The organism is Rickettsiales bacterium, from assembly GCA_029252805.1.
Lineage (GTDB): Bacteria > Pseudomonadota > Alphaproteobacteria > Rickettsiales > JALZUV01 > JALZUV01.
Genome location: JAQXAR010000015.1, coordinates 1 through 113,493 on the forward strand (window position 1 = coordinate 1; position 113,493 = coordinate 113,493).

The window sequence follows — 113,493 nt, forward strand, 5'->3', positions numbered from 1 at the left end:
AAATTCTGGCGCAGGAGGTGCTTCGTGGAAGCTTGTGACCTCAACCACGGTATTAGGTTGGTTCATGCTGGTTGTGCCTTGATCGGTAATGACATCAAACCAACCGACGGTACCATCCGCATTCGGTTCTAGGAAGAACTCGTTCTCCAGGCCTTCGCCTTGGACTGAGCCACCGCCTGTGGTGCCACGAATACCGATTGTTGCGACTGGAGTTTCAACTTGCATTTCGCCTGGGTTATTCGCGGCGATTTCACCACTCACGAATTTGAACATACCTTTGAGTACATTGATAGATGAAGAGCCGTCACCGGTTTCAGCATCATAAACGAAGCTATCGAGCGTCATACGGGCGTCAGAACCTAAGGTGAAAACCGAGCCATCTTCAAAGGTAATGCCGATTTTACTGTTATTAGCGGTTTGGATGACGTCATTTTGGAACACGGCATCACCTTGTTTCAATTCAACATCAACGCCGCCACGTTTGACGGTTACAACACCAGCGAGTTTTTCAACGACACCGATCGAAGGTTCGGAGCTAACAGGGCCGGCATATTCTTTAGGTGCTTCGGCAGAGCTGAGTGCGGTGACTGAAGTTCCTTCAATTTTCTTACCTGTGTCTGAAATCAGGGTGGGAGCCGTCTCATGGGTGAAATAATTTTCTGCGATAACTAATTTGCTGGGCGCCGTTACGAGCAGGTCTTGCCCCTCGCGAGTGAATTTTGCATCAAGCAGTTCATTGCCAAGCGGAAGCTCACACGGGCCTTGTAAGGCGGTGCAATCTAGGGCAATTTGTTCGGAAGGAGTTGAGTGAGTAAGAGGCGTGTTAAAAATAGTGTTATCAGACATGTTTTTTCACCGTTAAAGTTATTTACTTTCATTAACGAATATACAGCGAAATGGTTAACATACGTTTAAGTATAGCATAGGTTGTATCTAATATAATCATTTAATAACAGTAGGATATTAAATTAATGCCAGAAATTATCTTCAAAACTATCCCAATTTTGCACGATAACTATATTCCCCTTCTGTACGTACCGAAAACGGACGAAATGGCCGTCATTGACCCTGGCACAAGTGATGAAGTTTTGACCGAAATAGCCGCCGTTAGCGGGCGTTTAACGCATATTTTGCTAACCCACCATCACCCTGATCATATTGGTGGGGTGGAGGCACTGGTAGCAGCTACAGGTGCCAAGGTGGTTGGGCATCGGCTGGATGCGCATCGTTTGCCTGCATTGGATGTGCAGGTGGAGGGGGGGGATGTGTTCGAATGGGCTGGAGTCGAGCTAAAAGTAATGTTTCTGCCGGGCCATACATTGGGGCATATCGCTTACTCTATGCCGCAGCATCAGCGGCTCTTTTGTGGAGACGTATTGTTTCTAATGGGATGCGGTCGGGTATTTGAAGGCACGCATGAGCAAATGTTTGAGAGTTTAGCGCGTATTAAAATGCTTCCACCCGAAACGCTTATCCATTGCGCGCATGAATATACGCAAAAGAATGGTGAGTTCGCACTGGCGATGGATCTTGAGAATAAGGCTTTGAAGCAACGTATGGAAAAGGTGATAAAGTTCAGGGAGAATGGCGAACCTACGGTGCCTGGACTTTTGAGCGAAGAATTGGCGACGAATCCGTTTTTACGTGCTAAAACTCTAGAGGAGTTTACAAAATTGCGTGAAGCGCGGAATGGTTGGTGATAAGCTCTTGCGCAAAGCAGCAGCCTCGCTTACATCTTGAACTCTTATGGCAAAGACAAAACCTCAAATTTCAAACACACTTTGGACTCCTGCTAGCTGGCGGGATACTCCTATCCAACAACAACCGGAATATGCGGATGCGAATAAATTATCGCAGGTAGAGCAGCAGCTCACTTCTTTTCCGCCACTGACCTCTCCAGGCGAGGCACTCTCACTGAAGCGTGAGTTGGCTGAAGTATGCGAAGGGCGTGCTTTCTTGCTACAAGGCGGCGATTGTGCAGAGAGTTTTGCAGAGTTTAGCCAAGATAATTTACGTAGCTTTTTTCGCGTGTTACTGCAAATGACTGTCGCGCTGATGTATGGAGCAGGCTGTCCGGTTGTGAAGGTCGGGCGAATTGCGGGGCAGTTCGCGAAACCGCGTTCGGGGGGCACGGAAACCATAGGTGGAGTTGAACTTCCAAGTTATCGTGGTGATGCCGTGAATGGAATGGAGTTTGAGGCGATTTCGCGCGAGCCAGATCCTGAGCGTTTGCTTAGAGTCTATAATCAATCGACCTCTACGTTGAATTTCTTGCGGGCGTTGGGTACGGGCGGCTTTGCGTCGCTTCGTCAAATTAGCCAGTGGAATATGGACTTTATTGATGGATCTGCGCAGGGTCGGCGGTTCCAGAAATTAGTCGATCGCATTAATGAGTGTGTTCAATTTATCGAAGCCTGCGGCCTTGATATGGAGCAGATGGAAGAGCTAAATGAGGCGCGTTTCTATACGTCACATGAGGCTTTGTTGCTGGGCTATGAAGAAGCCCTGACGCGTAAACATAGCGCGACGGGACAAGATTTTGCCTGCTCCGCTCATATGCTTTGGATTGGAGACCGCACTCGCCAGCCCGATCATGCACATGTGGAATATATGCGTGGCATCGGTAACCCGATTGCGTGTAAGCTTGGCCCCACCATGACACGCGACGATCTGCTACGTTTGACGGAAACCTTGAACCCAGAAAATGAGCCGGGCCGTTTGACCTATATCGTTCGTATGGGGGCGGGGAATGTGGGTGATAATTTGCCACAATTTGTGCGTGCTTTGAAAGAAGAAGGCGCGAAAGTTGTGTGGTCTTGTGATCCTATGCACGGCAATACGATAAAATCTCCGAATGGTTATAAAACACGGAAATTTATTGATATTTTGAGTGAAGTGCGTGAATTTTTCGATGTACATCATGCGGAAGGAACCTACGCAGGCGGCGTGCATTTCGAAATGACGGGACAGGATGTCACCGAGTGTCTTGGTGGCGCGCAAGCCATCTCCGAAATTGATTTAGGTAGCCGTTATCACACCCATTGCGATCCGCGTCTAAACGCATCGCAAAGTTTAGAACTCGCGTTCCTCATTGCTGAAGAGTTGAAAAAATACCTCGATAGAAAATAATACACACGCGTCACCCTGCACTTGTTGCGGGGGCTGGAAGCAAAATGAGAGTTTTCAGTTTAACGCCCCGATCCCGTCATTCGACAGAGTGACAAGAGGAGGAGACACGATAGAAGTGATTTCTATTCTTCAGTCTCAGTCTTTTTCTCAATGCGTGGCGCGGTTTTACGGCTGCTTTTGAGGAGCGCAGCAGAAGTAAATTTACCGACGGCCTCTTGCTTTTTAGGGGGTTCTGTTCCACCGCTAGCTCCCGCTGCTTTTTCACGTGCATCTGCTTGATAGGTATTTGGATAATTATCAATATAGAAGCCGCTACCATCGTCGGTTGCCTTGATTTCCAGTACCCATTTCTTGATAGGTGGTAGGCCATCATCTGTCTTTTGATAGACCATGATATACATTTTATTTGTCAGCGGAATGGAGACCTCTGGGAATAGTTCATGCAGGCGTGCCAGCTCATTTTGCGCTGTTTCAACGGCAGTGTGAACACGATTTTTCTTAATATCGCGCATAATCGGATGTCCCCAATTAGGGTGGCGACTTGGCGGTTGACGGCGTTGCGGATGGTATTTTTTGTCGATACTAAGAAGTACCGGTGAAAGTGTCCATTTGCCTTTTTCGGCACGTTTTATTTCAAAACGCGCATAATTGCCAATATAGCCCTTTTCGCGCATATTTGCGGAAAGGCCGTAGCCGCGTATCCATAATTTTAATTCTTTGGGGTCGGGGTCAATATCTTCCGGCAAGCGGGAGGTAATGAAAGTTTCGCGTAGTGCTTCCAAGCGGGTTTGTGCTTGGTCAGGCTCTGCGAAACGGAAATTTTCTGAGATGATCGCTTCAATCGTTGGATTTTTTACCGATGCATATTTCTTTTTAGGTGCCATTTTCGAGGTATCCTTACCTATAGTTTTTAACAAACTCATACGGGGTATGAAACTTAACTATACCGTCTAAATATTAAGGAATTATTACAATGACTTACGATTTAATGATGGCGCGGTCTTAGGCGCACTCACAAAGGCTTTGATGGGGGTGCCTGATACAGGAGCTGCAGTACGTTTTTCCACTTCGAGCAGTAAAATACCCCCAAAATGCGGAAAGAATCGATGCCAAAACTTCTCGATAATGCGCCAAAATTTCAAAATAGTGCGAGATTGCAGCGGAGGAAAGAAAAGCGCCTGTGTTGATTGCAACGGTTGGAACCCATGTTGGTTGAGTAGTCGTTTGAGTTGGGGGAGGCTATAAGGTTGCCCTTGCGCGTAAGGCGTATGCTCTGCACGTGCCCAAAAGCTGCGTCTATTGGGCACGATGACGAGCATTCGGCCCGAAGGGGTAAGCGTTCGATGTGCTTCTGCTAAGAGAGAGGGCAGCGGCTGCGCATGCTCTAGCGCATGTAACAGAATGATGCGATTCAATGTACCGCTACGAAATGGTAGGGCCTGTTCGTGGCTGAGGAGGGCGACATTCGCTTGATTTGGAGGCCAATGGATAACGCCTTGTCCGGCAGGCATCGCAGCGCAGACGACATCGGCGGATTTAAGAAAGGGCCGTAATGTAGGAAGAGAATAACCAACGCCCAGCAAGGTTTCGCCTTTAGCTTCCGGCCATAGGCGCGCAACGGCACGCCGTAAACTATGCGTACAGGCTTGCCCTAAAGGCGAATCATAGAATGATTTTAACTCAGTAACATCTGGCCAGAACATGAGGTGATGCTAGCGTATATGGTGCCGTTTGTCATGGTGAAGAGAGGGGAGGGTGAATTGTCACACAATTGTCACTTAACGCTTCGCTTCGCTTATAATGCGGTTATTATTTTAGAACTCTGATAAAAATCTTTTTTACAGTTATTTTTTTACACATAAAAACCTTAAATATTATGTCCGCAAAAAAGTTTAACATGAACTTAGATGGAACCATTTTCACAGACGAATTTGGTTTGAACATCACAGGTCAAATTGGCCTCGACGATGATTACATTGCACAGCACGGAGAATGGAAAAATGTTCCTGAAGTGCAAACTCGAAGCAGTACGGTTACTATCAAGAAAGATGGTGCTGAAATCTATCGCAAAGAAGAAGTCGGCTTTACTGCTGCTTGGTTTTACGAAGAGTTGGAGGATGTCACAGACGGTGATAGTTTACAATTTTTTGTGAATGATGACTTAGTTGCAAACGGAAAAGCTGCTGATAACCAGTTTACCTGGAAGGCAGTCTGATTCGTAGTCAAAAATGATATAAGAAGGTGTGGGGATGGATTTCCTACACCTTTTATTTTGCCTGCAATTATTTCGAAGCCATTTGATTAGGGTCGCATGCTTCATTGACACATGCATTCTTCACCCATGCCATCACGGTGCCGCCGTAAAGCGGCATTTGTAAGCCCAGGAGGGTTAGGTTCTTTTGATCAACGAAAAATTCTAACTCAGGCTCACCTTTGGCGAGTTTCTTTAGCTCTTTATCTTTAAAACCGGCGACGGGAGTCCGACGTAATCCAAGTTTAATGGCAGCAACCTTGTCGCCATTGAGCGTTAAGCTAGTGCTAGGGTTGAGGATGCGCGCATGCAGGTCAAAGCGGCGCTTGCCATCAAACACGGGCACGGTCATTTCGGTTTCGCCTTTCGCTAGGGCGGTTTTGATTTCTTCGCGCATGCTGAAAATCGCGGTGAGACTGTCAGCTGCGCCGATTTTCATGTCTTCAGGTACTTCAGGACGGCTGGCGCGCTTGGGCGGCGTGATCTCTTCATTGATGATCTTGCCGTTCGCATCATATTTAAGAGCGATCACTTTATCTTTTTTGCCGCTATAATAGTTGCTGCGGTAATCGCGCGGCTTAAACTGCGAACCCTTCGATTTGCCTTTAACCTTGGTAAAGCTTTTATGGTCGCTGAACATAGCGACGATGCCGGAAGTTTTCAAATTACTCGCAATTTCGTAATCCGAATCATCCTGATCCATTTCCAAATGCAGATTGCCGATGCGTATGCCACTCCAAGAGAACACATAGTTCCCCTCAAAGTGCAAATCATCTGCTTGCGCCGAAAAGGCACAGAAAATGCATAATAATAGACTTAGATACTTGAAAATAATAACCCTCATGGCCATCTATATAACATAGAGTTAACAAAAAGTAAAATCAGCAACCCCGCTGTCATTATGGATTAGGGAGATTTGAGTTATGAATTTTGAGAAGTTTACGGATAGAAGTCGTGGTTTTCTGCAATCGGCGCAGGGGCTTGCGTTGCGTGAGAGTCATCAACGTTTTACGGTCGAGCATATCTTAAAAGTGCTGCTGGATGATAAAAAGGGCGCGGCGTTTAAACTGATTGAAGCGGCAGGTGGTAACACAACGACCTTACAATCCGATGTTAAGGGTGCGTTGGATAAATTACCGAAAGTAGAAGGCGCCGGCGCCGGACAGTTACATCTAGAACCTGCCACAGCGCGTATGATCGCGGATGCGCAGCAGCTCGCAGAGAAAGCGAACGATGATTTCGTCACGACGGAGCGTTTGTTGCAGGCCATTACCTTGGCAAAAGATACGCCCTCGGCTGAGCTTTTGGAAAAAGCGGGTATTACACTGGCGAGCCTGGAAGAAGCGATTGCAGATGTTCGCAAAGGGCGCACAGCCACTAGTGCCGGTGCGGAGGATAATTTCGAGGCTCTACAGAAATATACCCGTGATTTAACCGAAGCGGCGCGTAACGGTAAGCTCGACCCGGTGATCGGGCGTGATGAAGAAATCCGTCGTACGACGCAGGTTTTATCTCGCCGTACGAAGAATAATCCGGTGCTGATTGGCGAGCCAGGTGTGGGTAAAACTGCGATCATTGAAGGCTTGGCGCAGCGTATTGTAGCGGGCGATGTGCCGGATACGCTTAAAGAAAAGCGTGTGTTAGTGGTTGATTTAGGTGCGCTGGTTGCCGGTGCGAAATATCGTGGAGAATTTGAGGAACGCCTCAAAGCGTTGCTACAGGAAGTCACCCATGCTGAAGGTGAAATCATCTTGTTTATTGATGAAGTGCATACGTTGGTCGGCGCAGGTGCGGGCGAGGGGAGCATGGATGCTTCGAACTTGTTGAAGCCTGCTTTGGCGCGCGGCGAGTTGCATTGTATCGGTGCGACGACACTGGATGAATATCGCAAATATATTGAAAAAGATGCCGCACTGGCGCGTCGTTTCCAATCGGTTTATGTCTCGGAGCCAACGGTAGAAGATACGATCTCTATCTTGCGAGGGCTTAAAGAGAAGTACGAAATGCACCATGGAGTGCGCATTGCAGATTCGGCTTTGGTTTCAGCTGCGACGCTTTCAAATCGCTATATCACGAATCGTTTCTTGCCGGATAAGGCAATTGATTTGATGGATGAAGCGGCGAGCCGTTTGCGCATGGAAGTGGATTCGAAACCAGAAGAGTTAGATGAATTAGACCGTAAACTCATTCAATTTAAGATCGAACGTGAAGCGCTGAAAAAAGAAAAAGACGAGGGCTCCAAGAAGCGTTTGGTAAAGTTGGAAGAAGAGATATCAAAGCTTTCTGCAGAGTCTGAAGAATTTACGAAAAGGTGGCAGGGCGAGAAGTCTCGCCTCGATTCCGGTAAGGAATTGAAGGAGTTACTGGAGCAAGCACGTTTGCAATTTACTATTTTACAGCAAACAGGTGAGTTGGAAAAGGCCAGTGAAGTTTATTACAGCATGATTCCAAAACTAGAGAAGAAACTGGAAAAAGCCGAATCGGCGCAGAGTGAAAGCGCGTTAATCACTGAGGCGGTAACGTCCGATGATATCGCGGCGGTCATCTCGCGGATAACCGGTGTGCCGGTCGAGAAAATGCTCGAAGGTGAGCGCGAGAAGCTTCTGCAAATGGAAAGCTTGCTGCATAAGCGTGTGATTGGCCAAGATGAGGCAATTGGCGCGGTCTCGGATGCGGTGCGTCGCTCGCGTTCGGGCTTACAAGATCCGAATCGTCCGCTGGGTTCGTTCTTATTTCTCGGGCCTACGGGGGTAGGGAAAACCGAACTCACCAAAGCGCTGGCTGAGTTCATTTTTGATGATGAAAGTGCGTTGCTACGCGTGGATATGTCGGAATATATGGAAAAGCATGCAGTATCGCGTCTGGTCGGTGCTCCTCCGGGGTATGTCGGGTATGACGAGGGAGGCTTGTTGACTGAAGCCGTGCGTCGTCGTCCGTATCAAGTGATTCTGTTTGATGAGGTCGAGAAGGCGCATCCGGATGTATTTAATATCCTGCTGCAAGTACTGGATGATGGTCGCTTGACCGATGGTCAAGGCCGCACCGTTGATTTTAAAAACACGATGATTATTTTGACCTCTAACTTGGGTGCAGAGCATCTGGCTGAAGCGAAAGATGATACCATATCTGATAAAGTACGTGATCAAGTGATGGATGCGGTGCGTACGGCTTTCCGCCCAGAATTTATTAATCGTTTGGATGAAACCTTGATGTTTACGCGCCTCAGTCGCGAGCATATGACCGGTATTGTTGATATCCAGTTAGCAGGGTTGCAGAAGCGTTTGCATGATCGTGGAATTATCCTGCAACTTACCGAGGGTGCAAAGAAGTGGTTGGGTGATAGAGGCTATGATCCGGTTTACGGTGCGCGTCCGCTTAAACGGGTAATTCAACGTAAGTTGCAAAACCCATTGGCGGAGCAAATTCTCAAAGGTGAAGTTGCCGACGGCGATGTTGTAAAAGTAGATGTCAGCGACTTAGGATTGTTCTTCGATAAGGGCGAAAAGAAGGTGGCCTAACGCGCAGTTGTTACAATTTCGTGACGCCATTGCTGTCGGTGTTTAAAAAGCGTATACTGACAGAATGAAGATAAAACAGATGCTTGTAATGGTCGCGACGTTATTGCTGCTTAGTGGTTGTACTAATAGGCGATGTATCATCTTTTGTCATAATCAAACAGAAATTCAGTCTGGCTATGTGGTCGCGCGCGATGAGTGTCAAGATACGGCGCAGGATATTGTTTCTTACAGTTCCAATGTAAAAAGTCGTAATGAGTCGTTACTAGAGGCTTTTGCAAAATGTATGAAAAATGAAGGATGGGGGGTGACCTCGCCGAAAAAGACGAATAGTCAGCCAGGTGGGCCGAATGATAATTCACAATTATCTGGTAATCCGTGGGATCCTTCCCCTTATGGTATTCAGCGTGGTGCTCCGCAGGCGATTCAGCAGCAGCAGCCTTATCCGGCGCAGCAAGCTTATGGTTATCCGCCACAACAAGCTTACGGTTATGCTCAGCCAATGCAGCAAGGCTACCCGGTGCAGCAACCTTCCGTTCAACAGCGGATTTATCAAAATTACGGTTATACCAATTCACAAAGTGGCTATAACCCTTATGCGCAAGGGGCACCTGCGCAACAAAATTATGGCTATCCTGCTATTGCGTCGCCTGCACCAGAATATGGGTATGCGCCGCAGCAGAGCTATGCTCCATCCTATGGTGGAGAGGGCTATGGTGCTGGAGGGTACGGCGGCGGCAGCGGTGGGTATGTCAACCCTGACGTGATTGCGCCTAACCGTGCGGGTATTGGGATTGCTCCCGGATTTGCTAACTAGCTGAGAACCATATGGTCGCGATGGATAAGTTCAGCGGCTTCTTCGTACCCTAAAATATCACAAATCTCATCACTACGTTTGCCAATTAATTGGCGGGCGATAGCGGCATTAAGGTTACTCAGGCCTTTGGCAAGAACATGCTCTGAAGCTGTTTTAATCTCTAATACATCACCGGCATTAAAATTTCCGTCAATGCGGATGATACCCACATGAAGCAAGCTGCTGCCGTCCGCCAATGCTTTGGCTGCGCCGGCGTCAATGGTGATGGTGCCAGAGGGGTGAATGCTTCCACTAATCCAACGTTGCCGTGCGTAAAGCGGTTTTTTTGAGGCAATAAAATGGGTGGAATGCTCCATTTTTGAAAGTGGGTGCGACTTTTGTCCGTTAGCGATGAAGGTATCGCACCCCGCTCTTGTGGCGATATTTGCTGCATCTAGTTTTGTGACCATACCGCCAGAGCCAATCGTGCCGGCACTGCCTGCCATGGCTTGTATGGCGGGAGTGATTTCTTCGATGGTGGCAATGAATTGGGCATCTGAATCTGTCGTTGGGTTCGCGTCATAGAAGCCGTCTACATCGGAAAGTAAGAGTAAGCAGTCCGCATCGCACATGGTGGCGATACGCGCGCTTAGACGGTCATTATCGCCGTAAAGAATTCCGTGCGTCGTGACGCTATCATTCTCGTTAATGATCGGAATTATCTGGTGGTTAAGCAAAGTACGGATCGTATTGCGTGCGTTTAAATAAGCACTCCGGCTTTCAGTGTCGTTTAACGTGAGCAATATTTGTGCGGTGTGTAATCCGTGCTTGTTGAAGGCTTCCTGCCATGCATGCATGAGTAACGGCTGACCACATGCAGCGGCGGCCTGTTTGCGGTTAGGTTGTTTCGTGTCTTCGCTCAAAATGGATTTACCCAAAGCAACGGAGCCGGAGGAGACGATCAAAACTTCAGTACCGGTAGCACGGAGCTGTGCGATGTCGGCAGCAAGGGATTCTATCCAATCCGTGCGTAATTTGCCCGTTCCATCGACTAAGAGAGAGGAGCCAATCTTAAGAGTTAGGCGTTTGTGAAGTGTGAAATCCATTTCTATTGCATTCCTATTTTAAGGATATGCCAGCAAGGCTGGCCTGCCAGGTTTTTGGCGAAGCATGCGCAGTTTGTGAGCGCCACTTCATGCATGGAATGAAGTGAATAAAACTGACTAATAGTCTTCGTCATCTTCGACAGGGTGCAGCGTTTTGAACGTATGTTCAACTAAATCATCTAACCCAGCACCGGAGACACCTGAAATGCAGAGGGGTTTGCGGCCACTTGCTTTTTCTAATGCAGCGCTCGCTTCGGCAATGTCTTCTTCGCTCAAGGCGTCAATTTTATTGAGGACAACGATTTCTTGTTTTTCCGCCAGTACAGGGCTGTAAGACGCAAGTTCGGTGCGGATCGTTTGGTATGTTTTACCAATTTCATCACCCAAGGTTCCATCCACCATGTGCAGCAATACGCCGCAGCGTTCGACATGGGCGAGGAATTTGTGGCCGAGGCCGATACCATCGGCGGCACCTTCAATTAGGCCCGGAATATCGGCAATCACGAACTCACGATCATCTTTGCGTACGACACCTAGTTGCGGTTTAAGCGTGGTGAAAGGGTAATCTGCAATCTTCGGCTTAGCGCGCGAGAGGCGAGAGAGAAGGGTGGATTTTCCGGCATTGGGGAGGCCGACTAGCCCGCAATCAGCGATCAGCTTTAGCTGTAGCCAGATCCACATATCGTTGCCGGGTACGCCATTTGTTTTTTGTCGTGGGGCTTGGTTGACGGAGGTTTTAAAGCTGGTATTGCCGCGTCCGCCCTTGCCGCCTTCGAGTAAGGTGATCGTTTGGCCTTCTTCGGTGAGATCAGCTAAAATTTGATCGCGATCTTCACTCAGGATTTGTGTGCCGGGGGGGACTTTAATGATGAGGTGGGGAGCCGCGCCGCCATGACGGTTCTTGCCCATACCGCCCGTTCCATTTTTGGCTTTGAAATGCTGTTGGTAGCGGTAGTCGATGAGCGTGTTTAAGCCGCCGATACATTCAAGGGTAATATCACCACCACGTCCGCCATTGCCGCCATCTGGGCCACCAAAGGGGATGTATTTCTCACGGCGGAAGCTTACAGCACCCGCGCCACCATTACCGGCTTTAACGTAAATCTTTGCTTCATCTAGGAATTTCATGGCCGCAACATGCACGGAGTGCGGGTTTTAGGCAAGGAAAGAGTGTGGATAAGTTGAGCTTTTAACCGTTTACTTTGGCTTTGCTACGAGATTTCCCGCGTTTGCTTAAGAGTGCTGGCGCTTTTTGAGCAAGTTCGATTTCACTTTTAGGTGCGACAAAGTTCTCAGCATCGGCTTCATCAAAGATCACACGTTGGCGCGGCAGGGTGATGCGGATGGTGGTACCTTCGCCTTCGGTACTGCCGATGGCCAAGCGGCCGCCATGCAGCTCTGCAAACATCTTACATAAAGGAAGGCCAAGGCCGGTGCCTTCATGGCTTTGCGCGCGGTGCACTTGGCCGAATACAGATAGTGCTGTCGCGATTTTATCTTCTGGAATGCCCACGCCAGTATCGGTCACGACGAGAGCGATGTTGCGTTGGTTATCGAGGCGAAGTGCTATTTTCACATTGCCATTTTCAGGGGTGAATTTTACGGCATTTGAAAGTAAATTCAGCAGTATCTGACGGATCTTACGTTTGTCACCCCAGACGCGTGGAAGGTCTTTTTCAATATCAACGCCCACATTAATGGCTTTGCTGCGAATTTTTTCATTCATCATACGCAGCGTTTCATTGACGGTTTCGCCCAAATCAATCTTTTCTTCATTGAGATCGAGCTTGCCAGCTTCACCTTTAGAGAATTCGAGAATATCTGAAATCAGCTGTAATAGGTGACTACCGCAGAGGTTAATATCGTGGATACGTTCTTTTTGCTTCGGATTTAGCGGGCCGAAATAGCCGGAATTTAACATCTCAGAGAATCCGATAATCGCGTTAAGCGGTGTGCGCAACTCGTGGCTCATATTAGCAAGAAATTCTGATTTTGCCTGACTGGCGAGAACGGCTGAAGCTTCAGATTTCTCAACGCGTGTGATTTGTTTCGCCATCGTGATCGCGAAGAATGAGAGGATGGAACCAAAGATGAGAAAGATCGTCAAGAAGCTGAAATCTTTGCTGCGCAAGTCCCACCAAGTGGCGAGGAAGTCGCGTTCATCGAGCATGATCGTTATGGTGAGCGGTAGGTTACGCAACTTATTACGCGAATAGATGTGGATATCACCGTTCTCGCGGAGGATTCCGTTACCATCTTTAATGGGCGCAGTTTGGGCGTTTATTTGTTCGTGCAATGGGGTGCTATTTTCGCGTTCGGGGCCCTCTAACAGGATCGTCCCATCCGCCAAAGTAATCTGCATTTGGCTGTAATCGTAATTATGGATCGATTTGAAAAATTCGGTGAGATACATCGGATCAATCGCGGCGATGACTAACCCACCAAATTCACCATTTAATTTGCTAATACGGCGACTGATAATAATAAGCTCTTTGCCGCTATCATCACGTCTTTTAAGTTTGCTGATCCAGAAGAAGCGATCGCTTAATCCACGCATTTTCTGGAAAAACTTGGCGTCTCCAAAATCGAGAGTTCTATAGTCGATCCAGTTCTCATAGCCTTTTTTATGTGCGCCCAGTAAACCGCGACCAGCTTCATCAAGCACCAACATGGCAGCAATTTGAGGCGTTTCATCGACCCATTTGCGGATATTATGCATCAAGTCTTCTGGGATATTTCCACCAAATAGATCGTTAAAGTAGTTACGTTCTACCACACGACGCAGCGTCAGATCAGCGGCAAGGAAGGTGAGTTCTGTATGATCTGATAAAATATGGTTGAGTTTTTGTGAGTAATTTTGGCTGTCAGAAAGTGCATCATCAAAGCTCTCTTTCGCCTGATAGGTGATAATACCGCAAAAAAGCAGCATGATGATCGAACTGAATAAAATCAGGTTCCGAACTCGTGGTATGCGTGTAATAGCGCTCATTATCCTATCAATGTAACCTGTAAGAGTGACGAAAACGTTAAGAGAAAACATTTAATTTATTAAGGTTTGGTTGCTATTTAGCGAATTTGCAAGAGAAGGCAAGTTTTTCAAATATTTTACTGTCCAAATCCGATACTTCAGCGTAATAACAACTTATGGTTTCACGTTGTCATACGGTTGCCTTTCAGGGCGTAGAGATTGTGCCAGTGGAAGTGCAGGTGCAAGTGAGTGCAGGGTTGCCTGCTTTTACGGTCGTTGGCCTGCCGGATAAAGCCGTGGCAGAATCACGCGAACGGGTGCGCGCGGCGATTCAAGCGATGGGTTTGAGTTTGCCTGCTAAGCGAATTACGATTAATTTGGCTCCTGCCGATTTGATTAAAGAGGGGAGTCATTTTGATCTGCCTATTGCTCTCGCGCTTTTGGCGGCAATGGGGGTTGTGCCGTCAGATGCACTGGGCAGTTATTTCGTGTTGGGCGAATTGGCATTGGATGGGCGCTTGCAGGCAGTGAATGGCGTGTTGCCGGCCGCGATGGGGGCAAGTGCACGTGAATGCGGTTTGATCTGTCCTGCGGCGAATGGTGCTGAGGCTGCATGGGCGGGAGATATTGGTATTTTAGCGGCACCGCATCTTCTCGCGTTGATCAATCACTTTAAAGGCACGCAGGTGCTCAGCGCGCCACAAGCGCAGAGCGTGCCGCCTGTCACGGCGAGAGTTGATTTAAGCGAGGTGCGCGGGCAAGAAACGGCCAAACGTGTATTGGAGATTGCCGCAGCGGGTGGACATAATTTGCTTATGTGTGGGCCGCCCGGTGCAGGTAAATCCATGTTAGCCGCGTGTTTGCCTGGTATTTTGCCGCCTATGACGGCAGAAGAAATGCTGCAATCTAGTATGATTCAAAGTATTGCGGGCAATTTGAAGCAGGGGCGTTTGCAGCAGCATCGTCCATTCCGTGATCCGCATCATTCCAGCTCCATGGCGGCGATGGTCGGGGGAGGGAGGCGCGCACTGCCCGGTGAAATATCGCTATCGCATCATGGGGTATTGTTTTTGGATGAATTGCCGGAATTCCCGCGCGGCGTGTTAGAGGCGTTACGCCAACCGTTGGAAGAAGGGAGGATTTCGGTCGCGCGCGCGCAGGCGCATGTGACCTATCCGGCAGAGTTCCAACTGATTGCGGCGATGAATCCGTGCCGGTGTGGCTATTTGGGAGATGCTGCGCGGGCTTGCAATAAGGCGCCGCGTTGTGGTGCGGATTATCAGAATAAACTGTCAGGGCCTTTGCTTGACCGTATTGATTTACATCTGGATGTGCCGGCAGTGCCGCCGCTGGATGTGTTCGAAGCGCAAAAAGCGCAAACGAGTGCCGAGGTGGCCACGCGAGTACTCGCTGCGCGCAAACGTCAGATGGTGCGAGGCAAGCGAGTGAATGCTCGTGTTTCGGGTGATGTTCTATTTGAACAAGTGACGCAAAACACCGCCTGTAAGGCATTGTTAGAAGAAGCGAATCAGAAATTCCATCTTACAATGCGCGGTTTGACCCGTGTGCTGCGTGTCGCTCGCACCATTGCTGACCTTGCCGCTTCAGAGGCGGTTGAAGCGAGTCATTTAAGCGAAGCGCTAGCGTACAGACAAAGATAGAACCCCAAGTATGATGCGCGGCATACTCGTCACGCTGTCGCAAGAAAATAAAACCTTACCGTGTTTGAAGCTCGTTTACGTTTTGTTCATAAATGGATTTGTGTTTTTCTAAATAGACAGAAGGATACGTTATCATGAAATCACCGCAATCCGTTGAGATTGAGTTATGGGAAGAGTTGGTAAGTCGTAGTTACGCTTATCTTTGGCATTTCGCGATGGCTCGCGAAAAAGAATCTGCTCGTATGATGGGTGAATCCAGCCGTGAGTCTTGGAAAGCCGTAAAACATAAAAAGCAAAAGCACGTGTATCGTCAATGTGTGGCTTATTGTGGTGATGAGGCGAATCGTGGTTTGGCAAAGATTTGGCAAAAACGTGCCGACAAACTTTATGCTGCGGGTGATTTCGATGGGTTGCTTCAAATGCGCCAACGGATCGAAATTCAAACGATGGCGCCGGCGGCTTACGCAGAGCTACTGCAAGAGAGGCATCAGCAGTTACAGGATGAAATCGCCGAACTACGTGAATCGACTCGCCAATTACGAGTTAGCATTATCCGCGAAAAACAAACGACTGCGCCTCGGTTGCTTTAGGCTTTTTGCTTTTTGGGCGGCAGCTTGATAGACTCCTACTAATGATCCGCATTTTATTGATATTCACATTATTGGTTCCGGTTACGGGACAGGCCCAGCATTACACCGCTAACTGGCGCCAAGATGCGTTGGAGATGATTGAAGATGGCCGTCTCGATCGGGCAAAAGCCTTGTTACAAGATGCTTCTACGCGGATGAATTTGATTAGTCAGCCGATCGAACGCATTAATCAGGGGCGCTTCTTGGGGGAGGCGTATCATAAGTTAGGCAAAAAAGCGCAAGCGCGTGAGAGTTTTGAGAAAGCGATGAATGCATCGCTGAAATTGACGCCTGTATGGCGTAGTTTATCGGCAGTGATCTCAGTTTTGGAGCTGCAAGCTACGACGGATGATCTTGACGATAGTCGCGTGCTGATTCAAAAATCACTGGATGCAAAATTATTACCGCGCATGTCGAAAGATAAATATGCGACGGAGATTGGCCGCTATGTGAAGCGCTTCGAGAAAGCGACGCGGGCGCAAGTTTATCAGTTGATCGACCAGTTGCGCACAATTGATAAAGCTAAGGTGCGTAAGAAAGCATTCTTTGCACTCACGGAATTAGACTTCGCACCTTTTACGGGGGAGGGGCGCCGTGCAGAGACGACAATGCCGCTTGGGATGGGAGATTTTGAGCGCTTTTTATGGTTCTCTGTGAGAAGTAAATATTTTGCCAATAGCGGTGAACGTTTTCAGTTCGAGCAGCAAGTAGCGGCGATGCAAGCGGCTTACGATCGTCTGGCGCAAGAGAAGCAGCAGAAATATCGTAAGATCTATCGTATGGTTGTGAAGTTGGATTATACGCTACCTAAGCCGGCAGTGGCTGCAAAAGTAGAGAGTAAATCAAAAATGAAAGTGCTGGATCTGGCGCCGCCGTCCAATAGCGAATTAGAAGATATCTTTTATGGCCGACAGGTTGAGGAGTAACTAAGCTGCTTTCTTCCAGCCGCCGCCCGCTTGTTGTTGCCAATAGGTGATTTCTGCACCGGCCTCTTTATAGCGTCGCCATCTATCGCGCGCGGCCTGCACGCAGGTTTCATCATTGCCGTCAAATAAATCAAGAACGCGCTCGACCCCTTCTTCTGTCTCATGCTCAAAGAAGCTACCATCGGTGGTGATAATGATATTGGCTTTATTGGGGCGGTCAAACTGTGTGGTGAGGTAGATCGGATGTTCGGCCAGATGGTCGCTGCCTTCTATCCCGTGGGGTAAGAAGCTATCGGCATCGTAAGACCAAAGCCAATCATCCAGCTTTTTGATCGCATCTTTGCTTTCCATTTTGACGCAAAGACGATAGCCGCCCTGAAGTGCTTTTTGCGCCAAAGGAGGAAGCGCCCGTTCAAAGCCGGTGCTAATAAGATGATAAAATTGAACCTGCATAAAGAACGTCTAGGATTAGTTTCCAGTGTATTTGTCAGTAAGCTGTTTCAATCCTTGTAACAGCTCTACACCAATCGCACCACCATTGCCTTCAACTCTGCCTCTAAGCACGGTTGAGAGGCCTTCAATATGTTTGCTGACGACAATGGCATGCTCAGGAGATGGGCTCTGGATTGTTGCACAGTAATTGACTAATGATTTCGCAATTTTCGAGATCAGTTCATAGCCAAATGTGCCGCCACGATCGCGCAAATGCTCACCGCTTTTGATGATCGCTTCCAAATGTTGAGTCGTCATCGGTGTTGCTAAAATCTCGCTCAGTTTTTGAGTGAGAACATCAATATCTTCCTGTGCCCATTCTAGAAAGCTCTCCTTATGAGCGTCAATCACTCTCTGCCCTTTTTCAATATTCTCAGGTTTTAATAAGTCTCGAACATTGGCGGCAGGCCCCATTTTTTGCTTAATTTTATTAGGCGGGCGAATCATTTTTGCGGGTTCTTTATCAGGCATAACTTAACCTCCGCCATTGATGGGTGGGTTTTTACGGCGATCAATTCCCGTAGGAGGAATGTCAGTACGACGGCGTCTATCCGGGCCGTGGTAATCATTCGATATAATGAAACTGCGTGGATTCTCAATCACCATCACGAGGCGTTCATAGAGAGCTTTTGCAGTGAAAGGTTTAACGAGAAACTCCGTGACGCCAATATCGCGCGCGGCGGAGACGTCTTTGCGTTCAGCGCGGCCTGTTAGCATGATGATTGGCAGATAAGGGTTAGGTGAACTTTTATCAGCGCGCAGATAATCAATGAGTTGCATGCCATTAACGGGAGCCATACGCCAGTCAGTGATGAGGAGATCGATATTTTGTTCACGTAATCGAGTGATGGCTTCTTTGCCGTTATTGGTTTGAATCACATTGGTGAATCCAGAGTTAACGAGCACATCGCGCACCAAACTACGAATGCGTTCATCCGGGTCCGCAATGAGGATATCAATATGTTTTAAATAATCTGCAATTTCAGGCATGACCCTAAGCTTTCAGAAAGCTAGGGGTTCGTCAATACTTCCTGAATCAAGACACGTGTAATAGGTCGCTTTTTTGCGATAGCGTGCTTGTCTAATGCGTCAATCACCTGTTTGACCCCATCAAAGCTACGTTCGATGCGTGGAATAAGGTAGGTGAGGCTGGCTTGGGAGATTGCGACCTGCTTATCCTGAAAGGACTTGACGAGTAGGGCGCTAAGCAATGCATCGTCAGGTTCGTGAATTTCTGTTTGCGGCAATGCTTGTAAGCGTGAGCGCAAGTCAGGCAGCGTAAAATGATCCCAGCAGGCGCTCGTATCGACGGTTAGCAATAAGCGATAATGCGTGTTTCCTTGTAGGAAATTCAGTAAATGAAATAAGCTTGCAGCATCCGGGATCATTTGCGCATTATCAATGGCGAGGTTCTGCGTGTTATGTGCGGTGAAGAGCTTCTCAGGTTCGCTATTGTTTATAAGCGTTGCTGCTTCGATAACCGTTGCGTTGTTACGGTCAGCCCAGATATGTGCAAGATGCGTCTTGCCGCTGGACTTGGCGCCTTTGATGAGGCCGCAAGCCAGGGAGTCTTTATCCCATTGCTGTAGTGCACTCCAAGCGGCTTGATTGCACTCGGCAACGAGAAAGTCATCCTCTGCATAGCGAGGGGGGAGCGAAATATCGAGCGGTAATTGACTCATCAGTTGCCTTTGTAGAAATGACTATCCTGATATTCTTCAATCGCAAAACGGACTAAAACGCCGATAATTGCCGTGACAGGAACGGCGATTAAAATGCCGACAAAGCCGAATAAGCTCGCACCGGCGAGCATGCCAAAGATAATCCAAACAGGGTGCAAGCCAACACGGTCACCCACAAGCTTAGGGGTAAGGGCGTATCCTTCAAGCACTTGTCCGATAACGAAGATTCCTGCAACGATGGCGACCGAGTGCCAATCGTCAAATTGCATGAAGGCGATACCGGTGGAAAGAATCCCACCAATGAGGGTGCCAATATAAGGAATGATAATAAGGAAGCCGCAAAGTAGGCCGATAATGACGGCATATTTGAGTTCTGCGAAAAGTAAGGCACCCGCATAGAAAATGCCGAGAATCAGCATCACGTTAAATTGCCCTCGGATGAACCCGGCGAGAGTCTCATCAACCTTTTGCAGCTGAGTGCGGATGATATCGGCATGATTGCGTGGTAGTAGGGTATCCAGCTGTTTAACGAGCTTGTCCCAATCGCGCAAAAGGTAGAAGGAAACGACCGGCGTTATAACGAGCAAAGAAACCATATTGATCAGCGCCATGCCCGATTGAACAAGGCGTGCGGCGAGTCCTTTCCCGTCCGAAATAATATTCTCGACTAAGGCTTTTGTATCCAGCTCATGTTCCCAATCGATGGGGATGGGGAGCTTGCCGACTTGTTCTATCAAGCTGCCTTGCAAAATACTGATATAGCTAGGAATATCGGCGAGTAAGCCGCTCACTTGTTTAGCGAGTGTTGGTGCGAGTGCGAGGATAATGATGGTCAATGCCGCAAAGAAAAGAACCGTGATGATGGAAGTGGAAATGCCACGTGAGCAGCCCCATTTTTCTAGCTTATCCGCCGCAGGGTCGAGGCAATAAGCGATGAGTATACCAAGGATAAAAGGCAATAGCATATCGCGGATGAGGAACAGAAAGCCAAAAAATAGAAGAGTGATGAGCAGCCAAAAGAGAAGGCGGCGTGATAGTAGGCTCTCAGGAGTCGTTTTTGCTTTAGCCATGATTCGTTACCTTAGTGCTAACCAGAGTTGATCATTATTTTGTGTCGCGCTTACGCCATTATTGATTAAAGCTTGGCCAAATTCTTTCGGCGCGCCACGGAAGGTAATCTTTAATGTCATCCCGCTCGCATCGGCGCCCAGTACCTGCGTATCATCAATCACTGCAATATTTTGTAGGCGGCTGCGTAAATCTCCCCAATCGCGGGCATTGTTGAGCGTGATGCGCGCTTCGATCTCGTGCACTTGCTCTTCGAGGGCTTGCTCAGGAGCATTGGCCCTTTCTTGCTTTTTGAGGTAACCATCGATCAGGCTTTTTGCGGTTTTACGCAATAGTTGCCCTGCTGTTAAGTCGGCTTCTGGTTCGATATGCGATATTTCTAAGGTGTCACCTCGAGGAGAGATTTCACGCAAGGTAAGGCCGAATCCATTCACGCCGCGTTCATGCAAAATAGCAATTAAGGCGCGGTTGGCGCCATAACGGTTGGCCAGAGGGGCGAGGCGCGAGAAATTGGCTGTGGTCACATTGCTAGCACTGAGGCTTAATTTATCGGTTGGGTCACCGTAAGGAGCCACGAACTGGCCGCTGCCACGTTGCAGGATCATCTCATTGACGTATCGGCGCCATAAATTCTCTGGTTCCCAAAGGAGGACCCCTTTAGGGCCTCGAAGGACGGGTAACAATAAAACGGCATTGCCGACTGTGGGAGGTTCATCTTCAGGCGTGTTTTTCTTCGCGGCTTGAGTGGAGTCGGTTTGCAGTAGCGCGTTAGTGACAAACTGATCGTCAAAGTCCAAAACTAACACGGCACGGTAAGAGGTATCGGTGACGACTTCCTTCTTCGCATGATAGCCCAAGATATATTGGCTAATGTTGTAGCCTTTATAATCTTGCATGATTTGAGTGGCACGATCCGGTGCTTTTTGCTTCACAAGCGCGGCGAACCCACGCTTTTCCGCATTGGCAAGGGCTTTGGAACGCGCTTCCATCGCATTCACCCCTTTTTCGAATACTTTAACTTCCACCTCAATTGCTTGAGCAGAAAAAGCGCCTAAGGCGCAAAAAATAACGAATATCTTAACGAGCAACTCTTGCATACTAATCCAACCTTGCCATAATGCGCGCCACCTTACAATAAATGAAACGAAAAACAATGTCCCAAACTCCCTTAACTTACGCTGATTCTGGTGTCGATATTGATGCAGGTAATCGTTTAGTCGATCGCATTAAACCTCTCGCAAAGGCAACGAGCCGTGCAGGTGTTATGGGCGGTATTGGTGGCTTCGGTGGCTTATTTGACCTTAAGGAAACCAAATATGAAGATCCTGTGTTGGTGTCTGCAACCGATGGGGTTGGCACAAAATTGAAGATCGCTCAAGCCGCGAATAAACATGATACGATCGGTATTGATCTTGTCGCAATGTGCGTGAATGACTTGATCGTGCAAGGTGCTGAGCCGTTATTCTTCCTCGATTATTTCGCGACAGGTGAATTATCTGTCGATGTGGCAGAGAGCGTTGTCGCCGGCATAGCAGAAGGCTGTCATCAAGCAGGATGTGCATTGCTTGGCGGCGAAACCGCTGAAATGCCGGGCATGTATGGTGCTGGTGATTATGATTTGGCCGGATTCTCTGTCGGTGCGGTGGAGCGTCATGACCTGCTGCCAGTTCCCGGTGTGACGGGCGGTGATGTGCTGCTCGGTATTTCGTCGAGCGGAGTGCATTCCAATGGCTTCTCGCTCGTGCGTAAGGTGATGGAGCGTTCGGGGCTTTCTTACGATAGCGAAGCACCGTTTGCGAAAGGTAAAACTATGGCGGAGGCTTTGTTGGAGCCAACGCGCATCTATGTGAAGTCGTGCTTAAAGGCAATTGAAACGGGTGGCGTGAAAGCATTGGCACATATTACGGGCGGCGGCTTGACCGAGAATATCCCGCGTATTTTACCGAAAGGTTTCGTCGCAGAGATTGATCCAAAGAGTTGGGAGCGTCCGCCTGTATTTAACTGGCTGGAGTTGGTTGCAGCCCTTCCGCAAGAAGAGATGCTGAAAACCTTTAATGCTGGGATTGGCATGGTGTTGATCGTATCTGAAGAAAATGCAGAGAAAATACAGCGTGTGTTGGAAGCAGCGGGCGAAAAAGTATTCCGCATCGGCGAAGTCGTTCTTGGTGCTGAGGGCGGCGTGCGTTATTTGGAAGAAAGCGACAATGCGTAAAAAGCAGGTTGCCGTTTTAATCTCAGGTGACGGTAGTAATCTGCAAGCATTGATTGATGCGGCGAAAGCGAATGACTATCCGGCAACGATTGCTCTGGTTATTTCGAATAAAGAAGGTGTGGGCGGATTAGCGCGTGCGCAGAAAGCGGGGGTCGCTACAGCAGTGATCTCGCATAAAGAGTATGAAACTCGCCCGCAATTTGAGGCGGCAATTCATAAAACATTAGAAGAGGCGGGCATTGAGCTCATTTGTCTTGCCGGCTTTATGCGCATTTTAAATGATCATTTCGTGCGTGTCTGGGAAGGTAAAATGCTCAACATCCACCCGTCATTACTCCCCAAATATCGAGGGTTAAATACGCATGCCCGTGCGATTAAAGCCGGAGATAAAAAGGCCGGATGTACGGTGCATTGGGTCGTGCCGGAGCTAGATGCTGGGCCGATTATTGATCAGGCTTCGGTTGAGGTTTTAGTAGACGATACGCCGGAAGTTCTCGCCACGCGCGTGAAGCTTCAAGAGCATGAAATTTATCCAAAAGCGCTGCTGAAAGCGGCTTTGGGTTTGGCGTGAAAATACGCATTTGTGCGATCGGCAAGGATCGACGAGGGGAGTTTTCCTCCGCGATTGCCCGTTATCAAAAACAACTGCCATGGCAGTTAGAGGTGATCGAAAAAGAACCGAAAAAGCCCAATGCTCCAACCGCGCAACGTATGGCGGAGGAAGCTGAACTGCTGTTAGATGCTGCAAGTGGCGCACAAATCAAAATCGCCTTGGATGAGCGCGCAAAGCCCCTTACCAGCCCGCAATTTTCCCAAAAATTAGGCGATTGGAAAAATGAGGGTTTGACCGATATCGCGCTCTTCATCGGCGGGGCTGATGGGCTCGATAAGTCGTTGTTAAACCAATGTGATATGAAGTTAGCTTTTGGCCAAATGGTTTGGCCACATCAGATGGTGCGCGTGATGCTGACCGAACAGCTCTACCGTGCTTATTCGATTTTAAGCAACCATCCGTATCATCGGGACTAGAAAAGTAAAAAAACCCTGCTACTCTGCGGGAAATAATTAAGAATAAAAAGAAGGATGCCCCCTCATGACGGACCCTAAACATAATCAAATTACTCCCGCATCAGAAGCTTTGGTGGATCAGGGGTACGAGTATTTTGTGCCGAACTATAAGCCACGCCGTATGATTCTTGATCACGGTAAAGGCGCTCGTGTGTGGGATAAAGATGGGAATGAATATGTTGATCTTGGTGGCGGTATTGCGGTTACGGCGCTTGGCCATCAGCATCCTGAGCTGGTTAAAGTGCTGCACGCGCAAGTCGATAAAATCTGGCATACGTCGAATGTTTATTTTACGGAGCCTACAGTAGAACTTGCTAAGCAGCTGGTAGAAAAGTCTAAATTTGCCAAACGTGTGCTTTTCACAAATTCAGGGTCTGAAACGAACGAGGCGGGCATTAAACTGGCACGTAAATATGCGACGAGCCAAGGGCGTGCGCCATCACATCGCGAGATTGTGACGTTTAAAGGCTCGTTCCATGGTCGTACGATGGGTGCAGTAACGGCGACGGCGCAGCCTAAATATCACGAAGGTTTTGAGCCAATGCCGGGCGGCTTTGTTTACGCCGATGCATTTAATAGCGAAGCAGCGGTTGATGCGGTTGTATCTGAAAAAACCTGCGCCATCATGGTAGAACCCGTACAGGGCGAGGGCGGTATCGTGCCGTTCAAAAAAGGTTTCCTCAATTACCTCCGCAAGAAATGTGACGAAGTCGGTGCAATCTTGATGTTCGACCAAGTGCAATGTGGCATGGGGCGTACGGGTAAATTATTTAGCCATTGGCATGAAGAAGGTTGCGTGCCTGACACTGTCAGCTTGGCGAAAGCCCTTGGCTGTGGTTTCCCGATTGGTGCATTGCTTGTCGGCGATAAAGTCGCGGATACACTCAGCTTCGGCTCGCATGGCTCGACGTTTGGTGGTAATCCGATGGCGACTGCCGTTGCGGGCAAAGCGCTTGAAATTATCAGCAGCCCTGAGATGGAAGCCAATGTTGCGGCGCGTAGTAAACAAGCGTTTGATTTCCTTAATGGCTTGAAAGACGAGTTGGGTATTTTTACCGAAGTGCGCGGGCTTGGTCTTATGATTGGCGCTGAGTTGATTCCTGAATTTCACGGCAAAGCTGGTGAGATTATGGAAGAAGCGCGCCTGCATGGCGCGATGGTGCTGGTAGCGGGGCCCAATGTATGCCGTATCTTGCCGCCGCTCAATATCACTGAGGAAGAGTTGGCTGAGGGTCTAAACCGTTTCTCTGAAGCGCTTCGTCATTATATGCAACAAAAGAAGGCGGCTTAATCGCTTAAGGTAAAGAATATGAAAATAGTTGCATTTGCTGCGAGTAGCAGCTCGAAATCGATCAATAAAAAACTAGTGACTTACGCTGTTAACCTTTTGGAAGGGGCAGAAGTTGAGGTGCTGGATATTAACGATTACGAGCTACCCCTGTTTAGCGAAGATAAAGAAGCGGAGCTGGGTAAGCCTCAGTTAGCGCAAGATTTCTTTGCTAAGATAGGTGAGAGTGACGGAGTCATTATTTCCTTCGCAGAGCATAACGGCTCTTACACAGCGGCTTATAAAAATCTGTTCGATTGGTGCTCTCGTATTGATCAGAAGGTATTTCAGCAAAAGCCACTCATCCTGCTTTCAACATCGCCTGGGCCGGGTGGCGCGCGTAGCGTGCTGGCTTCCGCCACAGATTCTGCTAAATATTTCGCAGGCGATGTGAAGGCGAGCTTGTCGATTCCAAGTTTCTACGATAATTTTGATGTTGAAACAGGCGTGCTAAAAAGCGGCGAACTCAAGGATCAATTGATGCGTGCTGTTCAATCTATTTCCAACCAAGAAAAGGTGGCGTAACGAGATGCCCATACAACCTGACCACTGGATTCGTGAACGTGCCCAAAAAGATAAAATGATTGAGCCGTTTGTTGAAGAACTCAAGCGTGAGAATGTGATTTCTTACGGCCTGTCTTCTTACGGATATGACGCGCGTGTGTCGGATGAGTTTAAGATTTTCCACAATATTGATTCGGCGACGGTTGACCCAAAGAATTTCTCGAGCGAAGGATTCGTCGATCGCAAAACCGATTGTTGTATCATTCCGCCCAATAGTTTCGCACTGGCGCGGACGGTTGAATATTTCCGCATTCCGCGCGATACGATGGTGATTTGCCTCGGTAAAAGCACCTATGCGCGTTGCGGTATTATTGTGAATGTAACGCCCTTAGAACCTGAGTGGGAAGGCCATGTGACACTCGAATTTTCGAATACCACGCCGCTACCTGCGAAGATCTATGCCAATGAAGGCGCGTGCCAGTTTTTGTTCCTACAGGGCGCGAGTGAGTGTGAGCGTTCTTACGCAGATCGTAAAGGTAAGTACCAAGGTCAAACAGGCGTGACGCTTCCAAAGGTCGAAAAAGCGAGCTAAATCCGCAGGTTTAGGTGGAAATTTGGGATAACACCCCTTAAGAACGGCTTATGGATAAAATTCGAATTGTTGGCGGGAATCCGCTTAACGGGGAAATCCCGATTTCTGGTGCGAAAAATGCAGCTTTACCGTTAATTGCAGCTGGCTTGTTGACGGCAGGCAAATTGGTGCTGAAAAATGTACCTAAGCTCAAAGACGTAGAAACCATCGTGACGCTGTTACGCCAGCACGGAACGCTCGTTGAAGAGGATTGGGCCAGTAGCACGCTGACCTTCCAGTCCGATCGTGTGAAAAATTATACGGCGCCTTACGAGTTGGTGAAAACCATGCGTGCTAGTATTTTAGTATTAGGGCCATTGCTTGCGCGTTTCGGCGAAGCGAAAGTGTCGTTGCCGGGTGGTTGTGCGATTGGCTCGCGTCCGGTGGATTTGCATCTCAAGGCGATGGAGGCTCTGGGTGCGAAGATCGAACTTGAAGGCGGTTATGTTATCGCCTCTGCTCCCGAAGGTTTGAAAGGCGCTGAGATAGCGTTTGAAACGGTATCGGTTGGCGCGACGGAAAATGCGCTGATGGCTGCTGTCCTGGCGACAGGCGAAACGCTCCTGCGCAATGCTGCACGTGAACCTGAAATTACCGATTTGGCTGAATGTCTGGTGGCGATGGGCGCGAAGATTGAGGGTATTGGTAGCAGTACCCTCACGATCACGGGCGTAAAAGAACTACACGGTGCGACGCATAGCGTGGTGGCGGACCGTATTGAAGCGGGCAGCTTTATTGCCGCCGCTGCGATTACCGGCGGTAAGGTGAAGTTGACAAATGTTCAATCGCGTATCCTTGGGTCCGTATTGGAGAAGTTCATCGAAGCGGGTGTGAATATTGAAGCAGATGAGGATTCGATCACGATTGAAGGGGCGAGCCTTACGGGTGTAGATATTATGACTCAGCCTTATCCAGGCTTCCCAACCGATATGCAGGCGCAGATGACAGCGTTGCTTTCACGTGCAGATGGCGCGTCGATGATTACGGAAAATATTTTCGAGAACCGCTATATGCATGTGCCGGAGCTAACCCGTATGGGTGCGAATATCACGGTGCAAGGTCGCTCTGCTATTATCCGTGGCGTCGATAGCCTGCATGGCGCAGAAGTGATGGCGACAGATTTGCGTGCATCGCTTTCGTTGGTAATCTCTGCACTGGCTGCTGAAGGCGAGACGGTGATTGACCGTGTCTATCACCTCGATCGCGGCTATGAAAATTTAGAAGAAAAACTCACCAATGTAGGTGCGACGATTGAGCGTATAGCATAAATGACTGATAAAAAACTCATCCTCGCCGTTCCTAAGGGGCGCATTCTAAGCCAGCTTTTGCCGGTGCTTAAGCGTGCGGGTATCGAGCCTGAAGCGAAGTTTTTTGATCCGAAGGATCGCTCGTTGCGTTTTGCCTCAAATGTGCCAGAACTTGATATCATCCGTGTGCGTAGTTTTGATGTACCGAGCTTTGTGGCTTATGGTGGCGCGCAGTTGGGCATTGGGGGAAGCGATGTTTTAGCGGAGTTTGATTATCCAGATTTGTATACCCCACTCGATTTAGATCTTGGGAAGTGCCGTATGAGTGTGGCGATGCTCGAAGATGAAGCGAAAGATGAGAACCCACAAAACTGGAGTCATATTCGTGTAGGCACGAAATATCCGCATATTACGCGTAGTTATTTTGCGAAGCGCGGTGTGCAGGCAGAATGTATTAAACTCAACGGTGCGATGGAATTAGCGCCGAGTTTGGGGCTGTGTAAACGCATCGTTGATCTTGTTGAAACGGGTAGTACGTTGGTTGCCAATGGCTTGGTCGAAGTTGAAACCATTATGGAAGTATCTAGCCGCCTGATTGTGAACCGTCCTGCTTATAAAACGGATGGTGAACGTGTGCGCAGCTTGATTGACCAATTCGCTGAGGCGTTAGATGGTTAGGTTCTTTGATGCTTCGGATGATTCTTTCGGTGAATTACTAGCGGATTTTTTGGATAGCCGTGAAGCGGATTTTGCGCCGGTGTCTAAAGTCGTATCGGAGGTTTTGGCGGACGTGAAGTCACGCGGCGATGCTGCAGTGGTTGATTATACAGCCAAATGGGATGAGCTTACCGTATCGGATGCGCGCGAGCTACGTGTTTCGCCGGAAGAGATTGATGCCGCCTACGCGCAATGTGATGCAGCGCTGATCGATGCGTTGGAGCTTTCCGCACAACGTATTGCGCGTTATCACGCGATGCAAATGCCCGAAGATGCGTTTTACGATGATGGTGATGGCAATAAATTAGGCTGGCAATTTAAACCCCTGCAATCGGTTGGGCTTTATGTGCCGGGCGGTCGGGCGGCTTATCCAAGCTCCGTTCTGATGACGGCTGTGCCCGCGCGCACGGCAGGAGTTGAGCGTTTGGTGATGGTCGTGCCTGCACCGAAGGGCGAGTTGAATCCGATTATTCTGGCGGCAGCTAAAGTGGCGGGTGTGACGGAAGTTTACAAAATGGGTGGCGCGCAAGCAGTGGCTGCACTTGCTTACGGAACGAATTCGATGGCGCCAGTCAATAAGATTGTTGGGCCCGGTAATGCTTATGTTGCAGAGGCAAAACGTCAGTTATTTGGTACGGTCGGGATCGACTCCGTCGCTGGGCCCTCAGAAATTTGCGTCGTGGCGGATAACCAAAATGATCCACGTTGGATAGCGGCCGATTTGCTCTCGCAAGCCGAGCATGGCGAGGAGTCACAAGCGATTCTGATTGCCGATGATGCGGTCTTTGCGGATGGCGTCTGCGAGCAGGTGGAACAGATATTACAAACCCTTCCGCGAGCAGAAATTGCTCGTAAAAGTTGGGAGGGTTATGGCGCGGTGATTCTGATTGAATCGGTGCGGGAATGTAAAATTGTGGTGGATGCGATTGCGCCGGAACATCTGGAACTCGCCATTGATAATCCGCGTGAAGTGTCGGATGATTTGTCTCATGCCAGCGCGATCTTCTTAGGTCGTCATACGCCGGAAGCTTTCGGAGATTATGTCGCAGGGCCAAGCCATGTGTTGCCAACGGGCGGCACGGCGCGCTTTTCCTCGGGCCTATCGGTTTACGATTTCTTGAACCGCCACTCGCTGATTGAGGCGACGCTGCAAGGGATTCAGAGCGCCGGCAAAGCAGGGCACCTTTTGGCCGAGGCCGAAGGGTTAGATGCGCATGCACTCTCACTAGCGTGCAGGTTAAGCAATGACTGAGTCGATTATTGAGGTGACGTTGGATGAAGCGACGATCCGCTATCGCAACCCCGAGATTAAACATGAACGTGAGATGGCGATCACGGATTTGCTGCATCAAAATAGCTTCAAACCGCATGAGCTAAAAGGCAAAGGGCCTTATAAGCTGCATCTTTCGTCGGTCGATCAACGGCTCTTTATGAGCGTGAAATCGAATGCAGATGAAGGAGAGGGGCAAACGATTATCCTCTCTATGCGTTCGTTTCGCAAACTTATTAAAGATTATTTTATGATGTGGGAGGCCTATAGCGATGGTATTTCGACTCATACGCCTGAGAAAATTCAGGCGCTCGATATGGGGCGTAGAGCCGTGCATAATGAGGGGGCAGAGATGCTGATTAGCAGCTTGGAGAGCCAAGTTGAGGTGTGTTTGGACACCGCACGTCGTATTTTTACTCTTATTTGTATTCTGCATTTAAAATAAGATACTGGCCAAACGCCTAGCTTTGCGTTACTAAGCCTCAAAGATTAAACAACGAATACGGATTTTATGGCTAAAGAAGAACTACTCGAATTTGAAGGAACGGTGGAAGAAGTTCTACCCAATACGATGTTTCGTGTGGTGCTCGAAAATGGGCATGAAGTATTAGCGCATAGCTCAGGCAAGATGCGTAAGAACCGTATCCGTGTACTTGCAGGCGATAGAGTGACGGTCGAAATGACACCTTACGATCTTTCCAAAGGCCGCATCACCTTCCGTCACAAGTAGTTTTGGGGCGCTCAAGTGGCGCGCAGCTTTACGCCGTTAACGGCGGATTGGCCTTGCCAATCTATCCTTGAGATTTTAGGAATGTTTTATGTCAGAATTCTTAATTTTAGCATCCGCTAGTCCGCGTCGGTTGGAGTTGCTCCGACAGGTAGGGATTGAGCCAGATGAAATTATTCCCGCCGAAATTGATGAAGCGCCGCTCAAAGGTGAGCGCCCTGTCACCTATGTTGCGCGCATGGCGAAAGAGAAATGCGCCGCAATTCAACGTGAGGGCGCGACCGTTCTGGCGGCTGATACCGTAGTTGCCTGCGGAAGCCGTATTTTAGGTAAGCCCGAAAATGAAACCCAAGCACGCGAGTTTCTAAAGCTGCTCTCCGGTCGCAGACACCGTGTCTATACTGCTATCTGTGTGAATGGCCGTTGCAAAACGGTACTGACTCACGTCAAGTTCAAGCGCCTATCGGAACAAGAAGTTACGGACTATATCGCCTCGAATGAATGGCAAGGAAAAGCCGGTGGCTACGCCATTCAAGGCCGCGGCGCCGCCTTTGTGCCGTGGATCAACGGATCCTATAGCGCTGTGGTCGGATTGCCGCTAAGTGAGACGCTTTCGCTATTAACGAGTTCTTAGCAACATTTCGCCATACTGGGCGCTAGACAACTTATTCTGAAAACCTATCATAGAGCTATGTCCCGTCCGACTTTGTCCTTGAAAACTTTGTTCCGCACGCTGGTGATCCTTTCGATTCCGGTGTTGGTGGTGTTTTTGGTTTTGTTGCTCAATGACGAGATTGGTTTGGTGCATTTTCTATTGGGCTATGGCTTTGTGCTTTTGCTGTCAGGGATTATGGTGCAGCCGATTTTGAGTAATCTGGCGGCGCTGACCGATTATGTGCGCGATTTGAGCCAAGATAAGAAAACCAAAGCGCCGGATTTGGGCGTGTTGAATATCTCCAGCGATTTATCATCTGCGCTTGTACAGCTACAGCGTAATTGGCAGGAAAAGAAGCAGCAGATGGAATCGGTGATTACCGAGCGTGAGATTCTGGTCGATACGCTGCCGGATATGCTGATTATGACGGATGAGGAGCTGCGCATTGTGCGTACGAATCGTTCGGCGCGCTTGATGTTCGGGCAGAATTTAGCAGGCAAGCACCTGAGTGATATTTTTGAAAGCGATGTGCTAATCAACGCGGTCATTACCGTGGTGGAGAGCCTTAAAGGGCGCGAGGTAGATTTCCATATCGCCGAGCCTGAGCCGAAAGATATTCATGCTATTATCGAACGTTTCCCGATTGCGTCCAAGGGCGGGATGGCGGTAATTATCACGCTCAATGATATTACGCAGCTTAAGCGAATTCAGAAAATGCGCGCCGATTTTGTTGCCAATGCGAGTCACGAAATTCGAACGCCTCTCACGTCAATCGCTGGGTTGATCGAGCTTCTGCAAGGGCCTGCGAAAGATGATATGGAGGCGCATCCGAAATTCTTAGGCATGATGGCAGAGCAGTCGGAGCGGATGAAGAACCTGATTACCGATCTCTTGAGTCTCTCCAAAATTGAGATGAATGCGCATACGGTGCCGGTAAGCGCGGTCGAAATTAGTCGTGTGATTAGGCATGAGAGAGACCATTTTGAATGGGCGGCCAAGCAGAAAAATATCACGATTGAAGTGGATGTGGCGGAAAACCTTCCCAAGATTCGCGGTGAAGAAAATGAATTGAAACAGGTGCTGCATAACCTGATCGGAAACGCGATTAAATATGGTAATGACGGTAGTGAAGTGTTGGTGACAGCCCGTGTGACCTCTGACTTGCCGCGTGATCCGCATTTCGTGCAAACCAAGCGCGCGATGCAAATTACCGTGCGTGATGAAGGCGAGGGGATCTCCAAAGAGCACCTGCCACGCCTAACTGAGCGTTTTTATCGTGTGGATTCTGCGCGTACCCGAAAAGTCGGCGGAACGGGGCTTGGCCTTGCGATTGTAAAACATATCCTCCAGCGTCACCGCGCGGTGATGAAGGTGGAATCCGTTGTCGGCGAAGGCAGTAGCTTCCACGTCTATATTCCGTTGAGTGAGTAAGAGTTATCCACCGATAATATGCGCCTAGAAGTTGACTTTTGGGTCAAAAATGGCAGTTTCGACGCAATTGAAATAACAGAAGAATTTTTATGCTTCTCTCCGTATCGGCTTTATTGCTGCTTTGCCTTGTTTGTTTATTTGTTTCATGGCGTTACACCTTCCCGGCGATTGTGATGTATGCCATTGCAGGGATTTTGTTGGGCGAAGTTTTTGGGGTGCTCGATCCGCAGGAAACACTGGGTACCTATTATTTTGGCCTGATTGCGCTTTGTGTGGCGATTATTCTTTTCGAGGGTGGGCTACATTTAAGTTTTAAAGGGTTGCGCGAGAGTAAGGGCGGGACTTTGCGGATGTTGCTGGTTTCAACGCCGATCAATTTTGTGCTGAATGTGCTGGCGGCGTATTATGTTGCTGATTTCTCGCTAGGACTTTCTTGTGTGATTGCCGGGCTGTTTACGATTACGGGGCCAACGGTGGTGATGCCACTTTTGCAGCAGAATAAAGTGAAGCCAAAAGTTGGCTCGATGCTGAAATGGGAAGCAATTGTGAATGACCCTGTAGGGGCACTATTGGCGGTTTTTGCTTATGAGTTTCTGGTGTATTCAAGTGCTGATACGACAGCAGGTGCAGTCTTTACGAGCTTGAATTTCTTGGTGATTGTGGCTGGAATTGCTGCGATTAGTGTGGGCGCGGCTTATGTATTGAAGATTGCCTTTACGCGTGGTTTTGTGCCGGAATATCTCAAGCAGCCGGTCATTCTAACGATGGTGATTTTCCTGTTTGCCATTAGTGATGAAATTCAAAAAGAGGGCGGCTTAATTGCGGTGACGGCCTTTGGTATCGCTTTGGCGAATTCCAAATTTGCCAGTTATCATGATACGAAGCGCTTTAAGGAATATATCGCGATTCTCCTCGTGGGCGTGATCTTTATTCTTATCTCCTCGACGCTGAAGTTCGAGATGATGACAAGTCTTGGCTATGGCACGATTGGCTTTGTGGCCTTAGCGATTTTTGTCACCCGTCCGCTTTCAGTCTACCTGGCGACGATTGGCAGTAATATGAGTCTTCAGGAGCGGATATTCATTGGCTGGATTGCGCCGCGCGGAATTGTATGTGCGGTGACGGCAGGTTTAGTCGCGCCTAAATTGATGGAGGCGGGGTATGCCGGGGCAGAGGCTATCTTGCCGGTGACGTTCCTGATGATCTTTGCGACGGTCACGTTGCATGGGTTCTCAATGGGATGGCTCGCGAAACGGTTTGGTTTGGCGCAGCATGAACATGGTGTACTGATTGTTGGGAGTAACGCCTTTTCGGTGGAGCTTGCGAAAGTATTCCAACGTCAAAAAATGCCGGTCTTGATTGCCGATACGAATTGGCACCAGCTTAAACAGCCGCGTATGGCGGATATCCCTGTGCATTACGGCGAAATCTTATCCGAAGAAGCCTATTACGAATTGGATTTGGAGCAATATAGTTACCTCGTGCTCGCCACTTCGAATGTGGCCTACAACTCGCTAGTCGGGGCCAACTATATTCACTTATTTGGTCGTCACCGGGTGTTCCATATTGATGTGGAGCTTGATAAGGATGGTGCTCCGACGAATCAATTTGATCATAGTTTAAAAGGGCCGGTCATTGGTAGCGGGCATGTATTGACAGAGCTTATTGGTAAGGCCATGCGTGGTTGGCGCGCGAAAGCGATTAACCTGACCGATGAATATTCCCTGGAGCAACATGATGAGGAGGAGGGAAGTCAAATTCCACTCTTCTTGATTAACACCAAGAACGGTGCCATGCGCCAAATTGATCAACGGGCAAAAGGTAAAGATAATACCGATTTTACCCTGATATCGCTCGTGCATGAGGATGAAGCGGCGCAGGCGAAGGCGAAAGTAGGTAAGGCTTCGGACAAGGCCGATAAAGCTTAGTTTGCAACGAATACTTGCAAATTAGTTAACAAATCTGTATTAGTATTAACGAATTTTAATAAATTACCTTAGCTATGGAGACGTAATGACGAAAAAATATGATGTTGCAATGATTGGTCTTGGCCCTGTGGGAACCGTTTCAGGTGCCTGTTTTGCCAAGCAAGGTTTTCAGGTTATCGGTGTAGATATTGATGAAAACCGTGTTGCGGCCTTTAACACCAAGACAGCTCCATTTGTTGAGCCGGGGGTGAATGAGCTGATTGAAGAGATCATTGATAACGGAACCTTTCGTGCAACTACCGATTTTGATTATGCAGTGACCAATAGCCGTGTGGTGATGATTGCAGTGGGAACGCCAACGCCAGAATCAGGTTCTCCTGATCTGTCTTACCTTGATGCGGTCGCGCTATCGCTCGGTAAAGCGTTTAAAGGGATGCAGGAGAAGGGCACGGTTGTTGTACTGCGCTCAACCGTTCCACCGGGAACGATGCGTAATCGTCTGGCGCCGGTCATTGAGCGCGAATCTGGCCTCAAAGCGGGTGCGGATTTCTATATTGCTTCAAATCCTGAGTTTTTACGTGAAGGAATGGCCATTAAAGATTTCTTCGATACAGGTCGTGTTGTGATCGGTGCGGAAGAGCCTGTTGCAGCGCAAGCGATTGAAGATCTTTATAAGGATGTGAATGGCGAGCGTATTCGTACGACCGTTGAAACGGGTGAATTTGCTAAATATGTCGATAACACATGGCACGCATTGAAAGTCGCGTTTGGTAACGAAATTGGCCGTACCGTGAAAGCCTTCGGCGGAAATGTCGACGATACGATTAAGATTTTCTTGGCCGATACGCAGCTGAATATTTCCTCGCATTATTTGCGTCCGGGCTTTGCATTCGGTGGTTCATGTTTGCCGAAAGATGTTCGCGGGCTTAGCTGGTTCTCAGATTTGCATGGTGTTGATTTGCCGATTGTGAAATCGATCATGGACAGTAACGAAGAGCAAATTGACCAAGGCGTGAAAGCGATTATCGCGACGGGTGCTAAAAAAGTGGGCCTCCTCGGCGTTGCTTTTAAAGAGCATGTCGATGATTTACGTGAGGCGCCATCGCTTTATGTGGCACCTAAATTGCGTGACGCTGGCATTGAAGTGATTGCGCATGATGTGTGCTATCAGCCGGGTGAGCAGTTAGAGACGTACCGTAACGGTGGCAAGCTTGAGATGAAATCTCTGCAAAATCTTGTGTCAGAGGTGGATGTGCTTGTGAAGATGCATAATATTCCAACCTATAATGAGCTAGAGAGCGATAAGCCGATGGTTGATTTGACTCAATTGGTGCAGGAGAGTTCTCCTAATCCTGTACGTGAAAGCGTATCTGAAGATAAGGCGGCTGCTTAAGCAGCGATCGCTTTAATCTGTAATGCATGCAGTCCAGAGTCCATCTCTGGGCTGCATATTTTTTGCACCATGCGATGGCATTCAATGCGTGATTTCCCTGCGAATTGAGCCGAGGTAATTTCGATAACGAGGTGCGTCTCTTCGCCCTCGACACCGTTCATGGCGGCATGGCCTGCATGACGGGCAGAGTCATCTTTAATGTTCAAGTGAGCAGGCGCTAATGCTTGCAAGCTTTCGGTCAATCGTTCAATTCGTGTGCTCATGCTTTGTTATTGCTTGTTTTGCTGCCGATTGCCAGCCTATAATGGCGGCCTATGCCTCCTTCTGTCTATTCCCCGCGTTGGACTCCTTCTAAGGAAGAACAGCACCCTGATTGCGATATGCCTGGTTGTGAAAAGCCGGGGGAGCATCGTGCACCTAAATCGCGCTATAGCCCGATTGCAAAGGATTATTACCGTTTTTGCCAAGCCCATGCAGGCGAATATAATAAACAGTGGAACTATTTTGACGGCATGTCTGAAATGGAAATCGAAATCTACTGGGATAATTTTGATACCGATCACCGCCCGACCTGGGCGCGGGAGAAAGCTGGCAATTATACCGCTGATAAACTCTACGAAAGTTTCACGGGTAAGTTTGGCGATGTATTTAACGGTAGCGGCGCTACGGTGGATGAAATGGCGGCGCGTATTCCAGCTCCTAATAGCGAAGTGACCAAGGCTCTTCGTTTTATGGAGCTAGATTGGCCGGTCACGAAAGATAATGTGAAGGTTCGCTTTAAAGAATTAGTGAAGAAGTATCACCCGGATGTGAATAAAGAGGCGACTGCCGAAGATCGATTTAAACGTGTGACGGAATCGTATGCTATTATTATGACAGCGGTAGATGAACATTAAGTAATGCACCGTGGGGTTTACATCTCAAGGCTTACCCCTTATCCCTTCAAACATGATTGATACTCCCGATACTGAACTTTCCGCATCCAAAGTTTTTGGCATTGATTGCGATTGGAAAATCCCTGCCTTTAAAGAGCGTACCGAGCATGTGCCGGATGTGGATGAGACCTATCAATTTGATAGTGCGACGACTCGCGCCATTCTTGCGGGCTTTGTGTATAATCGCCGTGTGTTGATTCAAGGCTATCACGGCACCGGAAAATCGACTCATATTGAGCAAGTGGCCGCGCGCCTGAACTGGCCCACATTGCGGGTGAATATGGATAGCCACATTAGCCGGATCGACCTTGTCGGGCGCGATGCGATTGTGGTGAAAGACGGTCAGCAAATTACCGAATTTCGTGAAGGAATTTTGCCTTGGGCATTGCAACGCCCTGTTGCTTTAGTGTTCGATGAATATGATGCCGCGCGACCGGATGTAATGTTCGTGATTCAGCGTGTGTTAGAGGCGCAAGGCAAGCTTACGTTGTTGGATCAAAATCGTGTGATTACGCCGCATCCCCTGTTCCGTATTTTTGCGACGACGAATACGGTAGGCTTAGGCGATGCGAGTGGTCTTTACCACGGCACCCAAGCGCTTAACCAAGGGCAGATGGATCGCTGGAATATCGTGACGCAGCTTAATTATTTGCCTGAAGCGCAAGAGGTCGAAATTATTCTCGCCAAAGCGCCGAAGCTGAAAAAGAAACTTGCTAAACAAATGGTCGTGCTGGCGAACTTGACTCGTGAGAGCTTCAAAGCCGGTGATATCTCCACCGTGATGTCGCCGCGTACGGTGATACTCTGGGCGGAAAATATCGAAATTTTTGAAAATCGCGAAGATGCGTTCACACTCACCTTTCTCAATAAATGCGACGAAGAAGAAAAACCCGTCATCGCTGAACTCTACCAACGCGTGTTCGATGTGGAATTGGTCTAGGCTGCCCACAAGTATTTGAGCCTATATTTAGAGTCTATCGCATTATTTTTAGGCTGGAAGGGTGTTTTTTGAAAATGATTTTTGGTGCTCACCTTTGCCGGTATAACGAAGATAGGCTTGCTCCGTGTCGTTTACCTCATTAGTTTATCGCCATGAATCCTGATCATGAAACTCTCTCTGCTGCGGCGCGGGCGCTGTCTGGTAAGAAAGACCTGACGTTACGCGCTGGGGCTAACCATGTGGAATCTCCTTTATTGGAGAGCGATGTGTTATTGCTTTTGGGCACAGAGGAAGTGGCGGCGCAGCGCGGCGAGATTGACCGTGCGGCTTTTGCGCGGCGCTGGCATAACCCGAAGCTTGCTTCAGGCTGGCAGCAGGCGGAGATGGCGGAGGCGATGGAAATGGCGCGTCTCGATACGCTGGCGGCCAAGCGCTATCAGGGAATTCGTACGAATGTGGAGGCGTGGGAAGAGAAGCGTTTAACGCATGAACCGCTTTCTGAAGAGCAACGTAGTGCTGAGGCGATGGCGGCTTATGTGCGGGCTGAGTTGGCAGGCTATAAAGTGCCAGATACGTTGGCAATGGAAGTGGCTTCGCTCAAAATGACGCTGGAAGGATTCGACGGAGAATTGCTTTCTGCGCATGTGGAGAGTCAAGAAAGGTTCCATCAACTTTTGCAGCAATGGTTGTCTCAGGGGCATATGTCTCCGGTAGAACAAGAAGAGCCTAGTGATGCAGAAGCCGAAGCATACGGGCAAGAAGAATCAGACGAAGAGCCGCCACAAGAGGGTGACTCCGAACAGGAAGAACAAGCGGCTGATTCATCGCCGAGCGATAGCTCCAGCGAGGATGATAATTTCGCCCAAACCCAAGATTCTGATGAGATGGCTAATCATGAAGAGATGCTGCATGAGGCGGAATCTATGGGCCATAACCATCCCGAAGGTGGGCATACCGTCGCCGAGCCCTATCACATTTTTACCCGTGAATATGATGAGATTGTGCCTGCTAGTAAGCTCGCGCCTTATGAGGAACTTAAACGCCTCAGCCAGCAGCTCGATGAAAAAATGCCGCAAATGGCGCAGGTGACACGGCGCTTGGCGAATAAGCTGCAGCGTTTGTTATTGGCACGAACGGAGCGCTACTGGGAGTTTGAGCTGGAAGAAGGGTTGGTCAATAACGCCCGCCTGCCGCAAGCGATTATCACGCCGGGCTATCCGTATCTCTATAAGCAGGAGCGCCAGAGTCAGGATAAGGAGACGGTGGTCTCGTTGCTGCTCGATAATTCAGGCTCCATGCGCGGGCGACCGATTACGATTACGGCGTTGAGTGCGGAGCTGCTCGCGCGCACGTTGGAGCGTTGTGGCGTGAAGGTGGAGATTCTCGGATTTACGACCAAGGAATGGCGGGGCGGCGATGCGCGTAAAGCATGGATGGAGCGCGGGCGGCCAGAACAGCCAGGGCGTTTAAACGACCTGCGTCATATCATTTATAAATCAGCCGAGCAGGCCCTGTCGCGCACACGCCATAATCTGGCATTGATGCTGAAAGAAGGAATGCTCAAGGAAAATATTGATGGTGAAGCGCTGCTTTGGGCGCATGAACGTTTACTGGCTCGACCTGAGCAGCGGCGCATCTTGATGGTGATATCGGATGGCGCGCCGGTGGATGATTCCACACTCTCGCTCAATAGCGGTGAATATCTCGACCTGCATCTGCGCGAAGTGATTGAAGGAATTGAAAAACGCTCGCCCGTAGAGCTAATGGCCATCGGCATCGGTCATGATGTGAGCCGCTATTACAGCCACGCGATTATGCTAGATGAAGTCGATAAGTTGGGGGAGACGCTGCTTGAAGAAGCGGTGAAGTTATTTGAACGGAAGGGGTGATTTAGCGGATATTTCCACCTTGCTGGTAGCCTGGGATATTGCGCTTGTATGTTGAGCTGATGATATCTTTTTCATTGCCTAGCCCTAGTGTGCCGCTGGTGTGTAAGACTTGATCGAGAATGTCGTCAAAACTAATAGAAGTATCGGGAGTTGCGCCTGATTCGATTCCTAGCTCTTTCCAAGTCAGTGTGAGTGCTTCAAAAGCTTCTTGAGCATGGTTTATCTGAGCTGGAGCGCCCTTAAATGCAAGACCTAATCTTTGAAGCGTGGCGACTTGCCCTATCGCACCGGCCAGTTCGCTTATGAGTTTTGGGTCGCCTGAGATGTTATCTTTAGTGGCGAGTCGTTGCGATTGACTGGATGCGATTATTAGGTTTGTTTTGAGATTCATGAGTGGTTCTAATATATCTGAATCTTGACAATTTGTTTTTAATTTAGCGACGATGGTTGCTAGCTTTCTTAAAATAGTAGCTTGCTTTTGAGCGACCTCTTTGGGGTTGGAATTTTCTCCGAATAATCCCTCTAAATGCATGGCTTCACCTTATCTTCACTGTTGATATTTGAGCAGTGTAACAGACAGATGTTAAGAAACTATGATACTCGTTGGGGGTATCTCTAACTGCTGGCTTGCCCTTGCCTATCTCTTTAGCCTATAACCCACGCATGGACGCTGGGTTTTTAGATAAGTTAAAGAGTATTGTTGATCACTTTGAAGAGCTGGGACAACAAATGGCCAATCCGGATGCGATTGCGGATTATGCGGTCACCTCCAAGGAATACTCGGATCTCGGGCCGATTGTGGAGCTTTATAAGCAATATATGCAAGCCTCTAGCGAGTTGGAAGACTTGTCGGAGATGCTGGCCGATCCTGAAATGAAGGAAATGGCGGAAGAAGAGCATCGCAATTTAACCGAGCTGATGCCGAAGCTTGAAAAAGATATTCAAGTGGCGCTCCTGCCCAAAGATAAAGCGGATGAGAAAAGTGCGATTCTTGAAGTTCGTGCGGGTACCGGTGGCGATGAGGCGGGCTTATTTGCGGCTGAACTTTTCCGTATGTATCAACGTTATTCGGAGAATAAAGGCTGGACGTTCGAGTCGATGGATATCTCGGAAACCGGCGTGGGTGGTTATAAAGAAGCGAGTGCGGCCATTAACGGCAAAGGCGTGTTTGCGAAATTGAAATTTGAATCCGGCGTGCACCGTGTGCAACGTGTGCCGGTGACGGAATCTGGCGGGCGTGTTCATACGTCTGCAGCGACAGTCGCCGTGTTACCGGAAGCCGAAGAAGTCGATATCGATTTGAAGGAATCTGATATTCGTTTCGATGTGTTTCGTGCCTCTGGTCCGGGTGGGCAGTCGGTCAATACGACGGATTCTGCGGTGCGTTTGACACATGTTCCAACCGGTATTGTCGTGAGCCAACAGGATCAAAAGTCGCAACATAAAAACCGCGAAAAAGCGATGCGCGTGTTGCGTGCACGTATCTATGATGCGGAGCGCCAGAAGGTGCATGATGAACGCTCAGCAGCGCGCAAAGGGCAGGTTGGTAGCGGCGATCGCTCGGAACGCATTCGTACTTATAACTTCCCGCAAGGGCGTGTGACGGATCATCGTATCAATAAAACCGGCTATAACCTCGATGCGATTATGCAAGGCGAGGGGCTCGATGAGTATATTGATGAGCTACGTAGCGTCGATGAAGCAGAACGTCTCGCCGATATCGCGGATGATCTCAGCTAAGGCAGTTAAGCGCCTGCTGGATGCCGGATGCGAGTCGCCACAGCGCGAGGCGCAGATGATATTTGAGCATGTGCAGGGTGATGAGGCTCGTTTTGAAGAATTGTTGAAGCGTCGTGAAGCGCGTGAACCTTTGTCGCAAATATTGGGCGAGCGCGGGTTTTGGGAACATGACTTTATCGTCAATGAGCATGTGTTGACCCCGCGCCCTGATAGTGAAGTGCTGATTGAAGAGGCGCTTAAGTGCCTGCCTAATAAAGAGAAACCCTATCGATTTCTGGATTTAGGGACGGGCAGTGGTTGCCTTATTTTGACATTATTGCATGAATTCCCCAATGCTAGCGCGGTGGCGGTGGATAAGTCGCCGGAGGCTTTGGCGGTGGCAAATCGCAATGCCCAGAAGCTCGGTTTTCAGAATCGCGTGGAATTTCAACAGGCAGACTGGGCAGAAAGCTTGACAGAAGGCTTCGATCTTGTCATAAGTAATCCACCTTACATCCCAATGCACAGCTACGAAGGCCTTATGCCTGAAGTGCGGGATCATGAACCCATCATGGCTCTAGTAGGCGGAGAAGATGGGCTCGAATTTTACCGAACAATATCGGCGCAAGCCCCCGCAATTTTACAGCAAGGCGGATGGTTGATATTTGAGGTAGGAATAGGGCAAACAGACCAGGTTGCCGCACTCGCGGAGCAAAACGGGTTTGATTTGCATAAAATTCGTAAAGATTATGGCGGAATTGAACGTGCCGTGATCTTACAGAAGAGATAAGTTTCTAAAGGAAGTTTGATGAATCAACGACGTAATCGCCCATATGGCCGCCGCCCGAACAATAACAGTGGTGGGGGTAGTAATAACCGCAATAATCGCAACCGCAATAATAGCGGCGGTAATAAGCGTTTCAACGCCAAACAGGTTGAAAATAAACGCGATAATTACATAAATTTATATAATGAGCATCGGGTGAATGATCGCGTGAAAGCGGAATTCTACATGCAACATGCAGAGCATTTCCAACGTTTGCTCAATGCGCATGAAGCCGAGCAAGAAGCGCATCGCGCCGCTAATCCTGAACCGGAGCCGCAGGATGAACAAGATCACGGTGATGAGCCGCAAAAAAGCGTTCCTGAGGCTTCCTCAGCTGCAGTGGAAGAAAAGCCAAGGCGCAAACCGCGTCCAAAACCTGCGATGAAGAAAGAAACTTCTGAAGATCAAGACCAAGATCAAGAAGTTCAAGTGGAAGCGCAAGCGGAAGTAAAGCCCGCTCGCAAACCTCGCGTGAAGAAGCCTGTAAAGGCAGAGGAAGAACCCTCTGATGATGCAGCTCCAGCAGATGAACTTCCACTCGGTCTGCCGGGCGCTATTTAAGAGAGAATAACTCAATTGTTATTCGATTGGTTCTCGTTATGTTGATAGTAACAAAGATAACGAGGGTTTGAGAATGACGAGTATGATTTTCGATGAATGGTTGGCTGATTGGGGCTATAATTCAAGTGGATATAGTTTGGCATCACCAACAGGTGGTGTGACTTCAGTAACCACCAGTGATTTAGCGGTGCCGACGACCAGCTTTACGGTGGTTCCATTCTTGGCACCTAACTTAGATTTCCCCTTTACGGTAACCGGCGAAATGCTTGTGGCTGCTAGTGCGGCAGATGCTAGCCTTCGCGGAGGTGCATCGGCTGATTCTGTCACGGGCGGTGACGGTAATGATGAAGTTTATGGTGCAGGCGGTTCCGATAAAGTCGATGGCGGCGGAGGTCGTGACCTTGTGTATGGTGGTTCTGGCGTGATCAGTCCCGATGATACAGCGGATACGATCCTTGGCGGTAATGGCGGCGATGAGATGTACGGCAATGGCGGTGACGACGTGATCGTCGGCGATACTGGCGTAACCGATGGGGCCGGCGATGGTAATGATACGATGGTTGGTGGTCTCGGTAACGACCAGCTTTACGGCAATGGCGGTGCAGACTTTATTTATGGTTTGAATGGCGATGATATCATCGTTGGCGGCGGCGGGGATGATCTGCTGGTCTTTAGTTTTGCCAATGATGATGATCTTGTCGTTGGCTTTGAGGGCGCAGGCATTGCGGGCGGTGATTTGATCGCCATTGATGCAGGTTTGTTTAGCAGTGCGGCGGATGTGGTTGCGAATATTCTTTATGCGAGCGGCGCGGCTTATATCAGTTTTGGTTCTAACGGCAGCGTGACGTTTGCTGATGTTGCAGCCAATAGTATCACGGCAGATGATATCACCATCTTTGATGGACTAAGCCTCGTTTAAGAGAACCTAAAGACGTAAAAAATGTACTGGAGAGAAATCCCCAGCGTTTTTTTATGCCTACATCATGAAGAACCACGCGTAGGCCGTATAGGTGATCCAGACGAGCAGCATGAGCGGTACGCCTGCTTTGATGTAATCGCTGAATTGGTAATGCCCCGGGGCCATCACGAGTAGGTTGGTTTGGTAGCCAATCGGCGATGCGAAAGAGCAGCAGTTACTGGCGAAGATAACCGCGAAAATAAACATATCAGGCGGTACGTTGAGCGATGCGGCGGTGCTGACGGCAATCGGCGTAAAGAGCAGGGCGGTCGCGTTATTGCTGAGGATGTTGGTGAGGATCCCCATTAGCAAGAACATCGCCGACATGACGGCGACGGGCGGGTAGCCCTCCATACTGGTGACGAGCGTATCGGCGAGGAAGGCGGCGCCTCCTGTTTTTTGTAAGGCAACGCTCAACGCAATACCGGCGGCGACAAGGAAAATGATCGCCGAGTCGAGCGCACGTAAGGCTTGGCGGAGATTTAAACACCCTGCGATGATGGCCCCGCCAGCACCGACAAAGGCGGCGATATGGATGGGTAAGATGCTGGTGGCAGCAAGCCCAACCACGCAACCAAAGATGAGGTTGATCCGCCATGCAAGGCGTTTAGATGGCATATCCTGCGTCGTCCATTCCATCAGGATCACATCTTTATTGATGCGCATTTTATTCACTTCTTGCTGGCTTCCCATCACGAGTAGTACATCGCCTGCAGCAAGGCGCATGTCGGTCATACGGGTGGTGATAATGCGTGAACGGCGCTGGATGCCCAACACAATACAGCCTAGATTATGGTGGAAACCAATTTGCTCGATATTACGGCCAATCATGCGCGAAGCGGGAGCGATGAGGAGCTCGGTCATCTGTGTGTCGCCCTCTAAATCTTCCGCCATCATGCTCATTTGATGAATTTTGCGGAAGGCTTCTTTCGGTGAGTCTGAGAGAAGTTTTGACAGTGCATCACGCGTGGTGGTGAGGATCAGAAGGTCCCCAATTTTGAGAGTTAAGTTCTCATCGAATGGCGGCAAGAAAGCATGCTCGCCGCGCTGAATCATCTTGAGGGTCATATCGCGGTCTTCAAATAACCCTGCCTCGCCAATGGTTTTGCCAACGGCGTCAGCATCGCGTGATAGCTCTAGTTGTGCGACGAAAGTACGGTCGCCACCGATCATCACTTCGCTGGCAATATCCGTACGGTTGGGCAGGAGCTTGGGCAGCACAAAAACGATATAAGTTAGGCCAACACCGACGATGCATAGGCCAGGCAAGGTAAAGTCGAAAAAGCCCAGCGGCTCCATACCCATATCGACCATCACACCGGACACGAGCAAGTTGGTGGAGCTACCAATCAAGGTAGTCACACCACCTAAAATAGCGGCGTAAGAAAGCGGAATCATCACCTTACTGGAGGAGATGTTTAGGTGTTTTGCGACGGCCATCATGATGGGAATAAAGATCACGCAGGCAGGGGTGTTGTTGAGGAAGTTACTGACAAATGTCACGGTTAAAAGGATCAGCAAAACGGGTAAAATTTTACCGCCACGCTTAATGCCGATGAACATGTTTGATAGCCACGTAAGCGAGCCCGTGCGGATGACGGCTTGACCGAGAACGAGTAAGCCCATCACTGCGATGAGTGCCGGATTGGCGAAACCCGTGAGTAACTCTGAGGCATCTAACGGGACGCCACTTTCGGTGTTTTGCATCGGCAAGAGTTCAAAGAACAGCATGAGTAGGCCGAGGATAATGATAGAGGAGAGCTCTAAACTGATACGGCTATTGGCGAAAAGCACGACAGCCATCAGCACGATGCCAAATACGGCCCACATATGGAATTGTGGGAATTGCGCGAGAAAACTCGTTAATTCTAATAACATGGATTATTCTTTAGACCATTCCTGCACGACTGTCACGATGGCAGATGTCAGCTGGGTTAATTCTGTTTGAGTAATGACGAGCGGTGGGGTGAGATAGATCACATCGCCAATCGGGCGAATCCATACACCGAGTTCGACGAAGCGCTCGCGTAATGCGTTGCTATCAAGGGGGCGGGAACTATCCAGCTGCACTACGCCGAGTGCGCCTTTGACTCGAACATCAATGACGCCATCTACAGAGCGACAGGGTGCGAGTTCTGTGATTAGTTGGGCTTCAATGGCTTCAATTTGTGTTTGACGCGGCTCGGATTCGAATAGATCGAGCGAGGCGTGAGCGGCGCTGCAAGCGAGCGGGTTTGCCATATAGGTGGGGCCGTGCATGAAGGCCTTATCGTAGGAGTCATCGAGGAAAGCATCAAACACTTCTTCGGTTGCTAGGGTGGCGGCCATGGTCATCATGCCGCCGGTGAGCGATTTTCCAAGGCACATGATGTCAGGCGTAATGCCGGCTTCTTCGCAAGCGAACATATAGCCGGTGCGGCCAAAGCCGACGGCGATTTCATCGGCGATTAGCAGGATATCGTGGCGTTTGCAGATGCGGTGAATCTCGGCCAGCACATCGGGCGAATGGAAGCGCATGCCGCCAGCGCCTTGCACAAGCGGTTCGATGAAACAGCCGGCAATATGCTTGGCATTATCCGCGACGAGGCTTTCAAAATCGGCGAAATCATATTCGTCTTTGGGGATCTGAACAGTGAATTGATGTTGTAACGCGTGGGAAAAGGCTTGGTGGTAAACGCTCAGCGAATCAGAGACAGACATCGCACCTAATGTATCGCCGTGATACCCATTTTTGAAGCAGAGGAACTGCCCTTTTTGCGGTTTGCCCTTATTACGCCAATATTGCAGTGCCATCTTAATCGCGACTTCGACCGAGACAGAGCCAGAATCCGCGAAGAAGACACGTTCTAACCCTTTCGGCGTCATTTTGGCGAGACGCTCTGCGAGTGTGAAGGCTGGCTCGTGGCTGATGCCGCCGAACATAATGTGAGGGAGTGTTTGCAGCTGCTTGGTCATTTGTTCGATCATGTAAGGGTGACGATAACCATGGACCATGCACCACCAGCTAGCGATACCATCGATCAGTGTGCGGCCATCAGCGAGCGTGAGGGTGCTGCCTTCCGCATCGACCACCGGCAAAGGCGGCGCAGAGATTTGCATCTGGTTATAAGGCAACCAGATATGATTAAGGCCATCGTGCTGCCAGTGAGGGTTTCGTTTCATAAAAGCTTAACGTTCTTATGCTATATATAGGAGGAAATCAAAAGATATGGAACGATTGTTGCCCGATAGCTCAAAACAAAAAACAGGACTTAGTATCTCGGATCTGCATTTGGGGCAGGCGGGATCTGTCGGTCATCGGCACTTGCAGCAGCTGACGCGTTTGGTGGAAAAGGATAAGCCGGATCAAATATTTCTAAATGGCGATATTATCGAAGTGCTTGATTTAACCGGTACGAGATCTCAAATTCTAGCGAAGGTAGATCAATCGCTGGAGAAGCTAGACGCGTTTATTGAAACGGCCATTAAGGCAAATCCAAATGTGAAAATCTCTTATATTTTCGGTAATCACGATAATTACCGTGAATTAGAAGCAAAAATAAAGGAACGGATTGAGTGCTCTAAGCCAAATCTAGAATCGCATGAGTCGCATATCAAAAGCAAAAACACGATCCACCTCCATGGAGACTTGCAGGCAGATATGGCGTTCCGTGGCACTTCTGATAAAATTAAAGCGATTTTTCGGGGAAATGTTTCGATTCACATGGGAGCGATGACTCGCGAGGATGTTGGACGATCAAAGGACGAGCCACTATATAAGCTTGGGATTGAAGATTCTCTTTGGAGAAGCGTGACGGATAAACCGGGAAAGGTGCGTAACTTCGCGAAGAAACAATTTTCCAGGATAAAGAATGCTTTGGATGAACCCATCTCTTCAAGGGTTACGCCTTTAGATCAGGTGATGAAGGCGATTCACGATACGATTAAAACCCAGCAGCCTGAGTTGTTAGATGGGGTGAAAAATATTGTGCTGGGGCATTACCATCCGCCGGGAAAACCTATTTTAGAGTATGAAGGTATTAAGTTTATTTTTACGGGACCTTCCACCTTATTCAGCAAAGGGCCAGCCTATTCCTTCTCCATTGATGAGGAGGGAAAGTTTGATGACTTCCAAGCTATTGAGTTAAGTCGACACCTTGGTGCTAGGGGTGGCGGTGGTTCTCTAGCGCGTTAGTGCGAGCATGTGCCAGTGTGGTGACAGCCGCCGATAGGAGAGGTTACATCTTCTTCCTCTTCCCAATCATCCGCATTTTCTGATGTCTCTAGCTGAAGCGGAGAGATGCCGAGGCGTTTGAAGAGTGCCATATCGTCATTCTCGATCGGGTTTGGTGTGGTGAGGAGTTTATCGCCGTAGAAGATAGAATTTGCACCGGCATAAAAGCACATGGCTTGCAGTTCATCGGACATTTCTTCGCGGCCAGCTGAGAGGCGGACGAAAGATTTTGGCATAATGATACGCGCCACGGCAATGCTACGTACAAATTCGATTGGATCGAGTGGCTCGAGGTTCGCCATCGGCGTGCCTTCGACTTGGACGAGCATGTTGATGGGTACTGATTCTGGATGTTCTGGTAAGTTGGCGAGTTCTTGCAATAAGCCGGCGCGGCCATCGCGGCCTTCGCCCATGCCGACAATTCCGCCGGAACAGGTCTTCATGCCGACGTCACGCACGCGTGCTAGCGTTTCTTTGCGGTCATCATAGGTGCGGGTGGTGATGATATCGCCGTAAAGTTCCGGCGCGGTATCGAGATTATGGTTATAGTAATCGAGGCCAGCTTCTTTAAGCGTTTCGGCTTGTTCGTCTTTGAGCATACCGAGCGTCATGCAAGTTTCTAGGCCTTCTGCTTTGACGAGACGGATGGTTTCTTCAATCTTGGGAACATCACGGTCTTTTAGCTCACGCCATGCGGCGCCCATGCAGAAACGACTGGCGCCTGCGGCTTTGGCTTTCTTTGCTTCCGCCAAAATCGCTTGTGGCTGCATTAATTTATCGGCTTCGACTTCTGTATTATAGCGCGCGCTTTGCGGGCAATAGGCGCAATCCTCAGCGCAGCCTCCTGTCTTGATGGATAGCAGTGTGCTTATCTGCACTTCATTAGGGTTGAAATGTTGGCGATGTAGGGTCGCCGATTGGTGCAAAAGCTCCATTAACGGCAAATCCAATAGGGCGACGATTTCCTCGCGCTGCCAATTATGACGAAGTTCTGTGGATTCAGGCTTGTCTGTCATGCTAATTACTTTACACTTATTGTTAATCTTTAAGGTAAGGAGTTTACGATAGCTGTTCATGTTTATAAAGGGGATATTCCCGCTGATGTGCAATTTGATGGTGATATCGCCGTCGATACCGAGGCAATGGGGTTATTAAACTCCCGTGATCGCCTCTGCGTGGTGCAACTTTCTGATGGAAAGGGCGATGAGCATTTAGTAACGTTCGAGCGCGGTCAGTATGACGCTCCGAATCTCAAAGCGCTGCTTAGTGATCCGAATCGGGTGAAGCTTTTCCATTTTGCTCGCTTCGATGTCGCGATTCTTCGTGCTTATTTAAATATTTTGGTTCAGCCAATTTATTGCACCAAAATTGCCTCAAAATTGGCGCGTACCTATACGGATCGCCATGGTTACAAAGAAATTTGCCGCGAGTTATTGAGTGAGGATGTTTCAAAACAACAGCAATCGTCTGACTGGGGTTCGCCAGAACTAACGGAAGCTCAAGCTGAATATGCAGCGACGGATGTGCGCCATTTGCATAATCTGCGTGAGAAGCTCAATACAATGCTTGTGCGTGAAGGTCGTATGGATTTGGCAGTCGCCTCCATGAACTTCCTGCCAGCACGCGCGATGCTTGATTTAAATGGTTGGGCCAATGTCGACATCTTCTCGCATTAAGGAGTTTGAAATGACGGATGATATTACCGTAGCGCGCCATCTTCTGAATGTGGAGATTGAGGGTTTGCAGGCACTGAGTGCTGCTTTGGACGAGAAATTCGTGCAAGCAGTGGATATAATTGCTGGCTTGAAAGGCCGTCTCATTATTAGCGGGATGGGCAAGTCTGGTCATATTGCACGTAAGATTGCGGCGACGATGTCTTCGACGGGTACTCCGGCGCATTTTGTGCATCCGGGTGAGGCGAGTCATGGCGATCTAGGTATGGTGACCGAAGATGATGCGATGTTGTTGCTTTCAAATTCGGGCGAGACTGCGGAATTGCGGGATATGGTGGCTTATGGTGCACGTTTTGGTATTCCAATGATTGCGATGGTGCGTCGTAAAACCTCGATGTTGGTGGAGGCGGCGGATGTACCGCTTGTGCTACCCGATACGCCGGAAGCCTCGCCTACCGGTGCGCCGACGACTTCGACAACGATGATGCTTGCTTTAGGTGATGCGATCTCGATGGCGTTGTTGGAGCGTCAGGGTTTTACAGCCGAAGATTTCCAAAAGTTTCATCCAGGCGGTAAGCTTGGCCAGCGTTTTGTGAAGGTCAAAGACTTGATGCATGATGGTGATGAATTGCCGACGGTTAAAGCTAATATGCCGATGCAGGAGGTGCTCCTTGCGATGACTGCAAAGCGCTTTGGTTGTGTGGCAGTACTCGATGATGCGGGCGTGCTGGCTGGTATCGTAACCGATGGTGATTTGCGTCGCCATATGCATAACGGCTTGTTAAGTAAAGATGCGAAAGATGTGATGACCATAGGTCCCGTAACTATTCGCTCAGGCTCTTTGGCGGCGGAGGCTTTGCAGGTGATGAATGATTGCAAAATTACGAGTCTGTTTGTGTGCGATGAAGCGGGTAAGCCTGAAGGTATTATTCATGTTCATGATTGCTTGCGTGCGGGCATTGCGTGACCAAGTCAGGTCTTTTAAATCAATTAGAACCGCAAGAAGTTGAGCGGCAACTTAGCCGTATCCCGATCTATCTTCGCTTGCTCAGTATGAGTAAGTTAGCGCTGGGAGTGGTGGTGATATTGTTGATTGCTGCCGTGGTTGTCGTGCCATTTATTAAGTCCGAGGATGAGGGGGTGCGTATTGCACTAACCCAAACCCCGATCGAATCGAGTGCTGAAAAACCGGTGATGAAAAATCCACGTTATGAGAGTGTTGATGGCGATAATCAGCCTTTCACGATTCGCGCAAGCGAGGCAATTCAAAAAGATGAATCAGAAGTTCTATTGAAGCAGGTCAAAGCGGATGTGGCGCTTAATAATGGTTTATGGCTTGCGCTTTCGGCGGCCAGTGGTGTGTTGGAAATCACCGCACAAAAAATGTTCCTGAACGAAAAAGTGCATCTTATTGCCAGTAATGGCTATGAGCTGCAGTCTGATAAGGTTTATGTTGATATGAAGCGTAACCTTGTGCGCAGTCATACCGGAGTTTCGGGGCAAGGGCTGATGGGGAATGTCACCGCTGACGAGTTTTTGATTGAGGGAAACTCCCAGCGCGTGCTATTTGAGAAAAACGTCAAACTGAAAATTTTTCCATGAAAAACTTATTATTTATCGCTACTTTATTGATTTCATTGCCTTTATGGGCGCAATCTCTTGTGAAGTTAGATTCGGATCTGCCCATTGAAATTGCCGCAGATACATTGGAAGTGCTGCAAGAAAAGCGCATGGCTATTTTTAGCGGTGCGGTGGAAGCGGTGCAGGGTAATATCACCCTCAAGGCGCAGAGTATGAAGGTCTATTACCGTGAGGCGGGCAAGCAATCTGCTACGGCTAACTTAGGTGCGGTGAGCCGTATCGAAGTGGAGCGTGATGTTTTGCTAACCATGCCGGAGGAATCGGCTAGTGCCCAAAATGGGGTTTATAATGTTGATAAGCAGATGGTTACGCTTGTTGGTGATGTCGTTTTAGCGCGCGGAAAAAACATGCTGCGTGGCGGTCGTTTGGATTATAACCTCAAAACGCAAAAGAGCCTGCTCACTTCCGGGGAAGCAGCAGCGGCGAAAGACGGTGGCAGCAAACCTTCCGGCGGGCGTGTCAAAGGTGTCTTCGTTCCTGGGCAATAATGGCGTGAGAATTGCATAAATTCGGGTAAATGTTGGAAAATGTGATGTTTTCTGCTATTGTCTCCTTATGGATACGATACGAAAAGGGCCTGAGCTGGTTGAAACGAGCGCAGGATTAGAAATTCAGCATCTGGGTAAGAGCTATGCAAAGCGCCCTGTGGTGCGTGATATTTCACTCACGGTTCGTCGGGGTGAAGCGGTCGGCCTTTTAGGCCCTAACGGTGCCGGTAAGACGACTTGTTTCTATATGATTACCGGCCTTATCCGCCCAGATTATGGTAAAATTACGCTGGATGGAACGGATATTACGCCGCTTCCTATGTATTCGCGTGCGCGCATTGGCATCGGCTATTTGCCGCAAGAAGCTTCGATCTTTCGTGGGTTAACGGTCGAACAAAATATCATGGCCGTGCTTGAGGTGACTGAGAAAACACGGGAAAATCGCCAAGTAATTCTCGATGAGTTATTGGCCGAGTTTTCGATTACGCATTTGCGCACGACGCCTGCTATTGCTCTGTCTGGTGGTGAGCGTCGCCGTGTTGAGATCGCACGTGCCTTGGCTTCGAAGCCAAGCTTTATTCTGCTCGATGAGCCATTGGCGGGGATTGACCCGATCGCGGTGTCGGAGATTCGTGAGTTAGTGGCACATCTGAAAGATCGTGGGCTTGGCGTGTTGATTACGGAGCATAATGTGCGCGAAACGCTCGAGATTATTGATCGGGCTTACATCATCCATGAAGGTTCGGTTCTGATGGAGGGCGCGCCCGATGAAATCGTTAATAATACGGATGTTCGCCGCGTCTATCTGGGCGAATCCTTTAGTATCTAATGGCGGGGCCGTCGCAGAGTCTGCAGCAGCGCCAACAGCAAACGCTGGTGATGACCCAGCAGCTCCAACAATCAATCAAACTATTACAGCTCTCTGCGGCTGATCTTGAAAGTTTCGTTCAGGAGGAGATGGAGAAAAATCCACTTCTGCAGGAAACCGAAAATAAATCAGATGATCCGCAGGAAGAAAAACGAGAAGAAGCGACCTCAGAGATTGATTTTGATAAATCAGAGACCATAGCGGATACACCGGTGGCGACCGAGGAGTTTTCTGACCGTGCGGAACGTTCAGCACCCGAATATACGCCCACCTCCGGCACGAGTAGCTATAGCGGCGAGGGTGAAAATTTGATTGAGAAAATGGCGCATGAGAAGCCATCCTTGCGTGATTATCTCGTCGAACATCTGAATTGCTCAACCGATGATATGGTGCAGCGCCTTATCGGGATGCACTTGATCGATATGGTGCAGTCTTCAGGCTATTTGCCAGAGCATTATACGGAGCTTCTTGAGATTCTAAAATGTTCCAAAAAGCAATTGGAAGCGGTGGTTAAGTTGCTGCAAGAAGCGGAACCAGCAGGACTTTGCGCGCGAAGCGTGGCTGAATGTATGGCGCTGCAACTAGAAGATATGGGCGAGCTGACCGAGTCGATGCAGGCTTTAGTCGAGAATCTCGAATTGCTCGGCAAGGCAGATTTTAAGGCATTGCAAAAAGCCTGTGGTGTGCCGCGCGATGAGCTGCAGGAGATGGTGGCTGAGTTGCGCGAGCTTAATCCAAAACCCGGTTTTGCGTTTGATTTTGAGGAAACTGCAGCCGTGCAGCCAGATGTATTTGTGCGACGTCAGGGGGAGGACTGGGAGATTGAGTTGAATCCTGGCGCCTTGCCTAAAGTGCTGGTGAATAATGATTATTATACGCGCCTTTCCGGTTCAACGCGCGATAAGGAAGAAAAAACCTATCTAGGCGAGCAACTGACTCATGCGAACTGGTTGGTCAAATCGCTCGACCAGCGGGCGCATACGATGCTGAAGGCGACACGTGAAATTGTGAAGCAACAATCTCGCTTTTTGCTGCATGGGGTACGCTATCTTAAGCCACTGACGCTCAAGGAAGTGGCAGATGCGATTGAAATGCATGAGAGCACCATCAGCCGTATTACGAGCAATAAATACGTATCTTATGGCGGCGCGCTGTATGAGCTGAAATATTTTTTCACCTCTTCCATTGGCAGCAGCTTTGGCGGCGATGATATTTCCAGCAAAGCTGTGCAGCATATGATTCAGAAACTGGTGGATGGTGAAACCGATGCGAAGTCGGTGCATTCCGATGAGGCGCTGGCGGCCGCACTCGACGATCAAGGCATAAAAGTAGCCCGCCGTACCGTGGCGAAATACCGAGATATTATGAATCTCCCCTCATCCGCACAGCGCAAAAGAACGTTCAAACAGCAATTGTAAAAAAGAAAAACCTCCCCGACTGCTGTCTGGGGAGGTAATTTTTTGGTTATCCACTTTACTGAATCTATTTTTTTGTCCTTTTGGACTCCTAGAGGATTTCTACCTCAGGGGTTTTATCGAGCATTCCGGTGGTGATTCCACAACCTGGAAGTGGGTAGATGCTGAGGTTCCAATTGCCCTTGGTGGGAGAGTATAGGAGAATTCTGTTGGTTTTTGAAGAGCCAACATCTGCATCCAGCACCCCTTCGTAGAAGAATTTTCGGGATTTGAAGTTAGTAAAATGCACTACCATTTCAAAGGTAATGCTAATGTTTGTAGTAGTAAAATTTTCTACTATCACTTCGCTCGCGAAGATAGATGGTTTTAAAGGGGTACTTCCATCGCGGCCTGTGAAATCCAAAGGTTCTGCCGCATATTGCCCCAGCACAGCAATATCTATAGTAATAATGTTATCGCAATGGTTAGTGGAAAATGTTCTGTATGGGTCTGATGCCTCATACTTCTTTTCTGCAGGAGGAGTCTTATCTCCTCGACAGGAAAAAACACTAACTGCAATTGGAATGATAAATAAAAACGATATTCGTTTCATGATTTATTATTTAATTTAAAAAAATAAATTTAAAAAATTCTGAAAATTTCTAGTGGCATTCCTCAGGCGTAAGCGGGAGGAATGGGTCGATACTAACATGTATGAAGACTCAATAATAAAAAGTGGGTAAGCCAAAAAATTGGCATATAGTACCAAAACCTAAGAGAGAGAGCAATTGCTGGCGGGTGAATGTCACGCGATTGTCATATTTGCCTGTTCGAGCTTTGGCGCCTGTCATCCTGAGTGAAGCGACGGATTTTAAGATTTTTCAGTCGTAAAAACTCCTTCAGAATGACAGGGTGAAGACGTGAGGGTGGAAATATTAGGAATTTTATTTATTGTAACGAATTCTTAATTGATAGGAGCTAGGGTGTAATTTATGGATCTAGGAAAATACCGTTTCGCTTCGGGCGACCCGCTTATCTTGCAACATGAAGCTGCCTTTGTGGCATGGCGTATTGATGCGGGTGAAATTGAAATCCGCGTGGACGGTGCAGCGCAGCGTCAGTTGGGCGAAGGCGAGTTGCTGGGCGAAGAGATTGTCCTCAACGGCGGGCCTGCGCCTTACAGCGCGTTTGCTAAAGGCATCGTCAAAGTTTCACCGATTGATAAAACGCAGCTCGAAACGATCTTCAAGCCAGCAGATGCGGCGAATGACACCTCAGAAGAACGTGAACATACCGGTGAGGCATTTGCCGAGGGTTCGGATGTTCAAATGGGCGGCAATGCGGTGAATGCCTTTGCTGCGATGGCCAAAGCGATGGAACGCCAGACGGAGTTATTAGAAATTCAGCACCGTTCGAACCAAAGTGAGCTCGATATTATCGAGAAAGAACGTAATATTCTGACCGGTGATTTTCTCGGGAAAATGGCGGATCTGGGTGCAATTACTCCGCTTATGCATGATGAAGAGATCAACGATATTCTGATTAATGGCCATAAAGAAGTGTTTATTGAGCGCTTTGGTAAGCTGGAAAAAACGGATGTTACCCTCTCCGGTGAAGATGAAGTATTGCGCATCGCGCACCGTATCGCCAAGGGAATTGGCCGTGAAATTAACCCGTTCCGCCCCTTATTGGATGCGCGTTTGGCGGATGGTTCTCGTGTAAATATTATCTGTCCGCCTTTGGCTGTGGATGGCACCTCTATTTCGATTCGTAAATTCTCGAAGAGATTGATCTCGCTCGACGATATGATCGGCCAGAATAATATGTCCTCCGCGCTGGGTGAGTTTCTGAAAATTGTGGGTGCCTGCCGCATGAATGTATTGATTTCGGGCGGTACCGGTTCTGGTAAAACGACGTTGCTTAACGCAATTTCGCGCCATATTTCGCAAGAAGAGCGTCTGGTGACTATTGAGGATGCGGCGGAATTAAAGCTCGATCATGTTGACTTGGTGCGCCTGGAAACACGCCCTGCAGCCTCAAGAGCGCATCAGGAAGCAGAAGTGACGATGCGTGACTTAGTGAAGAATGCACTACGTATGCGTCCTGATCGTATTATTGTAGGTGAGGTTCGTGGCGAGGAAGCATTCGATATGATGCAAGCAATGAATACTGGTCATGAAGGGTCACTTACGACTGTCCACGCTAACCATCCGCGTGATGCACTCTCTCGTGTCGAGAATATGGTTAGTATGGCGGATATGAATATTCCAATTGGCGCGGTGCGTTATCAAATTGCTTCGGCCCTGCAGTTGATTGTGCAAGTGAGTCGTCAACGTGATGGTCTGCGTCGGATCACCCATGTGACAGAGATTATTGGCATGGAGGGCGATACGATTACGATGAATGACCTGTTCGTGTTTAAGTCATCAGGCGAAGATGAAAATGGTAAGATTATCGGGGACTTTAAATGGGCAGGTATTATGCCACGCTGTGTTCGCCGTATTGCTTATTATGGTTTGCTACCACAAATGGAAGCCGCATTAGGGGTGAAAATTCCGATTAGGCAATAGCTTTCTCGTCAACTAAAATATTCACTTTTTTTTGATTAAAATAGGTTCTCAAACCCGCAGGAATCCGCTATATTGAAGAGGTAATTAAAGAGGAGATTGACCCATGGAAATTAGCGTATCAGGTAAAGGTGTCGATATCGGCGAAGCCTTTCAAACCCACGCCCAAGAAAGACTTCACGACGGATTAGGTAAGTATCTTGACAGAATCGTATCTGCCGATGTGACCGTATCGAAAGAAGCGCATCTATTTGATGTAAAAATTCATGCAAACCCAGGCACTGCCTCTAAAATTGTCGTAAAAAGTACGGGCCGATCACCTGACATTTACGCTGCATTTGAACTCGCAACGGAAAAAGCTGAAAAGCAACTGCGTCGTTACAAGCGCCGTATGACAAATCACCATAAAAAGGTCGAATCAGATGTGATCGATTTCTCCACGGTGCAATATACGTTGGATTCTAGTAAGCATGAAGAAGCGCCTGAGGATGATCAATCTGATGCGTTAGTTATTGCAGAAACAGCTATGGATATTAATACGTTAACCGTAAGTGAAGCGGTGATGCGTATGGATTTGGGCGAACTTCCAGCGCTCGTCTTTACCAATGCTGCGAATGGTCAACTCAATATGCTTTATCGTCGTGAAGATGGTAATATCGCGTGGATTGATCCCTCAAAACAGAAGAACGGTAAAGCGGCTTAACTGTCCCAAAAAGAGAAAATTGTTGCGCCTTGTCATCTTTTAGTTGGCAAGGCGTTTCATTTTGGGTAAATCCCCGGCAATCAATTGGCTTTTGAGTGAATTCTGTTAGAGTGAACTTATCAACCGAAAAAGAGTTGAGTTTAAATTCGAAACGGGGAGAAGATGATGATTGGAATCGTTATCGTAACACATGGCAATCTAGCGAGTGCCTTTGTGGAATCTGCAGAACATGTCGTTGGCGAGCAGCGCCAAGTTGAAACCTTATCACTTAAATCTGACGACCGTATCGAGCAACGCCGCGAGGAGTTGGTGCAGACGATTAACCGTGTGAATACGGGCAAGGGCGTGATTATCCTGACCGATATGTTCGGCGGTTTAGCCTCAAGTCTTGCCATGTCATTGCTAAGCATGCCGAGGGTCGAAGTGATTTCGGGCGTGAATTTGCCAATGCTTGTGAAGCTATTGTCGAAGCGTCAGGATTCGTCTTTGAACGAATGCGCTATCGCCGCACAAGAAGCCGGGCAAAAATATATCAATATCGCCACTCAGTTGCTGGAGCCACAGTGCAAGGCCAGCTAAGTTTTCGACAGCCTGTGGCAGAATGAACCAAAGGTTCTGCGCAAATGCTACGGAATTTTACAGAATGACGTGATTTACGAGAGCTATTTTGCTTGCTTTTTGAGGCGTAAAATCGCATCTTGCGGCCTATGAATGATACTGTATCCCAGCGTGAAATACGCATCCGCAATGTAACGATTAGTAACAACAAGCCTTTCTCGCTGATTGCGGGTCCCTGCCAGATGGAATCTCGCGATCATGCGATGATGGTGGCGGAGAAACTCGCTGAAATCTGTGGCAGGTTGAATATTGGCCTGATCTTTAAAACCTCATTTGATAAAGCGAATCGTACTTCGGCAACCGCGCAACGCGGTATTGGCCTTGATGGTGCGACGCCGGTGTTCGAAGAGATTCGCAACACCTTCGATTGCCCAGTGCTGACTGATGTTCACGATGCGGAGCAAGCGACGGGCATGGGCGAAGTGGTCGATATTCTGCAAATTCCGGCATTCTTATGCCGTCAGACGGACTTGCTCAAAGCGGCGGCTGATACAGGGAAGGTTATCAATGTGAAAAAAGGCCAGTTCTTGGCGCCTTGGGATGCGAAGAATATCGTCGACAAACTCGATCATTTTGGCAATAAAAAGATCATGCTGACCGAGCGTGGTGCTAGCTTTGGTTATAACACACTTGTGTCTGATATGCGCGCATTGCCGATTATGGCTTCAACCGGTTGTCCTGTCGTGTTTGATGCGACGCACTCGGTGCAGCAGCCCGGTGGCCTTGGTGGAGCATCAGGCGGTCAACGCGAATTTGTGCCAGTGCTCGCACGTGCTGCAGTGGCAGTCGGCGTTGCAGCACTGTTCATGGAAACGCATGAAGATCCCGATAATGCACCATCCGATGGCCCTTGCATGATGCGCCTTGATGAGATGGAAGAAACGCTCAAGCGTTTGCAAGAAATAGACTCAATTATTAAATCGTAAGGACTTCCAAATGAACCGTATTCTCGATATCCATGGCCGTGAAATTATTGATTCTCGTGGGAATCCAACGGTTGAAGTTGAAGTGCTCACCGAAGATGGTGCGTTTGGCCGTGCGGCGGTGCCATCAGGTGCTTCGACGGGCGCGCGCGAGGCGATTGAGTTGCGCGATGGTGATGAGAGCCGTTATTTAGGCAGAGGCGTGTTGCAAGCCGTTTACGGGGTGAATACAGAAATCGCAGAAGCGCTTGTCGGTTTCGATGTTACTGAGCAGCGCCTGATTGATGAAATCCTGATTGAAATGGATGGCACAGAAAATAAGAGCCGTCTTGGGGCGAATGCGATGCTGGGTGTTTCTTTGGCGGTGGCTAAAGCGGCGGCGGATGCGATGGCGTTACCGCTTTACCGTTATGTGGGCGGTACGCAAGCGTGTAAACTTCCGGTGCCGATGATGAATATTATCAATGGCGGCGCACATGCGAATAACCCGATCGATTTTCAGGAATTTATGGTGATGCCGGTCGGTGCTTCTTCAGAATCAGAGGCGATTCAATGGGGGTGCGAGATTTTCCATGCCCTCAAGAAATTGCTCGCCGATAAAGGTTTGAGCACAGCCGTGGGTGATGAAGGTGGTTTTGCACCGGAGATTGCCTCGACTAATGAAGCGATGGACATCGTATTGGAAGCAGTCGAAAAGGCGGGTTATCAGCCAGGCACACAAGTGCAACTAGCACTCGATGTAGCCTCAAGCGAATTCTATAAAGGCGGAAAATATCATCTGGAAGGCGAGGGGCGCGTGCTCAGCTCTGACGAGTTGATTCAGGAATATGCCAAGCTGGTTGAAGCCTATCCGATCTTCTCGATTGAAGATGGTATGGCGGAAGATGATTGGGAGGGGTGGGCTAACCTTACCAATGCGTTAGGCGGTAAAGTTCAGCTTGTAGGCGATGATCTATTCGTGACTAATCCGAATATTCTTGCGGAGGGGATGAGCAAACATCTCGCCAACGCGCTCTTGGTTAAAGTGAATCAGATTGGTACATTGACCGAAACGCTCGAAGCTGTCGATATGGCTCATCGTGGCGGTTATAAATGTGTGATGTCGCATCGCTCAGGCGAGACGGAAGATAATACGATTGCGCATTTAGCTGTGGCAACCAATTGCGGCCAAATTAAAACGGGATCGCTTTCGCGTTCGGATCGTTTGGCGAAGTATAATGAGCTGTTGCGTATTGAAGAAGAGCTGGGCGAGCAAGGCATTTACGGGCTTTAGGTGTCACTGTAATATCCATCCGCCATTACCCATTTATTGCTGGTGTGAAGAGGGCGTAAAAAGCGAAAAGCCCCACCTCAAGGGATTCGGCCTAAGGCCTCCCTGCAATGACGGAGCTGTGCTTATCTTGAAACACCTTTGGTGCACTCTCTAAGGAAAACTTATCCACAAGTCGTCACCGCTTGCATCGGGTGTTTGCGCGGGTTAAGTTTTTTAGATGCGAGCAGGCATACGTAAAAAACAATATATCCCTTATAAAAGCCTCATGAGTTCTTTGCTTATTGGCTTTGTGATGCTGTATCTGGTGTTTCATGCACTTAACGGGAATCACGGGGTGTATGCTTTGCTTAAAGAGCAGAAGCGTGAGAGTTTCAATACGGTTATCCTTGCTGACCTTCAGGCTCAGCGTGCTAAAATAGAGCATCGTGTCAGTATGATTAGCGGCGAAATGCTGGATCTTGATCTGCTGGATGAGCAAGCGCGCCGCGTGCTCGGCTTTACCGATCCGCAGGAATTGATTTATTTGTTGCCTGTTGAGGGCTGATCATGTTGCGCTGCACAACCTTTTTAGGGCGAAGTCGCTTGCACCGTGAGGCTGTATCCGCTAAAAACGCTCCATCATTTGAATAGGGATTTTATGGCTAAGTCATCTTCTAACACTGCTTTTGCAGATTCAAAACATAATGCTCCATTCCCGCCTAAGGCTGAAGTGCTTGACCTGTATCGCACGATGCTGCTTATCCGTCGTTTTGAGGAAAAAGCCGGCCAGCTTTATGGGATGGGATTAATTGGTGGATTCTGTCACCTTTATATCGGACAAGAAGCGGTTGTGACCGGCATGGAAACGCTGATTACGCGTAAAGACTCGGTGATTACGACCTACCGCGACCATGCCCACATGCTAGCCTGTGATATGGACCCGAAAGGCGTTATGGCTGAGTTGACGGGCCGCGAAGGCGGCTATTCTAAGGGTAAGGGTGGCTCTATGCATATGTTCTCTGCGGAGAATAATTTTTGGGGCGGTCACGGGATTGTTGGCGCGAATGTGCCGCTCGGTTCCGGTTTGGCTTTCGCGCATAAATATCGCAAAGATGGCGGCATCAACCTTTGCTACTTTGGTGATGGTGCATCGAACCAAGGCCAAGTGTATGAGGCGATGAATATGGCCGCGCTTTGGAACTTGCCCGTGCTGTTCATTATCGAAAATAATGAATATGCGATGGGAACGTCTGTGAAGCGCTCAACCGCGACTCCAGCGCTTTATCGTCGTGGCGAGCCCTTCGGTATCGAAGGTGGACAGGCTAACGGTATGGACGTGCTGGACGTGATCGAAAAAGGTAAAATCGCTGTTGATCATGTGCGTTCGGGTAAGCCCTATATTCTCGAGATGAAAACTTATCGTTATCGCGGTCACTCTATGTCGGACCCGGCAAAGTATCGTACCAAAGATGAAGTTGAAGATTATAAAGTAAACCACGATCCGATTGCGAGCTTGAAAACGCGTGCGCTTGAGGCGGGTATCATCAGCGAAGATGAGCTGAAGCCGATCGAAACGAGCATCAAGGCAATCGTGAAAGAAGCGGATGAATTCGCAAAAGCTAGCCCAGAGCCGGATCCATCCGAACTTTGGACCGATATTTTACAGGAAGACGCGTCATGACTCAAAAAACGACATCGACCACCGTTCGTGTAGCCTTGCGTGATGCGATGGCCGAAGAAATGCGCCGCGACGACGAAGTTTTCTTGATGGGTGAAGAAGTGGCCGAATATCAAGGCGCTTATAAAGTATCTGAAGGCTTGCTCGAAGAATTTGGTGATAAGCGCGTGATTGATACGCCGATTACTGAGCATGGTTTCGCAGGTATCGCGGTGGGTGCTGCGATGGCAGGTATGAAACCGATTGTCGAATTTATGACATGGAATTTCGGCATGCAGGCGATTGATCAAATCATTAATTCAGCGGCGAAAACGCTTTATATGTCGGGTGGACAAGTGAAATGCCAAATGGTGTTCCGTGGGCCTAATGGCGCGGCAAGCCGTGTCGGCGCGCAGCATTCTCAAGAATATGCCAGCTGGTACGCGCATGTTCCTGGGCTGATTGTGATTGCTCCTTACGATGCAGCTTCTGCTAAAGGCTTAATGAAAGCTGCTATCCGTAACCCGAATCCGGTTATTTTCTTGGAAAATGAGATGGTTTATGGCGAAAGCTTTGATGTGCCTGATGGTGATGATTTTGTGTTACCTATCGGTAAAGCAGCCGTGCTTCGTAAAGGTCGGGATGTGACGATTACGGCATTCTCACTGCAAGTCGGCATGGCGCTAAAAGCGGCTGATGAGCTCGCCAAGCAAGGCATTGACGCAGAAGTGATTGACCTTCGCACCATCCGCCCGTTGGATAAGCAAACGATCATTGATTCCGTTCGTAAAACGGGTCGTTTTGTGTCAGTGGAAGAGGGGTGGCCGTTCGCGGGTATCGGCTCTGAAATGTGCGCGCTGGCGATGGAAGATTGCTTTGATTACCTTGATGCGCCGGTTGAGCGTGTGCATGGTAAAGATGTGCCATTACCTTATGCGGCTAACTTAGAGAAACTCGCTCTCCCGCAAATTGAAGATATTGTTGAAGCGGCCAAACGCACCTGCTTCCGAAATAAAAACGCTGCTTAATAATAGGATTAGACATGCCAATTGAAATTTTAATGCCAGCCCTTTCACCGACCATGACCGAAGGTACGCTTGCAAAATGGACGAAAAAAGAAGGCGATACCGTTGCCGCAGGTGATGTGATTGCCGAAATCGAAACCGATAAAGCGACTATGGAAGTAGAAGCGGTCGATGAAGGTACGCTCGGTAAAATTATCGTGGCTGAAGGCACTGAAATGGTCGCCGTCAATAAATGCATCGCCTTGCTTTTGGAAGAGGGCGAAGATAAAGCCGCCATTGATGCATGGAAGCCGAAAGAAGAGCCAAAAGCCGAAGTGGTAGAAGATGCATCGGGTGATGCGCCCGCCGCCGCCGCTGCACCTGCTGGTGTTGTGATGGGCTATCAACCCACAAAAGCTCCTGATTTGCCAAGTGATGTTCCTGCCGTGAATCGTGACGTGACGGCATCGCCGGTTGCGAAGCGCATGGCCAAAGAAAAGGGCGTGATTCTGGAGAAGGTCAAAGGCACGGGCCCTGCGGGTCGTGTCGTGAAGGAAGATGTTGAAAACTTCCTTAAATATGGTTCGGTTTCGGGCCATGTGACGCGTGATGGTGTGCCATTCTCAAAACAAGAAAATAACGGCATGCGTAAAACCATCGCCAAGCGTCTGTTGGAAGCCAAGCAAACTATTCCGCATTTCTATCTCAGCATTGAGTGCGAATTGGATAAACTGCTCGATACGCGGGCGCAGCTCAATAGCGGTGCGCCAATGGATGATAAGGGCAAGCCTGATTACAAAATATCGGTCAATGATTTGGTCATCAAAGCCTCCGCCTTAGCCCTGCGCGATAAGCCAGAAGCGAATGCGAGCTGGTATGATGATGCGATTGTCTATTATAATGATATTGATGTCTCAGTTGCTGTTTCAACGGATGGCGGTTTGATTACGCCAATCATCCAAAATGCGGATCAAAAATCTCTCGCGCAAATCTCAACGGAGATGAAATCTCTGGCGAAAAAAGCGCGTGACGGCAAGCTCCAACCTGAAGAATATCAAGGTGGCGGGTTCTCCGTTTCGAACCTTGGAATGTTCGGCATTAAGAGCTTCTCTGCCATTATCAATCCGCCACAAAGCTGCATTCTAGCGGTCGGCGCAGGCGAGAAAAAACTCACCTTATTGCGTGATGGCGTGGTCGATGAAATCACGGTAATGACCGTGACTCTCTCCGTCGATCACCGCTCAGTAGACGGCGTTCTCGGCGCAGAATGGCTACAAATCTTCAAACATTACATCGAAAATCCAGCATTGTTGGTGGGGTAATAAGCATGGCTGATAAATATGACATCATCATCATCGGCGGTGGCCCAGGGGGCTATGTCGCGGCGATTCGTGGGGCGCAGTTGGGCTTGAAGGTGACTGTGGTAGAGCGTGAACATATGGGCGGAATTTGTCTGAATTGGGGCTGTATTCCGACTAAGGCGCTGTTGCGATCAAGTGAGATTAATCACCTTTTGCATAATTTGGAAGAGTTTGGCCTCTCGGCGGAGAAACCTACGTTTGATTTTGAGGCGATTGTGAAGCGTTCGCGTGATGTGTCCGGTCAATTGACTAAAGGCATTAGCATGTTGATGAAGAAGCATAAAATCGATGTTCACATGGCGCATGGTAAGCTCAGCCGTAAAGGCACGGTGGGCCTTTACGATAAAGAGGGCAAGAAAAGTGGCGAGTTGAAAGCAGATAATATCATCCTCGCAACGGGTGCACGTGCACGTGTGCTTCCGGGTTTTGAGCCGGATGGTGAATCGATTTGGACGTATAAAGAAGCGTTGCTGCCTAAACGTATGCCGAAGAAAATGCTTGTGGTGGGTTCTGGCGCGATTGGTTCGGAATTTGCGAGCTTCTACCTGAATATGGGTTCGGAAGTGACGCTTTGTGAGTTGATGGATCGTATTGTTCCGGTCGAAGATGCGGAAATTTCAAGCTTCGTACAAAAGTCATTTGAAAGCCAAGGCATGAAGGTGCTCACCAACACGCAAGTGACGGCGTTGGACAAGAAAAATGGTACCGTCATCGCGACGATTAAAGGCGCGGATGGCAAGGAAACGAAACAAGAATTTGATACGGTGATTTCTGCCGTGGGTATCGTTGGCAACACGGAGGGCCTCAATCTTGATGGCACGCAAGTGAAGGTGGAACGTAACCAGATTTTGACCGACGAGTTCGGCGCTACGGGCGAGCCTGGCGTTTGGGCGATTGGCGATGTTGCAGGGGCTCCGTGGCTCGCGCATAAAGCCAGCCATGAAGGCGTGATTTGTGCAGAAGCGATTGCGGGTAAACATCCGCATCCGATGCGCAAAGACAATATCCCGGGCTGTACGTATTGCCGCCCGCAAATTGCCAGTGTTGGCCTGACGGAGGCGAAAGCCAAAGAAGCCGGCCATGACGTAAAAGTGGGAAAATTCCCGTTCATGGGTAATGGTAAGGCGATTGCGCTCGGCGAAACAGAAGGTTTCGTTAAAACGATCTTTGATGCGAAAAGCGGCGAGCTACTCGGCGCGCATATGGTCGGCGCGGAAGTAACGGAGATGATTCAAGGTTATGTGCTTGCTCGCCAAATGGAAGCGACTGAGGCGGACTTGATGCATACCATCTTCCCGCATCCAACACTGTCTGAGATGATGCATGAGTCGGTTCTAGATGCTTATGACAAGGCGCTGCATATTTAGTTGATGGGCGTAAAGTTTTCGCCTTTTAACTGCTTAAGCACATACTCCCAATTCGCTTTTTTGCGTAAACTTGCGTGGCGGATGACGTGTTGATCGTCATTCTTCGGCATCTCTATACCCCATAGAGGTTGCGCGCTATTAGGCGTCATGCTGTAGCGGATATCGCCGATATAATAGGTGCCATCAGGGCGGTCATGGCGGCTTAAATAATCCGCAGAGAAGAATTCAAAACGACGTAAATCAGCGCCAGCCACGCTATCCTTGGGATAGTCTTCAAAAATATCTTTGCTTAGTATGGTCGCGCTTGCACCGCGTTTGATACTTACTTTGCCTGACCAATAAGGAATGTGCAGCGCGTTGGTTTGCCAGCGGTTCGTTGTTACGTCACGGTATAAAATCCGCCAGAGCCATAGGTTGCCAATGGTTGGGCGCAGTGTCAGTTTTGTGTATTCTGTGGATTGTTGATCCAGCCATTCTGTGGCGATGTTCGTGGCGCGATGGTGCTGCCAAGTGCCTAGCATGAGATAGGCACACATCCAAAGGGTTGCGGCCATCGCATTATCCCAGCTTTTACGAATTGATGCGGCAATGACTAGGCCGAGCGCTGGAAGCGTATAGAATGGGTCGATGATGCCGATAATATTCCAGCTCTCGCGCAGATTGCTGAAAGGCCAGAGTAGGTGTGTGCCATAGCCGGTGCAGGAATCGAGCGCACCATGAGTGACGACGCCTAAAAAGCTAAATAACCACGTTTGTTTGAAGCTTAAATGCTTCCGTATCCATGGTAATAGCCAAAAAACCGTGGCGACGAGCAATCCGCCAATGGGTGAGAAGGCCAGCGAGTGCGTGAAGTGGCGGTGATATTCGAGTGCCATCAGCGGGTCCGTAACAGAGCGGATGAAGATGTCTAAATCCGGGGCCATACCGGCGCACGCACCGAGCAGCAAAGCAGCGCGTATTTTGGGTTTTTTACAGAAAATTCCGGCGAGGGCAGCGCCCGTCACGGCTTGGCTTAAGGGATCCATTAGGCGTGTTTCATTCCTAATTTACTAAACCAACCTTGGCATTCTGCTTTCCATTTACCGAAAACACGGACGTTATTTAAGCGCCGATCAAGGAAGGCGGCAGTATTAGTGGAATTTTTCGATTCATCATTTAGCCAGTAATAGAGCGTGGAACTGTAAACCCCGGCGAGGGTGATGCGTTTGGTATACCAGTTGAAATCGGTCGCTTCGTCTCCGGCTAATTGCCAGAGGCTATCGCAAGTTTCGTGTAGCAGTTTCAAACTAAGCGCCGCGTTAAGTGGCATCGACAAAAGTGAGAGGCTTTTGCGTACGGCCTCTTTTTGGTCTGCGACGAGTTCAAAGCGCTTTAAGATTCCAGTACGAATTTTAACCGGTACGGGCATTTTGGCGAAGGCTTTATCTTTACTGAGTGCTTCAGTCACGGCGTTATCAGCCCAGCGACTATGGAAGGCGATCGCATCAAGTGCGCCTTTAGGGAAGAGGAGGGGGAGTAAATCGGCATCAATACCGCATTCAGTCGCGGCACGTTGCAGCGAGATGTCTGACCAACCGTCAAACACCACATGCGGCAAGGCGGCCATGACGACCGCCTCGCGCTGTGAGTCTAGTGGGTTAGGCTGCTTTTGCTTGTTTGGCATGAGCGAAATTTTCGGCCACAAAGTTCCAATTCACCAATTTACCAAGGAAGTCGCCCATATAGTCAGGACGGCGGTTTTGGTAATCGAGGTAATAAGCGTGCTCCCACACATCCATGGTGAGGAGTGCGGTTTCGCCATGTGTCATTGGAAGGTCAGCATTGAGTGTTTTGGTGACTTTCAATTTGCCTGAAGCATCCAACACAAGCCATGCCCAGCCTGAACCGAAACGTCCGCCACCGGCTGCTTTAAACTGTGTTGAAAATTCTTCAAACGAACCGAAATCAGCCGTGATTTGGTCAGCAAGTTCACCGGATGGAGTGCCGCCGCCATTGGGCGTCATGCTGTTCCAATAGAATGTGTGGTTCCAGACTTGCGCCGCATTGTTGAAGAGGCCTGATTTAGGCTCAGCTTTCGAAGCGATCATGATGATTTCTTCAAGCGATTTGCCTTCAAGGTCAGTGCCGGCGATCAATTCATTTAGCTTCGTCACGTAAGCATTGTGGTGTTTGCCGTGGTGGAAGCTGAGCGTATTTGCTGAGATATGCGGTTCTAGCGCATCTTGTGCGTAAGGAAGTGCGGGTAGTTCAAAAGCCATGTTGGTCTCTCCGTTTGTTATATGATGCAAGCAGGATAGGGCAGGTGCGCGTAAGAATCAATAAGGCTTACGTTGCTTTTAGGTGTAATTGGAGATGTAGTTAATAAATAGTTAACAATTCCTTAATATAATCTTCATAAACCGCTGTCATACTGGTTTGTACGATATGTGGAAAGCTTTAAAAAATTTAATGAAGTCTAAACCTGTTGATTCGCTGGATCAAGTGGTGGGAAACTTACGTGAAGCGTTTGCGTCAGGTGATTATGCCGGGGCGAGAGAGATGATCCAAAATGCGCATATGCCGCATTTATCACCTCGGGTATATGGTGTGGAATTAACACCGCTACCTGAGCATTTCAACAAAGCTTTGGCTGCATATGAGCAGCTTTCACCTAATGATTCTTCGATGATAGAGCATTTTGAGAAGACATTTGAAGGAGAGATAGTGCAGACGAAATTTCGTCCTATGGACCGTGCTAAGAAAGAGGGACTAACTTACGTTTCTGCAGGAACAAATCATTCATTTTCTGCTCTGCATATTGACACTAGCTATCAGGTGATAGTGCCAGCGATCATTAAAGCAGAGGCGGCTTGCGCTCAATTTGAGTCGAATGAGATTTCTCAGGATGAACTCACAACACAATTAACGACTATCCATAACGATCTTCACGGTGAATTTTCATCTTACACAAAATGCCGTGAAGGGCATACGGGCGTAATGGCGAAGCGAGAGGTTATGGGAAGTTTAAGAGCGGCTATTTCAAGAACGGAAGTCGCTGTGATACCAAAGAGCTCGGATTTACTTAATAGGAACCACAGTGATTTAGAAGTGATCATGAATTCAGCGCCAGACAGAAAAATAACGAAATTAGAGATGGCGGCCGTGCATGTACAAATCATGGCCGACACACTGGAAGCTAGAAAGCCAGAGGCTGAAAAAGCGCCAGAGGTAGCGGTATCACAAGACATGAAATGCGCACATGGTAAAGTGGATAACTTAGGAGAGAAACTGAGTGGGATATCTGGTGGTAGCCAAGTGCCTAGTACAACCTCACCTGCCTTGCAAGTTGCGTTGACTGCAGCGTCTCAGTCTTCAGGGTTTGAAAGAAAGTAGCGGTTAGGCCGCTTTTCCCTTTAGGCGTTCAATCGCTGTCTCTTTCGGGAGCAACTCAAATACACGTGCCATTTCAGGGCCATCTTCGCGACCAGTGAGGGCTTTGCGTAATGGCATGAAGAGCTGTTTACCTTTACGGCCTGAAGTTTCTTTTAACATATTGGTCCATTCTTTGAAGGACTCCACATTATCAATTGCTGCGGCGGCTTGCGCGCAATAGTCGCTATCTTCGGCATCAATGGAGGGCTCTAGCGGCTCTTTCAAGATCTGCCACCAATCTTTAATATCAGCCAGCTTTTGCAGGTTTGGACGCGTGCTATTCCAGAAGGTCTCGTCGATTTGCGGAAGGCCAATTTCTGCCACGCGGTCTTTGACTTCGTTAAAGTGGCTGACGCTGAGAATACTGTGATTGAGGCGTGCGAGCTCGCCCTCATCATAATTAGCGGCGGCGCGGCCAAATTTATTAATATCAAATTGCGTAATCAAATCTTCAATTTTGAGGAACGCCTCTACCGAATCTGATGTGCCGAGGCGTGCGAGTAGGCTATTGACGCTCATCGCTTCATAGCCGTCATTACGTAAGCCGACCACTGTTCCGCCTTCGCCCGTACGCTTTGAAAGCTTCGTATCTTTCATTTGTAGGAGCGCGTTATGCGAAAATATGGGAGGTTCATAGCCGAGAGCTTCAAAAATCTGAATTTGTACGGCGGTGTTGGTTACATGGTCTTCGCCGCGCAGGATATGCGTGGTTCCCGTTTCGCCATCATCGACGGTGGAGGAAAGCGTATAAAGTGGCACACCATCGGCGCGCACGAGTACGGGATCTGAAATATGGGCAGTGCGGAGCTTTTGATGGCCACGGATAAGGTCATCCCATTCAATATCTTTATCATTGAGCTTAAAGCGCCAATGCGGTGTTCTGCCTTCCGCTTCAAATTCTTCAATTTGGTCTTTGGTGAGCTTGAGCGCGGCGCGATCATAGATAGGTGGTTTGCCGCGTGAGGCGAGCATTTTGCGTTTAATATCAAGTTCTTCTGCTGTTTCGTAGCAGGGGTAGAGATGGTCTGATTCAATCAGTCTATTTTTTGCACGTTCGTAATGTTCCATACGCTCTTGCTGACGAAATTCACGATCCCAGCCAAGGCCAAGCCATTGCAGATCCTCGCGAATACCGTCTTCATATTCGGTTTTCGAGCGTTCGACATCGGTATCGTCAAAACGCAGGATAAATTGCCCGCCATGTTTGCGCGCAAATAACCAGTTAATAAGTGCCGTACGCAGGTTGCCTACATGCAGCAACCCCGTCGGCGAAGGAGCAAATCGTACAGAAACAGTCATGGGGGAGTGTTTAGTGTGGATTGATATAAAAATCTAGAGATGAATCATAAATTGGAATGCGTTATAAGGAGGGATGGGTACAGAACGTATGAGGTTTAGCCGTATATTTACGGCACTTGCAGTCACAAATGCGCCAACATGTGCAATAATTGTTTATGGGTTTGAGCAAAGTTTGATCGCAGACTTATTGCTTAATTGGCTTCCTCACATGGCGATAACGACTTTTATCGCCACTGCTTTGGTTTTTGTCTGGCGTTATCATTTTGCGGCTATTGTTTTGTTAATCGGAAGTTTTCTCTTCTTCCTAAAAGGATATGAGGTTTATCAACATCCCGCTTTGCAGCCATTACAGGTGTCATCTGCAAAAATGCAGTTCAAAATCGCGCAATATAATATCAATTATCAACCAAGAGGGATTGAATGGCTGGAAAACCTTCCAGAGGATGTAATTGCGGTGGTATTAGATGAAACTGACGTCGGGTTTAGAACGCAATTGAGAAAGCGGATGGTAGGGTTTCCTTATTGGTATGCACCAAGTGATTATAGTTTAAACAGTGCTATTGTGTCTCGTGTTCCTTTGCAGAATACCGATATGCATTGTTCAAAGGTATCACGACGTTGTTTGATACAGGTCGAATTAGATATGGAAGGGCAGCCTGTCCGTATTTTTGGACTCCATACAAGCGTTCCGGTATTTCCTGAATTATTTAGAGATCGTAACAATGAGTTTGATTATGCTGCTTCTCTTTTAAGGCAGCAGACGGTTCCATCCATGCTGGTCGGAGATTTAAATAATACGGTATGGTCGTATTATTTAAGAAAGTTTTTATCAAATTCCGGTTTGCGAACCGACCTTTCCCCGCTTCAAATGCCTGGGAGTTGGCCAAATTTTTTGATCGCGCCATTCGCGCAAATTACAATTGATCATGCCTTGGTGAGTGACGGGTTGGAGGTGCTAAAGCGCGAGCGAGCGCCTGTTTACGTTAGCGATCACATGCCCGTTATGACAACGGTAGGTATTCGCTAGGCGCTAAATTGGTTCACAATGGGGTAGCGGCGGTCAGAGCCGAAGGCCATGCTGGATACTTTGGTGCCAGGAGCAGCTTGGCGGCGTTTATATTCGGCGCCGTAGAGGAGTTTGGCGACGTGGCGTACGGTTTCTTCGGCGTAGCCTTTGGCGGTGATATCAGTCATGCAAAGTTCATTTTCGATGAGCATTTTTAGGATGGCATCGAGTTGATCGTAAGGAGGGAGGGAGTCCTCGTCTTTTTGATCAGGGCGGAGTTCAGCTGAAGGTGGTTTGGTGATGACACGTTCGGGCATCACGGCGCCATCTGCGCCCAGTGCATTATAATAGGGTTTGGTCTCATTACGCCAGCGTGAGAGTTTGAATACGGTGGTTTTATACATATCAATCAATGGATTATAGCCGCCGCACATATCACCATAAAGCGTGCAATAGCCGACGGCGACCTCTGATTTATTACCGGTGGTTAGCACCAGCCAACCCATTTTATTGGAGATGGCCATGATGAGGTTGCCGCGCAGGCGTGATTGAATATTTTCTTCCGTCACATCGGCTGCTTTGCCTTTAAAAAGCGGTGCGAGGGTGGACTCCATCACCTGCATCGCAGGCTGAATATCCAGTGTTTCGAGTTTTACACCGAGTAGTTCGGCGCATTTTGCGGCATCTTGCGTGCTTGTCATTGAGCTGTAAGGCGAGGGCATGTAGACGCAATGCACTTTATCTGCACCCAGCGCATCCACAGCAATTGCCGCCGTCAGCGCTGAATCAACGCCACCTGAAAGGGCAATGAGTACTTCTGAGAAGCCAGATTTTTGCACATAATCGCGTAAACCCAGCATCGCGGCTTGATACATGGTCTCTTCATTACTGAGTCTCGGTGGTATGACGTCATCGGCGGCGGGCGTTAGAATAGCATCGCCCTTAGCATCGCGGCTAAGTTCGAACGTTTTGCTTTGTTCTCTAAAGCGGGCAAGGCGGGCGACTTTCTTGCCCTTTGCATTGAGCACGAACGAGCTGCCATCAAACACCAAATCATCCTGTCCGCCGACTTGATTGAGGTAGGCGAGTGGTGCAGCATGGTGAGTGAGCACATTAGCGCGCGCCGTTTTGAGGCGTAGATTGGTCTTTCCAGCTTCAAACGGGCTCCCATTCATGCTGATATAAATATCAGGTTTTTGCGAGGCGATATGTTTGGCGACACTTGCATCCCACATATCTTCACATACGAATAGGCCGAGACGATATTGCTTCCATTCCACCACAAACGCGGGATCACCCGCGTGGAAGAGGCGCTTCTCGTCAAATACGCCGTAATTGGGCAGCGCCACTTTATCTTGGCGGTAATGTATTTTACCTTTTGAGAGCCAAAAGAGGCTGTTGGTGGGTTTGCCTTCCACCTCCCAGAGCCCGCCAATAAAGGCCTCGCATGTCATGGAGGCGCCCCACGCTGCAAGCTCTGTCACCGCATCCATTGAGGCTTTGCGGAAAGATTCGCGTAAGACTAAGTCTTCAACAGGGTAGGCCGTTGTCGACATTTCAGGGAAGACGACTAAGTCGCTGCCCGCATCTTGCGCGGCTTGCCATTCGCGTTTAACCAGCGCCACATTGCCCGCAATATCGCCCACGGTCGGGTTGATTTGGGCGAGGGTGATTTTAGGCATTTTTACAGCTTGCTGGTGAGTTCAGGCACCGCCTCGAACAAGTCTGCGACTAGGCCATAATCTGCGACTTCAAAGATCGGCGCATTTTCGTCTTTATTGATGGCAACGATTACTTTGCTTTCTTTCATGCCGGCGATGTGTTGGATAGCGCCAGAGATACCGACAGCGATATAAAGGTCAGGCGCAACGACTTTTCCGGTTTGGCCGACTTGGTAATCATTGGGCACATAACCCGCATCGACTGCGGCGCGAGAAGCGCCAATGGCGGCGCCTAATTTATCAGCGAATGGCTCAATAACGGTGGTGAAATTCTCAGCCGAGCCAACGCCACGGCCACCTGATACGACGATAGAAGCGGATGTCAGTTCAGGGCGTTCAGAAATGGTTGCCTGAAGTTCGACAAAGTTTGTTTTGTCATAAGCGCCCTTATTCTCAACTTCCTTGAGCGTCGCACTGCCGCCTGTTGCGGCCACTTTATCAAAGGCAGTTGGGCGTATGGTGATGAAATGTTTGGCTTGATTACTAGTGACTGTTTCGATCGCATTACCCGCATAGATAGGGCGTTTGAAGGTGGTTGCACTCTCAACCGAAATGATATCTGAAATCTGCTGCGCATCGGATAGAGCCGCCGCACGAGGCAGTGCATCTTTACCAAAGGTAGTCGCCGGGGCTAGGATCGTATCATAATCCCCCGCGAGCGAATGAATGAGCCATGCGAGAGGCTCGGCCAGTGAAGCGTCATATTCGCTTCCGCTGGCGTAAAGTACGTTGCGGACACTTTCTACCCCTGTTGCGGCATCTGCTGCTGCACGCGCTGAAGCACCGCAACAAAGCAGGTCAATATCGCCACCCATGAGTTTCGCAGCACCAATCGTGGCAAGGGTGGAGGCTTCAAGTGCCTCGTTACTATGTTCTGCAAGAATAAGAATAGCCATGATTACAATACCTTCGCTTCGTTCTTTAGTTTATCAATCAGCTCATCTACGCTGCTTACTTTGATACCACCTGAGCGGCCCGCAGGTTCTTCCACATGGCTCACGGAGAGTTTCGGTGTTATATCGACGCCCAAACTATCCAATTCCACCACATCGAGCGGCTTGCTGCGAGCTTTCATAATATCAGGAAGCTTTGCATAGCGTGGCTCGTTTAAGCGTAAATCGGTCGTGATAACGGCTGGTAGGTTGAGTTCATGCACGGCGAGGCCGCCATCGACTTCGCGGGTTACTTTGGCTTTTCCACCCTCAATAACGAGCTCAGAAGCGAAGGTTCCTTGCGGCCAATCGAGTAGTGCGGCTAATTTTTGGCCGGTTTGGTTCGCGTCATCGTCAATGGCTTGCTTGCCGAGGATCACCAGTTCAGGAGATTCCTTCTCAACCATTTTAGCGATAATTTTCGCCGCAGCGAGAGGCTCAATGGCGGAATCGGTCTTAACCTGAATACCACGGTCAGCGCCCTGCGCGATAGCGGTACGGATGGTTTCCTGTACCTTATCGCCACCGATGGACATGGCGATCACTTCCGTCGCAATTCCTTTTTCTTTCAATCGGATAGCTTCTTCTACCGCGATTTCATCAAACGGGTTCATGCTCATTTTAACATTCGCGAGTTCCACGCCGCTATGATCCGCTTTGACGCGTACTTTAACGTTATAATCCACTACGCGTTTGACACAGACTAAGATCTTCATTTTAGGCCTCAATTTATTTCGATGCTATAGATATAGCCCAACCTCTGCCTGCGTCTAGCCCCATTGTCACATTTAGTACATCGAACCGTCACAAAACCTTAACTTGAGGTGCAGGCACCCCAATAGTAGAGTGGTAAGTGTAATAAAACGTAACGGAGAACCCATGGCGGGAATATTTGATAATCTAAAAGACATGTTCGCTTCTGCGAGTGATGGGTTGTCAGACCGTAATTATGGCGCTGTCTTTGATATGGTTAAAGATCACAAGTGGATTGCTGCGATTGCTGCTGGCTTTACGGCTGGGAAAATATCAGGCGTAGGTGGATTCGTGGGAGCTGTCGGTGCTGTTGTCGGCTTATTCGCAGTGCCAAAGGTGTTTAACTTTTTCGCTCCCAAAGAAAAGGGTGCAGTTGATGCGCCAGCGGCAGAGACTTCGACGGTCACCGTAACGGATACAGGGCCAACTCCTGAAGCAAAGGCCGCCGAGGCTGCAAAAGAAAATAAAACTGCGATAGATGAAGCGATAAAAGACACGAATATTAAGGGCGAGGAAACTGTGAGCACAGAGTCGAAAATTCCTAACGTCCCGAAAGAACAGACAGAGAAAGTGGCGGAACTTTAAACCATGGGCATCGGAAGCAACATTAGAGATTTTGGCTTAGGCACGGTAAAAGGTGTGATGGGCGATGGTGTCAAGGGGCTCGGCTATGGTGCGATGGCAACAGTTGCGGTTGGCATAACCGCCGCCATGTTTGCAGCGACTATTTTCAGTGCAGGCTTCGGCTTGGCCGCTATTGTAGGTCTTGTTGCGGGTGGTCTGACCGCAGGGCCAGCTCTCAGCTGGGGAGCAGGAATCGGCGCAGCGTGGGGAACGTTATTCGGAGGTGCAGGCGAGTTAAGGAAAACATCGCAATCCAAGAATGAAGCACTAGAAGTGAAAAATGCGACGATTGATCATCAATTAACCGCAGCGCGCCAACAAAATGCGCAATTAAAAGCCGGCGGTGGACCTGCTCCACGAGACAATGCAGCGCAAGGAAATGATGCGAGAAAATATCAAATGCATAACCACTTGGCAGAAAATAATACGCCGAATCAATTCACAAACCGAGCTGAAGCTGAAAAAGCCGCTGCCGCTAAAGGCCAACCAGCACCGGGTGGGGTAGGTAAATAATGGCTGATGGTGCATTAGATAAGGCAAAAAATGTGGCGTCAAAGGTTACAGATTTCGTAAAAGATGAAGACAATATTTCTGGCGCATTAGGTGTATTTGCTAAAAATACCGTGGGAACAGTCAAGAATCTAGGCGGAAACTTTGCTGACGGTGTTAAAGGTATCAATGCTCCAAATGCGAGTGGTGTTGTTGGTAAGGTCGGTGGTGTTTTTGGCGGAGTGGTTCGTAAAACGAACGATACTGTCGTATGGGCGTTAAAAGATCCGATAGCTAGTAAAGCGCTGATGGTTGTTTTAGCGGTCGCTGTGTATAAAGGGATTAAAGATGTGCTTGGCTTTGGCCGCAAGAACGAAGCAGTGAACACAAAAGCACAAGAATTGAATCAGTTGCAAAAACAAAATAACCATTTGGCGGCAGAGTATCAATTTGATAACTTGCAAGCAAAAGGCGGTCATCGGGCGCGCCTTGACGAGCAAGAAGTTCCAGGCCAAGGTTACTCTCGCAACCAATAGAATATCTCCTAATTCAGATTGACACTTGCTTAATGGGCGTTATATTGCGCGCCCTTGAAGTAAGTTTAATTGGATTGGTCCGCTGTTTTTAAGCGGATTAAAGTTTAAAGGAGATAACTGTGAGCAAACGTATCGCATCCAAATATAAGATTAGTCGTCGTATGGGTGAAAGCCTATGGGGCCGTGCTAAAGACCCTGTTAACCGTCGTGTATATGGCCCAGGCCAACACGGAGCTGCCCGTCGTCGGAAAGTTTCTGACTATGGTTTGCAGCTTAACGCTAAGCAAAAGCTTAAAGGTTACTACGGTAACATCACGGAGAAACAATTCCGTAGCATTTATAAAGAAGCCGTTCGCCAAAAAGGTGATACAGGTGAGCAACTTGTAGGTCTTCTTGAGTCTCGTCTCGATGCTTTCGTATACCGTATGGGCGTAGTGCCGACGGTATTTGCATCACGTCAATTTGTGAATCACGGACATATTCTTGTGAATGGCAGCAAAGTAAATATCCCTAGCTATCGTTTGAAAGAAGGCGATGTGGTTTCTGTGAAGCAGAAGTCTCAGCAAATTCCTATGGTGATGGAAGCAATGGGCAGCTCGGAACGTAACGTACCTGATTACGTACAAATGGATGATGCTAAATTTGAAGCTAAATACATTCGCATTCCAGCACTAAACGAGATTCCATATGCTATTATTATGGAACCAAATCTCGTGATCGAATTCTACTCTCGCTAAACCAGCGAGAATAATGATTCTTACGAATATCCTAGTCGGGGCTTTGATTGGTATTGCTATGTCAGTACCGGTCGGCCCCGCTGGCATTATTGGGGTAAAGCGCATCATCTCACGCGGGATGATGGCCGGCGTTGCCAGCGGTTTAGGTATCGCATTAGCCGATATGTTATTTGCCACGTTGGCAGTAGCTGGTATTTCTTCCGTTTCTGAGTTTTTGACCCGTAATGCGCATCTGATCCAATTGGTCGGGGCGGTGATTATTATAATCGTCGGCATCTATGGTTTGCGCAAAGGGCCGGCGCTCTCAGCCGATTCTCAAGAGCGTCTCTCGCTGGCTGCGGCGAAAGATTTAACCAGCATGTTGGCTATCACGCTTGCTAATCCGCAGACCGTCATTGGTTTTTCGACGAGCTTTGCGGCGACTGTTGGGCTTTACAGCGTTCAAACCTCCGGACAGATTGCGGCATTGGTTGGTGGTGTTTTCGCCGGAAGCTTAGGGATGTGGGTGTTCTTAAGTTGGTTCGTCAGCCGTTGGCGTGGCGTGATGGAGGATCAAATGATTATCAAATTGCACCGTTATGCATCACTGTTTGTTATATTCATTGGCTTTAGTTTGTTCTTATATGCGCTGCTACTTGGCGAAGCGGTAAAACTCGGCTAGGTTAATTGTATGATTGATCAGTTTCATGGTGGCAGTATTACTCCGACGGAGGAGCCTGAGGTAAAAAAGCTTGAAGAAAAAGCGGAAGCAATGCCTGCTCCGACGCCTGACCTACCATCAGAGCCGCAAATCAACCCGATAGAAATGCCTGTCGTGCAAGAGGCACCGCAGCCAGAAGCCCTCGCGCCACTTCCGCAGCCTCCTATGCCATTGCCGCAAGAGCCTATGGTGCAACCAGTTGTCGAAGTAGCTCCGCAGCCAGAACCAGAAGCGGCTACCCCGCAAGAGCCGATTGCACCATCGCACGCACCTGTAGGCGATGTGTATTCTGAGCCTGTGATACAAGAACCCGTTATAGAGGCTCAACCGATTCCTGAGGTGGCCCCTGCGCCAGTATATGAACCTGTTGCGGTTGAAGCCGCGCCGATCCCTCCCGTTGAGTCGTCTGTAGTGGCTTCGATTGAGCCTCCCGTGGCTATGCCGTCCGAGCCGGTCGTTCAAGCAGAGCCCGAGCCTGTCGTTCAAGTGCAGCCCGAGCCTATTGCAGAGGTTCCTCAACTTCCTGTCGAGCCTGTCATTGCATCGCCGATTGCACCGGTCGAGGCCGTAGTTGCAGCAGCGCCGGAGACGGAAGATGTGGAAGCCCAAGCGCGTGATCAAAAAACAGTAGAAGAATTGACAGAAGCAGCGTTCGAAGCGGCGATGCAGTTAATTGCTGCTGGGCATAGTGTAGAGCAGATTTTAGGTTCAGGTAGTTTTTCGAAGCTTCCCGAACAGATCAAGCAGCAGATCCGTGGTCGTTTGCAGGAAGTTGCGGCGCGGCGTGAAATGCAACAGCATGAAATGGCTCAGGAAACGCGCGAGAAGACTCAGGAAAAGGGCGGTCTTGCGAAGCTGTTCTCTCTGGCCGCTTTGGGCAGTATCATTTCTAAAGGCACGATGGCGAAGATTACGGCTCTGTTCGCACAGCAACCGCATTTACAGCAGCAGATCCAATTGCAGGGACAGGCATTGCTAAAAGCAGGCGCCACTCCGGATGTAGAATTCGCGAAATCGAATGTACAAATTGCAGGAACAGCACCCAACACACCAGCCGTCCAGCAAGGCCAAGAACAGCAGCGTTAGCGTTATTGTTACCCCGGCGGATGACGGGGGGTGGGGTAAAAATGCGAACGATCATGGGGTATCCAGATGCTGTGGTGAAGACGGCATGACAAGTTCGTTAAATTTCGCTATACGTGCGGCATGAAAATGCCCTTTATCAAGATGGAAGGCTTAGGTAACGATTTTATCGTGCTGGATGGTCGTGAGCAAAATATACCTGTGCTTGATTGGGTGAAGCTTGCGCATCGCGATGCAGGTATCGGTTGTGATCAGGTGATCGTACTGGAAAAATCAGAAATTGCCGATGTTAAAATGCGTATCATCAATGCAGATGGCTCTGAGGTAGAGGCGTGCGGCAATGCGACGCGTTGTATAGGCTGGCTGATCGATAAAGCGGAAGGCACGGTTGAAACGGTTGCAGGAATTTTAAAAACCACACGCATTAGCGATACCCAAGTGCAAGTTGATATGGGTGAGCCCGTCATTGCAGATCGCCAGCTGCCAATTGAAGGCGATCCTATGGAGGTGTCTATAGGAAACCCGCATTTGATCTTTTTCAAAACCGATGTGGATGCGGTAGATTTAGAACGTTTTGGTAAACCGCTAGAGTATCATGAGGCTTTTCCTGACCGCACCAATGTGGAGGTTGTTGAAATTATCAACCTGACGCATTTGAAGATGCGTGTATGGGAGCGTGGAGCGGGCATTACGCAGGCGTGTGGCACGGGCGCTTGTGCGGTCGCAGCCGCAGCGATTCATCGTGGGTTGGTTGAAAATTCGGTGCGGGTGCAAATGCCGGGCGGTGATTTGCAGATAAGCTGGCCGGGGTCGGGGAGTTCTCTCTTGATGCAAGGCCCCGTTTCGCTTAGTTTCCGCGACGAATTGGATGTGGATAAGTTTAAATGAAACAGAGTAATACCCCGATGGAGGGCGGCCAGCAGGTCGACCCAGCCATGAACCCACGAAGCGCCAGCTCATTGGGCGCCGAGCAGAACGAGCAGGGGCAATCTGTACAGGTTTTGAATTTTGGCTGCCGGCTTAACGCTTATGAAGCCCAAGTGATGAAAAATCACGCAACCGATGCGGGGATGAGTAACACTATTCTGGTCAATAGCTGTGCTGTGACCAAAGAGGCGGAACGTCAAGTCCGTCAATCCATTCGTAAGGCGCGTAAAGCGAATCCGGATGCGGAGATTATTGTCAGTGGTTGTGCAGCACAAATTCATCCTGAAGAATTTGCTGCGATGCCTGAAGTCAGCCGTGTGATCGGCAATGAAGAGAAGCTAAAAGCCGAGACGTATGGCGCGCCATCTGATGCGCGAATTTCCGTGAATAATATCATGGAAGTGACTGATATTGCAGCGCATCTTGTTAGCGGTTTTGACGATCATGTACGTGGGTTTATTCAAGTGCAAAATGGTTGTAATCACCGTTGCACTTTTTGTATTATCCCGTTTGGGCGTGGTAATAGCCGTTCGGTGCCGCTTGGCGAGATTGTTGCGCAAGTGCGTAGCCTTGTCGATTCCGGCTATAAAGAAGTGGTGCTAACCGGCGTTGATATCAGTGATTATGGCAAGGATTTGCCGGGTGAGCCTACCTTCAGCAACATGTTGCGCCGTATTCTCAACCAAGTGCCAGAACTTCCGCGCTTGCGTATTTCGTCGATTGACGCGGTGGAGATGGATGATGGGTTATTCCAGTTGCTTGCCGAAGAACCGCGCTTGATGCCACATTTACATCTGTCGTTACAGGCGGGCGATAATATGATTCTCAAACGTATGAAGCGCCGCCATAGCCGCGAAGATGCGATTGAATTTGCTAAACGTGTGCGTGCGGTGCGCCCGGATGCCGTGTTCGGTGCAGATATCATCACTGGCTTTCCGACGGAGACGGAGGAAATGTTCCAAAATTCCATCAAACTGGTGGAGGAAATGGATCTCGCTTACGTGCATGTTTTTCCATATTCGGAGCGTGATGGAACCCCTGCTGCGCGTATGCCGCAAGTGGAGAAATCTATCCGTAAAGAGCGCGGGAAACGTCTACGCGCTGCGGGTAAGGTTCAGTTAGCCGAGTTTTTGCAAAACCGTATTGGCAAGAAGGCGAAAGTGCTGGTCGAAAAGCCGGGGCGTGGTCGCTGTGAGCATTATACAATGGTTCATATTTCAGATAAAATTCCTGTGGGGAGTATTGTCGAAGTTGAAATTTCTGCCACCCAAAATGAGGAGTTGATTGCCGCATGAGTTGGTTAAAAAAATTAAAAAACGGACTGTCGAAAAGTTCATCGCAAATTAGCGAAAATATTACTTCTGTATTCACGAAACGTAAGCTTGATACGCAAGCGCTAGAGGAGCTGGAAGAGCTGCTGATTATGGCCGATTTGGGGGTTGATACAGCGGCTAAAATTACGAAACGCCTATCCGATAAGCGTCTCGATAAAGAGGTGACGGATGACGAGATTAAGGAAGCGTTGGCGGAAGAAATCGCAGAGATTCTTGAGCCCTATGCAGAACCGTTAGAACTAGGCACGCAAGCGCCGCAAGTGATCATGATGGTGGGCGTCAATGGTAACGGTAAAACCACCACGATTGGCAAGCTCGCGCATGAATGGAAGCGTGAAGGCGAGCGCGTGATGCTTTGTGCGGCGGATACGTTCCGTGCAGCAGCGGTGGAGCAGCTTCAGCAATGGGGTGAGCGTGCTGATGTTCCTGTAATTGCAGGCCATCATGAGGCGGACCCTGCTAGTGTTGCCTATAACGCGCTAGAGCAGGCCAGGCAAGGCGGTGTTGATGTGTTGATGATCGATACAGCCGGCCGTTTGCAGAATAAAAAGAACCTTATGGCGGAGCTTGAAAAGATCGTCAAAGTGCTGCGTAAGCTAGACGAAACCACACCGCATCATGTGGTGTTGGTGCTGGATGCGACAACTGGCCAGAATGCACTCTCTCAAGTGGTCGCGTTTAAAGAGCTGGTGAATGTTTCAGGGCTCATCGTGACGAAGCTGGATGGCTCTGCTCGTGCCGGTGTGGTTGTAGCGCTGGCTGACCAGTTTGGCCTGCCGATTCATGCGATTGGTGTGGGCGAGAGCGCAGATGACCTAAAGCCCTTTGAGGCGATTGATTTTGCACGTAATTTGGTTGGATTGTCGTCATAAAATGGTAACACTCTAATGTTATCCTTAGGGTATGACAATTCGTGTTCCTACTAATGGTAAACCCAGTAAGCCCGAAAACAGAATGTGGGCGTGGGGGCTGTTGGGCTTTGTATTAATTCCTTTTTCGACTCCTTTGCTCGGAATATCTGTTGGCTTTGTTGTTGGATCTATCATTGGAGAGCTTACAGGTAAGCAAAAACAAAAACGCGAAATTGAAACTGGTTTCAAAGAAATACGAAAACCAAGTTTGATCAATGGCGGCCTTGCAAAGAACTTTTTGATTGGTACTGCTATTATGACGGTGGCTATGGTAGCCACAGCTGGGTTGGCCGTTTTAGCGACGGGTGGCACAATGGCGGCTGCTGTCTCAGTAGGGGCACACCTGCTTAACGGAGCTGCGATTTCGTCAGTGGTCACTCCTGCTCTTTACGGTACTGCCACCGCTGCGGCTGGTCTTGTAGGTCTGGCTGGCTTGGTTCCTATGGTTGTTGCGAGTTGGAAGGGCGCAACTAATCGCCGAAATGAGATGGCACAAGATTACGAAGAGGGGAAAATGCCTTGGCTCAACAACAAATGTCTGTCTCACGTGAGCAATCTCAAGGAAAAGGCTTGTCTCAGGGCATGAGTCAGCAAGTCTCTCAATCACAAAATTACCAATTTGATAACACCAAGATGGTGGACCAACGGGGCGACCGTAAATGGGTTGATGATAATGCAGCGAAACCTGATGTTGCATCCGGCAAAGGTATCGCCTAGTTTCCTTTCATGATGAAAGGTATTATTCTTGCCGGTGGATCCGGCACTCGTTTAGCTCCGATGACTAGCGTTATCAGCAAACAACTCCTGCCAATTTACGATAAGCCGATGCTGCACTATCCGCTTGCCTTGTTGATGGATGCAGGGATTCGCGAAATTCTGATTATTTCCACGCCACGTGACTTGCCGATGATGCAGGAGCTATTGGGCGATGGTAAAGAATTAGGGATTTCCATTTCCTACGCAGAGCAGCCGTCGCCAGATGGTTTGGCGCAGGCATTCATTATTGGTGAGGAATTTATTGGCGATGATAATGTATGCCTCGTATTGGGCGATAATATTTTCTACGGTCAATCTATTCGCACCCATATGCGCGAAGCATCGCAGTTGGAAGCAGGTGCCGTTGTCTTTGGTTATCACGTGAAAGATCCAGAGCGTTATGGCGTGGTTGATTTTAATGATAGTGGAATTGCGACGTCGATTGAGGAAAAGCCAGAGCAGCCTAAATCGAACTGGGCCGTCACGGGGCTTTATTTTTACGATAACCAAGTCGTCGAAATTGCTAAAGGTTTGAAGCCAAGCCCACGTGGTGAGCTTGAGATTACCGATGTAAATCGTGTGTATTTGGAGAGAGGTCAATTGCAGGTGAAGCGTCTAGGGCGCGGCACGGCGTGGCTGGATACAGGAACGCCGGATTCGCTCATTTCCGCAGCACAATTCGTACAAACGATTGAGGCACGCCAAGGCTTGAAGATCGCTTGTATTGAAGAAGTTTCTTATAAGCAGGGCTATGTAAATCGCGCTGAATTCGAAGCGTTGATTACGAAGTATGGTAAACATGATTACGCGCAATATTTGCGCAGCTTACTCAGCGAGGCGGTTAGGGAGACTGATGCGGCCTAGTATGCTTACACGCCCGCTTATTCTTGGTAAGAACGGTCAATTGGGTCGCGCTTTGGCAGATTTAATGCCGCAGGCGAAGTTGATGGGACGTGATGAATTGGACTTTAGCCTGATTGAGCTGATTCCTGAAAATATCGCCTTCCATAAGCCCAGTATTGTGTTTAATGCGAGTGCTTATACCCATGTTGATAAGGCGGAAGAAGAAGAGCCGTTGGCGCATCTGATTAATGCGGAGGCGCCGGCAGTCATCGCGGCTTATTGTGCGGTGAAAGGGATCCCTTTTATCCATTATTCAACCGATTATGTGTTTGATGGCAGTGGCGAGGAACCGTGGAGCGAACATAATACGCCCGATCCTGTCAATGCTTACGGTCATAGTAAGCTAAATGGCGAAGAGATGGTGCTCAAAACCAATGTGGATGCGATGATCTTTCGTGCTAGCTGGGTGTATGATGCGCAGGGAAATAATTTTGTGAACACCATGCTTCGCCTTGGCAAAGAGCGTGAAGAGCTCGGCGTGGTCGATGATCAAATTGGCGGCCCCACCTATGCGCCGCATTTGGCAGCAGCTTCGTTATTAGCGGTGGAGAATGCAGCACGTTCAGCGCGTTTCCCAACGGGAATCTATCATCTGGGCGGCTGCGGTGAGCCAATCTCGTGGCATGGTTTTGCGGAAGCGATATTTGAAGAATATTCGGGTGAGTTAGCGATTAAAAATGTCAAAGCGATCCCGACCAGTGAATATCGAACCCTAGCAGAACGCCCGCTGAATTCACGATTGAATTGCAGTAAGGCAAAAACGATTCTGGGTGTTGAAATGCCAGATTGGCGCGACGGACTCAAAGAATGCATGAAGGAAATTGAAAAAGCATGAATATTATCGACGGTGACATTGAAGGTCTCAAAATTGTAGAACTCGCGTTGCATGGTGATGCGCGGGGCTTCTTTGTAGAGCGTTATAGCGAAGCGAAGTTTGCGGAGGCGGGGTTGCCGACGCAGTGGTCGCAGGATAACCACTCACGTTCAGCGCCGGGTGTGCTGCGCGGTTTGCATTGGCAGAGTAACCCAGCGCAAGGCAAGCTTGTCGGCGTCTCGCGTGGTACAGTATGGGATGTGGCGGTGGATATCCGCCCTGACTCGCCGAGTTATGGTCAATGGCAGGGCGTTGAACTTTCCGGTACGAATGGCCGTCTATTTTGGATTCCACCGGGCTTCGCCCATGGCTTTTGTGTGCTAGGTGATGAACCGGCTGACATGCTGTATAAAGTGACTGGATTGTATAATGCAGCGGGCGAAGGTGGCTTGATGTATAATGATCCTGAATTGGCCGTTGACTGGCCACTGAAAAACCCGCAAATTTCCACGCGAGACGAAGGTCTGCTGACTTTCGCGCAATATAAGGAGAACCCTGTCCAATGGTAACAACTGTATCTGTTGTAATGACGACCTATCAAACCGGCGAAGCATTGAAATTCGCCGTTGATTCGGTATTGGGACAAAAGAATTTAGCGGAGCTCGTGATCGTCGATAATGGCAATCCCGAAGAGATGCTGGGTTGGTTGCGCGAAACTGAGACGGCGCAGAAGAAAGTGAAGCTGGTTACTGGCCAAGGTAATGTTGGTTTTGGTGTGGCGTGTAACCTCGGTGCGAAAGAGGCGAATGGCGATATTCTGCTATTCCTGAACCCTGATAGTATCGTGCCCGAAAATGCACTTAAAGCCTTTGCAATCGCGCTAGATAAGAATGAAGAAGCGTGGATGGTTGGTGGTCGCTTGCGCAACCCTGATGCATCGGAGCAGCGTGGAAGCCGTCGGAATCTGTTAACGCCGCACACGGCGCTGGCTGAAACGTTACGCCTCGATATAGCGTTGAGCTGGGATCGACTCAACCTGCATGAAGAAAAACTTCCGGAAGAGATTACTGAAGTGCCGGCAATTTCGGGCGCATGCATGGCGATTCGCCGTGAGCGTTTTGAAGAGCTGGAAGGCTTTGATGAGGCCTATTTCCTGCATGTTGAAGACCTTGACCTCTGTCGTCGTATTCAAGATGCAGGCGGTAAAATCCTGTTTGTGCCGAATGTAGATATCTTGCATTTGCAAGGTTCTAGTAACGCCTCTTTCTTCTTTGTCGAATGGCAAAAAGCGCAAGGCTTTATCACCTATTTCGATAAGTTTGAGAATAAGGTGATGTGGTTGTTTATGGCCGTACTCGCGCTGATTAACTTTGGTGTGAAGTCCGCATGGATGCTGTTGAAACGCATTATGCCTGAGAATAAAGATCGCATACGTTCGGAACGTCGTTTGATGTGGCTGCACCGTCATCTGCGTGAGGATCATAAAGATAATGCGATCCATAAAGATAAAACCTATTTGGTGACGGGTTCAACCTCGCAAATTGGTGTTTGTACGATTGGTCATTTGTTGGCTGCTGGTGCAAAAGTGGTCGCGGTGGAGCATCATACGAAACTTTACTTCGAGCATCCGAACCTTAGTTGGGTGCGTGGGAATCTTGAAAAAGGGAAGCTTGAATTAGGCGAACATAAGCCTGAAGCCTTGATTCACTGTGCTCCGATGTGGATGTTGAAACCCGCACTTGCTGAGATGTTTAACGCACGCATCAAACGTGTGATTGCTTTTAGTTCGACCAGCGTATTCGTGAAAATTTACTCGGCGAATGCGGCGGAGCGTGACACGGTGAAAGCGTTGGAAGAGGCGGAACTACACCTAGCAGAGCGTTGCCAGAAAGCCGGTGCGAGTTTTACCATTCTTCGTCCGACGATGATTTACGGTCTTGGATTGGATGAGAATGTGACGCAGATTTCTGATTTTGCGCGTCGTTATCATTTCTTCCCCCTTTACCCGCCTGCCGATGGCCGTCGTATGCCGGTGCATGCCGATGATCTCGCACAAATGGCGATTAAAGTGATCAGCAATACGAAAACGCATAATAAGAGCTATAATATTGGCGGCGGCGAAGTGGTTGGCTATCGCGCAATGGTGGAGCGAATCTTTCTCGCACTCGGGCAGCGTCCGCGTACGGTTAAGCTGAAATACCTGCCGATGATTCTCGATTTTATTGGTAAATGGTTCTTTAGCAGCAAGATTAATGGCGAGATGGCGCGCCGCATGAACGAAGATATGGTCTTTGTGGAAGCGGAAACGCGCCGTGATTTTGCCTTTAAACCTCGTGGGTTCCTTGAAGGTGGTAAGTCTGATCTAGGGCAGTTCTAATGGGAGTCGTTTACGTAAACGGCATCTATCAGGATGTGGCGGATGCGGTGATTCCTATGGAAGATCGCGCACATCAATTTGCTGACGGTGTTTACGAGGTGATCGCCTTTTTCAATGGCAAGCTTCTCGATGCACAGCGACATTTAGAGCGTCTTGATTATTCGTGTGGCGAGCTGAAAATAACGAACCCGCATAGCCATGCAGAATGGATGGAAATTGTAGGCCAAATGGTCGAGCGTAACGAGCATGAGCATGGTGGGGTTTACCTGCAAGTGTCGCGCGGTACGCAATCGCGCAGTCATGTCTATACGGAGGCGGTGCAGCCGAATGTTACGCTCTCGGCCTTTGGTCAAAAAACCCCGGGTAAGAGGCTAACAGAGCAGGGCGCGAGTGTCATTACTTATCCGGATTTACGCTGGAAACGTTGCGATATCAAAACGACGGGCTTGCTCGGTAATGTGATGGCGAAACAAGCCGCGACCGAGGCGGGTGCGAGTGAAGCGATTCTGATTAAAGAGAATGGTGATGTGTCAGAAGCCTCGATTTCTAATTTCTTCATCGTGAAAGAGGGCGTGGTGCAAACACATCCATCGACGAACGAAATCTTAAGCGGCATTGCGCGTGAAGTAACCTTGAGAATCGCACGAGACATGCAAATTAAGGTGTTGGAAAAACCTTTCAGTCAGGCCGAGATGCTTGCGGCGGATGAAGCCTTCTTAACCGGTACGACGACGAATATTCTGCCCGTTGTAAAAGTGGATGACTCGACAATTGGGAGTGGCACACCGGGTGCAATTACGCAGCGTCTGTTGGGTGGTTTTATCGAACATATTAAAACGCAAACAGGTTACACGTTATGGAGTTAATGAAACCCAAGGCGATATTATTCGATTGGGATAATACGTTGGTAGATACATGGCCGGTGATTCATGAGGCGTTGGCGTATTGTTTTCGCAAGATGGATAAGCAGCCATGGACCTTGGAAGAGGTGAAGGTCAATGTTCAGCAATCCATGCGCGACTATTTTCCGAAGCTTTTTGGTGATCGCTGGGAAGAGGCAGGGCAGTATTATCTGGATGGTTATGCGCAGGTGCATAAGGATCGCCTTGTGTCGATTGAGGGTGCCGAAGCGGTGCTGAAGGCAATCGAAGTCGCGGGGCTTTATCAGGCCGTGGTGAGTAATAAAAAGGGTCCCACTTTGCGCATTGAAGCGGAGACTATCGGCTGGGCGCATTATTTTAAGGCGATCATTGGCGCCGATGATGCAGCGAATGATAAGCCGCACCCAGACCATGCAATCATGGCGCTAGAGCATTACCCGCACCCGCATGGTAACGATATTTGGTTCGTCGGCGACAGTGCTGTCGATATGGAAATTGCCAAGAATGCCGGCTATACGGCAATCTTTTATGGCCTGCAGACAAAGGCTGACACAGTGCCACATCCGATTCATGCGGTAGTGGAAGATCAAGCGGAGTTGCTAGCACTCGTCACAAGTGTGATCGTAAATTAACCGGTGACGACCTTTGGTTCCGCGTCTAGTTCAAAGGCACTGTGCAAGGCACGTAAGGCTAGTTCGGTGTATTCTTCTTGGATTAAGACACTAATTTTGATTTCTGACGTTGAAATAACGAGGATGTTGACACCCTTCTCAGCCAGTGTCGTAAACATCGTGGTCGCGACACCTGCATGGGAGCGCATACCGACACCAATGACGGATACTTTTGAAACGCCGGAATCTGAATGCATGCTTTCAAAGCCGATTGTCTCTTTCGCGGCTTCCATCACTTCCACTGTTTTGGCGAGGTCGCCTTGGGGCACGGTGAAGGTCATATCGGTGCGTGAACCATCTTCGGACACGTTTTGGACAATCATATCGACGTTGATTTCTGCTTCGCCATCGCCCAAAGGGCCAAAGATTTTAGCAGAAATACCCGGTACGTTCGCTACATTGGTGAGCGTTACTCTTGCGTCATCGCGGCTATAGGTAATGCCGGTTACTCGTCTACGTTCTAACACTTGATCTTCCTCTACTAATAAGGTTCCTGGCTCGTCGGAGAAGGTGGAAAGTACCTGCACCGTCACGCCATAATTCATGGCCATTTCAACCGAGCGTGTTTGCAAAACTTTTGCGCCCTGACTGGCCATTTCTAAAATTTCTTCATAGGCTACTTTTTGTAGCTTGCGGGCGGCTTTCACAATGCGCGGGTCCGTCGTATAGATGCCATCGACATCGGTATAGATATCGCAACGGTCTGCTTTGAGTGCTGCAGCAATCGCAACAGCTGTGGTATCCGAGCCGCCACGGCCAAGCGTCGCGATGCGGTTATCGGCGGTGATGCCTTGGAATCCGGCCACGACGATGACTTCGCCGCGATCGAGTGCTTCATGCATCATGTCGGTATCAATGGCTTCGATCCGAGCGCGTCCATGGCTGCCGACGGTGCGAAGGGGAAGCTGCCAGCCCGCCCAGCTACGCGCATTTATGCCTTGCTCTTGCAGGCGCAGGGCGAGGAGGCCGGAGGTGACTTGCTCGCCTGATGCGACGACGGAGTCATATTCCGCCCAGTTTTCAGGCGTCATAAGGGGAGACATCTCGCGGCTCCATGCGGCGAGTTGATCGGTCACGCCGGCCATAGCAGAAACGGCCACGACGACTTTATTGCCGCGATTAACTTCGGCTTTGACACGCTCCGCCACATGACGAATTTTCTCTAAATCCGCGACGGAGGTTCCACCAAATTTCTGTACAATAAGTGCCATAGGGCATTGGGTGTATGCCAAGTAAAACGCTTGTGCAACCCCAGAAACACAAGAGTTTTACTGAGGTTAGCGAGTTACGGAGTTTTAATGAGTAATTTTCCGTTATATTGAGTCAGCTTGACTTCGCCCTTAGTCTCTTTGAATTTTAGGTTATTCAATAGGATTTTGAATTTCCAGCCTGCGGCATTTTGAGTGCTAGAAACATCCAATAAAGTACGGTCTTTTTTGGAGACATTAAGAGTGATTCCTTTAGCCTGTAGTGCTTTGTAAACTTCGACGAGATTAAGGAAACCGAGTCTCTTTTTTTCTTGATAAATCGTGATACCGGTCGCACTCATTTGCGTTTCTAGGCTGAGTTGGTTGTCAGCTAAACCTAGGCGAACGTGACTCTTTTTCTTATAATTTCCACTATTCACATACTGGCTGCTTCGACCTTGATAATCATAGCCTTTCACAAAAATAAAGTCGGTATTTCGACCTTGGCGCTGGAAGCGCATTTCATGCGAAAATGGCTGGTCTTGAATATTGTGCCGTCCTCCATAATAAGATTGCTGCGAGTTAGGGAAGCCAAGTTGCGTCATATAGTGATTGGTGCTCGTGGGTTTTGTGTCTTTGCTATCCGATGGGAAGAGCGCTTCCCAATCTCCGCCTTTATCGTAATTTTCAAGGTAACTAACCATGGAGTGTATCAGCGAAACTTGTTTATTGGTGAAGTTTTCGGGAGCTTGAGTGGGTTTAATTATTCCGTCTTTATTCAATAGATCGAACGTATGAAGTATGTTTTTGAGGCGCGTTTGTTGGCTGGAAATGCTGACGGAATTCGCGCCCCACGGGCCAATACTTGCTGCGACTAACATCACGACCAACACCGAAGTGATTAGATTGAAAGACTTGCGCTGAGAGAAAATCATATAGAGGGCCGAACCTGCGAGCCACAATGTGAATGCGACAACGGCGTAGCGTTGCCATGTGATGCCATAGTCTAAGATGCGCACTCCGATGGCGATAAAAATGAGAAGAATCGGCAGGGTAAGAAGTTTGAAGAAATGGTTGCGTATGAGGTGCGCGATTGCGATGCCAGCTTGGGCAAGAGGGTAAGCGGTGAGGTAGGTGAGGAAGCCAATGCCACTATAAGTGATCACCATATAGGTGAGGTTGCCCTTTGGGAGTTCCATTTGGAATAAAATCTTTGCGGCGTAAGCATAAAGGATCGCCGTGTACACGAGTAGTAAAGGGCACAGTAGATAGCGTACGATAAAGGTAACGCCCTTAGGGTAGATTAGTTCTTTTGAGTTCGCTGTTTCTGCAGGGGTGGGAGTGTTTGCTAGCATATAGACTGGCGCAAAGAGCGCTGTCCCTAAGATCCAAATAACATTGTAAGTTTTATGAAGGATGTCGATTTCAAACAGGTACTCAAGGCTTACCAAGACGAGTGATAACCCACCACAAAGAATGAACGTCGATAATATCGCAAAGAGGAGGTTGCTGCTAAGAAGGGTGTTGTGCTGACAGCATTGGGAATCCTCAATAGGTTTGAGGAAATAAGGTGCGCAAAAGAGGATGATCACGGAGGCATTAACCAGGAAAAGCGAGGCGAGTCCGAGATGTTGCGTGAAGAGGAGGCTATATCCGAAAACAGCCGTAACGATCGCACCGTAAGCCACCGAAGTTATGAGCGAGGTGTTTTGTTTCTCGCGGTAAAGGGTGAGACAATATGTGATCAACAGCATGCAGCCTGCGAATAGTTCGAAGCGGTCCAGCAGCTTACTTGAGATGCTGTAATCAAAGAACATAAATGAGCGATGATATAAATCGATCAAGGCGAGCAGGGTGAGCAGTGCCGAAAAGAAAAAGGTGAGAGGAAAGCGCTGAATCGCCTTTTTGAAGTTCGTATAAAACAGAGTGATGAAGTGTTTGATAAGTGCGTTCATGCAGCCAGCCTAGTCAAACAATCAAGGTTAGCCAAGCGCTAGTTCCATTACGAGTGCATCTTTGCGGGTGCCATCGGGCATGCCATAATAGCGAGAGCGGGTGGCGATTTGGGTGAATCCATGCTTTAGGTAAAGGGCGGCACCGGCTTCATTGCCGTCACGTACTTCTAAGAAGAATCGGTTTGTTGTTGTGCAGCATAAGATTGAGATAGCATGTTTTAACAAACTCTCCGCATGTCCTTGGCGGCGAGCACTCGGGGTGGTGGCGAGTGTAATGATTTCGGCTTCATCTGCGGCAGTACGAATGAGGATGAAGGCACTACCTGCAATTAACCACCCTCGTACGCCGCTACCTAGGAGTTCAGTGAACTGTGCAGCATCCCAGCCCTTGGGAAAAGATTCCTGATGCAATTGCGCTAACCCATCGACATCCCCTAACGTGACCTCCCTCACTTTTGCAAGACCACCATGTAAGAGGGGCGAGGGTCATCTTCGTAGAGTGTCACTTCGCGCAAGGAAATCGCTTTTAAGCCTGCTCGTTCCGCTTGGGTCTTCAGGTAATGACTGCTATGAGCAAAACGTTGAATATCACTGATATAGCGATAGCCTTCGGTCGCTCTAAGGGCGAGGGCGGTGAAGATAAAATAGCCGCCAGGTTTTAGGCCTTTGGCGGCTCCATCCATCACCGCCGCAATCCCGCCTGTAATGGAGATGACGTTGGCGGCCACGATCAGTTCGTAATTGAGGTTCGGTGATAGAAGGAGATGGTCGCGTAAATCTGCTTCGATAAATTCAGCGTAAGAATCGAACTCTAGCTCTTGCGCTTCTTCTATCATCGCAGGGCAGATATCGACGCCGATCAGTTTGTCGGTCAAGGTCGAAAGTAAGCCGCCACAGAGTCCCGTACCGCAGCCCACTTCTAAAATGGATTCAGGGGTGATACCAAGCGTTAGAATTTGGTCGTAAAGCTCAGAGGCGCCGCGATAGCCCTTTTCCAATTCATTGAGGTTATATTTTGCTGCGCGTTTTGTGAATTTGCTAAGGATAAAAGGAGTGGGGGTCGTGTGTGGCGCGTATCCATCAGCATATTTCCCATCTTCGTAGGTTGCCTTTAAGTAAAGCGCCATTTCGTTCTTGGGATCAAAAGTAAGCGACTTGTTGAGTGCTTGCAGCCCTTCATGTTTCTCATGCAATGCCAAATGGCAAACGGACAGCTTATACAGCGCGAGCGCATGAACGGGGTTGCGCCACAGGACAAATTTAAAACGAATTTTCGCTTCTTCAAATTGGCGCTCTAATAATAATTCTTCTCCTAAACGAAAGGCTGAGTCTAGCGGTTCCTTGGCACGTGTGAAAAGTAGCTTCGCTTCTTCTTTGAGAGGGGTAAGCCAGTCGCGCGCCATTGCTTCCCACTGTGCGGGTAATGCTTGTAATTGATCGATCAACGCCATAGATAATGAATAACCGCAAATAATTAGAAAGTGAATAGGCGAGTGACTGCAACCACCTTAGAACCACAAGAAATTGAGAAATTCACCGCGATTGCGGCAGAATGGTGGGATGAAAGCGGTAAATTTGCGCCGCTACATAAAATTAACCCAATACGTGTGCGTTATGTGCGCGATACGATCTATCAGCATTTCGATTGCGAGACGCTTAAAGGTAAAAGCCTGATTGATATCGGCTGCGGCGGCGGGCTTGTCTCCGAGCCGATGGCGCGCTTGGGCGCGAAAGTCACCGGTATTGATGGCGGCGAAAAGAATGTCAAAACAGCGATAGCACATGCGCAAGCCATGCAGCTGAAAATTGATTACCGTACGACAACGGCGGAAGCATTGGCCGAAAAGGGTGCGCAATTTGACGTGGTGCTAGCGTTAGAAATTATCGAGCATGTGAGTGATGTTGCGTTGTTTTTGGAATCAGTCGCTAAGCTTGTAAAGCCCGGTGGTGTTCTGATCATGAGTACACTGAACCGCACTATGAAATCCTACGCTCTGGCGATTGTCGGTGCTGAATATGTACTGCGTTGGTTGCCGCGTGGCACGCATGATTGGAAGAAGTTTTTAATGCCAGCGGAGCTCATCCAGCCTTTGCAGGCTCACGGCCTGAAGCATACGGCAAGCAAAGGCATGGTCATGAACCCACTTAAATGGGAATGGCAAATGTCCGATAGTGACTTGGAGGTGAATTATTATGTCTGTTTCACAAAAATGTAGGCTTTACGCCATCACCCCGCCGCAGTTTGAACTTTCGGAATTTATTCTGCAGGTTGAAGAAGCTTTGGCTGCGGGCGATATTGCCTGTTTGCAGTTGCGCTTGAAAGAGGCTTCAGATGAGGAAATTCGTGAGGCGGCGAAAGCGCTTATACCGATTTGCCATTCGCATGGTACCGCTTTTATGGTGAATGATAGTGTGGAGATCGCATTAGAAGTGGGTGCGGATGGGGTGCATCTGGGGCAAGAGGATCTCGAGGGTACGAGTGTTAAAGCGATTGCCGATAAATTGCCGGAAGGAGTGATCTTGGGGGTGACATGCCACGCTTCAAATCATCTGGCGATGGAAGCGGGCGAGCAGGGTGCTGCTTATGTTGCTTTCGGTGCCTTTTATGAAACGACTTCTAAGCCCAAAGAGAAGCTCGAAAAATGGGGAACGCCCACAACGGAGTTGCTAGAGGGGTGGACGCAATTTACGACGATTCCGTCTGTGGCGATAGGCGGCATTACGCCCGATAACTGCAAGCCGTTGGTGCAAGCTGGCGCTGACTTTATTGCTGTGATTACGGGTATTTGGGATCATGCGCAAGGTGCGGGTGCTGGAGTGAGGGCCTATAACGCTGCAATACAGGAAGCGCTTGCCGCGGCGGCTGTCGCCTGATATACCGCGCGCAGTCTAACATAAAGGGTCACTCATGAAAATTGACGGTGTCACGATTCGTAAAGGTAATGTGTTGATGCATAAGGGCGACCGCCTATGGCTGGTTGTTAAGACGCAGCATACGCAGCCGGGTAAAGGTGGCGCCTACATGCAAGTGGAGATGAAAGATGTCCGCGATGGTACAAAGCTGAATGAGCGTTTTCGTTCGGATGAGAAGGTGGAGAAAGTTCGCCTCGACCAACAGAATTATCAGTTCCTTTATGCGGATGAAACGTTGTTGAATTTTATGGATCAGGAAAGCTATGAGCAGATTACGGTCAATGCTGATATGCTGGATGAAAAGCAGCTACCGTTCCTAACGGATGGTATGGTGGTGGCGATTGAAAGCTACGAAGACGAGCCGATTGGCATTGAGCTTCCACAGCATGTGACGTTAGAAATTACTGAGGCTGATGCCGTAGTGAAGGGGCAAACCGCTTCTTCGTCCTACAAACCAGCGATATTAGAAAATGGTGTGAATATCCTTGTGCCTCCGCATATTTCTGCGGGTACACGTGTGGTGGTAAATACTGAAACCGGCGAATATGTCGAGAGAGCGAAAGATTAATCATGCCAGCTATTAATTCTGCAAATTTAAACGTGATGATCAAGGCAGCTGAAAATGCTGCACATGGTATTCGTCGTGATTTTGGTGAAGTCACCAAGCTACAAATTTCGCGTAAAGGGACACTTGATTTTGTGACTCAAACGGATTTGAAAGCGGAGAAAATTATTAAATCGGATCTCTCTTACGCTCGCCCAAAATATGGTTTTCTGCTTGAAGAAGGTGGCGAGATTATCGGTGAAGATCGTAATTTTCGTTGGGTGGTTGATCCGATCGATGGAACGACGAACTTTATTCATGCGATACCTTATCTTTGTATCTCTATCGCATTGGAAAAGCGGAGATTATCGGATGGTGCTTGGGTGCCTGTATCAGCGGTGATTTATGATCCGATTCACGGTGATTGCTTCATTGCGGAAGAAGGCAAGGGTGCTTTCTTAAACGATGGACGTATTGAGGTGAGTAAGCGCGATAAGTTTGATGAGTCATTACTCATCACGCATTCGCCAAAGCATGATCGCGCGAGTTACAAAAAATCGATGCAGCTGTTTTTGAAAGTGACTGAGCAATCAAAAGGGATTCGTACCATGGGTGCGACCGCCTTGGATTTGGCTTACATCGCTGCTGGAAAATATGATGCCGGTTGGTATACCGCGTTTAAGCGTTGGGATATTTCGGCAGGCTTGTTGCTGGCGAAAGAAGCTGGTGCAGAAGTCACACAGTTAGACGGTGATGATGATGTGACGGACCCTACGACATTGGTTGTGGGTACGCCTAAGATGCATAAAGCCTTGCTCAATGTAGTGAAGCCACATTGGATAGCAAAAGCGGCCTAATGTGCAATTCGTACTTGCCTTAATCGGTATAATGTTTTGATATGTGCGGGCATGCACAAAATAACAGGGGACAGATGCGACGTAATTCCAAAAAATTGATTACTTTAGCGCTTGTATCTTCTGTTGCTGCGATGGCTTTAATGCCCGCAGCCTCTGAGGCTCAGCGCAATCGTCGTGTTAATCTACCGAGTGTTGAGATTCATTTGGAAGTGTTAAATTCGCTTCAGCGTAGTCAGGTGAATCGTCAAATGGCCCGCCAGCAAGCGCCGCAAGCGGTTCGTGCTATTCCAATGCCCGCCTATACGAGTGATAATTTTGCTTCAGAAGTGGTGCGCACTATTCCGGCTGCGCGATCGGCTGCTCGTAGTGAGCGCGTTGTGCAACCGTTGCCACGTGCTAGAGCTCGTGTAGCATCTGCCAATACGCAAGTGGTGATGCAGCCTTTGCCGCGTCGTGAGCGGGTGAAGGTCGAGCCGTCTGAAGAACAGATTATAATGCAGCCATTGCCGCAATCGGCTTCAAAATTCGCTATTGCTGACTCGCTAGAGTCGGAAGCGGCACCGGTTGAAGTATTAGCGGAAAATGAAGTCGAATCTGCATCATTCATTGATCAAGTGGCTGGATTATTCTCGGGTGATGACAGTAAAAAAAGTGAAGTTCCGCAGCTAATTGAGCAACCTAATATTGTTCCTCTTGCGGTGCCGCGTGTCGTTGGTTCCGCCCCCGTTATTGTGGTCGAAGCGCCCGTTTTGGTCGATGATGCAGGGACTAGCGGTTCGTTCTTTTCGACCCTCGAAGATGAATTGAATGGCTCGATCGAGTTTGAGCAGCCTTCACCTGTGAACCCTTCTTCCGATATGATTGCGCAGATCACCTCTCCAGAATTGGAAAGAGCAGAGACTGTTCCTGTCGTTAAGTCGATCGCACAACCTGCTGTTACGCAGCGTTATGAAGAAAGATTAGAAAAATCTTCGCCGGCAATTGTAGATACCGTCGTTGAAACGGTGCCCGCATTACAGCCGATTAAGTCGCAACCTTTCCCTGTTGAATCTCCCGCAGCTAAAGTGGTAGAGCTGGCAGAGCCTGAGCGTGTACGTGGGTTGCCTGTGCCAAATGGTTTTGTGATCGTTGAAAAGGTCAATAATCCTGTGCCTGCTCCAGTGAAGTCTGTGCCCGTGACCCCTGAGCCGATTATTGTTTCTAAGCCGGCTCAACTATTGCAGGAGCCACTGGTTGCGCCCGCCCGCCCGGTGATACAGAAAAAAACTATTATCGCGTCTAAGCCTTTATCTGTTGTTCTTCCAGAACCGACTGTGTCTAAAGTAACCGAAGCGGAGGCTGATTTTCCGCGGCTAAGCGATGTGGAGCGTTCGCCTGCTGTAGCTCTTGAGGAGTTACCAACAACAGCACAGGACTGGCTAGGTCAAGAGAGTGAACCGACATCGCCAATCGCGCAGATGATTGCAGAAGTCCCTACGATTGAAGCTTCTGTTATTGCAGACTCTTTTATTGAGGACCCTAAGGAAGAAATTCTAGAAATCGTCGCGTTGCCGGAGCCGGTAGTAGAGGTGGCTGTAGTAGAAGAGCCTGTGCTTAAAATCGAAACTCCGAAGACAGAAGTGCCTGTAGCCGCATTGCTAGAGTCAATCGTTGCAGAACCGGTAATACAAGCGCCTGTGGTAGAAGAGCCGGTACTTATAGTGGAAGTTCCCGTAGTTGAGGTTCCAGAAATTGTTGAATTGCCTGAGTCAATTGTCGCTGAACCTGTAATATCCGTTGCGGAGCTACTCAAAGAGCCTGCTAAGCCTATGACGCCAGCAGATGAATCTTTCCTTAGTAATGCGTTAGATAGTGAAAAAGACGCACCTGCCAAAGTGGCGAGTGAAGATGAAAAATCATTCATGGAACTGGCATTAGAGGAGGTTGAACCTGTTGAGCCGAGCGCTCCTGCCGTTCCAATCGCCGCATTAGAAGAAGAGTTGGCGTTACTAGAAAAGCAAGAGCCAGCTGTCGCGCCGTCGGCTGTACAATCACCTGCCGCACCTGTTCAAGAAGAAAGCATGTTCCCAGGTATTACCAAAACCTTCAAAGGTTTGTTGGGCGATAAAGCGGAAGAAAAAGCGCCGACGCCATCTGTTGTGCCGGCGAAACTTGCTGAAATAAATGAAGAAGTGGTGACTAAGGAAGAAACGGCTCAAAATGTTCTTCCGCCAGAGCTCCCGGTAGCAGGGAAAGAGAAAGAGCCTGCGCTTCCTTCTATGGATTTGCTCTCTGAAGATGTGGGGGCTCGTTTCCTGGAGGATGATCTAGGCTTACCTGAGCTTGAGGTGAATGAGGTGGAGTTAGTTGAAGCGCCTGTCGTTGAAATTCCTGTAGTTGAGCTAGCACCCGTTGTTCTGCCTGAACCGGTTAAAGCGGCTGAGCCTGTTAAAGTAGCTGAGCCAGTTCTTGAAGTGCCGAAAATAGAAGAGTTCGATGTTGCATCTTTACCACCAGAGTCGAAGGTTTCCCCAGCTTCTGTTGCGAAACACGCGATGGCAGATTTGCGTATTGGGTATGGCGTGGATGACACGGATATTCCAGATGCTGAAAAAGCAAAATTGGTAGATATTGCCAAGAAGGCAAAAGCAGAGAAGAAGCGTGTTATTATATCCTCGTTTGCCAGCGGTGAAGAGGATGAAAGTAAAGCAGCAAATATGATTTCGCTCTCTCGTGGGCTAAGTTTGCGGGCGTTCTTTATTGATAACGGAATTGCGATGGATCGTATTATTGTGCAAGCAAAAGGTTTGGAAAATTCTGGCGGCCCTGCGGATAGAGCGGATATTTCACTCGACTAGCCTATGTTGTAGGATAGCACTTGTTTGAGAGCCCAAAATATGGGATAAGTATTACAAATTATGGGGAGGTTAAAACCCCTGGCTTTGGCGGTAGCCTTAACTTCTGGAGCTTATAAAAAGAATAAAAATAATAATTAAGGTATAAATAACAAAGGGTAGATATGCGAGCCAATCGTCGCAAAGGTTTCAAATATTATTTTCGCAAGGTGTTTCACCGTCGCAACTTAATCGTAATGTCTGATGAGTCTGTTGACCACTATCCGGTTGCAGGTGCAACCCAGTTTCTGTTGTTAGCGTTAGTTGTTGGAGGCTTTAGCTGGGTCTCTTACTCAACAGGTAGCTATATGACTGCCCAACATGTGTTGGAAGAAAAAGACCGCCAGCTCGTGTCTACTACGTTGCAAAAGCGCAAAATTGGTGAGGAATATAGTCTCTTAAAGCATGATCTGAAGAAGCTGAAAGAAGCGAAGGGCGATCTAAGTAAATACGCTAAGTTCGTGTTGGATCAGCATTCACAAGAAGATGAGCTTAAAGTTGATGATAGCACGATCATGGACGCAGAGCGTCTAGGAGAAATGAAAAGCCGCTTGATGGAGCGCATTTCGTTTTTGGAAGATAATTTGCTGAAATTACAGCAAGAGAATGAAGATATTGTCACCACGGTAATGGAGCGCACTCAGGATAAAATTAAAGAGTTGCGTGATGTGGTGAAGCGTACCGGTTTGGAAGCATCGACTTTAACACGTAAGGCGAAAAAAGAGATCGCTCGTACGCAAAGTGAAGCCTATAAAAACCAGGGTGGACCTTATTTGCCAGACACTGTGCAAGATTTGGCGCCAAACTTAATTGAAAATATTGATGAAGCACTGGCATTACAGCATTTGGTGGAACGGTTGCCGTTGGGTAAGCCTGTGGCTTCTGCTCGTACGACGAGTCGTTTTGGGCGTCGTTATGACCCATTCACCCACCGTCCAGCAGTCCATTCAGGGCAAGATTTCGTCGGTAAAAAAGGCGCACGTGTTGTGGCAACAGCCAATGGCCGTGTGGTGTCGGCTGAACGACGGGGTGCTTACGGTAAAATGGTGGTGGTGGATCACGGTTTTGGTATCACCACTCGCTACGCGCACCTAAGCAAACTTGCGGTGCATAAAGGCCAGCGTGTGAAAAAGGGGCAGCGCCTTGGTAACCAAGGCACGACAGGACGCAGTACCGGCGAACATTTGCATTATGAAGTGCGTTATAATAAGACGGCAGTTAATCCAATGAAATTTATTAAGGCAGGCAGTTATGTTCGGTAGTAAAAAAGATAAAGATTCTAAGAAATCTCGTGCTCAACGTAACTCAGCGCCATCGCTCATTTCACGTGATATGAACATTATGGGTAATCTTATCAGTGACGGTGTTGTTGATATTGATGGCCGTATTGAAGGTAATGTTCGTGCAATGAAAATTACTATCCGCAAAGACGGTGTCGTAGCAGGTGATTTGCAAGCGGATGAGATTGAAGTTTACGGTCAGGTTAAAGGTCTTGTTCGTGCGAAAGATGTTCACCTCTATACGAGCGCAAAGGTAGAAGGTAGCATCATGCATGAAGTGCTTTCAATGGAAGAGGGTGCTTTTGTGGATGGTAAGTTTAAACGTACGGATCGTGTGCATTTAGAAGATGCGATGCAGCCACAAATCGAAATGACGCAAGAAGATACGGCTGAAGACGAAGTACGATTGCTAGAAAATATTCGCCTGATTAGCAATCAAGTAGACTAACGACTAGAGTAGCAACCAAGCTGCCAGCCCCAAGAAACTAAAGAAACTCACAATATCAGTCAGTGTGGTGACAAACACGCTGGATGCGATCGCTGGGTCAACTTTAATGCGTGCCAGAAAGAGCGGGATAAATGCTCCGGCGAATCCTGCAACAAAGAGTGTGCCGATAATGGCGGCTGAGAAAATCGCGGCGAGTTCGAGGTCACGATAGACCCCCCAAATGACGCCACTGGCAACGATACTAAGCATGATGCCGTTAAGCAGGTTGGTGAGCATTTCTTTGCGGATAATAGAAACGGCGTTATGGCGCTGCAGCTCACGTGTGGCGATACCACGAACCGCGACGGTCAGGCTTTGAGTGCCCGCATTGCCAGATAGAGAGGCGATAACCGGCATTAACACGGCTAACGTAACCATCTGTTCAATCGTGCTTTCAAAGCGGCTAATAACATAGGCTGCTAAGGACGCGGTGACTAAATTAATCAGCAGCCAGGGCAGGCGTTGCTTGACGGTTTGCAGTAGGCCTGCGTGAATGTCTTGCTCTAAGAGTCCGCCGGCGCGCATGAAATCTTCTTCTTCCTCTTCCTTAATCACCGTGACGATATCGTCAATGGTAATCACCCCGACGACGCGTTCAGAGTTGTTGATGACAGGCGCTTCGGCAATTCCGTAGCGACGAAAAATCTCTGCGACTTCTTCCTGATCCGTTTCGATAGAAATGGGATGGATGTCTGTTTTCATGAGAGCATTGATAGCGGTTTCACGTGTATTTCGCATGATGCGAGAGAGCATGACACTTCCAACCGGATGGTGGCGAGGGCTTACAACGATAATTTCATAGAAATCTTCTGGTAAATTATCGGCTTCGCGTAGGTGATCAATGACTTTCCCGACATCCCAAAATTCAGGGACAGAAACAAAACGTTTCTGCATTAAGCGGCCAGCGCTTTCTTCAGGGTAGGCAAGGCCTTCCTCTAAATCAGCTCGCGCTTCATCGGAAACTGCCTCGAGGAGCTCTTGTTGTTCGTCTTCGTGTAAATCTTCGATGACGCTTACCGCATCATCGGTTTCTAGCTCGGCGAGCGCTTCGGCGATCTTCTCGGTACCGATGAGATCCATGATCTCTTGCACAATCTCTTCATCAAGATAGGTCAATATCTCAGGTGCAAAATCTGGAGTGAGGGCATGAATGAGTGGCGCGCGAATAGCGGGCGATAGGAGTCCAATTAAAGCGGCGCTATCGGCATGATGCAAATCAAGGGTGAGGGCACGCAATTGAGTGGTATCTTCCGCGCGTGCCGCATGCTTTACCGCATGGATGAGGCTGTCATCGACGGCGATGGTTGCAACGTTGGGTTCGACTGTTTCCGTTTCGCTCATTCTCTATTTATCAGCATAAAACGTTAAGAAGTAAATAAATTTACCGGTTAAAAGTGTAGAGACGGTTGCCTAAAGCAATTTGAGGCTCTATATAGACGCATCTGACCTCGTGCGACCATGGCGGAATTGGTAGACGCGCATCGTTGAGGTCGATGTGGGAGAAATCCTGTGGAGGTTCGAGTCCTCTTGGTCGCACCAAACTCTCCTTAGAGGGATCGCTTCGAAAATGAGAAGCCTCAATTCCCAATGATTAAAAAAAATAAACTTTTATGCCTTGGTCTTAAAGCCTTGTTAATGACTGATGTGCCATACTCTGAGAATAGAATAATAAGAACCTCGGAAGGTAAAAACTCATGTCTATTTCTCTGTCTTCTCTTGGAAAACGTAACGTCGATGGTGTAAGCGGGAGTGAATATATTTGGAGTATCAGCAATGAGGGGTTTACCGATGTAACTTATATTTGGGAAGTGGTTGGCGGTGAAACAGGAAGTATCACTTTAACCGCAGGTGCGGAAACATTGCTTTATACGCATAGTTTTGCAGACATCACGCTAAGCGAGGGTGCGACAGTCGTGGCGACAGGCGCTTATGTTAATAAACGTGTGGGGACGTATAAATTAGATGCTGATAATGACACGATTTATGGCCATGCGGGAAATGACCGTATCGCAACAAAAGGTGGCAATGATAGCATCTCTTCCGGTGCAGGTAATGATATCGTCTATGCAGGTAATGGCGATAACACGCTGAACGGCGGTGACGGCGATGATTTTCTTCATTCAGGCAGCGGCGTTGATATTGTTAATGCCGGCGCAGGCGAAGATACGATTCGTAGCGGCAAAGGCGAGGATATCATCAATGCAGGTGACGATGCTGCTCTCGTTTATGCAGGCAGACAAAATGATGTGGTTGATGGCGGCGATGGCAAAGATAAAATTTACGGCCAAGGCGGTGATGACACTTTAAATGGCGGCGAAGGCAATGATTATATTCATGGCGGCCAAGGCGATGATGTGATTAATGGCGGTGCTGGTAGCGAAGTGATCTGGGGCCGCTTGGGTTCAGATACATTTGTTGTTGATGTGAGCACTGGCGATACAGATACCATCCGCGATTTTAATTTTAATGACACAGCCGATAAAATTGACCTGACGGATTTTGGTGGATTGCTGTTCGAGAATTTGAATCTAGCGCAAGTTGATGCCGATACAGTGTTGAATTTAGGCGGGGGTCAGACGGTCATATTGCAAAATACACAAGTTGGGACTATTACCGTTGAGAATTTTATTGGGTTGGAGGAAGTGGCTGCAGCTGCACCTGCTGGGCTTCTGATTGAAGGAACCGAAAATCAATATGCAGTGGCTAACCGTATTACTTCGCTTGACTTAGGAACGTTTGAAATTGCTGATTTTAATGGTGATGCTGTTTCTGACATTATTACCCAAGATGGCGTCTTTGGCACGGGTATCGTCTGGATTGACGGTACGGATATGAACGCTAATCGCGTGTTATCCATTGATCCAGGTAATTATAGAATTGCTGATTTTAACATAGATGGTGTGCTTGATATTGTCAGTGATGCGCAAACGGGTGTGGGCTGGTATGATGGATCTGATGGTACATTCAACCGCATTACCTATAATGGAGTGGGTGAATTCCAAGTAGCCGATATTGATTTTGATGGCGAGCTGGATGTGCTTGGAAATATGGGGGCTTACGCCAATGGTGATCCGCTCGTAGGGGCCGTCTGGTATGATGCTTCAGGAGTACAAACACGTTTAACATATAATGATCTTGGAACAGGCTTCCAAGTGGCGGATATTGATGGTGACGATGCGATGGAAGTGATTTCCAATGATGGTACTTACCAAAATGGTGTGGCTATTACGGGACTTGTTTATTATGAGCTAGATGGTTCGATAGTGAGTCATACTTACGTGTCTGATCCTAATTTTACTGTCGGTAATTTTGATTTGGATGAAGGGCTTGAAATTCTAACCATTGATGCGACTTACCCAAATGGGGTTGTCGCTGAAAATGCTGTTGTGTTCCAGGGCGGTAATGTGGGGACTCGTTTCACCTATAATGATATTGGCAACTTCGCTTATGGCGATATTGATAATGATGGCGTGAATGAAGTGATTTCGTCTAACGGTGCGCTGCAAAATGGTGCGGCTATCAATGGTGTGATGCGTTATAACTTAGATGGTACATCACAGCGCGTAAGCTTTAATAATGTCGATGAGTTGGTGCTAGCCGATTGGGATAATGACGGCAATGCTAATATCCTTGGCTCGGGTGGAATTTACGGCAATGGTCTCGTTGAACTTGAACTCGGTGTTCCTGTTGATGATGTACTTAATGGCACGATCGGTAGCGATACGATCATTGGCGGTTCAGGCGATGATACGCTCACTGGCGGCGATGGAGATGATATTTTCCAATTTGCTGTATCCTTCGATCATGATGTGATTACCGACTTTGACACAGGGGGCGACTCACTCGCCTTTACCGGAGTTTCTGGCGTCACGACAGCAGCAGAAGTCATCGCAGCGTCACAAGTCATTGGTGCTGATACCGTCATTACATTGGCCGGCGAGGGCACGATTACGCTGACGGGTGTCACGGATCTTGCGCAGAGCGATATTTCGGTATTCTAATAAATACGGATGAAGCTGGACAATCGCTGTAAGGTCTGTTTTACGGTGGGCCATGACTTCATTTACGATTCACTCGACTGATGGGAATGCCCGTACAGGCACCCTTAAAACCGCGCATGGCGACATCCGCACCCCCGCTTTCATGCCGGTGGGTACCCAAGGTACCGTTAAAGCCATGTATCCCGAGCAAGTGGCGGAAACGGGTGCTGATATCCTACTGGGTAATACGTATCACCTTATGCTGCGTCCCACGGCGGAGCGTGTCGCAAAGCTAGGCGGACTGCATAAGTTTATGAATTGGGATAAGCCGATCCTTACAGATTCAGGCGGATTTCAAGTGATGTCTCTGTCTGCCTTGCGCAAGATGACAGAAGAAGGTGTGACCTTCCGTTCGCATATTGATGGTAGTAAGCATCATCTCACGCCTGAGCGTTCGATTGAGATTCAGCACTTGCTTGGCAGCGATATCACGATGGTGCTCGATGAATGCCCACCCTTTCCGATTGAAAAACCCGCCGCGGATAAATCCATGCAGCTTTCGATGCGTTGGGCCAAGCGCAGTAAAGAAGCATTCCAGCAACGCGAAGGCTATCATCTCTTTGGTATCGTGCAGGGGAGCGTTTTCCCTGACCTACGCGAAGAATCAGCCAAAGGTTTGCAAGAGATCGGTTTTGACGGCTATGCGATTGGCGGCTTGGCGGTGGGCGAGGGGCAGGAGCTTATGTTCCAAGTCCTCGAAAACACGATGCCGCATATTACGAAAGAAAAGCCCCGTTATCTCATGGGGGTTGGTAAACCGTCTGATTTGGTGGGCGCCGTCTTGCGCGGTGTTGATATGTTCGATTGCGTGCTTCCCACGCGTTCAGGGCGTAATGCTAAGGCCTTCACACGCTTTGGTGAGCTGAATATGAAAAATGCCCGCTTTGCAGATGATCCAGAGCCGCTAGATCCGCAATGCAGTTGTAAATGTTGCGCCAATTACAGCCGTGCGTACTTACACCACCTGTTTAAAGCCAAAGAGATGCTTTCTAGCATGCTTCTTACCTTACATAACCTGCATTATTATCAGGAATTAATGGCTGGATTGCGCGCTGCCATTGACGTAGGAGAGCTAGAAAACCACGCGAAAGAAGTTTTAGAAGGTTTAGATCGCGGAATTGACGGTTAAGGCATTGACAAGCGCCCTCCATTCGCGTTAAACAGGCCTCCTTCTACCAAAGATGATCCCTTAGCTCAGCTGGTAGAGCAACTGACTTTTAATCAGTAGGTCGTTGGTTCGAATCCAACAGGGATCACCATTTACTTCAGATAGTTATAGGGTTTACCAAAGCCACAAAAAGCGACTGATGCCCTTGTGATGCCCTTTTCAGCATAGGTGAAACTTGTTTTTTAGTTCAAATGGTTCTCTTTGTTTTGCAGTAATCATGCAACAAAGGGGGGATAGTTAAATTTTCCAAATGCCTTTTTGTGCCCAGTCTTCATCTAACCCCATATCTACAAGTGGAATTTCAGGGTGCTGTGCTACGAGTGCCGAAAACCTTTCTCGCCAGCCATGTTGAGGGGAGATAATATCAAGTAAGTATATGATAATAGTCAGGCTGTTTGATAGCTGATGTTGATTAGTGAGCCATTCATTAGGTAATGCTGGTTTTCGTTTCGGGAAAATTGGCGCAACCTTCTCAAAGGTGCGATTCCACAGGCGAGAATGATGAGCGCAGTTATTTCGTACTACTGTTAAATGCTGCATCCATGACTGTAAAACGTCTGGATGTACGCCATAGATGCGTGAAATGTTTTTACGAACGGTATTTACTCTCAAGTTTTTATACCATTTAGATAGTAATCCGAATGAGATTATCTCGCTTATTGCCCATATTGGCGGTGAATCGTCGCTATATTTTGACATAATACGCTTGATAAATCGTTCGTCGCTTCGATTTAGCTCTCGATGCATCTCTTTAACGGTATGTTGCCAAGGGTGGTTATGAGCCGCTTCGTTCATATGGGCATGAGAACCATAGGCTTGACTCATGTGGTACGTCCATTGGGTTCTAAACGAAATTTCGATACGCTCAATTGCATCTAATACTAATAATCGCAGCTTACGATCAAAAACATAAAGAGAAACAATATCTTCAAAACTTGTTTCATCTTGAAAGCTGTGTGACTCATGCTCACTCTCAAAACCATACCAGTAAACCCCTAAGCGATAGTAGTTGATATGGTGTAAGGTTTGTATTGCGTGTTCACGATTTGCGACCGTCATACCTCGTTCAATAAGCTTATCTAGTTGCTCATCGTAGGATAGTGCGGGTTTATCAAATGGAATTTTTTTCATAATATAATAAAGAAGACCCGCCAATTTGAGGATACTTAGAGCATAGCCTTGGCGGGTACTATTAATAACATTCTAGCATGAAATACCGAAATAGGAAGCGTAGAGTTATGATAACTCATAGAGAGCAATAGATAGAAAGCAATTACCTGCAATAAAAAAACACAGCTTACTTTTTGCATTCAATATGCGTAAGTAAACTGTGTCATGTGATGTAAGAACGATGGTTAGGCTGGTCGGTCGCCTACCGTGACAACCTTGATTGCCCGTCCAGTACCGCATCTTGCATAGATACGAATCTGGTCTCTAGGCTCAAGGCTACTACTCATGAGCATGCCTTTTTCCATAATTGTTTCTCCTGCACCAGAACCGTTTTTGTCATTTCCTCCTCCTTCGAGAAGTGAGACATCAACGTCTGGTTCGGGACCACAATTCAAGCCAATTACATCAAAGCCGAAAGCGATACGATTTTGATCAATCCACTCTTGCTCTACATTTGCGATGGTTAAAACTGGTTTTGCCATTTTTATTATTGTTTTTGGTGAATAAAATTCAGTCTATAGATACCATTCAGCCCCAAAGTCTACTACCAACTTGCATAAAATAGCATAGTTGATAGTAAGTTTTGGTTCTTAGCTCCCTTAGCATCCTTGCGTCAACCAGTAGTGTTCTTCCTCTGCTGCGTTGAAAGCAGCTTCGTCGGCTTGAGCCGTAAGAATACGCTGGCTTTCGATAACAGCAGTTTCAGCATTCACCACCTCATTCAACCCAGCTCTGGCAATTACATAAACGTAATTAGCTACGGTCACGGTGCGATGGTTACAGATAGACTGGTTAAACCCAGCTTTACGGTAACGAGCTATCAGATAGGTGTAGCCCATCCAATTAAAGCCGAAACCAACCGTCATCGGAAGTGGGTTGAGCAATTGGCGAATAACATCCTGACTCGGAGCTAATTTTTTCACCAACCGTTGGTAGGTATTGCTAAAACCATAGTGACCGACCAGCATACGCTTAATCGGACGGTAAGCCAGCACCATCAACAGTATGCTAATGACATAAATGCCACCAACGATAGTTGCTGCTACCAAAGGATTGCCGCCAAGTCCTCTGGTCAACAAAGCAATAATGCCAGCGACTAAGGCTACAGAGGCAAGCTCCATGGCGATGAGTAAATAGGTTCCTTGAGCGCCCAATGTTTGGCGGAAGCCGAGGGCATAGTCGTTGCGGAGGGCGATGCCACTCCAAATTGAATTTCTCATTGAATTTCAGTTTTACTTTCACGCAAGCGAGAAAGTTAGTTAACGATAAAAGTTGTTGCAAAACCGTCTCACTTGGGAGTCAAGTGCGTCCGAAACTGCCTACCTATATCGAGCAAAGCGTGACTAAAACTGCCTAGCCGTAAGCGATTTTAATACTGACGTTAGGCTGCTTGTGCTTGTTTACCCCAAGCAGGGAAAGGATCAGAAAGTCGTTTCCAACTAACCTTTCCCTTACGTGCTTCTTTCGGAGTTAGGAGTGCAGCATCAAGCATAGCGGTGAGTTTTTCTTGATCCATCCCCATGCCGATTAGAACAAGTTCTTGTCGGCGGTCACCATGCTCGCCTTGAAAGTATTTTTTGATATTCATGCGTGCTTCAGGGTGTTGTGGCCAGCTTTCTTTTGGCACCGCATCCCACCATTTTCCTGCCATTTCATTGCGGCATACTGCGCCAGCTTGTGACCAATTACCTGCATAATCATAACGGCTGGCAAGCCAGAAGAACCCTTTTGAGCGAATCACTCCTGGCCACTCTGTATCAACAAGTTGTTTGAAACGTTCTGGGTGAAATGGACGACGGCTGCGATAGACAAAACTAGAAATACCATATTCTTCTGTTTCGGGAATATGTTCGCCGCGTAACTCTTGCAGCCAACCAGGGGCTTGCTCTGCTTGTTCAAAATCGAACAGGCCTGTATCCAGTATTTCATCTAAATCTACTTTAGCGAACTCAGCAGGAGCAATTCGAGCGCGTGGGTTGAGGGTTGTTAGAATGGCAATCAATCGCTGCAAATCATCCGTGCTTACTAAATCTGCTTTATTGACGACAATCACATCACAAAATTCAATTTGCTCATTGACTAAATCTACTACTGTCCGCTCATCTGTTTCACCCATCGATTCACCACGAGCGGTTAAGGTATCTTGCGACCCATAATCACGTAAGAAGTTTAGGGCATCTACCACTGTTACCATTGTATCCAGCTTTGCGACGTGAGAGAGGCTTTTGCCGTCTTCACCCTCAAAGGTGAAAGTCTCTGCGACAGGTAGCGGTTCTGAAATACCTGTTGATTCGATTAGTAAATAGTCAAAGCGGCCATCCTTTGCGAGCCGTTCAACTTCGACTAGCAAATCTTCGCGTAAGGTGCAGCAGATACAACCGTTGCTCATTTCTACCATTTTTTCTTCGGTATGGCTCAATGCTGCATCGCCATTTTTAACTAACTCTGCATCAATGTTCACTTCACTCATATCATTAACAATCACTGCCACACGGCGACCTTCGCGATTGTTAAGAATGTGATTTAATAAGGTGGTTTTTCCAGCACCTAGAAAGCCAGATAGTACTGTAACAGGAAGTTTTTTAAACATCGGATAGACTCCATTTAATTTTATTTATAAATTTGATTTGAGAAGTAGGGGGCACTGCTTCTACGATGCCTCTAGCCATGCTTCTGCGACTTGAGTTGATGTAGCGTTACTTTGCGTAACTCCCATTAAAGATTGAAAGAGTTGTTCTATCTGCCCCTTTTGAGCATTACGGGTAATGCATACGAGTCGAGTGCTCTTATTATCGTCTGGCCAGTTATCTAACCATTGCACTGGATGGAAGATATGTTGCACGCCATGCACGACCGCTGGGCGATTCTCACCTGCAATATTTACGATACCTTTAACTCGTAGTAAATTCTCTCCCATCTGCGCTGCTAACACGTCCAGAAAGAAACTAAATGCAATGCCACTGACTGGGCGATGGCTGACCATTGAGAACGCCTCAATATGCTTGCCATGACGATTTACATTGTGATGGTGATGTTCATGGTCATGATGTTTAGCTTCATCATACTGCTCTGCGGCTAGCCATTCTTTTACATCTCTAGACTTATTGTAAGGATCATAAGTACCTAGGCCAAATAACTCAGACACTAGAACATCACCATGATTACTGGAGATAATTGTAACGGCTGGGTTAATCGCTTTTAGCTGGTTGATGAGTGAACTTTGAGTTTTGTCATCTCCCAAATCTGTTTTAGTTAGCACAATACGTTCTGCTAGCGCGGCCTGCTTCACGGATTCTGGTTGCGTATCTAGCGTGTTCTTACCATTGACTGCATCTACTAAAGTGACCACGCCATCAAGAGTATAGATTCGCTGTAGGTCAATTGAGGTCATTAGAGTGTGAATAATCGGCACTGGATCAGCTAAGCCAGTTGTTTCAATTACCACGCGATCAAAGGAAAAGACTTTTCCTTTCGACATTTTTTCGACAAGGTTGAGTAAGGTTTTATGTAAGTCGCCTCTAATAGTGCAGCAAATGCATCCATTCTGTAGCTCAACAATATTCTCTTCACTTCGCTCTATTAGCGCATGATCTAGCCCAACCTCACCAAATTCGTTGATGATTACGGCTGTCTTGGTCATCTCTTTTTGCTTTAAAAGAGCGGATAGGAGTGTCGTTTTACCGCTGCCGAGGAATCCAGTGATAACCGTGATGGGAATAGAGCTCTGTAATGAAATCATTTTTGTCTTCTATATTATAGTTTTGCAATAATCATAAATGTTATAATATAACATTTATAGAAGTCAATGATGTGATGGCTAACGAGAAAACAGTATATGTCGCTTAGAAACGACAAACCTTGCCTGAACTTAATCAGAGCGAGGTTTGTTTTTTGCCCAGTAACGCCAGAAAATGCGGATTGGTGAATTGGCGATGAACGCCAACTGCACCATCCAGCTTTTCCAGCGAATTTGGTGACAGCTGCTAGTTATTGCTAATGTCCACTTACCTAATTGTGTGTATTGGAGAAACCATCTCCCACCTCTCGTTGCCGAAAAATATGGGATGAGTATTTCCAGCCACGCATGGGAATGTGGTATTGGCAATCCTAGGCCGTGGCTTGCAGCTTCTACTAACAAGATAAATGCAATAATCACATCCATCAAATAAGAGAAGTCGGCGATATGCTTTGCTAACCAATGACGCATGAGCATCACCAGCAAGGCAAGCACAATCAAAACCATAACGGTTAGTTGCTGAGATTGATGAGCCTCTCTTGCACGCTTGATAATCTCTGGGCCTGGATAAATGGGCTTAGGAAAGAACCATGCGTAAAATGCAATGGCAATCAAGGTGCAAAAAATAAATGCTACAACACCAAGGGCGAGTCTTTGCTTTTTCATTTTGGCAAAGTTTATATCCACAGTAAAACTGAATCAGGGAAGCGAAAGCTAAACTGGTTTCGCTGTAGATTGGTTAAATAATCAAGATTGAAATGTTATATTATAACATTTAATTGCATGATGCAATGAATATTGCTAACAAGCACATTCACAAAGTAGGGTTTTATGCTGTTACGATATAGTTCACTCTCATTCATTCTTCTTGGTAGTTTGATGCATTTGTTTTGCTGTGGCATTCCTACATTGCTGGCGTTGACTAGCCTTGCGGCGGTGTTGGGGATATCAACTGGGGCGGTTGGAGAGTGGGAGTGGTATGAAGCGATTGAATCCTACGTTTTAGTTGCTTCAGGAGTTTTGTTGTTATTCAGTATTATTGCTTATGCAATGAGCCGTTATGTTGATTGCTCGGCGCAAGAATCTTGTACGCATTTGCCTTGTGAGCGGCGTAAAGATCACTATCGGTCAATTCTTATTGCAGTAACGGTGCTTTACGCATTTAACTTGGCCCTGTACTTGTTAGCCTGAGCAATCATTGCAAACTCCAATAAGTTCAATCGCATCTTGTTGCGGAGTAAAATGATGTTTTTGCGCCAATTGTTTGATGGCGGTCGCTGTTTTATTGTCGCAACTCTCTTCAGTTGATCCACACTCAGTGCAGATGAGTAGCTGGCATAAGTGTTGTTCCAATGGGTGAGTACAACCAATGTAAGCATTTTGATGGTGTAATTTATGGACCAAGCGGCTTGCCTTAAGGAAGTCTAATGCGCGATAAACAGTCGGTGGAGTGGCAGAATATTCTCCACCCTTTAGGGCTTCTAAGATATCATAAGCTTTGATTGGAGTGTGGGTTTCCCAGACTAGCTCCAGTACCTTGCGTCTAATGTTCGTGAACCGTAGGTTTTTATCTTCGCAAAGCAGTTCCGCTTTTTGTAAAGCGGTGGTAGTGCATTTTTCATGAGTCGTACATTCTTGCATATCATGTTGGCCCCACGCAAATGGTAGAGGTGTTTGCCGAAGAACCGATTGCTTTAAGCTATGAGCCTATCAGTCTAAAAGGTGCTTTAGAGCTAAAGTTTAATGAGGATACAGGTGTGTTTTATTATTTAAACACCAGCGATTTAAATCATGATTAGCGTGGATCGGTTATTGCTGAACTCTAAGAATTAAACAATTGCTCGTTCTTGTGCTTTTCCTGATAGCCATGGGCTTTGCTCAATTTTTTCTAAGCGTTTGCTGACTTCTTCTATAATTTTAGGGGCGTTTACTTCGCCGTCTTTTACATCTTTTTGTGAAGATATGAAAATCATAGTTTTATGTCTAGACAGGATAGACTTTACGGGGGGCAAAAGTCCAAAACATATTCATACTTTGATGATCACAACATAACTTGTGATGACTCCTAAGTGCGTACGATACCTCCGCGCTTAGTAGCTAAGTGCGCCCGAAACTGCCTACCTATACGCGGTACTAATAATGACATTGTTTTGAGCTACCCGCGTCTAAAGACGCCTACGTATAAGCAGTTAAGGGTATAGATTCATCTATATTGTTATCTCTGTAGGTCGCTGTATTTTTTTTTAAAGTTTACGTATGGCAATGCTTTTCACTTAATAACTTATAATCATTTTATGATTCCTGAAACGGTTTTTGCAACATGTAAGGGACATGAAGTATCTGTAACTATTCGTTTCTATTTTTGCATGCTAAGTTAGGAGAATATTAGAGTGAAAAGGAATGCCATGTTAGTTAATAAAACTGTTTCTGAGAATTTTTTACCTAGTAAAACTGTGTTGCTCACAGGTAGTGATGTTGAAGCAAAGCGTGCTGAAATATTGGACTATTTTCACCAAACTTTTTCACTTTATGAAAATATATATGAGTGCTTAAAGGATGACGAAGCTTTCTATCTACGTCCAAATACATTGCGCCACCCTTTGATTTTCTATTATGGGCACACGGCCGTTTTCTTTATGAATAAACTGAATTTGACCGGTCTTATTAAAAACCGTATTGATCCGACGCTTGAAGATATGATGGCAATTGGCGTTGATGAAATGTCTTGGGATGATCTTGACCCTAATCACTATGATTGGCCAACGGTGGATGAAGTGAGAGAATATCGCAATATCGTTCGTGACAAGGTCGATAACTTCATCCGTAACTGCTCTTTCGAACTGCCTATTGATGAAGCGAGTCCGCTATGGATTATCATGATGGGAATTGAGCACGAACGTATTCATTTAGAAACAACTTCAGTACTGCTTCGCGAACTTTCATTAGAGCATTTGGTCAATCACTCTGATTGGCAGCCATGCAGAGAGTCGGGTGTAGCCCCTATGAATAGCCTGATTGATGTTGTGGGTGGTGAGATCGCTTTAGGTAAAGATAAGTCAAATTCGCTTTATGGTTGGGATAATGAGTATGGTACGCATGATGAGAAAATTTCTCCGTTCAAAGCGAGTAAGTATCTCGTTTCAAATCAAGAGTTCTTAGAATTTGTAAAAGACGATGGTTATAAAACTCAATCATACTGGACAGCTGAGGGATGGAGTTGGTGCAGTGATACAAAAACTGAATATCCGCATTTTTGGTTAAAGTCTGGTGAGAGCTATCGTTATCGCACGATGTTGGAAGAAATGGATATGCCGTGGGATTGGCCTGTTGATTTGAACCATCTAGAAGCGCATGCTTTTTGTGAATGGATGTCTGCTAAAACAGGTAAAAACATTCATCTTCCCACAGAAGCGCAGTGGTATATGTTGCGCAATAAAGTGACGACAGATCAGCCTTATTGGGATGAAGCGCCTGGGAATATTAACTTAGAGTATTATGCTTCTTCTTGTCCTGTGAATCAGTTTGAAT

Annotated in this window: 117 protein-coding genes and 2 tRNA genes (1 of these 119 only partly in view); 80 read left to right on the forward strand and 39 right to left on the reverse strand. The window is 48.3% G+C overall.

What is annotated here, in order from left to right; genetic code table 11:
- Positions 1-846 (reverse strand): FecR domain-containing protein (locus P8P30_02695; protein MDG1286454.1); only part of this gene is annotated, 846 nt, incomplete at its 3' end.
- A 125-nt stretch (positions 847-971) separates the two neighbouring features.
- On the opposite strand from P8P30_02695, the gene gloB reads away from it, so the two are divergent.
- Positions 972-1,700, forward strand: a complete 729-nt coding sequence (gene gloB / locus P8P30_02700) for a hydroxyacylglutathione hydrolase (GenBank protein ID MDG1286455.1) — start codon at positions 972-974, stop codon at positions 1,698-1,700.
- A 46-nt stretch (positions 1,701-1,746) separates the two neighbouring features.
- On the forward strand, positions 1,747-3,129 hold the full coding sequence (locus P8P30_02705; protein ID MDG1286456.1) for a 3-deoxy-7-phosphoheptulonate synthase class II: 1,383 nt from the start codon (positions 1,747-1,749) through the stop codon (positions 3,127-3,129).
- Between the two features lie 122 nt (positions 3,130-3,251).
- On the opposite strand, the gene P8P30_02710 is transcribed toward P8P30_02705, so the two are convergent.
- Together P8P30_02710 and P8P30_02715 are read right to left on the reverse strand one after the other, a co-directional pair.
- On the reverse strand, positions 3,252-4,013 hold the full coding sequence (locus P8P30_02710) for a hypothetical protein (protein ID MDG1286457.1): 762 nt from the start codon (positions 4,011-4,013) through the stop codon (positions 3,252-3,254).
- Positions 4,014-4,097: 84 nt separating this feature from the next.
- A complete protein-coding gene (locus P8P30_02715; GenBank protein ID MDG1286458.1) occupies positions 4,098-4,832 on the reverse strand; it encodes a methyltransferase domain-containing protein in 735 nt (244 codons plus the stop codon).
- 194 nt (positions 4,833-5,026) lie between these two features.
- On the opposite strand from P8P30_02715, the gene P8P30_02720 reads away from it, so the two are divergent.
- Positions 5,027-5,344 (forward strand): hypothetical protein, encoded by a 318-nt coding sequence (locus P8P30_02720; protein ID MDG1286459.1) that lies wholly within the window; start codon positions 5,027-5,029, stop codon positions 5,342-5,344.
- A gap of 67 nt (positions 5,345-5,411) precedes the next feature.
- Here P8P30_02720 and P8P30_02725 read toward each other — a convergent pair whose 3' ends face one another.
- Positions 5,412-6,224, reverse strand: coding sequence for a DUF3108 domain-containing protein (locus tag P8P30_02725; GenBank protein MDG1286460.1), 813 nt, complete (start codon positions 6,222-6,224; stop codon positions 5,412-5,414).
- Between the two features lie 79 nt (positions 6,225-6,303).
- On the opposite strand from P8P30_02725, the gene clpB reads away from it, so the two are divergent.
- Positions 6,304-8,898 carry an ATP-dependent chaperone ClpB gene (clpB, locus tag P8P30_02730; protein MDG1286461.1) on the forward strand — a complete coding sequence of 865 codons (2,595 nt, stop codon included), beginning with the start codon at positions 6,304-6,306 and terminating at the stop codon, positions 8,896-8,898.
- 64 nt (positions 8,899-8,962) lie between these two features.
- Positions 8,963-9,712: a hypothetical protein gene (locus P8P30_02735; protein ID MDG1286462.1), complete on the forward strand. Its 750-nt coding sequence runs from the start codon at positions 8,963-8,965 to the stop codon at positions 9,710-9,712.
- Here the strand turns inward: P8P30_02735 and proB are convergent.
- From proB to P8P30_02750, 3 genes are all read right to left on the reverse strand, one after another.
- Positions 9,709-10,797, reverse strand: a complete 1,089-nt coding sequence (proB, locus tag P8P30_02740) for a glutamate 5-kinase (protein MDG1286463.1) — start codon at positions 10,795-10,797, stop codon at positions 9,709-9,711. The genes P8P30_02735 and proB overlap by 4 nt on opposite strands.
- 117 nt (positions 10,798-10,914) lie before the next feature.
- Entirely contained in the window at positions 10,915-11,925 is a 1,011-nt protein-coding gene (gene obgE, locus P8P30_02745) for a GTPase ObgE (protein MDG1286464.1), read from the reverse strand.
- Positions 11,926-11,986: 61 nt separating this feature from the next.
- Complete coding sequence (locus P8P30_02750; protein ID MDG1286465.1) at positions 11,987-13,786, reverse strand: ATP-binding protein; 1,800 nt, start codon at positions 13,784-13,786, stop codon at positions 11,987-11,989.
- 155 nt (positions 13,787-13,941) lie between these two features.
- Between P8P30_02750 and P8P30_02755 the strand changes: the two genes are divergently transcribed.
- From P8P30_02755 to P8P30_02765, 3 genes are all read left to right on the forward strand, one after another.
- Positions 13,942-15,426 carry a YifB family Mg chelatase-like AAA ATPase gene (locus P8P30_02755; protein MDG1286466.1) on the forward strand — a complete coding sequence of 495 codons (1,485 nt, stop codon included), beginning with the start codon at positions 13,942-13,944 and terminating at the stop codon, positions 15,424-15,426.
- A 134-nt stretch (positions 15,427-15,560) separates the two neighbouring features.
- Positions 15,561-16,016: a hypothetical protein gene (locus P8P30_02760; GenBank protein MDG1286467.1), complete on the forward strand. Its 456-nt coding sequence runs from the start codon at positions 15,561-15,563 to the stop codon at positions 16,014-16,016.
- A gap of 41 nt (positions 16,017-16,057) precedes the next feature.
- Positions 16,058-16,981, forward strand: coding sequence for a hypothetical protein (locus P8P30_02765; GenBank protein MDG1286468.1), 924 nt, complete (start codon positions 16,058-16,060; stop codon positions 16,979-16,981).
- Here the strand turns inward: P8P30_02765 and P8P30_02770 are convergent, their stop codons facing one another.
- Genes P8P30_02770 through P8P30_02795 form a run of 6 tightly spaced genes read right to left on the reverse strand, consistent with a single transcriptional unit; the run spans position 16,982 to position 21,320 of the window.
- The gene (locus P8P30_02770; protein MDG1286469.1) at positions 16,982-17,434 is read right to left on the reverse strand and encodes a DNA polymerase III subunit chi; all 453 of its coding nucleotides are present in this window, start codon (positions 17,432-17,434) and stop codon (positions 16,982-16,984) included. It abuts the gene before it with no gap.
- A gap of 15 nt (positions 17,435-17,449) precedes the next feature.
- The gene (locus P8P30_02775) at positions 17,450-17,944 is read right to left on the reverse strand and encodes a hypothetical protein (protein ID MDG1286470.1); all 495 of its coding nucleotides are present in this window, start codon (positions 17,942-17,944) and stop codon (positions 17,450-17,452) included.
- 3 nt (positions 17,945-17,947) lie between these two features.
- Positions 17,948-18,463 (reverse strand): response regulator, encoded by a 516-nt coding sequence (locus tag P8P30_02780; GenBank protein ID MDG1286471.1) that lies wholly within the window; start codon positions 18,461-18,463, stop codon positions 17,948-17,950.
- 20 nt (positions 18,464-18,483) lie between these two features.
- A complete protein-coding gene (locus P8P30_02785) occupies positions 18,484-19,155 on the reverse strand; it encodes a hypothetical protein (GenBank protein ID MDG1286472.1) in 672 nt (223 codons plus the stop codon).
- A complete protein-coding gene (locus tag P8P30_02790) occupies positions 19,155-20,225 on the reverse strand; it encodes an AI-2E family transporter (GenBank protein MDG1286473.1) in 1,071 nt (356 codons plus the stop codon). Before P8P30_02790 ends, P8P30_02785 begins: the two co-directional genes overlap by 1 nt.
- Before the next feature lie 6 nt (positions 20,226-20,231).
- Positions 20,232-21,320, reverse strand: coding sequence for a DUF2066 domain-containing protein (locus P8P30_02795; protein MDG1286474.1), 1,089 nt, complete (start codon positions 21,318-21,320; stop codon positions 20,232-20,234).
- Positions 21,321-21,376: 56 nt separating this feature from the next.
- Here P8P30_02795 and purM point away from each other — a divergent pair, with 56 nt between their 5' ends.
- The 15 genes from purM (at position 21,377) to P8P30_02870 (ending at position 35,333) form a co-directional block, all read left to right on the forward strand.
- Positions 21,377-22,435, forward strand: a complete 1,059-nt coding sequence (purM, locus tag P8P30_02800; GenBank protein ID MDG1286475.1) for a phosphoribosylformylglycinamidine cyclo-ligase — start codon at positions 21,377-21,379, stop codon at positions 22,433-22,435.
- Positions 22,428-23,006 carry a phosphoribosylglycinamide formyltransferase gene (gene purN, locus P8P30_02805; protein MDG1286476.1) on the forward strand — a complete coding sequence of 193 codons (579 nt, stop codon included), beginning with the start codon at positions 22,428-22,430 and terminating at the stop codon, positions 23,004-23,006. The genes purM and purN overlap by 8 nt, the downstream gene beginning before the upstream one ends.
- Positions 23,003-23,464: a 23S rRNA (pseudouridine(1915)-N(3))-methyltransferase RlmH gene (locus tag P8P30_02810; protein ID MDG1286477.1), complete on the forward strand. Its 462-nt coding sequence runs from the start codon at positions 23,003-23,005 to the stop codon at positions 23,462-23,464. Before purN ends, P8P30_02810 begins: the two co-directional genes overlap by 4 nt.
- Before the next feature lie 64 nt (positions 23,465-23,528).
- Complete coding sequence (locus P8P30_02815) at positions 23,529-24,794, forward strand: aspartate aminotransferase family protein (protein MDG1286478.1); 1,266 nt, start codon at positions 23,529-23,531, stop codon at positions 24,792-24,794.
- An 18-nt stretch (positions 24,795-24,812) separates the two neighbouring features.
- A complete protein-coding gene (locus P8P30_02820) occupies positions 24,813-25,355 on the forward strand; it encodes an NAD(P)H-dependent oxidoreductase (protein MDG1286479.1) in 543 nt (180 codons plus the stop codon).
- A gap of 4 nt (positions 25,356-25,359) precedes the next feature.
- On the forward strand, positions 25,360-25,926 hold the full coding sequence (gene dcd, locus P8P30_02825) for a dCTP deaminase (protein ID MDG1286480.1): 567 nt from the start codon (positions 25,360-25,362) through the stop codon (positions 25,924-25,926).
- Positions 25,927-25,976: 50 nt separating this feature from the next.
- Positions 25,977-27,233: a UDP-N-acetylglucosamine 1-carboxyvinyltransferase gene (murA, locus tag P8P30_02830; protein ID MDG1286481.1), complete on the forward strand. Its 1,257-nt coding sequence runs from the start codon at positions 25,977-25,979 to the stop codon at positions 27,231-27,233.
- Entirely contained in the window at positions 27,234-27,890 is a 657-nt protein-coding gene (gene hisG / locus P8P30_02835; GenBank protein MDG1286482.1) for an ATP phosphoribosyltransferase, read from the forward strand.
- Positions 27,883-29,181: a histidinol dehydrogenase gene (gene hisD, locus P8P30_02840; GenBank protein MDG1286483.1), complete on the forward strand. Its 1,299-nt coding sequence runs from the start codon at positions 27,883-27,885 to the stop codon at positions 29,179-29,181. The genes hisG and hisD overlap by 8 nt, the downstream gene beginning before the upstream one ends.
- A complete protein-coding gene (locus P8P30_02845) occupies positions 29,174-29,644 on the forward strand; it encodes a UPF0262 family protein (protein MDG1286484.1) in 471 nt (156 codons plus the stop codon). The genes hisD and P8P30_02845 overlap by 8 nt, the downstream gene beginning before the upstream one ends.
- Positions 29,645-29,710: 66 nt before the next feature.
- On the forward strand, positions 29,711-29,929 hold the full coding sequence (gene infA, locus P8P30_02850; GenBank protein ID MDG1286485.1) for a translation initiation factor IF-1: 219 nt from the start codon (positions 29,711-29,713) through the stop codon (positions 29,927-29,929).
- An 88-nt stretch (positions 29,930-30,017) separates the two neighbouring features.
- The gene (locus P8P30_02855) at positions 30,018-30,560 is read left to right on the forward strand and encodes a Maf family protein (protein ID MDG1286486.1); all 543 of its coding nucleotides are present in this window, start codon (positions 30,018-30,020) and stop codon (positions 30,558-30,560) included.
- 57 nt (positions 30,561-30,617) lie between these two features.
- Positions 30,618-32,012 (forward strand): ATP-binding protein, encoded by a 1,395-nt coding sequence (locus tag P8P30_02860; protein MDG1286487.1) that lies wholly within the window; start codon positions 30,618-30,620, stop codon positions 32,010-32,012.
- An 89-nt stretch (positions 32,013-32,101) separates the two neighbouring features.
- Positions 32,102-33,940 (forward strand): sodium:proton antiporter, encoded by a 1,839-nt coding sequence (locus P8P30_02865; protein MDG1286488.1) that lies wholly within the window; start codon positions 32,102-32,104, stop codon positions 33,938-33,940.
- Between the two features lie 85 nt (positions 33,941-34,025).
- Positions 34,026-35,333, forward strand: coding sequence for a nucleotide sugar dehydrogenase (locus tag P8P30_02870; GenBank protein MDG1286489.1), 1,308 nt, complete (start codon positions 34,026-34,028; stop codon positions 35,331-35,333).
- Here P8P30_02870 and P8P30_02875 read toward each other — a convergent pair.
- Positions 35,330-35,596 carry a BolA family transcriptional regulator gene (locus tag P8P30_02875; GenBank protein MDG1286490.1) on the reverse strand — a complete coding sequence of 89 codons (267 nt, stop codon included), beginning with the start codon at positions 35,594-35,596 and terminating at the stop codon, positions 35,330-35,332. The genes P8P30_02870 and P8P30_02875 overlap by 4 nt on opposite strands.
- A 51-nt stretch (positions 35,597-35,647) precedes the next feature.
- Between P8P30_02875 and P8P30_02880 the strand changes: the two genes are divergently transcribed.
- The 3 genes from P8P30_02880 to P8P30_02890 all read left to right on the forward strand — a co-directional run bounded on the left by P8P30_02880 (position 35,648) and on the right by P8P30_02890 (position 39,097).
- Complete coding sequence (locus P8P30_02880; GenBank protein ID MDG1286491.1) at positions 35,648-36,229, forward strand: DnaJ domain-containing protein; 582 nt, start codon at positions 35,648-35,650, stop codon at positions 36,227-36,229.
- A gap of 52 nt (positions 36,230-36,281) precedes the next feature.
- On the forward strand, positions 36,282-37,208 hold the full coding sequence (locus P8P30_02885; GenBank protein MDG1286492.1) for an AAA family ATPase: 927 nt from the start codon (positions 36,282-36,284) through the stop codon (positions 37,206-37,208).
- Between the two features lie 152 nt (positions 37,209-37,360).
- A complete protein-coding gene (locus P8P30_02890; protein ID MDG1286493.1) occupies positions 37,361-39,097 on the forward strand; it encodes a hypothetical protein in 1,737 nt (578 codons plus the stop codon).
- A gap of 1 nt (position 39,098) precedes the next feature.
- On the opposite strand, the gene P8P30_02895 is transcribed toward P8P30_02890, so the two are convergent.
- Positions 39,099-39,629: a hypothetical protein gene (locus P8P30_02895; GenBank protein MDG1286494.1), complete on the reverse strand. Its 531-nt coding sequence runs from the start codon at positions 39,627-39,629 to the stop codon at positions 39,099-39,101.
- Between the two features lie 131 nt (positions 39,630-39,760).
- Here P8P30_02895 and prfA point away from each other — a divergent pair, with 131 nt between their 5' ends.
- The 4 genes from prfA (at position 39,761) to P8P30_02915 (ending at position 43,122) form a co-directional block, all read left to right on the forward strand.
- A complete protein-coding gene (gene prfA / locus P8P30_02900; protein MDG1286495.1) occupies positions 39,761-40,837 on the forward strand; it encodes a peptide chain release factor 1 in 1,077 nt (358 codons plus the stop codon).
- Positions 40,794-41,606, forward strand: coding sequence for a peptide chain release factor N(5)-glutamine methyltransferase (gene prmC, locus P8P30_02905; protein ID MDG1286496.1), 813 nt, complete (start codon positions 40,794-40,796; stop codon positions 41,604-41,606). Before prfA ends, prmC begins: the two co-directional genes overlap by 44 nt.
- Before the next feature lie 18 nt (positions 41,607-41,624).
- A complete protein-coding gene (locus P8P30_02910) occupies positions 41,625-42,203 on the forward strand; it encodes a DUF4167 domain-containing protein (protein MDG1286497.1) in 579 nt (192 codons plus the stop codon).
- Positions 42,204-42,276: 73 nt separating this feature from the next.
- On the forward strand, positions 42,277-43,122 hold the full coding sequence (locus P8P30_02915; GenBank protein MDG1286498.1) for a calcium-binding protein: 846 nt from the start codon (positions 42,277-42,279) through the stop codon (positions 43,120-43,122).
- A 57-nt stretch (positions 43,123-43,179) separates the two neighbouring features.
- On the opposite strand, the gene P8P30_02920 is transcribed toward P8P30_02915, so the two are convergent.
- Together P8P30_02920 and P8P30_02925 are read right to left on the reverse strand one after the other, a co-directional pair.
- Entirely contained in the window at positions 43,180-45,039 is a 1,860-nt protein-coding gene (locus P8P30_02920; protein ID MDG1286499.1) for an SLC13 family permease, read from the reverse strand.
- A 3-nt stretch (positions 45,040-45,042) separates the two neighbouring features.
- Positions 45,043-46,323 (reverse strand): adenosylmethionine--8-amino-7-oxononanoate transaminase, encoded by a 1,281-nt coding sequence (locus tag P8P30_02925; GenBank protein MDG1286500.1) that lies wholly within the window; start codon positions 46,321-46,323, stop codon positions 45,043-45,045.
- 46 nt (positions 46,324-46,369) lie between these two features.
- Here P8P30_02925 and P8P30_02930 point away from each other — a divergent pair, with 46 nt between their 5' ends.
- On the forward strand, positions 46,370-47,335 hold the full coding sequence (locus P8P30_02930; GenBank protein MDG1286501.1) for a metallophosphoesterase: 966 nt from the start codon (positions 46,370-46,372) through the stop codon (positions 47,333-47,335).
- On the opposite strand, the gene bioB is transcribed toward P8P30_02930, so the two are convergent.
- Positions 47,332-48,390 (reverse strand): biotin synthase BioB, encoded by a 1,059-nt coding sequence (bioB, locus tag P8P30_02935; protein MDG1286502.1) that lies wholly within the window; start codon positions 48,388-48,390, stop codon positions 47,332-47,334. The two genes, P8P30_02930 and bioB, sit on opposite strands and share 4 nt — an antisense overlap.
- Before the next feature lie 48 nt (positions 48,391-48,438).
- Between bioB and P8P30_02940 the strand changes: the two genes are divergently transcribed.
- The 6 genes from P8P30_02940 to rpoN all read left to right on the forward strand — a co-directional run bounded on the left by P8P30_02940 (position 48,439) and on the right by rpoN (position 53,462).
- Positions 48,439-49,050: a ribonuclease D gene (locus tag P8P30_02940; protein MDG1286503.1), complete on the forward strand. Its 612-nt coding sequence runs from the start codon at positions 48,439-48,441 to the stop codon at positions 49,048-49,050.
- Entirely contained in the window at positions 49,028-50,014 is a 987-nt protein-coding gene (locus P8P30_02945; protein MDG1286504.1) for a KpsF/GutQ family sugar-phosphate isomerase, read from the forward strand. Before P8P30_02940 ends, P8P30_02945 begins: the two co-directional genes overlap by 23 nt.
- On the forward strand, positions 50,011-50,649 hold the full coding sequence (gene lptC / locus P8P30_02950; protein ID MDG1286505.1) for an LPS export ABC transporter periplasmic protein LptC: 639 nt from the start codon (positions 50,011-50,013) through the stop codon (positions 50,647-50,649). The genes P8P30_02945 and lptC overlap by 4 nt, the downstream gene beginning before the upstream one ends.
- The gene (gene lptA / locus P8P30_02955; GenBank protein MDG1286506.1) at positions 50,646-51,176 is read left to right on the forward strand and encodes a lipopolysaccharide transport periplasmic protein LptA; all 531 of its coding nucleotides are present in this window, start codon (positions 50,646-50,648) and stop codon (positions 51,174-51,176) included. Before lptC ends, lptA begins: the two co-directional genes overlap by 4 nt.
- A gap of 67 nt (positions 51,177-51,243) precedes the next feature.
- Positions 51,244-52,005: an LPS export ABC transporter ATP-binding protein gene (gene lptB, locus P8P30_02960; protein MDG1286507.1), complete on the forward strand. Its 762-nt coding sequence runs from the start codon at positions 51,244-51,246 to the stop codon at positions 52,003-52,005.
- Complete coding sequence (rpoN, locus tag P8P30_02965; protein ID MDG1286508.1) at positions 52,005-53,462, forward strand: RNA polymerase factor sigma-54; 1,458 nt, start codon at positions 52,005-52,007, stop codon at positions 53,460-53,462. The genes lptB and rpoN overlap by 1 nt, the downstream gene beginning before the upstream one ends.
- Before the next feature lie 88 nt (positions 53,463-53,550).
- On the opposite strand, the gene P8P30_02970 is transcribed toward rpoN, so the two are convergent.
- Positions 53,551-54,051, reverse strand: coding sequence for a hypothetical protein (locus tag P8P30_02970; protein MDG1286509.1), 501 nt, complete (start codon positions 54,049-54,051; stop codon positions 53,551-53,553).
- A 379-nt stretch (positions 54,052-54,430) separates the two neighbouring features.
- On the opposite strand from P8P30_02970, the gene P8P30_02975 reads away from it, so the two are divergent.
- From P8P30_02975 to lpdA, 10 genes are all read left to right on the forward strand, one after another.
- Positions 54,431-56,008: a CpaF family protein gene (locus P8P30_02975; GenBank protein MDG1286510.1), complete on the forward strand. Its 1,578-nt coding sequence runs from the start codon at positions 54,431-54,433 to the stop codon at positions 56,006-56,008.
- A gap of 103 nt (positions 56,009-56,111) precedes the next feature.
- Positions 56,112-56,708, forward strand: a complete 597-nt coding sequence (gene raiA, locus P8P30_02980) for a ribosome-associated translation inhibitor RaiA (protein MDG1286511.1) — start codon at positions 56,112-56,114, stop codon at positions 56,706-56,708.
- Between the two features lie 162 nt (positions 56,709-56,870).
- Positions 56,871-57,287, forward strand: coding sequence for a PTS sugar transporter subunit IIA (locus P8P30_02985; protein ID MDG1286512.1), 417 nt, complete (start codon positions 56,871-56,873; stop codon positions 57,285-57,287).
- A gap of 128 nt (positions 57,288-57,415) precedes the next feature.
- Positions 57,416-58,252: a 3-deoxy-8-phosphooctulonate synthase gene (kdsA, locus tag P8P30_02990; GenBank protein MDG1286513.1), complete on the forward strand. Its 837-nt coding sequence runs from the start codon at positions 57,416-57,418 to the stop codon at positions 58,250-58,252.
- Positions 58,253-58,262: 10 nt separating this feature from the next.
- The gene (gene eno / locus P8P30_02995; GenBank protein MDG1286514.1) at positions 58,263-59,522 is read left to right on the forward strand and encodes a phosphopyruvate hydratase; all 1,260 of its coding nucleotides are present in this window, start codon (positions 58,263-58,265) and stop codon (positions 59,520-59,522) included.
- A gap of 265 nt (positions 59,523-59,787) precedes the next feature.
- The gene (locus P8P30_03000) at positions 59,788-60,066 is read left to right on the forward strand and encodes a septum formation initiator family protein (GenBank protein ID MDG1286515.1); all 279 of its coding nucleotides are present in this window, start codon (positions 59,788-59,790) and stop codon (positions 60,064-60,066) included.
- Between the two features lie 93 nt (positions 60,067-60,159).
- A complete protein-coding gene (gene pdhA, locus P8P30_03005; GenBank protein ID MDG1286516.1) occupies positions 60,160-61,182 on the forward strand; it encodes a pyruvate dehydrogenase (acetyl-transferring) E1 component subunit alpha in 1,023 nt (340 codons plus the stop codon).
- Complete coding sequence (locus P8P30_03010; protein MDG1286517.1) at positions 61,179-62,186, forward strand: pyruvate dehydrogenase complex E1 component subunit beta; 1,008 nt, start codon at positions 61,179-61,181, stop codon at positions 62,184-62,186. Before pdhA ends, P8P30_03010 begins: the two co-directional genes overlap by 4 nt.
- 14 nt (positions 62,187-62,200) lie before the next feature.
- Positions 62,201-63,484, forward strand: a complete 1,284-nt coding sequence (locus P8P30_03015; GenBank protein MDG1286518.1) for a pyruvate dehydrogenase complex dihydrolipoamide acetyltransferase — start codon at positions 62,201-62,203, stop codon at positions 63,482-63,484.
- 5 nt (positions 63,485-63,489) lie between these two features.
- Positions 63,490-64,890 (forward strand): dihydrolipoyl dehydrogenase, encoded by a 1,401-nt coding sequence (gene lpdA / locus P8P30_03020; protein MDG1286519.1) that lies wholly within the window; start codon positions 63,490-63,492, stop codon positions 64,888-64,890.
- Here lpdA and P8P30_03025 read toward each other — a convergent pair.
- Genes P8P30_03025 through P8P30_03035 form a run of 3 tightly spaced genes read right to left on the reverse strand, consistent with a single transcriptional unit; the run spans position 64,887 to position 67,148 of the window.
- Positions 64,887-65,915, reverse strand: a complete 1,029-nt coding sequence (locus P8P30_03025; GenBank protein MDG1286520.1) for a metal-dependent hydrolase — start codon at positions 65,913-65,915, stop codon at positions 64,887-64,889. The two genes, lpdA and P8P30_03025, sit on opposite strands and share 4 nt — an antisense overlap.
- The gene (locus tag P8P30_03030; GenBank protein ID MDG1286521.1) at positions 65,915-66,553 is read right to left on the reverse strand and encodes a COQ9 family protein; all 639 of its coding nucleotides are present in this window, start codon (positions 66,551-66,553) and stop codon (positions 65,915-65,917) included. The genes P8P30_03025 and P8P30_03030 overlap by 1 nt, the downstream gene beginning before the upstream one ends.
- A complete protein-coding gene (locus tag P8P30_03035; GenBank protein MDG1286522.1) occupies positions 66,528-67,148 on the reverse strand; it encodes a superoxide dismutase in 621 nt (206 codons plus the stop codon). The genes P8P30_03030 and P8P30_03035 overlap by 26 nt, the downstream gene beginning before the upstream one ends.
- Positions 67,149-67,314: 166 nt before the next feature.
- Here P8P30_03035 and P8P30_03040 point away from each other — a divergent pair, with 166 nt between their 5' ends.
- Complete coding sequence (locus P8P30_03040; protein MDG1286523.1) at positions 67,315-68,262, forward strand: hypothetical protein; 948 nt, start codon at positions 67,315-67,317, stop codon at positions 68,260-68,262.
- A gap of 3 nt (positions 68,263-68,265) precedes the next feature.
- Here the strand turns inward: P8P30_03040 and gltX are convergent, their stop codons facing one another.
- Entirely contained in the window at positions 68,266-69,600 is a 1,335-nt protein-coding gene (gene gltX / locus P8P30_03045; GenBank protein ID MDG1286524.1) for a glutamate--tRNA ligase, read from the reverse strand.
- A 73-nt stretch (positions 69,601-69,673) separates the two neighbouring features.
- Between gltX and P8P30_03050 the strand changes: the two genes are divergently transcribed.
- The gene (locus P8P30_03050) at positions 69,674-70,627 is read left to right on the forward strand and encodes an endonuclease/exonuclease/phosphatase family protein (GenBank protein ID MDG1286525.1); all 954 of its coding nucleotides are present in this window, start codon (positions 69,674-69,676) and stop codon (positions 70,625-70,627) included.
- Here P8P30_03050 and P8P30_03055 read toward each other — a convergent pair.
- From P8P30_03055 to P8P30_03065, 3 genes are read right to left on the reverse strand one after another with little or no spacing between them, the layout of a single operon-like run.
- Entirely contained in the window at positions 70,624-72,288 is a 1,665-nt protein-coding gene (locus P8P30_03055; protein ID MDG1286526.1) for an NAD+ synthase, read from the reverse strand. The genes P8P30_03050 and P8P30_03055 overlap by 4 nt on opposite strands.
- A 2-nt stretch (positions 72,289-72,290) precedes the next feature.
- Positions 72,291-73,223, reverse strand: a complete 933-nt coding sequence (locus P8P30_03060; protein MDG1286527.1) for an FAD-binding protein — start codon at positions 73,221-73,223, stop codon at positions 72,291-72,293.
- Between the two features lie 2 nt (positions 73,224-73,225).
- Positions 73,226-73,975: an electron transfer flavoprotein subunit beta/FixA family protein gene (locus P8P30_03065; GenBank protein ID MDG1286528.1), complete on the reverse strand. Its 750-nt coding sequence runs from the start codon at positions 73,973-73,975 to the stop codon at positions 73,226-73,228.
- Between the two features lie 163 nt (positions 73,976-74,138).
- On the opposite strand from P8P30_03065, the gene P8P30_03070 reads away from it, so the two are divergent.
- The 17 genes from P8P30_03070 to P8P30_03150 all read left to right on the forward strand — a co-directional run bounded on the left by P8P30_03070 (position 74,139) and on the right by P8P30_03150 (position 87,716).
- Positions 74,139-74,597: a hypothetical protein gene (locus tag P8P30_03070; protein MDG1286529.1), complete on the forward strand. Its 459-nt coding sequence runs from the start codon at positions 74,139-74,141 to the stop codon at positions 74,595-74,597.
- Positions 74,598-74,600: 3 nt separating this feature from the next.
- Positions 74,601-75,149 carry a hypothetical protein gene (locus P8P30_03075; GenBank protein ID MDG1286530.1) on the forward strand — a complete coding sequence of 183 codons (549 nt, stop codon included), beginning with the start codon at positions 74,601-74,603 and terminating at the stop codon, positions 75,147-75,149.
- On the forward strand, positions 75,149-75,661 hold the full coding sequence (locus P8P30_03080) for a hypothetical protein (protein MDG1286531.1): 513 nt from the start codon (positions 75,149-75,151) through the stop codon (positions 75,659-75,661). Before P8P30_03075 ends, P8P30_03080 begins: the two co-directional genes overlap by 1 nt.
- Before the next feature lie 119 nt (positions 75,662-75,780).
- Positions 75,781-76,398, forward strand: coding sequence for a 30S ribosomal protein S4 (gene rpsD / locus P8P30_03085; GenBank protein MDG1286532.1), 618 nt, complete (start codon positions 75,781-75,783; stop codon positions 76,396-76,398).
- A 13-nt stretch (positions 76,399-76,411) separates the two neighbouring features.
- Entirely contained in the window at positions 76,412-77,059 is a 648-nt protein-coding gene (locus P8P30_03090) for a LysE family transporter (protein ID MDG1286533.1), read from the forward strand.
- Positions 77,060-77,068: 9 nt separating this feature from the next.
- A complete protein-coding gene (locus P8P30_03095) occupies positions 77,069-78,184 on the forward strand; it encodes a hypothetical protein (protein ID MDG1286534.1) in 1,116 nt (371 codons plus the stop codon).
- A 120-nt stretch (positions 78,185-78,304) separates the two neighbouring features.
- Positions 78,305-79,069 (forward strand): diaminopimelate epimerase, encoded by a 765-nt coding sequence (dapF, locus tag P8P30_03100; protein ID MDG1286535.1) that lies wholly within the window; start codon positions 78,305-78,307, stop codon positions 79,067-79,069.
- A 47-nt stretch (positions 79,070-79,116) separates the two neighbouring features.
- Complete coding sequence (mtaB, locus tag P8P30_03105) at positions 79,117-80,403, forward strand: tRNA (N(6)-L-threonylcarbamoyladenosine(37)-C(2))-methylthiotransferase MtaB (GenBank protein MDG1286536.1); 1,287 nt, start codon at positions 79,117-79,119, stop codon at positions 80,401-80,403.
- The gene (gene ftsY / locus P8P30_03110; protein ID MDG1286537.1) at positions 80,400-81,314 is read left to right on the forward strand and encodes a signal recognition particle-docking protein FtsY; all 915 of its coding nucleotides are present in this window, start codon (positions 80,400-80,402) and stop codon (positions 81,312-81,314) included. The genes mtaB and ftsY overlap by 4 nt, the downstream gene beginning before the upstream one ends.
- A gap of 31 nt (positions 81,315-81,345) precedes the next feature.
- A complete protein-coding gene (locus P8P30_03115) occupies positions 81,346-81,939 on the forward strand; it encodes a hypothetical protein (protein ID MDG1286538.1) in 594 nt (197 codons plus the stop codon).
- Positions 81,936-82,070: a hypothetical protein gene (locus tag P8P30_03120; GenBank protein MDG1286539.1), complete on the forward strand. Its 135-nt coding sequence runs from the start codon at positions 81,936-81,938 to the stop codon at positions 82,068-82,070. Before P8P30_03115 ends, P8P30_03120 begins: the two co-directional genes overlap by 4 nt.
- A gap of 12 nt (positions 82,071-82,082) precedes the next feature.
- Positions 82,083-82,973, forward strand: coding sequence for a glucose-1-phosphate thymidylyltransferase RfbA (gene rfbA / locus P8P30_03125; protein MDG1286540.1), 891 nt, complete (start codon positions 82,083-82,085; stop codon positions 82,971-82,973).
- Positions 82,963-83,847 carry a dTDP-4-dehydrorhamnose reductase gene (gene rfbD / locus P8P30_03130; GenBank protein MDG1286541.1) on the forward strand — a complete coding sequence of 295 codons (885 nt, stop codon included), beginning with the start codon at positions 82,963-82,965 and terminating at the stop codon, positions 83,845-83,847. The genes rfbA and rfbD overlap by 11 nt, the downstream gene beginning before the upstream one ends.
- On the forward strand, positions 83,844-84,395 hold the full coding sequence (gene rfbC, locus P8P30_03135; GenBank protein ID MDG1286542.1) for a dTDP-4-dehydrorhamnose 3,5-epimerase: 552 nt from the start codon (positions 83,844-83,846) through the stop codon (positions 84,393-84,395). The genes rfbD and rfbC overlap by 4 nt, the downstream gene beginning before the upstream one ends.
- Complete coding sequence (locus P8P30_03140; GenBank protein MDG1286543.1) at positions 84,389-86,203, forward strand: glycosyltransferase; 1,815 nt, start codon at positions 84,389-84,391, stop codon at positions 86,201-86,203. Before rfbC ends, P8P30_03140 begins: the two co-directional genes overlap by 7 nt.
- Positions 86,203-87,069: a D-amino acid aminotransferase gene (locus P8P30_03145; protein MDG1286544.1), complete on the forward strand. Its 867-nt coding sequence runs from the start codon at positions 86,203-86,205 to the stop codon at positions 87,067-87,069. Before P8P30_03140 ends, P8P30_03145 begins: the two co-directional genes overlap by 1 nt.
- Positions 87,060-87,716, forward strand: a complete 657-nt coding sequence (locus tag P8P30_03150) for an HAD family hydrolase (GenBank protein MDG1286545.1) — start codon at positions 87,060-87,062, stop codon at positions 87,714-87,716. The genes P8P30_03145 and P8P30_03150 overlap by 10 nt, the downstream gene beginning before the upstream one ends.
- On the opposite strand, the gene P8P30_03155 is transcribed toward P8P30_03150, so the two are convergent.
- From P8P30_03155 to P8P30_03170, 4 genes are all read right to left on the reverse strand, one after another.
- Positions 87,713-88,966 (reverse strand): aspartate kinase, encoded by a 1,254-nt coding sequence (locus tag P8P30_03155; protein MDG1286546.1) that lies wholly within the window; start codon positions 88,964-88,966, stop codon positions 87,713-87,715. The two genes, P8P30_03150 and P8P30_03155, sit on opposite strands and share 4 nt — an antisense overlap.
- A 74-nt stretch (positions 88,967-89,040) precedes the next feature.
- A complete protein-coding gene (locus P8P30_03160; GenBank protein ID MDG1286547.1) occupies positions 89,041-90,897 on the reverse strand; it encodes a DUF4153 domain-containing protein in 1,857 nt (618 codons plus the stop codon).
- A gap of 27 nt (positions 90,898-90,924) precedes the next feature.
- A complete protein-coding gene (locus P8P30_03165) occupies positions 90,925-91,350 on the reverse strand; it encodes a GNAT family N-acetyltransferase (protein ID MDG1286548.1) in 426 nt (141 codons plus the stop codon).
- The gene (locus P8P30_03170; protein MDG1286549.1) at positions 91,347-92,348 is read right to left on the reverse strand and encodes a methyltransferase domain-containing protein; all 1,002 of its coding nucleotides are present in this window, start codon (positions 92,346-92,348) and stop codon (positions 91,347-91,349) included. Before P8P30_03170 ends, P8P30_03165 begins: the two co-directional genes overlap by 4 nt.
- 42 nt (positions 92,349-92,390) lie before the next feature.
- Between P8P30_03170 and ubiG the strand changes: the two genes are divergently transcribed.
- The 7 genes from ubiG to P8P30_03205 all read left to right on the forward strand — a co-directional run bounded on the left by ubiG (position 92,391) and on the right by P8P30_03205 (position 99,812).
- Positions 92,391-93,113, forward strand: a complete 723-nt coding sequence (gene ubiG / locus P8P30_03175; protein MDG1286550.1) for a bifunctional 2-polyprenyl-6-hydroxyphenol methylase/3-demethylubiquinol 3-O-methyltransferase UbiG — start codon at positions 92,391-92,393, stop codon at positions 93,111-93,113.
- Complete coding sequence (gene thiE, locus P8P30_03180; GenBank protein ID MDG1286551.1) at positions 93,091-93,771, forward strand: thiamine phosphate synthase; 681 nt, start codon at positions 93,091-93,093, stop codon at positions 93,769-93,771. Before ubiG ends, thiE begins: the two co-directional genes overlap by 23 nt.
- Positions 93,772-93,805: 34 nt before the next feature.
- Positions 93,806-94,378, forward strand: coding sequence for an elongation factor P (efp, locus tag P8P30_03185; protein MDG1286552.1), 573 nt, complete (start codon positions 93,806-93,808; stop codon positions 94,376-94,378).
- A gap of 2 nt (positions 94,379-94,380) precedes the next feature.
- Positions 94,381-95,211, forward strand: a complete 831-nt coding sequence (locus P8P30_03190) for an inositol monophosphatase family protein (protein MDG1286553.1) — start codon at positions 94,381-94,383, stop codon at positions 95,209-95,211.
- Positions 95,212-95,285: 74 nt separating this feature from the next.
- The gene (locus tag P8P30_03195) at positions 95,286-98,048 is read left to right on the forward strand and encodes a hypothetical protein (protein MDG1286554.1); all 2,763 of its coding nucleotides are present in this window, start codon (positions 95,286-95,288) and stop codon (positions 98,046-98,048) included.
- A 161-nt stretch (positions 98,049-98,209) separates the two neighbouring features.
- Positions 98,210-99,346: a M23 family metallopeptidase gene (locus tag P8P30_03200; protein MDG1286555.1), complete on the forward strand. Its 1,137-nt coding sequence runs from the start codon at positions 98,210-98,212 to the stop codon at positions 99,344-99,346.
- Positions 99,336-99,812, forward strand: a complete 477-nt coding sequence (locus P8P30_03205; protein ID MDG1286556.1) for a polymer-forming cytoskeletal protein — start codon at positions 99,336-99,338, stop codon at positions 99,810-99,812. Before P8P30_03200 ends, P8P30_03205 begins: the two co-directional genes overlap by 11 nt.
- A 3-nt stretch (positions 99,813-99,815) precedes the next feature.
- Here P8P30_03205 and mgtE read toward each other — a convergent pair whose 3' ends face one another.
- Entirely contained in the window at positions 99,816-101,192 is a 1,377-nt protein-coding gene (gene mgtE, locus P8P30_03210; GenBank protein MDG1286557.1) for a magnesium transporter, read from the reverse strand.
- Between the two features lie 111 nt (positions 101,193-101,303).
- Here mgtE and P8P30_03215 point away from each other — a divergent pair.
- The 4 genes from P8P30_03215 to P8P30_03230 all read left to right on the forward strand — a co-directional run bounded on the left by P8P30_03215 (position 101,304) and on the right by P8P30_03230 (position 105,150).
- Positions 101,304-101,390 (forward strand) — tRNA-Leu (locus P8P30_03215).
- Between the two features lie 155 nt (positions 101,391-101,545).
- The gene (locus P8P30_03220) at positions 101,546-103,852 is read left to right on the forward strand and encodes a calcium-binding protein (GenBank protein MDG1286558.1); all 2,307 of its coding nucleotides are present in this window, start codon (positions 101,546-101,548) and stop codon (positions 103,850-103,852) included.
- A 52-nt stretch (positions 103,853-103,904) separates the two neighbouring features.
- Positions 103,905-105,020, forward strand: a complete 1,116-nt coding sequence (tgt, locus tag P8P30_03225; protein ID MDG1286559.1) for a tRNA guanosine(34) transglycosylase Tgt — start codon at positions 103,905-103,907, stop codon at positions 105,018-105,020.
- Positions 105,021-105,074: 54 nt separating this feature from the next.
- Positions 105,075-105,150, forward strand: a tRNA-Lys gene (locus P8P30_03230).
- 146 nt (positions 105,151-105,296) lie between these two features.
- On the opposite strand, the gene P8P30_03235 is transcribed toward P8P30_03230, so the two are convergent.
- The 6 genes from P8P30_03235 to P8P30_03260 form a co-directional block, all read right to left on the reverse strand.
- Positions 105,297-106,190, reverse strand: a complete 894-nt coding sequence (locus P8P30_03235; protein MDG1286560.1) for an Abi family protein — start codon at positions 106,188-106,190, stop codon at positions 105,297-105,299.
- Between the two features lie 224 nt (positions 106,191-106,414).
- On the reverse strand, positions 106,415-106,711 hold the full coding sequence (locus P8P30_03240) for a hypothetical protein (GenBank protein ID MDG1286561.1): 297 nt from the start codon (positions 106,709-106,711) through the stop codon (positions 106,415-106,417).
- Positions 106,712-106,828: 117 nt separating this feature from the next.
- Positions 106,829-107,449: a hypothetical protein gene (locus P8P30_03245; protein MDG1286562.1), complete on the reverse strand. Its 621-nt coding sequence runs from the start codon at positions 107,447-107,449 to the stop codon at positions 106,829-106,831.
- Positions 107,450-107,610: 161 nt separating this feature from the next.
- The gene (gene zigA / locus P8P30_03250; protein MDG1286563.1) at positions 107,611-108,819 is read right to left on the reverse strand and encodes a zinc metallochaperone GTPase ZigA; all 1,209 of its coding nucleotides are present in this window, start codon (positions 108,817-108,819) and stop codon (positions 107,611-107,613) included.
- A gap of 60 nt (positions 108,820-108,879) precedes the next feature.
- A complete protein-coding gene (locus P8P30_03255) occupies positions 108,880-109,968 on the reverse strand; it encodes a GTP-binding protein (GenBank protein ID MDG1286564.1) in 1,089 nt (362 codons plus the stop codon).
- A 129-nt stretch (positions 109,969-110,097) separates the two neighbouring features.
- A complete protein-coding gene (locus P8P30_03260; GenBank protein ID MDG1286565.1) occupies positions 110,098-110,631 on the reverse strand; it encodes a hypothetical protein in 534 nt (177 codons plus the stop codon).
- A 165-nt stretch (positions 110,632-110,796) separates the two neighbouring features.
- Here P8P30_03260 and P8P30_03265 point away from each other — a divergent pair, with 165 nt between their 5' ends.
- Positions 110,797-111,156: a hypothetical protein gene (locus tag P8P30_03265; protein MDG1286566.1), complete on the forward strand. Its 360-nt coding sequence runs from the start codon at positions 110,797-110,799 to the stop codon at positions 111,154-111,156.
- On the opposite strand, the gene P8P30_03270 is transcribed toward P8P30_03265, so the two are convergent.
- Positions 111,148-111,606, reverse strand: a complete 459-nt coding sequence (locus P8P30_03270; GenBank protein ID MDG1286567.1) for a transcriptional repressor — start codon at positions 111,604-111,606, stop codon at positions 111,148-111,150. The two genes, P8P30_03265 and P8P30_03270, sit on opposite strands and share 9 nt — an antisense overlap.
- 20 nt (positions 111,607-111,626) lie before the next feature.
- Between P8P30_03270 and P8P30_03275 the strand changes: the two genes are divergently transcribed.
- Positions 111,627-111,764 (forward strand): hypothetical protein, encoded by a 138-nt coding sequence (locus P8P30_03275; GenBank protein MDG1286568.1) that lies wholly within the window; start codon positions 111,627-111,629, stop codon positions 111,762-111,764.
- Between the two features lie 30 nt (positions 111,765-111,794).
- Here P8P30_03275 and P8P30_03280 read toward each other — a convergent pair whose 3' ends face one another.
- Positions 111,795-111,938, reverse strand: coding sequence for a hypothetical protein (locus P8P30_03280; protein MDG1286569.1), 144 nt, complete (start codon positions 111,936-111,938; stop codon positions 111,795-111,797).
- A 432-nt stretch (positions 111,939-112,370) separates the two neighbouring features.
- Here P8P30_03280 and ovoA point away from each other — a divergent pair, with 432 nt between their 5' ends.
- Positions 112,371-113,493: the 5' portion of a 5-histidylcysteine sulfoxide synthase gene (gene ovoA / locus P8P30_03285; protein ID MDG1286570.1), read on the forward strand. 251 nt of this gene lie beyond the right edge of the window; only the first 1,123 of its 1,374 coding nucleotides appear in the window; its start codon is at positions 112,371-112,373; the stop codon falls past the right edge of the window.

Coding starts and splice junctions, on each gene's coding strand:
- gloB (MDG1286455.1), top strand. CDS start 972: ATGCCAGAAATTATCTTCAAAACTATCCCAATTTTGCACGATAACTAT.
- P8P30_02705 (MDG1286456.1), top strand. CDS start 1,747: ATGGCAAAGACAAAACCTCAAATTTCAAACACACTTTGGACTCCTGCT.
- P8P30_02710 (MDG1286457.1), bottom strand. CDS start 4,013: ATGGCACCTAAAAAGAAATATGCATCGGTAAAAAATCCAACGATTGAA.
- P8P30_02715 (MDG1286458.1), bottom strand. CDS start 4,832: ATGTTCTGGCCAGATGTTACTGAGTTAAAATCATTCTATGATTCGCCT.
- P8P30_02720 (MDG1286459.1), top strand. CDS start 5,027: ATGAACTTAGATGGAACCATTTTCACAGACGAATTTGGTTTGAACATC.
- P8P30_02725 (MDG1286460.1), bottom strand. CDS start 6,224: ATGAGGGTTATTATTTTCAAGTATCTAAGTCTATTATTATGCATTTTC.
- clpB (MDG1286461.1), top strand. CDS start 6,304: ATGAATTTTGAGAAGTTTACGGATAGAAGTCGTGGTTTTCTGCAATCG.
- P8P30_02735 (MDG1286462.1), top strand. CDS start 8,963: ATGAAGATAAAACAGATGCTTGTAATGGTCGCGACGTTATTGCTGCTT.
- proB (MDG1286463.1), bottom strand. CDS start 10,797: ATGGATTTCACACTTCACAAACGCCTAACTCTTAAGATTGGCTCCTCT.
- obgE (MDG1286464.1), bottom strand. CDS start 11,925: ATGAAATTCCTAGATGAAGCAAAGATTTACGTTAAAGCCGGTAATGGT.
- P8P30_02750 (MDG1286465.1), bottom strand. CDS start 13,786: ATGAGCGCTATTACACGCATACCACGAGTTCGGAACCTGATTTTATTC.
- P8P30_02755 (MDG1286466.1), top strand. CDS start 13,942: ATGGTTTCACGTTGTCATACGGTTGCCTTTCAGGGCGTAGAGATTGTG.
- P8P30_02760 (MDG1286467.1), top strand. CDS start 15,561: ATGAAATCACCGCAATCCGTTGAGATTGAGTTATGGGAAGAGTTGGTA.
- P8P30_02765 (MDG1286468.1), top strand. CDS start 16,058: ATGATCCGCATTTTATTGATATTCACATTATTGGTTCCGGTTACGGGA.
- P8P30_02770 (MDG1286469.1), bottom strand. CDS start 17,434: ATGCAGGTTCAATTTTATCATCTTATTAGCACCGGCTTTGAACGGGCG.
- P8P30_02775 (MDG1286470.1), bottom strand. CDS start 17,944: ATGCCTGATAAAGAACCCGCAAAAATGATTCGCCCGCCTAATAAAATT.
- P8P30_02780 (MDG1286471.1), bottom strand. CDS start 18,463: ATGCCTGAAATTGCAGATTATTTAAAACATATTGATATCCTCATTGCG.
- P8P30_02785 (MDG1286472.1), bottom strand. CDS start 19,155: ATGAGTCAATTACCGCTCGATATTTCGCTCCCCCCTCGCTATGCAGAG.
- P8P30_02790 (MDG1286473.1), bottom strand. CDS start 20,225: ATGGCTAAAGCAAAAACGACTCCTGAGAGCCTACTATCACGCCGCCTT.
- P8P30_02795 (MDG1286474.1), bottom strand. CDS start 21,320: ATGCAAGAGTTGCTCGTTAAGATATTCGTTATTTTTTGCGCCTTAGGC.
- purM (MDG1286475.1), top strand. CDS start 21,377: ATGTCCCAAACTCCCTTAACTTACGCTGATTCTGGTGTCGATATTGAT.
- purN (MDG1286476.1), top strand. CDS start 22,428: ATGCGTAAAAAGCAGGTTGCCGTTTTAATCTCAGGTGACGGTAGTAAT.
- P8P30_02815 (MDG1286478.1), top strand. CDS start 23,529: ATGACGGACCCTAAACATAATCAAATTACTCCCGCATCAGAAGCTTTG.
- P8P30_02820 (MDG1286479.1), top strand. CDS start 24,813: ATGAAAATAGTTGCATTTGCTGCGAGTAGCAGCTCGAAATCGATCAAT.
- dcd (MDG1286480.1), top strand. CDS start 25,360: ATGCCCATACAACCTGACCACTGGATTCGTGAACGTGCCCAAAAAGAT.
- murA (MDG1286481.1), top strand. CDS start 25,977: ATGGATAAAATTCGAATTGTTGGCGGGAATCCGCTTAACGGGGAAATC.
- hisG (MDG1286482.1), top strand. CDS start 27,234: ATGACTGATAAAAAACTCATCCTCGCCGTTCCTAAGGGGCGCATTCTA.
- hisD (MDG1286483.1), top strand. CDS start 27,883: ATGGTTAGGTTCTTTGATGCTTCGGATGATTCTTTCGGTGAATTACTA.
- P8P30_02845 (MDG1286484.1), top strand. CDS start 29,174: ATGACTGAGTCGATTATTGAGGTGACGTTGGATGAAGCGACGATCCGC.
- infA (MDG1286485.1), top strand. CDS start 29,711: ATGGCTAAAGAAGAACTACTCGAATTTGAAGGAACGGTGGAAGAAGTT.
- P8P30_02855 (MDG1286486.1), top strand. CDS start 30,018: ATGTCAGAATTCTTAATTTTAGCATCCGCTAGTCCGCGTCGGTTGGAG.
- P8P30_02860 (MDG1286487.1), top strand. CDS start 30,618: ATGTCCCGTCCGACTTTGTCCTTGAAAACTTTGTTCCGCACGCTGGTG.
- P8P30_02865 (MDG1286488.1), top strand. CDS start 32,102: ATGCTTCTCTCCGTATCGGCTTTATTGCTGCTTTGCCTTGTTTGTTTA.
- P8P30_02870 (MDG1286489.1), top strand. CDS start 34,026: ATGACGAAAAAATATGATGTTGCAATGATTGGTCTTGGCCCTGTGGGA.
- P8P30_02875 (MDG1286490.1), bottom strand. CDS start 35,596: ATGAGCACACGAATTGAACGATTGACCGAAAGCTTGCAAGCATTAGCG.
- P8P30_02880 (MDG1286491.1), top strand. CDS start 35,648: ATGCCTCCTTCTGTCTATTCCCCGCGTTGGACTCCTTCTAAGGAAGAA.
- P8P30_02885 (MDG1286492.1), top strand. CDS start 36,282: ATGATTGATACTCCCGATACTGAACTTTCCGCATCCAAAGTTTTTGGC.
- P8P30_02890 (MDG1286493.1), top strand. CDS start 37,361: ATGAATCCTGATCATGAAACTCTCTCTGCTGCGGCGCGGGCGCTGTCT.
- P8P30_02895 (MDG1286494.1), bottom strand. CDS start 39,629: ATGCATTTAGAGGGATTATTCGGAGAAAATTCCAACCCCAAAGAGGTC.
- prfA (MDG1286495.1), top strand. CDS start 39,761: ATGGACGCTGGGTTTTTAGATAAGTTAAAGAGTATTGTTGATCACTTT.
- prmC (MDG1286496.1), top strand. CDS start 40,794: ATGAAGCAGAACGTCTCGCCGATATCGCGGATGATCTCAGCTAAGGCA.
- P8P30_02910 (MDG1286497.1), top strand. CDS start 41,625: ATGAATCAACGACGTAATCGCCCATATGGCCGCCGCCCGAACAATAAC.
- P8P30_02915 (MDG1286498.1), top strand. CDS start 42,277: ATGACGAGTATGATTTTCGATGAATGGTTGGCTGATTGGGGCTATAAT.
- P8P30_02920 (MDG1286499.1), bottom strand. CDS start 45,039: ATGTTATTAGAATTAACGAGTTTTCTCGCGCAATTCCCACAATTCCAT.
- P8P30_02925 (MDG1286500.1), bottom strand. CDS start 46,323: ATGAAACGAAACCCTCACTGGCAGCACGATGGCCTTAATCATATCTGG.
- P8P30_02930 (MDG1286501.1), top strand. CDS start 46,370: ATGGAACGATTGTTGCCCGATAGCTCAAAACAAAAAACAGGACTTAGT.
- bioB (MDG1286502.1), bottom strand. CDS start 48,390: ATGACAGACAAGCCTGAATCCACAGAACTTCGTCATAATTGGCAGCGC.
- P8P30_02945 (MDG1286504.1), top strand. CDS start 49,028: ATGTCGACATCTTCTCGCATTAAGGAGTTTGAAATGACGGATGATATT.
- lptA (MDG1286506.1), top strand. CDS start 50,646: ATGAAAAACTTATTATTTATCGCTACTTTATTGATTTCATTGCCTTTA.
- lptB (MDG1286507.1), top strand. CDS start 51,244: ATGGATACGATACGAAAAGGGCCTGAGCTGGTTGAAACGAGCGCAGGA.
- rpoN (MDG1286508.1), top strand. CDS start 52,005: ATGGCGGGGCCGTCGCAGAGTCTGCAGCAGCGCCAACAGCAAACGCTG.
- P8P30_02970 (MDG1286509.1), bottom strand. CDS start 54,051: ATGAAACGAATATCGTTTTTATTTATCATTCCAATTGCAGTTAGTGTT.
- P8P30_02975 (MDG1286510.1), top strand. CDS start 54,431: ATGGATCTAGGAAAATACCGTTTCGCTTCGGGCGACCCGCTTATCTTG.
- raiA (MDG1286511.1), top strand. CDS start 56,112: ATGGAAATTAGCGTATCAGGTAAAGGTGTCGATATCGGCGAAGCCTTT.
- P8P30_02985 (MDG1286512.1), top strand. CDS start 56,871: ATGATGATTGGAATCGTTATCGTAACACATGGCAATCTAGCGAGTGCC.
- kdsA (MDG1286513.1), top strand. CDS start 57,416: ATGAATGATACTGTATCCCAGCGTGAAATACGCATCCGCAATGTAACG.
- eno (MDG1286514.1), top strand. CDS start 58,263: ATGAACCGTATTCTCGATATCCATGGCCGTGAAATTATTGATTCTCGT.
- P8P30_03000 (MDG1286515.1), top strand. CDS start 59,788: ATGAGTTCTTTGCTTATTGGCTTTGTGATGCTGTATCTGGTGTTTCAT.
- pdhA (MDG1286516.1), top strand. CDS start 60,160: ATGGCTAAGTCATCTTCTAACACTGCTTTTGCAGATTCAAAACATAAT.
- P8P30_03010 (MDG1286517.1), top strand. CDS start 61,179: ATGACTCAAAAAACGACATCGACCACCGTTCGTGTAGCCTTGCGTGAT.
- P8P30_03015 (MDG1286518.1), top strand. CDS start 62,201: ATGCCAATTGAAATTTTAATGCCAGCCCTTTCACCGACCATGACCGAA.
- lpdA (MDG1286519.1), top strand. CDS start 63,490: ATGGCTGATAAATATGACATCATCATCATCGGCGGTGGCCCAGGGGGC.
- P8P30_03025 (MDG1286520.1), bottom strand. CDS start 65,915: ATGGATCCCTTAAGCCAAGCCGTGACGGGCGCTGCCCTCGCCGGAATT.
- P8P30_03030 (MDG1286521.1), bottom strand. CDS start 66,553: ATGCCAAACAAGCAAAAGCAGCCTAACCCACTAGACTCACAGCGCGAG.
- P8P30_03035 (MDG1286522.1), bottom strand. CDS start 67,148: ATGGCTTTTGAACTACCCGCACTTCCTTACGCACAAGATGCGCTAGAA.
- P8P30_03040 (MDG1286523.1), top strand. CDS start 67,315: ATGTGGAAAGCTTTAAAAAATTTAATGAAGTCTAAACCTGTTGATTCG.
- gltX (MDG1286524.1), bottom strand. CDS start 69,600: ATGACTGTTTCTGTACGATTTGCTCCTTCGCCGACGGGGTTGCTGCAT.
- P8P30_03050 (MDG1286525.1), top strand. CDS start 69,674: ATGGGTACAGAACGTATGAGGTTTAGCCGTATATTTACGGCACTTGCA.
- P8P30_03055 (MDG1286526.1), bottom strand. CDS start 72,288: ATGCCTAAAATCACCCTCGCCCAAATCAACCCGACCGTGGGCGATATT.
- P8P30_03060 (MDG1286527.1), bottom strand. CDS start 73,223: ATGGCTATTCTTATTCTTGCAGAACATAGTAACGAGGCACTTGAAGCC.
- P8P30_03065 (MDG1286528.1), bottom strand. CDS start 73,975: ATGAAGATCTTAGTCTGTGTCAAACGCGTAGTGGATTATAACGTTAAA.
- P8P30_03070 (MDG1286529.1), top strand. CDS start 74,139: ATGGCGGGAATATTTGATAATCTAAAAGACATGTTCGCTTCTGCGAGT.
- P8P30_03075 (MDG1286530.1), top strand. CDS start 74,601: ATGGGCATCGGAAGCAACATTAGAGATTTTGGCTTAGGCACGGTAAAA.
- P8P30_03080 (MDG1286531.1), top strand. CDS start 75,149: ATGGCTGATGGTGCATTAGATAAGGCAAAAAATGTGGCGTCAAAGGTT.
- P8P30_03090 (MDG1286533.1), top strand. CDS start 76,412: ATGATTCTTACGAATATCCTAGTCGGGGCTTTGATTGGTATTGCTATG.
- P8P30_03095 (MDG1286534.1), top strand. CDS start 77,069: ATGATTGATCAGTTTCATGGTGGCAGTATTACTCCGACGGAGGAGCCT.
- dapF (MDG1286535.1), top strand. CDS start 78,305: ATGAAAATGCCCTTTATCAAGATGGAAGGCTTAGGTAACGATTTTATC.
- mtaB (MDG1286536.1), top strand. CDS start 79,117: ATGAACCCACGAAGCGCCAGCTCATTGGGCGCCGAGCAGAACGAGCAG.
- ftsY (MDG1286537.1), top strand. CDS start 80,400: ATGAGTTGGTTAAAAAAATTAAAAAACGGACTGTCGAAAAGTTCATCG.
- P8P30_03115 (MDG1286538.1), top strand. CDS start 81,346: ATGACAATTCGTGTTCCTACTAATGGTAAACCCAGTAAGCCCGAAAAC.
- P8P30_03120 (MDG1286539.1), top strand. CDS start 81,936: ATGAGTCAGCAAGTCTCTCAATCACAAAATTACCAATTTGATAACACC.
- rfbA (MDG1286540.1), top strand. CDS start 82,083: ATGAAAGGTATTATTCTTGCCGGTGGATCCGGCACTCGTTTAGCTCCG.
- rfbD (MDG1286541.1), top strand. CDS start 82,963: ATGCGGCCTAGTATGCTTACACGCCCGCTTATTCTTGGTAAGAACGGT.
- rfbC (MDG1286542.1), top strand. CDS start 83,844: ATGAATATTATCGACGGTGACATTGAAGGTCTCAAAATTGTAGAACTC.
- P8P30_03140 (MDG1286543.1), top strand. CDS start 84,389: ATGGTAACAACTGTATCTGTTGTAATGACGACCTATCAAACCGGCGAA.
- P8P30_03145 (MDG1286544.1), top strand. CDS start 86,203: ATGGGAGTCGTTTACGTAAACGGCATCTATCAGGATGTGGCGGATGCG.
- P8P30_03150 (MDG1286545.1), top strand. CDS start 87,060: ATGGAGTTAATGAAACCCAAGGCGATATTATTCGATTGGGATAATACG.
- P8P30_03155 (MDG1286546.1), bottom strand. CDS start 88,966: ATGGCACTTATTGTACAGAAATTTGGTGGAACCTCCGTCGCGGATTTA.
- P8P30_03160 (MDG1286547.1), bottom strand. CDS start 90,897: ATGAACGCACTTATCAAACACTTCATCACTCTGTTTTATACGAACTTC.
- P8P30_03170 (MDG1286549.1), bottom strand. CDS start 92,348: ATGGCGTTGATCGATCAATTACAAGCATTACCCGCACAGTGGGAAGCA.
- thiE (MDG1286551.1), top strand. CDS start 93,091: ATGTCTGTTTCACAAAAATGTAGGCTTTACGCCATCACCCCGCCGCAG.
- efp (MDG1286552.1), top strand. CDS start 93,806: ATGAAAATTGACGGTGTCACGATTCGTAAAGGTAATGTGTTGATGCAT.
- P8P30_03190 (MDG1286553.1), top strand. CDS start 94,381: ATGCCAGCTATTAATTCTGCAAATTTAAACGTGATGATCAAGGCAGCT.
- P8P30_03195 (MDG1286554.1), top strand. CDS start 95,286: ATGCGACGTAATTCCAAAAAATTGATTACTTTAGCGCTTGTATCTTCT.
- P8P30_03200 (MDG1286555.1), top strand. CDS start 98,210: ATGCGAGCCAATCGTCGCAAAGGTTTCAAATATTATTTTCGCAAGGTG.
- P8P30_03205 (MDG1286556.1), top strand. CDS start 99,336: ATGTTCGGTAGTAAAAAAGATAAAGATTCTAAGAAATCTCGTGCTCAA.
- mgtE (MDG1286557.1), bottom strand. CDS start 101,192: ATGAGCGAAACGGAAACAGTCGAACCCAACGTTGCAACCATCGCCGTC.
- P8P30_03220 (MDG1286558.1), top strand. CDS start 101,546: ATGTCTATTTCTCTGTCTTCTCTTGGAAAACGTAACGTCGATGGTGTA.
- tgt (MDG1286559.1), top strand. CDS start 103,905: ATGACTTCATTTACGATTCACTCGACTGATGGGAATGCCCGTACAGGC.
- P8P30_03235 (MDG1286560.1), bottom strand. CDS start 106,190: ATGAAAAAAATTCCATTTGATAAACCCGCACTATCCTACGATGAGCAA.
- P8P30_03240 (MDG1286561.1), bottom strand. CDS start 106,711: ATGGCAAAACCAGTTTTAACCATCGCAAATGTAGAGCAAGAGTGGATT.
- P8P30_03245 (MDG1286562.1), bottom strand. CDS start 107,449: ATGAGAAATTCAATTTGGAGTGGCATCGCCCTCCGCAACGACTATGCC.
- zigA (MDG1286563.1), bottom strand. CDS start 108,819: ATGTTTAAAAAACTTCCTGTTACAGTACTATCTGGCTTTCTAGGTGCT.
- P8P30_03255 (MDG1286564.1), bottom strand. CDS start 109,968: ATGATTTCATTACAGAGCTCTATTCCCATCACGGTTATCACTGGATTC.
- P8P30_03260 (MDG1286565.1), bottom strand. CDS start 110,631: ATGAAAAAGCAAAGACTCGCCCTTGGTGTTGTAGCATTTATTTTTTGC.
- P8P30_03265 (MDG1286566.1), top strand. CDS start 110,797: ATGCTGTTACGATATAGTTCACTCTCATTCATTCTTCTTGGTAGTTTG.
- P8P30_03270 (MDG1286567.1), bottom strand. CDS start 111,606: ATGCAAGAATGTACGACTCATGAAAAATGCACTACCACCGCTTTACAA.
- P8P30_03275 (MDG1286568.1), top strand. CDS start 111,627: ATGGTAGAGGTGTTTGCCGAAGAACCGATTGCTTTAAGCTATGAGCCT.
- P8P30_03280 (MDG1286569.1), bottom strand. CDS start 111,938: ATGATTTTCATATCTTCACAAAAAGATGTAAAAGACGGCGAAGTAAAC.